A 108,718-nucleotide genomic window follows, 5' to 3' on the forward strand; every position below is an offset into this window, starting at 1 on the left:
TAATGTATTTGAATCAGGAAGTTCCATTTATGACTATAACATTAGTGCCTCCAAATATACAGGTCAGGTATTAATAGGAACAAACAACAGTGGCTCTTCCAATTATATAGATTTGGATAGCTCCAAATGGTCCAGTACTAATTGCAATTAAATATAATACAACCTACCGGCCAATCTAGTATATATTATTATAACCAACTAGCGATCTCGAAATGGGTCCCTAGTTGGTTTTTAATTTTGTCTTAAGTATTGTGTAAATACTTCCATAATTTCTGATTAGCCTTTATGAAGACATTTTATATGGCCTTACTCACTTTCAACGAATACAAAAAGGTTTTTGCCATAGTTGATTTTCAAGAATTAATGGAGTGGATTTAAATTATTACGAATTACCAGAGCACTATTGCTTAAAACAACTTCAAAACCCAAAGGGCAACATATTTTCGTTACATAGATACCTTAAAACAAAATAGCGTATAAAACTATTGGTCTGATATGAAAGTCTCTGCAAAACTTTTTCACCCAATAAAAAACGAATATTTTTTGTTTAAAACACCTTACCATCCCAATACCACAAATACACTCTTCTTCCTATTTTAGGCCATTAAATTAGAATGATATCCAAACAATAGTCCAGATCTCCGACCTATTCATTAAAAAGTAAAATTACAGTTCAACGTTTTTTTTGGTCAAGTCTATAGGTTTATTTCTTTATGTAAAACAAAAATGCCAATTTTACTGCGTAAATCGGAAATAACACTATTCTAAAAATTCCAGTAATTTAGCGTATTTAATTATGTTTTTAAACACCTTCAATAAAATGACCCAAGCTTTACATGCATTGTCTTTTACAAAGCCGTGCATACTTTGAGACATAATGGTACTATGACATACATTTACAATCTTAAAAATCGCCTAAAGAACAGTAAGTTGGTCAATGATTCTTTCTGGGCTATTTTTGGAAATGTCTTGGGAAAGGGACTGTCACTACTTACGGTTATTATAATTGCAAGGATTTTAGGCAAAGAAGTGTACGGGGAGTACGGAATTGTAAATGGCACAATAGCCTCCATTTTGATCTTCACTAATTTTGGACTTAACTACACCTCAACCAAATATATCGCCGAATATAAAACTACAAAACCGGAATTATTATCACAAATAATTAAATCTTGCCGGCAATTAACGTTATTTTTTAGTGGATTTGCCACTTTGGTTTTATTCCTAGGGGCAGAATATATAGCAACTCATTTACTTAATTTACCCAAGTTATCTTTTTTTCTGCGTTTAATCTCAATTAATATTTTAGTTGGATCCCTATGCAGGACCCAGGAAGGCATACTTGCCGGTTTGGGAAAGTTCAAGGTTTTGGCCAAGATCAATACTATTATAGGTATTGGGAACTTTTTGATGGGTGTGGTCTTAACATATGTTTATGGACTAACAGGGGCATTCATATCTTCAATCTTTTTACAAATTCTATCTTATTTTCTTCTCAGGTACAACATTGTGAAAAATGTGGTACCTGTGGATAAAGAAATAAAAACGAAAATATCGTTACGAGAAATACTTAAATTCTCTACACCTGTTGCCTTGCAAGAAGCGTTTTACTCAATTATTACTTATTCAACAGGTTTATTATTGGTTCAATTATCAACTTATGGAGAGGTTGGACTAAGTTCTGCTGCCGTTTATTGGAGTGCCATAATACTATATATCCCCGGGATTTTAAGAAATGTTATACTGTCTCATTTATCTGCCACCCTGGGCAACAATAAGGCTAGGTTAAGAATATTGAGATTGATTTTAGTATTCAATTTTTGTGTAACTCTTTTACTTTCATTAACCGTATATTTCCTATCGGACTACATAGTAGCCTTTTATGGGGATAATTTCTCCGGACTAAAATTTGTTTTAAATATTTCCGTATTCACCACTATTTTTTCAAGCATGAGTAACGTCTATGCCCAGGCCTATATGTCGGAGAATAAAAATTGGCTCATGTTGTTCTTTAGAATTATTAGGGATGGCTCTATTTTTGGAATCGCCTATTTTTTGCTAACACAAAATGGAGGAATCGATGGTGCATTATCGTTGGCAAAAAGTTCTCTTTGGGCCAATATACTGTTCTTGATTTTGATAGCTGGATTTTATGAATTGATTATTAACAAAAACAAATCATTGACATGAAAAGATTGATTTTTATAATTTCTTTTTTTGTTTATAGCGGTTATTATGCAGGCCTTGCATTTATATTCTCCTTTAATCTTAGTTCGTTATCAAGGTTCTATTCCGTTCCGCTCAGAGTAGTAATGGCCTTAATTATGTTGGCTATCATTCATCGATTTAGGAAGCGTTTAGTGCAAAATACGAATGCACATTATGCCATCCTATTCATTGTCTTTTGGATTTTTTATACAGTAAAGGTGCTATTTACGGAATCCACTACTTCAAGTCATGAGCTGGCAAGAATATGGATCGAGTATCCACTTTATGCTTTGTTGTATGTAGTAATTCCGTTTATGGCCTATTATTCCATAGACATAAAAAAATACCAAAAAGATATTATAAACGGCTTTATATCCTCTGGATTCATACTGGGACTGGTAAGCCTATACCTATATGGCAAGTTTTTGGCCCAGGGGATCGGTCGCCTTAATCTGGTTAGTTACCAGACCGGGGAAGAAGTTCTTAACCCATTGGCACTGTCCTATGCAGGTGTCTTGACCATCGTATTGTGCATTTATAGATTGTTGATCCTAAAAGAAAGGAGGAAGCTGCAAATAGTGTATTTAATCTCCACGATTATATTGTCCTTTATATTGTTCCTACTCGGATCATCCAGAGGATCTGTGATTGCTATTATGTTAACCTTACCTGTTTTTATTGCCTATAGCGGAGTGAAACAAAAATTCAAATTTATTACAGTTTCCATTTTGTCGATCCCCATAATTATATGGGCCATGGAAGCAAGTGGCAGTAGTCTATTTGAAAGGATGGGCAACACCGTTGAAGACAAAGGGGGAGGTAGGGAATCTCTTTGGGCCAATGCTTTCTCTCATTTTTTGGAAAATCCCATATTTGGGGGTAAAATTGAAATCGGCGGTATTTATCCCCATAATTTCATCCTAGAAATACTAATGTCTACTGGATTGCTTGGTATAATCTTGTTTATGACCGTTCTGATCAAAGGTTTTTTTCTTGGAAGAAAGAATGCCAGCATAGACAACACCAGTGTATTTGCCCTATTGTTATTAGTTGTGGGCTTTTCCCAATACTCGTTTTCAGGGGGGGTATATACCGCTATCAACCTATTTGTTCCCCTGGGTATTATTTTTGGCATTCAAAACAACAACACCTCCAATTAGATTTTAAAATAGCATAAATATGAACTTGGAGGCCCAGCCCTACTTGCCGATTTACCTACAAAATTCAATAAAAAATAATTTAGACCCCCGCATAAACAATATTAAAAGAAAGTTTCAGTTTATTAAATAAATGAAATTAAAAATAATTAATCACAATAATGGGTATTTTCAAAATACCATATTATATCCCCCTGAGATTAGTACGACAGACCATAAACTTCTTAAATAAAAAACATAACCCAAAACAACGGACACTGAATTTCAGATAAAAACGTATGAAAAGATATTTGAACTATTTAATTTCCATATTTTCATTGAGAAAAATAGTCTACAAGGATATTTCTATATTCTCCTACTGGGACAAAAAATCTGATTTTACTAAATACACTAGGTTGGGTTCACATGTTCGATTATTGAATTCCCAATTAGGTAAATACACTAGAATAAGTAAGGGTTGTTCTATAGTGTATACTAAAATTGGAAATTTTTGCTCCGTTGCCGGTAACGTTCAAATTGGTGCCGGCAGACATCCCTTGAATTATCTATCTACCAATCAGGTATTTTACAATTATAATAAGCTTCAGAATAAATGGGTACATAAAATAGACTTTCAAGAGAATTTACCCATTAATATTGGTAGCGATGTATGGATTGGAACTGATAGTTTTATCATGGGCGGAGTAAATATAGGTCATGGTGCAGTAATAGGAGCCAAATCGCTTGTTACCAAAGATATTCCACCCTACGCAATTGCAGTAGGAATGCCGGCAAAAGTAATCAAGTATAGATTCCCTCCCGAAGTAATAGAAAAACTTCTGAAAATAAAATGGTGGGATTTTGATGATACCATGATAGAGCAACATTTAGAACTATTTAGAGAACCAAATATAGACCTCACTACTTTAAACAAATATTTTCCGGATAATTAATTCACTTAACAGTGATCACCAATTAACAATTCAATGCAAAAAAACAAACCGAAAGTTGCCTTGATTCCAGCCATAAGCCCCCTTTACAGATTATATGTTTGGGAAAAACTGGCTGAATTAAAGTCGCTGGATGTTACATTCTTTTTAGAAACCGAAAACAACATTGATAATATAAAATATATTCCTCTGGATATTCTTAATGAAAAATTTCAATGGAAGCGTATTCAAAACACATACCACTTTAGGTTCTTATGGCAAAAAGGGGTGCTAAAACTTCCTTTTAGTGATTATGATATTTTGCTCTTTAGTGGGAACATTAGATGTTTATCCACCTGGATTTCGAGTATACTTGCCCGAATAATGGGGAAGCGGGTCTATTTCTGGACCCATGGTGTGTATGGAAAAGAAAACAGGCTATCACTTTTTGTCAAAAGGATATTCCTATCCATTCCCACTGGGAATTTCTTCTATGGGGATCTATCTTTGCAAAAAGTTCTTTCCTGGAATTTTAACAAAGATCACAACCATGTGATTTATAATTCCCTCAATTATGATTTCCATAAAAAAATGAGGGAATCCCAAAGTAACGAAAATACATATATAGATCATTTTAACAACAAAAACCCAGTTTTACTTTTTATAGGCAGGTTGACCAGGATAAAAAAATTGGAGCAACTTTTATTGGCTGCAAAAAAGTTGGAAAATGAAGGGGAATTATACAACATCATCCTAATAGGTGATGGCCCGGAACGAGAGAGGCTACAAGAGATTTCCACTGACAATAACCTCCATACCTGGTTTTATGGAGAATGTTATGACGAGAATGAACTTTATAGTTTGATATCGCAGGCCGATCTTTGCATCTCACCCGGAAATGTAGGTCTCACCCTAATGCATTGCCTAAGCTATGGCACCCCGGTCATAACCCACAACGACTTCTCTTATCAAATGCCAGAGGCAGAAGCCATCGACCCTGGATTTAATGGGGATTTCTTTGAGAGGGATTCTATCGAGGATTTATCTCAGGCCATTAAAAATTGGTTTGATAAAAATAAAGCAGTGGATAGAAACATCATAAAACAAAGATGTTATTCCGTTATAGATGAGAAATACAACCCATACTATCAATCTACATTGATAGAAAAAGTGGCACTAAACAATATTTAAAAACAATTATTCCATGTTCAAAAACAAAACACTTTTAATTACAGGAGGGACAGGCTCTTTTGGAAACGCCGTATTAAACCGCTTTCTAGAAACCAATATAAAAGAAATACGCATATTTAGTCGCGATGAAAAGAAACAGGACGATATGCGGAACCAACTCAAAAACGAAAAAATTAAGTTCTATATTGGAGATGTAAGGGACTACAACAGTATAGCCAAAGCCATGCAAGGGGTTGATTATGTATTTCATGCCGCTGCACTTAAACAAGTACCTTCCTGCGAATTTTTCCCTTTGGAAGCAACCAAAACCAATGTCTTTGGCACCCAGAACACCATAGATGCTGCAGTGGCCAACAATGTAAAACGCATTATTTGCCTTAGTACGGACAAAGCGGCCTACCCTATTAATGCCATGGGAATCAGCAAGGCCTTAATGGAAAAGGTGGCCGTTGCCGCCTCTAGAAATATAAATAATGACAATACCATTGTTTGCCTTACCAGATATGGCAATGTGATGGCTTCAAGGGGGTCAGTAATTCCTTTATTTGTGAAGCAAATAAAGGAAAAAGCTCCCTTAACGGTTACGGATCCCAATATGACCCGTTTTTTAATGTCGTTGGAAGATGCAGTGGATTTAGTGATATTTGCCTTTTTAAACGGCAACCAAGGAGATCTCTTTGTAAACAAGGCACCCGCCAGTTCCATTGGTGATCTTGCTCAAGCTATTAAAGAAATTTTTAATTCCGACAGTGAAGTAAAAGTGATTGGTACCCGCCATGGTGAAAAACTATACGAGACTCTCTGTACCCGGGAGGAAATGCAAAAGGCCGAGGACATGGGAGAGTTTTATAGAATTCCTGCAGATAATAGGGATCTTAACTACAGCCGGTACTTTTCGGAAGGAGAAACCGACATTAATGTTATTGAAGATTATCACTCCCATAACACCGAGCAATTAACCCATCAAGCACTTAAAAACACCCTATTGAATTTAGACTTTATAAAAGAAAATTTATAATGGATAAAACCTTGGAAATTGAAGGGACTACTTTTTCTGACACCCGTGGGAAAATAAAATTTTTCAACACTTTTGATATGTCCCAGATTGTTCGCTTTTATGAGATTTCCCCAGACAATACTAGTATTATTAGGGGTTGGCAGGGGCACCATAATGAAAAAAAATGGTTCTATTGCCATAGCGGTAGTTTTGTGATCAACACTGTAAATATAATGCCAAAAGAAACTACACCCAACAATAGAATACCGCAAAGATTCGTTTTAAACGAAAATTCCCCTGTAATCTTGGAAGTTCCAGAAGGAAGTGCCACTGCCTTTAAATCCCTTGAAGATGGTTCCAAGTTGATGGTGTTTTCTGATTTTACCTTGGACGAATCCATGAAAGATGACATTAGATTTCCCTTGGAAACATGGAACGCCCAGTGGTGATTTTAAAAATTAAATTATTTCTTTTGGCACCTTTTTGTTTAATTATGGCATATGCGATTATGGTATCATTAAAACTTTAATTTATGAAATCCAATAAATTTCTACTATTGCAATTAAATAATGACAATGAAACTAAAGTATTACAATAACCTGGACGGAATTAGGGCCATAGCAGCTTTAATGGTAATGATTTTTCATTTTTTCCAGGCTTTTGACCCAAATTCTTATTTCTGGCAAACTATTAAAAAAGTATCCGTTTTTGGACAAACTGGGGTGACCCTATTTTTTGTTTTATCAGGATTTTTAATAACACGAATCCTTATTAACACAAAAGAGACTGAGGGTTATTTCAAAAATTTCTATTTAAGACGGACTCTGAGAATATTTCCTCTATATTATTTGTTTTTGATATTATCATACTTCATTGTACCATATATTTTAGATGCCAAAATTCCAGATTTTAGTCAACAAATTTATTATTACCTATATCTACAGAATTTTGCCAGTACATTTAGTTGGGATGCGGTTGGTCCAAGCCACTTTTGGTCTTTAGCCGTTGAAGAGCACTTTTACTTGTTTTGGCCCTTAGTCATATATTTATTTTCAAGAAAAAATCTAATTAAGATAATCATAGGTATAATTGTGTTTGCCCTACTTCTCAGAATATATATGGTCAATAAGGACCTGGACGTCTTTAAATTTACATTTACCAGGTTCGACTCATTGGCTATTGGGGCAATTTTGGCAATTTTGGAATTAAAAAATTACTTTACGAGTGAAAACATAAAAAAGTTTGTCATACTACTTTGTGGAATATTTATTCCCACAATTACGATATGGCTGTTTATATCAGGTGATAAAAACACCTACATACAAATTTTTAAATATTTACTTATTTCATTTACCTATTTTTCATTGATTGGGTTTGTACTATGTTTAAAAAGCGACCATTTAATTAATAAGTTTTTAAGATCTCGATTTTTGGTTTATACCGGAAAAATAAGCTACGGTCTTTATGTATACCATCCATTGGCCTACGCTCTATGCGACAATTACCTGAACACTAATAGTCAAATTATCAATCTATTAATCCGCTTTACGGCAACATACATTCTTGCTGCCCTCAGCTATCATTTTTTTGAATCAGCTTTTTTAAGGTTAAAGAAATACTTTGAGTATTCCGATAAACGAAAAAATGAAAAAATAGAACGCAAGTTGCTTATGTAAATACAACGTATTTTAATAATGTTTTAATAATCTTAATGATAAATAAGATTTATTATCTTATTCGAATGATTGTTCCTAACGATAAACAAGCACATTTTTTTTAAAATTAACCTAAACTGTGTCAAATTTTAAATTTAAATGATAATGTTCAACATGACCAATTTAACACATGAATAAAAAAATAGGAATCACCGGTCAGGCCGGATTCGTAGGTAACCATTTATATAATACCCTGTCTCTGGACGAGACCATAACATTGGTTCCCTTTGAACGTACTTTCTTCGGAAACAAAAAATTATTGTGCAATTTTGTTGCTGAATGCGATGTCATAGTTCATTTGGCAGCGATGAACAGACACGTGGATCCCAATGTTATCTATGAAACCAATATCGATTTGGTTTCCCAACTAATAGATGCTTGTACAACAGAAGATGTAAAACCCCATATTATATTTTCATCCTCTTCACAGGAAGAAAAGGATAACCTTTACGGCCGATCCAAAAAAGAGGGAAAAGAGAAATTAATTAAGTGGGCCCAGGAAGTGGGCAGTAAATTTACCTCCTTGACCATTCCCAATGTTTTCGGACCATTTGGAAAGCCAAATTACAACTCGGTGGTAGCCACATTTTGCCACAAAATAGCACATAACGAAAATCCCACCATAATAAACGATAGTGAGGTGGGCCTCATCTATATCAACGAATTGGTAGAAATCTTTATACAGTCTATTAAAGACTTCAATAAAAGTGGGCTTGCAGATGAAAATGTTAAGGAATTAAAGATTGCTCCAACAAAAAACATAAAAGTTTCCGAAATCTTAAGTTTATTGCAACAATATAAAACCGACTATTTGGAAAATGGAATTTTTCCCAGTTTGGAACAGAACTTTGAGAAAGCACTTTTCAACACTTTTAGGTGTTATATTCCAACAAGCCATTATCCCGTTAAATTTAAAAAGAACACGGACAATAGAGGTAGCTTTGTAGAGATAGCAAGAACTAATACCAGCGGACAGTTTTCCTATTCCACCACTGTTCCCGGCATAACTAGGGGAAATCATTTTCATACCCGAAAAGCCGAGAGATTTGCGGTGATAAGTGGCAAAGCACTTATACAGCTTAGGAAGATTGGAACAGATGAAGTCCTTGATTATTATTTGGACGGGGATGAACCTGCTTATGTAGACATGCCCATATGGTATACCCATAATATAAAAAATATTGGAGACACAGAACTAATTACCCTATTCTGGATCAATGAGCCCTACAATCCTGAGGATGCCGATACTTACTTTGTAAACGTATAATAAACATAAAAAAAACAACCATTGAAAAAGCTTAAAGTATTAACCGTTGTGGGTACACGCCCCGAAATAATAAGACTGGCCTGTGTTTTAAATGCCCTCGATGCCAATAAAGCTATTGATCATACCTTGGTACATACTGGTCAAAATTACGATTATGAACTCAATGAAATATTTTTTGAGGACTTGGGAATACGAAAACCCGATCATTTTCTTAATGCAGCCGGTAAAAATGCCACCGAAACCGTGGGGAATATCTTAATTGCCATAGACCCTATATTGGAAAAACTGGCGCCGGATGCCTTTTTGGTCCTGGGAGATACCAATTCCTGTTTATGTGCCATTCCTGCCAAAAAACGGAAAATTCCTGTTTTTCATATGGAGGCAGGGAATCGTTGTTTCGATCAACGGGTGCCCGAGGAGACCAACCGAAAAATTGTAGACCATATTTCAGATATAAATTTGACCTATAGTGATATTGCCAGGGAATATTTATTGAGGGAAGGTTTATCGCCAGATCGGGTGATCAAGACCGGTAGTCCAATGTTCGAGGTATTGGGAAATTTCAAGGCCAAGATTGAAGCTTCCGATGTACTGGAAAAACTAAATCTTGAAAAACAGAAATTTTTTGTAGTATCCTCCCATAGGGAAGAAAATATTAGCAATCCCAAAAACTTTGAAGGGCTTATAACTTCCTTAAACCAAATTGCGGAAAAATACGATTATCCCATAATTGTTTCTACCCATCCCAGAACCAGAAACATGTTAAATGAGAAAAAAATAAAAACACACCCCAATATTCAATTTCTTAAACCTCTGGGCTTTTCAGATTACAATGCATTGCAGTACCACTCTTTTGCTGTTTTGTCCGATAGCGGCACCATATCGGAGGAGTCCTCCATCTTAAATTTCAGGGCCCTGAACATTCGGGAAGCACACGAAAGGCCCGAAGCCATGGAAGAAGCTTCCGTGATGATGGTAGGTCTGAACCCAGAACGCATTATGCAGGCTCTGGAGGCTTTGGAAGTGCAGTCGCGTAATCCGAACAGGAATTTTAGGCCAGTTGCCGATTATTCTATGCCCAATGTGAGCGAAAAGGTAGTCCGTATCATTATTTCATACGTAGATTACATAAACAGAACTGTTTGGTCTAAAATTTAAAAATGAAAAAAATTATATTTCTTGCCCTAGGGTTTCCAAATGTAGAAAATAGCACCACTATCTGGACTGACCTTATAGGTGAGTTTAGCCAGCAGGGGCATGATGTCCTGGTAGTGGCACCCGCCTTGAAAAATAAAGAAGTTGGGGTAAAGATAGAAGGAGGTATTAAGGTTTTAAGGGTTTCTACCTTAGAATTGTTTAACACAGGGAAATTCAAAAAGGGAATTGCCAATGTACTGTTGCCCTATCAATATAAAAATGCACTAAGAAAAAACAAAATCGAACTGGATTTTGATCTTATTCTTATGCCTACCCCCCCTATTACCCTAACCAATGTTGCGAAATGGTTAAAGAAAAAATCGAAAACCAAAATGTACCTTATTCTTAGGGATATTTTCCCTCAAAATGCGGTAGATCTTAAAATGATGGCTCCAAATAGCCTTACGTATACTTACTTTCGGAAAAAGGAAATAGAGATGTACCAAGTCTCGGATGCTATTGGATGTATGTCCAATGCAAACGTGTCCTACGTTAAAAAACATAACCCGCAATTGGATCAAAGTAAACTGCATTTGTTGCCTAACTGGGAAAATGCACAAAGCCCTACAGCATCTGCCGATAATGAAAATATTAAAGAACAATATGGTTTAAAGAACAAATTTGTCCTCATTTTTGGCGGTAATATAGGCAAGCCACAAAAAATGGAGAATATCATTGAACTGGCCAAAAGCTGCTTATCTATTGATGATATCGTATTTATTATCATTGGAGAGGGTACCGAAAAGAAAAAAATAGAAAACCTTGCCAGCCAATACAATCTGAACAATGTCATCCTAAAAGATAAAATTCCACGTTCTGAATATAACGAATTATTGAGAATTGCAGATGTGGGGCTTATATCCCTTAGTGAAGATTTTACTATACCCAATTTCCCTTCCAAGGTCCTCTCCTATTTCAACCTCAAAAAACCAATACTTGCCTCAATCGATCTTTCTACCGATTTTGGCGACATGTTGGAGGATACCAATTCGGGGTTCTGGGCAGAAGCCGGTAAAACAGATTTATTAAAGGAAAAATTAATGACCTTATACCGCGATAAGGACTTACGCCTTCAAATGGGCCTTAATGGTTATAATTACAAAAATAAATACTTGCTTCCAGAACATGCATATTCAACAATAATTTCACATGTCAACGAAAAGTAAATCTTTTCCCAATTTGGATTTAGCCCAAGTTACAACGTACTTATTTTCCTTTTAACGTTTAAACTTTTAATATTGAATCCAAAATTTTATTTTTATAGGCATTGCTATTTATGTAAAGTAATAAACCCGGTTAATTTTTTAATATTTAGATTGTCTTATATTAACACGCTATAAGTTATCTTTGAAAACAGACCCAATTTATTTCCGATTAACATATTTAGATATCTGTAATATATATTATTGAACATAATGCCAACTTATTTTATTAATCACTACTTAGATTAACCATGTACTCCACCTTTTTTAAACGTTTATGTGACATTCTCATATCATTGATGGGTCTACTTATACTATCTCCTATTTTTATAGTGGTCATGATTATCCTATTTTTTACCAATAATGGAAAGTCATTTTTCTATCAGGAAAGACCAGGAAAAAATGGAAACATATTCAAGATTATAAAATTCAAGACCATGAACGACAAGAAGGACGAACATGGGGAGTTTTTACCTTTTGATAAACGTGTCACCAAAACTGGTCTATTTATTAGAAAATATTCCTTGGATGAGATACCACAATTGATCAATGTCCTGAAAGGGGATATGAGCATCGTAGGCCCTAGACCACTATTGGTACAATACCTTCCATTATATAATGAAACCCAGAAAATAAGACATGATGTAAAACCTGGTATTACCAATTGGGCACAAGTTAATGGTAGAAATGCCATTGATTGGGAAAAAAAGTTTGAATTGGATGTTTGGTATGTACAACATCTCTCATTTGCCCTGGATCTTAAAATTTTAGTTTTAACAGCCAAAAAAGTGATCCTTAAAGACGGCGTTAATAGTTCAGAAAACCTAAACATGCCCCCGTTTACAGGTTCACCCCAGAATTAAACTTATTTAAACCGACATATAAACTTTATTTAGATGGAGAACATATTAATTATTGGCGCCTCTGGACATGCAAAGGTTATTGTAGATATTATTGAAAAGCAAAAGCAATACAATATCTATGGCTTTTTGGATACTTTTAAAAAGAAAGGGGATAAATTGTTTGAATATACCATACTGGGTTCGGAAAATGATCTGAATGAAATCGTAGAAAAAAACAACATTAGTGGATGCTTTATAGCTATTGGAGATAATTGTACCAGAAAAATTATGTCCAGAAAAATTTCCACCTTAAATCCCAATTTAAAATTTATCAATGCCATTCATCCCAGTTCAATTATTGGCAAGGAAGTGACATTGGGCCATGGAATTGCCATTATGCCCGGTGTAGTTGTAAATAGTGATAGTAAAATTGGGGATTTCTGTATCCTAAACACCAACTCTTCGTTGGGCCATGATGGTGTTATGAATGATTATTCCAGTATCTCATCGGGGGTAAGGACAGGTGGAAATCTAAAATTGAATGAGTGTAGTGCAATATCAATTGGAGCTACCATAATTGAAAATATTGTAATTGGAAGGGATACGATTATTGGTGCTGGCTCTCTTGTAACCAAAAATATACCTAGTGAAGTTGTTGCCTATGGTATTCCCGCCAAAATAATAAAATCCCGAAGAGCAGATGACAAATACCTCTTTGGAGAAAAAAACAAGACCGGTAGATCTTAATCCCGGCATTACTGCAAGTACTAAGGTTTTCTTTAAAAGGGTATGATAGTCCTTTGGTCTATAAGCCTAACAAAATTGGAATTACCCATAGCCTTTCCCCGGAATTACTCCCAATACATCTTATCCGTTTCGTTCAAGTACTCCACACTCCGTAATCACCCGCCAAGAAAATTTGACCTCAATAGTGATTATTTAATGATGTAAAGTCTTATGGCGCTTAGGCTATGTCGTACTTTTAAATTGTTAAACCTTTCTACCTTAATTCGCCGTAGGGAATCATCCAGCTTGTCCTTGGTCTTGGCAGGAGTCCATCTACTCTTTGTATGTCTCTAGCCGTCCGTTGCAGACATCTTTATCAATAGCTGCAGATAACATTTGTGTACACCCCACAATAAAAACCTACATCATCCATATTTGTTTACTGACCCATGATGGCCGTACATATTTACGCACCGCACATGAGTCCTTTTCTATTGAATTACCAAAGCATAAAACATGGATAATGCACAATACTATATACCGTTATAGGTGGCAGGGTTTTCCCACTTAACTTTGGCCTAATATAAAATGATAAAGTAGAAAATACGGAATTTTATTATTTTCCGAGTTTTCTACTTTATCATAAAAAGATAGCGCCTTAGCACAAATGTACCCAACAAGAAATATATCCCATTTTTTACTTGGTGGACTCCAAGTCATAGCTACCTATGGGTGATTGCTGTGATATGTCCTTTGTATAGTTATTTTTCTTTATGGCATTGTTAATGACCAATTTTCTTTTTCCAGAAAGTAACAAGGGGATATCCTTAACGTATTCTACCACAATATTGGCATTCTCTCCGAAATACGTTTTATACTTTTCTACGACCTTTGATTCATTGCTATAATCAAATTGATCGTTCACTTTTAGTTTAATGGTATAGCTAAAGTCGTCCTCTTCCACAAACTGAAATTGATCGATACCTTTAAATTGCAGAATGTGGTGAATTATATGTGATGATACAAATTCGCCTTTGGTGTTGGTGAACATATCCATTTTTCTGCCTTCAATGACCGTAAATACCAAGCGTCCACTCTTATCTTTTTGTACCCTCCCAACATCACCGGTATCATATCGAATCATGGGCATACAATAATTGAACAGATCGGTAATAACAATCCTACCGGACTCACCGGATTTAACGGGAATATCCCGATTTAAATCCAAGATCTCCACATAATAACTGGCCTCATTAATTTCAAAATCGCGACTCCCATAAAATTGCTGACCAATAATCCCATTTTCAGAATTGGAATACCTAGATAAGGGCTCTATTTTAAAATACTTTTTAATGCCTTGTCTAACGTAATCATCCATACCTTCCGCCATGGCTATCACGGAATTCGTCTTAGATTTAAGTGGTTCGCTATTAATCTTATCAAGATATTGAATAATGGACCTAAGTGCCGAGTTATAAGCTAGAATATTTTTGGAGGACCTATCTCTTTCAAAACGGGTAAACCATTTGTGCAAACTGTTATCATTAATGTCGTCCACAGATTGCATATCAATATTCTGAATCTTGGACAACCAGCCACTTTTTTTGTATTGCTTATCCCATAACCTCAAATAATATAACCTAGCTCCCAATTCGAATCCTGATCGTTTGGAAAAGAACAGTGTATCGGCAATATTTCGCTCCCGTTTGCCTTTATTTTGTAAAAGTTTAAACGGATTACCTGTTGAACCACTTGTAGACACCTCATGATTATGCTTATCCAGATATAAGGTACTGGTAAATTTTTCGTAATTTTCTCTTATAAATGCCTTGTCCACAACAGGAAAGTGCTCCAATTTTGTACAATGTCCCCCCATTAAGGACTTATAGAAGGGAACCGTTTCAACCGCATGTTCCATTAGTCTCCCCAAATGTTCACTTCGGCGTTTTAAGGCCTTTGGCGAATTGGGGTCCGACTGAATATATTCAATATCCTTGAAATGTCTCCTTACCCTACCCCCTTTTAAAAAATCCACGGTCCAGAACAGAACTTTTCTTGCAAATTCCAATACTTTCATCTAAAATTTTATTTAGTCATTGTTAAAAAATTTTGGGGGAAATTTATATCTGTAATCATCTGTAATCATCTGTATCTATTGATTCATTATAATTTTTTAATTCTCTTTTATGGAACCTACATAGAGAATCCCGTCATGGATACTATCCAGGGTATAAGTAAAATTTTCAACCTTGCTATCCGGTATCTTTAAATATCGTGCATAATTCTTATCACCAATGGAACAGTAAATCAATGGATCATCTGTAAGTTGATCATAATTCAAAGCCTTATAAGCCGTAGTATCATTGGGTCTTAAATCTTCAAACTTCATTGAAAACAACACAACATTGGTGAAACTTTCATTCGTCTTATTTACCACTCTAATCTGTGTCCCCTGCAACTTTGGCATATCATTTTTTCCAGCGCAAAACACTAAAAAAACAAACGCCCCAATTACATATAAAATTTTCATGAATACTTTGTTATATCAGTGAACCACAACACTTACCAAACAGGTATTAACCTCTTGACAATAATGTAAATTTACATTTTTTAATATCAGCCTTATTCCTTTATCTACCAATAGCCAAAATAATCTTTGAAATACAACCAAGGTATATATTATCCAAGAATATTAAAAATGAGAGATTTACTCCTGGTGGTCAATACTTAATTCAGAAGTAAAGCGTTAGTGTTTTAATAAAGGTAATTCATACATTAGCTACTGCAAACCATAGTGTCAACCACAATTAAAACAGAAAACCTATTGTACGCCGAACTAGCAGGTTCCTCAATAAAATATCCCAACATGAAAAGTAAATTTGTCTTGATTCTATTATTTCTCAGTTCTATAATTTACGGACAAATAGAAATAAAAGGAACCATTCTGGAATATGACGGGACTGGAAAGGAAAAAGTGCTTCCGGACGTTAATATAATATGGTTAAATAGTAGTGTTGGGACAACTTCCAATGAGTTGGGCGAATTTAGTATTCCTTTTAACAAGGATTATAAAAAATTGGTGATAAGTTATGTGGGCTATAAATCAGACACCATAACGGTCAACAGGCCCAACCTTGGAAAAATCCGTCTGCAACCCGATATTGAACTTGAGGAAGTAGTAGTTCGCAAAAAACTTAATCCCATACAAAAATCCTTGTTCAATGTACAAAACGTGGTAACTGTGGATAGCCGGGAAATGCTAAAAGCCGCTTGCTGTAACCTATCTGAAAGTTTCGAAACCAATCCTGCCGTTGATGTAAATATTTCTGATGCGGTTACAGGTGCCAAACAAATTCAAATGCTTGGTCTAAACAGTCCATATCTCTTGTTTACCCAAGAAAACATGCCCTCCATTAGAGGAGCCTCACAAATCTACGGACTATCGTTTATTCCCGGCTCATGGATAGAAAGTATCCAAATTACCAAAGGTGCCGGAAGTGTACTCAATGGCTTTGAAAGTATTTCAGGACAGATAAACAGCGAATTGGTAAAACCTTTGATGGATCAGAAAGTCTTTCTGAATATGTACGGAAACAACTATGAGCGCTATGAACTAAACACGAGATATAACAAGGTGTTTTCTGATAAACTGGCCACCGGAATCTATTTACATGCCAATCTAAGGGATGGTATTATTGATAGGAACGAAGACAATTTTTTAGATACTCCTTTGGCAAAACAGATCAATTTTATGAACCGTTGGCAGTTCCTGGATTCAGAAAAAGGTTGGGTCAGCTTCTTAAATACGCAATTCCTATTGGATGAAAAACAAACTGGAGAAAAGGATTTTGACCCTAAAACCGATAAATTTACAAACAATGCCTGGGGCAGTGAGGTCAAGACTACCAGGCTGGACATTTCTGCAAAATTAGGCTATGTTTTTCCCGAACTACCCTTTCAAAGTTTTGGCTATCAAACCGCTTTTAGTACCCATGACCAAGATTCCTATTACGGCTACAATACATACAACATAGAACACACCTCCTACTATTCCAATGCTATTTTTAATAGTATTATAGGCAGTACCCAACATAAGTTTAAAACTGGCCTCAGTTTTAATTATGACCATTTTAATGAAAGAATCAATAATATGGATATGGACCGGGTAGATAATTCCGTAGGTGCCTTTTTTGAATATACTTATGATAATCTGGAAAAATTAAGTTTTGTTGCCGGACTTAGAATAGACAACCATAACAGATTAGGTTCGTTTATAACCCCTCGTTTACACCTCCGATATTCCTTATGGAACAAAGCTAGCCTACGTTTGTCCCTTGGCCGGGGAAAAAGAGCGGCAAATATCTTTGCTGAAAACCAACAACTTTTCGCCTCTTCGAGGGCCTTAAACATAATAAACGGTAACGGGAAGCTATATACCTTGAATCCAGAAATTGCATGGAATTCCGGAATAGGTTTTATTCAAAAACTATATCTTTGGAATAGATCCTTGGATATTTCATTTGACTATTACCGGACAGTATTTACCGATCAGGTAATTATAGATTGGGAAAGTCCACAGGAAATTGCTTTTTACAATTTGGATGGTAAGAGTATATCCAACAGCCTACAAGTAGATTTAAATTATGAAATTATCCAGAACATGGATCTAAGGCTAACCTATAAGAATTATGATGTTAGATTGGATTACCTGTCAGGAACACTGCAAAAGCCATTACAACCTGAACATCGCTTTTTTGGGAATCTAAGTTATGAAACATTGGAAAAATATAGAAAACGACATTGGAGAATGGATTTCACCTACCATTGGCAAGGGGAACAAAGATTGCCCAATACCAATACAAACCCTTCCATGTACCAGCTTTCAGAAACTGCAAGACCGTATAGCATAATAAACGCCCAACTTACCCGAGTACTAAATGAGAGGTTCGAAATTTATCTTGGGGGGGAAAATATAACCAATACTACCCAGAAAAAACCTATTATTGGTTCTGATGACCCTTTTGGCCCCTATTTTGATAGTACAATACTATTTGCACCAGTTTTGGGCGAAATCTATTATCTGGGATTCAGATACAAATTATAAAAGAAAAAAATAACCCTTGAAAATTTAATATATCAGACCATGTTCACAAAGCTTAAATTATCTAAAACAATACTTCTAACAGCTATTCTATTAATGGGACTTCAGTTAAATGCCCAAGAGAAAGGCAAAGATAAAAACAAGAAAACCACTTTTGAAGTTAAGGGCAATTGTGGAATGTGCAAATCAAGAATTGAAAAGGCTTCAATTAAGGTCAAAGGAGTAAAATATGTAAATTGGGATATTCCCTCAAAACAACTTACTTTAATAATGGATGAAAATAAATGCACCACCCTTGATGTCAAAAAAGCCATTGCCTTGGTAGGCCATGACACAGATTCCACCAAGGCAGATAGTACTACCTATAACAGCCTACCTCCTTGCTGCAAATTCAGGGATCCCAATAGTGTGCACATGGACCATGGCACCAAGCATTAAAAAATTAAAAAATTAAAACATAAAAAAAAGCAACCCATAGGTTGCTTTTTTTTATGTTAAAACGCTCTTATTATAACTTAACAACCCTTTTAGCCAATAGAATGTCCCCATTGGCATCTACAACCTTGATCACATAGAACCCAGCAGAAAGACCGTATAACTTATTAATAATTATATTATCGGTATTTTGAAAAGTCTCCTGCCTGATCAACATCCCCATCATATTATAAACCTCTACACTACAATTGGTGTTTTTATTAAGGTTAATGGTGATTTTTTCTGTAAAAGGATTAGGATAGGCCTGAATAATAACAGGAGAATCGTCCTTATTATCTTCTTCCCAGACTATAGGAGTGTTTATATTGGCATCGTAGTCATATGGCTTCTTAAGCCTGGCTACTTCACCCTTTCTTGATTTTCCTGCCAAATTGTTATTTACTTGATCAATAGTTGCCACAAAATTAGAGCCAGATGCTGCTTCAAAACCTGGCAGCAACCTAACCTCGTTTACGGATTCTATCCTGCAAGTGGTACCATTGGGCACTATAAAATTGTTTCCTGCTTCAATAACATACTGATAATAAAAAATTTCTTCGGCCCTATAGGTGTTGCTTACAATATAGTTATTTAAAGGAGCAAGTCCATTAGATCCGTAAAACACACCTAATGACCTCGTATCCGTAATGTCATTGGGGTTTACCAAAGGTAAGGTTTGCCCTCCAAAAGAATAGGTTCCATCATATCGGAGCATAGAAGTGGTCTCAAAAGAAGAGTTTTGATGAATTTCTTCCCAATTATACCAAACCCAATCCACAAAAGTATGGTGGAAATAGAATACCGGATCCCTTGGCGACAAAGGTGTAGGCATAGCCCCACCAGTCCATACGTGCGCTCCTCTATGCACCGGCCTTCTTTCCAGTTCGTTGGAAAACTCGAAGAAATTCGTCATAGCGTAGAGATTGGTCACATCCAAAGGTGTTGGCAAAGGCCCATTGCCCCCTAGATTTCTATTCAAACTCCAGTTGGCGTTAAAACTCCCCAGTAACTCCTGATCCCACAAGGGAGAAGTCGTGGATTGATCAGTGGAAGTATTCCACCATGCCAAACTAATTTTAGGATTTATGTCCTGTACAGCTTGTTCCATTTCAAACATTTGGCGTCTATGCCATGCCAAAAATATTTCCCGGCTCGGTTCATCTGGAAGGTTAAAGTGTAAATCCCTTCTTGTTGGATCGATGGTATTATCGAAATTAAAAAAGTCACTATGAAAATCCGCCAAATCAACAAATAAATCCGGACGTGTCCCATCCCTCAACGCATAAAAGGCATTGACCAACTCTGTTTTTTCATAATCCGTCATTTCCTGATAATTCTTTCGAATACTTTGCGCAAATACTGTATTGGCGAAGCATAAAAAAATTAAAATCCTGTAAATGTGTTTCATATATTGATGTGCTAAGACCTATTTTATTTATTTTCCTTTATAACCTCTTCCAATTTCTCCAATTTTTGGGCTAATGAGTCAATCCTTCTATTTTCCTCTTCAAGTAATTTTATTTTCTTTTCTTGTTGAATGGTATACAAGGTAAGCTCTTCGATCTTCCTCAACAATTTAGCATTCATTTGTCCTATTTCAATACCATTTTCTTCAACTTCGGAAGCACTAGGCATGTTCAACAAATATCCCTGCTCCAAAATATGATCTTCCACTTCTTGAAGTGAAGGCAGATTGTAGGTTTTTTCAAAAACATAATCGGGCCAGTTAACCTGTAATTTCACATTCACTTCCTCAGCGACCACGCTGCCCGCCACCGCAAGTCGATATCCTTGGGTATTAGTTGTTCCAATACCCACATTTCTATTCGCAAACAAATCCCTGGCTGTCCAATCAACTGTTTCGAGGTTGGAATTGGCAGAAGTATAATCTATCTCCCCACCACCATCTATGGTTGTAACATTGGCCGTATTACTAGCTGCGGATACATTTCCAGCAGCATCCCTTGCAATTACCGTAAAGGCATATGAAGTATTTTGCGCAAGTCCCGTTACATTAAATATCGTTTCCCCATCGGTAGTACCCACATTATTCCCATCTTGTAAAATAGTATATTGCGCAACCCCTACATTATCCGTTGAAGCCGTCCAAGTCAAATTCGTCGAATTAGTGGTAGTACCATTGGCCTCTAAATTTGTTGGAGCCGTAGGTGATTGATTATCAGCTGCCTCCAAAGTAGTTACGTTGGCCGTATTACTGGCGGCGGACACATTTCCTGCAGCATCCCTAGCCGTTACCGTAAATGCATAGGACGTATTCTGGGTGAGCCCCTCTACGTTAAATGTATTAGCTCCACTGGTAGTACCAACAAGATTTCCTCCTTCCAAAATGGAATACTCAGTTACCCCTACATTGTCTGTCGAGGCAGTCCATGATAGGGTGGTTGTAGTGGTTGTAGTTCCTGTTGCTGCCAGATTTGTTGGTGCCGTAGGTGCCTGATTGTCTACTGCGGTCAGCGTGGTTACATTGGCGGTATTACTGGCTGCGGATACATTACCTGCAGCATCCCTTGCGGTTACCGTAAACGCATAGGACGTATTCTGGTCGAGTCCCTCTACGTTAAATGTAGTAGCTCCAGTGGTAGTACCAATAACGTTCCCTCCTTCCAATATGGAATACTCTGTAACCCCAACATTGTCCGTCGAAGCGTTCCATGACAGGTTGGTTGAAGTAGTGGTGGTACCATTAGCCGTTAAATTTGATGGAGCTGTTGGACTTTGATCATCAACTACGGCACCGGCAGGTAGTATGGATACATTATCTACTAAAATAGTATTGCCCGCGGTAAACCTGGATGCATAATTACTAGTATATATTCTAATCATTGGATTGGCAGAAGTAGCCGTAACATTAAACACATATTCGGACCATTCAGTGCCAACAATAGGTGTCGTTTCAAATCCGGAAAGTCCCGACCAAACGGCAAAGGCTCCCGTAGTATTATTATTGACGCGAGGACCAAATTTAGCCCAAATTCTAATCGTATAATCCTGTCCAACAACCGCGTCAAAATTATAATCCAAGGTTCGACCACCATTGGCCGTTGAAACTACCACAAAGGAGAAGTTTCCGGATTGGGTATCAGTCCCGTCCACTGTTAAGGTAGCCTGTCCCGACCAACCAGCAGTACTATTGGATTCATTTGCCACCGAAACAGCATTTGCTTGTGTATGTAAGTCCTGTGCTACTAAACCTACGCTAAGAAAAAACAATAGTAAAAAAAGTAATTTTTTTGATTCCATAAATTTATCTATAAACAGTTTAAAATAATATGACCTTTTGGGAGGAAATTTTTGTTAAAATTATAATAAATCAAGCCTTGTTAAAAGAATAATCTATGAACTGCACTTAAATGGGTATAAATGGCAAAAAAAAACTTCCAAACCCTTGAAATAAAGTGAAGTTTAAACGATTAAAAAAGGTTGTATTTAAAATGTCAAATTAAGAATAGATATATTATAGGTATAGATGGGGCAATGCATGTCCTTTAAAAATATTAAAATCACATGCTTTTCCTTTCAATAAAAATGTAAACCCATATTCCTACAATGGATAATACATTACTTTTGTCGATTATATACATTCTTTTGGCTAAAGTTCGCCAAATTAACAGTCCCTATTTGTAACTTTAGGCCTTTAATCAATGTTATACCTTATTTTTTTAAATATGCGCAACACTAGGTTTTTCAAATTTGTATTTATGCTGATTCTTTTTACCGGCTTTACTGGTTGCAGTCCTGAAGATGGCACAGACGGTCTTAACGGCACCAACGGTATTGATGGCGCCGACGGAAGCAATGGATACAATGGACTGATCAAAACACTTGTAGAACAGCCAGGAGCGAATTGTTCCAATGGGGGATTCAGTGTTCAATCGGGTTTGGATATCAATGACAATGGTACTTTGGACACCAATGAAGTAAGCAGTACGGAATATTTGTGTAATGGGGACAATGCTGATTTTAATTATCAGTCCTATGTTACATTACTTAGTCAATCAGGAACTGAAAATCCAAGTTCGAACGTTCTGGAAAATACTTTGGAATTAAACATTGATTGGGTCAGGGAATCCCAGGGTAAATATGTGGGCACACTTGACAAAACAATAACCATAGGAAAAACCGTTATTTTCTACACCACTCCAACAACCCATACAGGGGTAAGGGGGGAAATAATTGGGGACAACCAGGTAAGAATAGAGTTACAAAACGGCATAAATGCATTTATGGATAATTTCACCAATTTATCCTTTGAATTAAGACAATATGAATAATCCTGTTAGGATCGGTTTTTACAATAACACAATCATGAAAAAAACACACATTGCACTCATAGCAGCATTCTTTTCCATCCTTTTCGGATATAGCCAAGGAAACTACTACCCAGCTTCGGGAAATGTAGGCATTGGCACACTGTCACCAAATTATAGCCTTGAAGTGGTTGGTTCTTTTAGTGCTTCTGAAATTTTTGTAAACGGAACAGAGTTTATAAGCTCCCCATGGAGTCTTAACGGTGCAAATACATTTTACAATTCTGGCAGGGTAGGCATAGGGACAAACAATCCAGGTTATGCCTTGGATGTTGCCGGAACCGTAAACGCTACCAATTTATTGATCAATGGCACGCCACTTCCCGGTTCAACATGGTCCCTTAATGGTACAAACGCATTTTATAATGCCGGCCGGGTTGGAATCGGGACCAACACACCTAATTTTGAACTGGATGTTGCAGGCACTATAAATGCTACAAATTTATTGGTCAATGGGGCGCCACTTCCCGGTTCTCCATGGTCCCTTAATGGTACAAGCGCATTCTATAACGCCGGCCGTGTTGGAATCGGGACCAACACACCTAATTTTGCACTGGATGTTGCAGGCACTGTAAATGCTACAAATCTATTGATCAATGGGGCTGCAATTCCTAGTTCACCTTGGTCCGTTGCAGGCAATGAAACTTTCTACAATATCGGTAATGTTGGGATAGGCAACAATAATCCTAATTTTGAACTGGATGTTACAGGTACTATAAATGCCAGTGAACTGAGAGTCAATGGAGCTCTTTTGCCCAGTTCCCCATGGACAGTGAACGGATCCAATACCTATATTATAAATGACAATGTAGGAATAGGCACCTCAAGTCCCGATTACAAATTGGATGTTGATGGAACCATCAACGCTACCAATGTATTGATCAATGGAGCTGCTCTACCAAGTTCGGTATGGACCACCTCGGGTTCCGATATTTTGTACAATACAGGAGGAGTAGGTATAGGCACCGTAAGTGTCCCTAACGGGTATCAATTGGCCATTGCAGGGGATGTCATCACCGAAGGGGTTACAGTTAAATTGCAAAGCAGTGGTTGGCCAGATTTTGTTTTTACAAATAGCTACGAACTTCCCTCTTTAAAGAAAGTTGAAAGTTTCATAGAAGAAAATGGCCATTTGGAAAATATTCCAAGTGCCGTTGAAGTCGGGGACAAAGGTGTGGAATTGGGAAATATAAGCTCTAAATTACTTCAAAAAATTGAAGAACTTACCTTGTATACCATTCAACAACAAAAGGAAATAGAGGAACTAAAGTCTTTCAACACCGAACTTATCAAGGAATACAAAACACTACTGTTGCAATTGGAGCCCAGAATCAGTGAATTGGAAAAAAAACAATAAAAGAAAGATAAATACTCCACAAGTATTGGATACCTAACCGAATCTCACATTAGGAGGAGTCATGTCTATTTTATTTATTACGGGAAACAAAAAAATAGTTGGTTGCATCCATTTAATTCAAAAAGCAACCTTATACCCAATTCTCTTCTAAAAAACGAGTTTCCACTTTGAACGTGCTGGAACGGAAGAACCAATATTATGGTAAACCCGAACCCAACAAGTGTTTTATTTAAACCCTTATTTTCATGTATCGGTACTTTCCCTACTTAAAGACAAGGGTTCATTATATATCGTTAGAATCATATTTAATGGAAAAGAACCGATAAAAACTACTCCAAAAAAGGGCTAAGGGACAAGTGGTTTCAATATTTGAAGATTCAAAAAAATTATCGACTCTTAACAAATATCGACTCTATTTTTTGGTATCTTTATCTGTAATGCGATTCATTCCAATCAAAAAAAATACAAATCAATAGTACTGCTATATGGTTGTGGGATTATAATATTTAAAGGATAGTTACAGGATTCGTCACAACTTTGAAATGGCAACCTCTATTTATTACCAATATAACCTTATAAATAGAATAAGAAATAATTACATGTTACCGTATTGATTTTGCACATAAAGCAAGTTTTTTCGATTTCATTATTATGGAAATCAAAGTATTAAAAACTTAATGGGATAATTAATTGGCGTTAATAGACTTATCAAAGTTTTTATGCGTTAAATATAGACCAGCACATTTAAGTACTATGAAATTTGTGCAAAAACTCTTTTTTTCGTAAATTGAACATAATAACCCCCCTATTGTATGGCTGTAGTACTATTTGAGACTGTCATAAAAAATTTGGCTCTTCAGGTCTATCCTCTTACGACCCAAAGTAACCTTGAAAAGTATAAGTCCCTATTAAAGCAATTTCCGAAAAACCCAATGTACAACATAGAATTGTTGTTGTCTAGCAAAAACGAGCATGAAGAGTTAAAGTATTTTGTTTTGATGAAAAACAATACTCCTGTGGTGCTTATGCCTTTTTGGTTTAGAAAAGTCATTTTTGAAGGGAACGAAACTGGTTATAGTGATATAAGCTCACCATATGGCTATAGCGGGCCGTTATACGCCGATAACATTGACAGTGATATTCCTTCTATATTCTGGCAAGAAGTTGATATATGGTATAAAGAAAACAAGGTGGTCTCTGAATTTATCAGATTCAACATGCAAAAGAACTGGATACATTATACGGGGCAAATTAAACCTACCTTGAATAACGTCCGGGGCAAAATACTTCCAGCCGAAGAACAGTGGAACAACTTTAAACCCAAGGTTAGAAACAATTACAGAAAATCGGTTAAGTCCGGTCTGACCAGTATCATTTACCACGATAATATTAATGCTGAAGTCATAGAACAATTTCACGATATTTATACCCGTACTATGAAACGTACAAAGGCAAGTTCTTTGTATTTCTATGATTTGAAATATTTCAAGGATCTCATTTTCAATAACCCTTCAACCTGTGCCATAATAATAGTTTATAAGGATAAAACCCCTATTTCTGCGGAGCTACTTCTCTTATCGGACACTACCATAAATTCATTTTTGGGAGGTACGGACGACAAATACTTTGATACGCGCCCAAATGATTTCCTAAAATTGGAAGTACTTAAATGGGCAAGGGAAAAAGGGTTTACTTATTATTTTCTAGGAGGAGGAAGAGAAAACAATGATAGCCTATACCATTACAAAAAGGATTTCTTCCCTTTGGATGAAGACACTATATTTTATACCGGCAGAAAAATAATTGACAAGGAGGGGTATAACATTTTAGTATCCAACAACCCATATTGTGTAGGTTGTACTTTTGGAAATTATTTTCCTCTATACAGGTGTAATCAAATCTGCTAAATGTGACCTGGACCATCAAAAAGGGTTTCCAATACCAAATTATTACTCCACTTACATAATCTTCAACCCCATAATTAACGAGTCTGTGCTTACAAATTATTTATAGGACCCTTATATCAAAGTGATGCCCTAATATATAAAAACACACTGGCCCTAAATAGGCGTATCTGCAAATGGGTATTGCCATAGATTATATTTTATTGATTCAATATGATTTAAATTATCCTTCCCCTCCCTGGGTTCGGAAAGAATTACTATACAGTTTGAAACTATTTCATTTTGAAAAACTGCTCCCTATAAAAAATGCCCATTGCGTTAGCAATGGGCATTTTTCTTATAAATATTCTTTGAGTTTAAAATGATACTACCTCAAACTCCGATCTTCTGTTTAGTTTATGTTTAGATTCAGGACAGTAGGTATTGTTATCACATTCGTTTGTCAATTGGGTTTCTCCAAAGCCATCTCCAGTTAACCTTGCGGCATCTATACCTTTCTTAGCTATCAAATAATCCAAGGTCTGTTTCACGCGCTTTTCAGATAGCCATTGGTTATATTTCTCAGCTCCTCGGGAATCGGCATGTGCTCCTACCTTTAAGGTCATAGTTGGATTTTCTTCCATTAACACGGCCAACCTATCCAATAATTCCTTGTACGGCTTGCTCAAGTATGAAGAGTTTAGACTAAAGTAAACATTGCCCAAATCCTTAATTTTATTTTCCAATTCTGTCCTTCTTCTGTTCTCTGCATCCAATCTAGCCTGTTCTTCAGCTGCCAGTCGTGCTTTTTCCTTTTCTTGTGCCAAACGTTCGGCCATAAGCCTTGCCTCTTCCTCTGCCTTTTTAGCGGCAGCTATAGAATCGGATACCCTTTGGTTTTCTTCGATCAACGCCAACTTCTCCAGTCCTTTTTTGGACAATTCCTTTTCTATACCAAACCTATATACCACACCAGCGGAATGTTGCAACTGTTTGGTAGAACCCTCCTCAATTCCCCATTTGCCCATGGTATTAAAGTTTAGGCCCCAACGATCATTGAACCAGGTATTAAATCCAAAGCCAGCGTTGGCCGTTGCTCTACCCACGGAACCTATATCACTATAGCCTGCACCCACTTGTAGAAATGGATCGAACCAGCCCGTTTCACCAATAATCTTATTAAGGTCATAGCTTACCATACCATCAATAGCATAGTAATCCCTTTCAACAGTATTAATTGCTCCATCTACCTTCTTACCTACATCATATTTATTGTAAGAACCAATGGCCTTGATACCCAGTCCACTTTTAAAAAATCTACCAATACTGATAGAGGATGGATAAGGAAGTGCATTCCAAGTATCCTTTATACTTAAAAAATCATCGCCAAATGGTGTAGCCGAGTCGTCTACAATATTGTAGCCCACTCCTAAGACCCACGAACTGGCAACAACACTGTCCTTGGCGGTAAGTTGTAATTCTTGGGCGCTACTAAAATTATAGGAAATAGCACATAAAAAGGTAATAGCAAACACATAGGTTTTCATAACATTGTAATTTTGGGATTCTTTAAAATCTTTGTCCAAAGCTATGGCAATGTTAAATGGACACCATTTAAATTCTACAAAAAGCCTTAAAAATCGTTAAGCGGTTTCCTACAAATCATCAATTCAAAAATTCAAAACCGCAAAAATTTTTCGTCCAAGAAAACGGTATTTTAACCGACGAAATAGGCCTATCATTTCAAAGGTAGGATATAGATACCTCTAGGATTCCTAAGTAAATCTAGAATTGAGCCTGTTTAGGGTTTTTATTACCGGCCAAGATGCCCAACCCTATTTCATTTTCCTGAAACTAATTTCTTTAGGGGTCAGGGGCATTTTATAAATGCTAAAGGGTGTGGTGGCAACCTCAGATGCTTTCTTGCTGGAAGGCGTTCGTGCCATTGGTCCAACCGCAATATTATTTTGTGATTCCTCAATAACGTACAATTCTGCTCCTCCAACACCAATGATTGTTCCTGCACAGTATATCAAGAGTTGTTCCTTGTTGAAATCTACCTGCGGAACGGGTAGGCCAGGTTTTCTGGTCTTGTTAATCTGGGCAAAAAAATTCCTCAATGTCTTTACATCCCTTACAACTTGAAATCCTGGTTGTTGCACTCCACTGTAATTATCCTCCAACACCAATTGGAGTTTTATCGTATTTTTCAAGGAACTATCATCCTTATCCTTAGGCACAGCTTTTTGCCCAGAACAGGAAGTTCCCAAAAGACATAAGAACAGTAGTATTGATCGCATTAATTCTGCTGCAAACTTTCGTGCCTTGCCAAAAAGGCTTTTTCATATATTGCTTCATACAGTGGCAATACCTTCAAGATATCAAAATCCATAGCCGCTTTGGCAGCATTGGATTTAAATCTTTCCAGGGTCTCATCGTTACTTAAAATCTTCAGTGCATTCAAAGCCATCTCATCCACATTACCAACATCACTTAAATAACCCGTAACCCCCTGTTTGTTCACTTCAGGAATACCACCCGCATTACTCGAAATTACCGCTACCCTATTGATCATGGCTTCCAAAGCGGCCAATCCAAAACTCTCCGTTTGAGACGGCAGAAGGAAGAGATCCGAAAAACACAATATCCTATCTATTTCATTGCTATTCCCCAAAAAGATAACCTTATTGGTCAACCCGAGTTCCTCACATAAACGTTCAGCCCCTTCTTTTTCAGGCCCCTCCCCTACCATAATCAACTTGGCGGGTATTTGTTTTTGAATCTTATTAAAAATATGGATCACATCTGGAATACGCTTTACCTTCCTAAAATTACTTATGTGGGTTATAATTCTTTCTTCTTCAGAGGCCATCAAGGAACGCTGACAGTCCGTGAAGTGCATACTGTACTTTCTTTTATCTATAAAATTCGGGATAACCTCAATTTCCTTTTTTATATCGAACAACTCAAGAGTACTGTCCTTGAGGTTTTGGGATACAGAGGTAACCACATTGGATTGATTAATACTAAAATTAACTGCAGGTCTATAAAAAGGATGCTTTCCCACCAAGGTTATATCCGTACCGTGCAGGGTAGTAACCATAGGTACATAAATCCCTTCCTCCTCCAACATCTTCTTGGCCATATAACCGGCATAGGCGTGCGGAATAGCATAATGCACATGTAATAATTCAATGCCAAACAACTTAATAGTATCAACCAATTTACTGGAAAGGGCCAATTCATAGGGCTGATAATGAAACAAGGGATACTCGGGTACATGTACCTCATGAAAGTAGATCTTATTGCTCAGCAACTCTAGGCGCACTGGTTGGCGATACGTAATAAAATGAACTTCGTGTCCCCTATTTGCCAAGGCAATTCCCAATTCTGTTGCCACCACCCCACTACCTCCAAAAGTTGGGTAACATACTATAGCTATTTTCATTTATTTATTTTTAATTCAATTTAGAAATCACCAGTCAAACACTGATAGACCCCATGGATCCAAGTGTTGCTGGCACTCCAAAAAAGTCTTAGTCGGTTAAATAGGAATAAAATTTCAAATCGCTTTAAACAAAATAAGTACTTGATATTCCTTAACCCCAGTCAATACTTTTACAAAGTAAAGATTTAATTTATTATCGCTTCATAAATGGCCTTCTGAATCCGCGTTCTCAACCCAGATTTGACCAACAATGTATTGGAAGCCGAGGGGTAAGTTCTATTGGATAAAAAAACATATACCAAATCCTTTTCAGGATCGGCCCATGTGTAGGTTCCTGTAAACCCGCTATGTCCAAAACTTTTTCTGGAAACCAAACTACAGGCCGGTCCCCCACCACGAACTTCCGGTTTGTCAAAACCTATTCCACGCCTCACATTTTGATCACAGAAGTAGCAGGTATTAAATTTCTTCACTGTTCTGGCCTCCAAAAACTGTTGGCCCCCATAATAACCATTTTGCAGGTACATCTGCATAATTTTAGCAACATCATTGGCATTACTAAATAGTCCGGCATGACCGCCTACTCCCCCCTGCATAGCCGCCCCCATGTCATGAACATAGCCCTGTACGGTCTGGTACCTATAATAATTATCTTCTTCCGAGGGTACTATATCTCCCTTTAAAAACTTATCCAATGGATTAAATCCGGTATGTGTGGCACCGATAGGCTTGTACAAAAAATCCTCGGCCAAGCTATCCAACCGCTCTTTATAAGTATCCTCAATATACTTTTTCATTACATAATAAGCTATATCGCTATATCGATATCTATTGGACTTAAGGTGTTGTCTACCAATCCTATTATAGATGGAATCCTTATAAACATCCTTAATGTACAATTGATCTGCCACCTTTAGGGAATAACCACTGGTCGGCTGCTGCCTGTAAAATTCACTGGAAGGTTTTCTTTTGTCATCCAAAGTATCGATATAAAAGGCAATCCAAGCAGGTAATCTACCGTAATGCGACAGTGCCTTAAGGACGGTGACATTTTTTAAGTCGGAATTGGAATAGTCCGGTATAAGTTCCTCAAAGGTATTATTCAAAGCAATTTTGCCCTCCTCCTCCATTTTCATTACCATGGGCAAGGTTGCCAATATCTTGGTTATGGAAGCCAAATCATAAATATGGTCCGGGGTTATTTTTTCGTTCGAATCATAGGTGGGCTTTCCAAACCCTTTGTTGTAAATAACTTTTCCTTTTCTGGCAACAACAATCTGTGCTCCAGGAAACATTAAGGAGTCGATTCCATTTTTAACCATCTCATCCACTCTTGCCAATTTGCTGGAACTTATTCCCACCCTTTCCGGAAAACTATATCCCAACCGCTTCAAAGATTCCAACTGAATGGATGTATTCACTGGAAAGTCGGCATGGGAGCTAACAGGCAAAATCCCTTTGGCCGGAAGGGCTCCAAAGATCACCTGCGCCGTTTTTTCTTGGGCCAATTTACTATTCTGGTATCCAACGACCACCGCGTCTATACTTTCAAAAATCGGCACGTCTAAAAGGGCATAGGGTTTTGCAAATACGGCCAATATAAGATTGGAAGTACGTTCCCTTGCTATTTCCCCTAACCAGGAGAGTTCGTTTTTGGTAAATTTATAGGCCTTCCAAGGGCTTTCGTTACTCTTGTGCAGACCAACGATTACCAGATTGTAATTACTTAACTTTTGCTTCAAGGTCGCTACATCCTTAGCGTTGATCTGTGTTACGGTAGCATATTTATTCAATTCCTTTAGAAAAGGATCACTTTCGGCATCCCCAAATTTCACATAAGCAATTTTCTTGTTTTCCAACTTTTTGATCGCCAATAAGGAAAAGTCATTTTTCACCACTGTGATGGCATTCTCAATAGCCTCTTCGTAAAGCAGATCATCCTCCAAGGAATTTAGATCTTCATATAGATTTTTGATATCTATGGGCCTATAATTGTGAAGGCCCACCTTGTACTTTGCCATTAGTATTTTCTTCACGGAAGTAGCCAATCTATTTTCCGTTATCCTTCCTTTATTATAGGCTTCCATAAGTTTGGACTTGGCTTTGGCAACATCCAAAGGCATTAATAGGATATCGTTCCCTGCCAAAAATGCGGACAGCTCCACCTCGCCTTCCTTGGCAAAATTGGATACTCCCTTCATGTTTAGTGCATCGGTGAATACCAATCCCTTAAAGTTAAGCTGTTCCTGTAATACATCCCCAATAATCTGTTCGGATAGTGATGATGGGTAACCTTCTTTTATTTCTAGGCTCGGCACACTTAAATGTGCAACCATTACACTACTTAGTCCCTCCTTAATCAGTTTTCTATAGGGATATAATTCTATACTGTCCAATCGCTCCCTTGTGAAATCTATTACCGGTAAGGCTTTGTGCGAATCCACTGCTGTATCCCCGTGTCCGGGAAAATGCTTCCCACTAGATAATACTCCCGCTTTTTCCATGCCCTTCATAAAGGAAATCCCTTTTTGGGCCACGTTTTCGCGGTCCTCACCAAAGGATCGATTCCCAATTATTGGATTACGAGGATTAATATTGATATCGATATCAGGGGCAAAATTAATGTGCACTCCCAATCTTTTTGCGTGTTTGCCGATCCGGTTTCCTACCCTTTCCACTAGGGAATTATCTTTTATGGCCCCCAAGGTCATATTCCATGGGAAGGCATAGGTAGAATCCAATCTCATGGCCAGACCCCATTCCGCATCCATACCTATCATGAGGGGAACTTTCGCATTCTTTTGAAATTCATTGGTCAATAGCGCCTGGCGAACGGGACCGCCCGTGGAAAAAATAACTCCCCCAATATGTTGATCCTTGATCAACTTTTTTGTTTTTTCCGTACTGGCCTTATCCTGATCCGAAGTAACCATAACCATGAACAGCTGTCCCAATTTTTCATCGAGGGACATTTGACTATAGGTGGTCTCTACCCAGTTACGTTGAACCAAAGTATCCATGGTAACCAAAGGGTTTATTTGACCTTGTACAGTGTATATTGATATTGAAAATAGTAATATTAGGTAAATTATGCGCATAAAAAAATCCATCTCTGATGGTAACTAAGAATTATTTGAATTATTACACTTATTCGAATAACAGCCTAAATCTATGGTTGAGCTGTATTTTCAACCAGGGCAGCTTACATAAAACGACCGTGCCAGCTTTCTTCAGCCGGTACTTCCCAATGATTCTGGTATTCGTGTTTATTGGTCACCAAATTATTAAATACAATGGTGTTCTTGGAAACGGCCTTTTGCTTGGCCATTTTTTTGAAATCGACCAAGGGTTTGTAAGCCACAAAATCGCCCTGTTTATATGAAACATTCATTTTATCCAACAGTTCCACCTTGTATTTTTGCTCCAGTTGCTGAATAAAGCGTACGGAAGCATCTATGGAACACCCTGTAGCAGCGTTGAGGGTTTGGTCCAATGCAAGGACAATAAACCTGTTATACCTAATTTCATAGCCAGCACGCAAATCGCTTCCATGGGCGGTCCACTCTGCAATGAAGGCATCCAGTTCCTGTCTTAGTTGCTGTAATTCTTCTTGTGAAAAACTTCTACTGGCCTGAAAGATCCAAACTCTAGATTCATCCGGTAATGTGTTAAATTCTACGAGCATTTATTAAATTTTTAATGTTCACCCAAACGATTCTCCAATTAATATTATCGTTCGGTTCTATTCTACCTGGTTCCGATCTTGGTCTGTCTAATTCTAAAGTGTGGTTATATACTTTTATTTTGTAATCTCCGTTTTATCCATTCTTGGTAATCCGGGGATATTGGGCTAATCGTTAAGACAAATTTACAAATCCTCTGCACTGGCAATCAATTCGGCAATATCCATTACCGCCACAGTGGCTTCTTTTTCCTTATTTTTCACTCCATCTGTCAACATAGTGTTGCAAAACGGGCACCCGGCGGCAATTATTTCCGGTTTAATGTCCAGGGCCTGTTCTGTGCGCTCAATATTAATATCCTTACTACCCTTTTCCGGCTCCTTGAACATTTGGGCACCACCGGCACCACAACACAATCCACGTTTTTTACAATTTTTCATTTCTACCAATTCGGCATCCAACTTGCGAATCAGATCCCGTGGAGCTTCGTATACATTATTGGCCCTCCCCAAATAGCACGGGTCGTGAAAAGTAATTCTTTTCCCCTTAAACTTACCACCTTCCATACTGATACGGCCTTCATCCAGCAACTGTTTTAGGAATTGGGTATGATGTACCACCTCGTAATTACCTCCAAGGCCCGGATATTCATTTTTTATGGTATTAAAACAATGAGGGCAGGCCGTTACTACCTTCTTTACCGCATAGGCGTTTAAAACTTCTATATTGGTCACTGCCTGCATTTGAAACAAGAATTCGTTACCGGCCCTTTTGGCAGGATCTCCCGTACAGCTTTCTTCGGTACCCAAAACAGCAAAGCTAACATTGGCCTTGTTCAAAATCTTGACAAAGGCCTTGGTTATTTTTTTTGCCCGATCATCAAAACTTCCGGCACAGCCCACCCAAAACAATACTTCCGGTTGTTGACCTGCTGCAAAAAGTTCTGCCATAGTAGGCACTCTCAATTCATTTTCCATGATAACGGTAATTTCTTTATGACTCCTTGGACCAATTAAGCCTATCCATTTGGTTGAATGGCCATGGTGCTCCATTATTTTCAATATTGCCCATCATATTATTTAAGTCCGACGGTGCGGCCGATTGCTCCATAACCAAATATTGACGCATATCCATAATAATGGACAAAGGGTCTATACTAACGGGACAGGCCTCAACACAAGCATTACAGGAGGTACAGGCCCAAAGTTCCTCATGGGTTATATAATCTCCCAACAATTGTTTTCCATCTGCAACGAACTCTCCTTTATTGGCATCAATATTCTTGCCAACTTCTTCCAACCTATCCCTAGTGTCCATCATAATTTTTCGAGGGGATAATTTCTTGCCCGTTTGATTGGCAGGACACTCACTGGTACAGCGACCACATTCCGTACAGGTATACGCATTCAATAATTGCACCCATTTCAGGTCCATTACATCCGATGCGCCAAATTTTTCAGGTACCGTTGCATTCCCATCGGGTGCAGCAAATGGGTCCGCAGTAGGATCCATCATAAGTTTAACCTCCTTGGTCACGGCCTCCAAATTATCGAACTGTCCCTTGGGTCGTAACTTTCCAAAATAGGTATTCGGGAAAGCCAGCAAAATATGTAAGTGTTTGGAATAATATAAATAATTCAAGAACATTAAAATACCTACAATATGTAACCACCAAGCCGATCTTTCTATCCCTATGACAGAGGAAACGGACATTTCCTGAAACATGGGAGCTATAAACTGGCTCACAGGAAAAGCCCCTGCTTTGGTATAATGCGCCACGTTCATTTGCTGCAATTGATAATCAGCCGCGTTCATAGTCAGAAAAAGTATCATCAGGATCAATTCTATATAAAGAATTAAATTTCCATCTTTTTTTGGCCAACCCTTCATCTCGGGGTTGAGGAATCTCCTCACCTTAATAAGGTTTCTGCGGATCCAAAAAATAACCACCGCTACAATGACCAACAAGGCCAGTATTTCGAATGATCCGATTAAAAAACTATAAAATCCTCCCAGAAAGGCAAATATCCTATGGGTTCCAAAAAGACCATCTATAATGATCTCCAATACTTCAATATTAATAATAATGAAACCTAGATAAACTATGATATGAAGAATTCCAGGTATGGGCCGTACAACCATTTTGGTCTGTCCCAGTGCGATCCTGAACATATTGTTCCATCGTTGCGATTTATTATCACTGGTGTCGGCGGCTTTGCCCAATTTAATATTACGGGCCAGCTTTTTAATATTTTTTGCAAAAAATCCAATTCCCGCAAAAAGTATAATTGCAAAAATAATATTAGGAATATAATCCATATTGTGATTCTCTATTTTTCAGCCGGATCTTCTTCAGGAATGGCGTAGTCTATTTGTTTTTTACCAAATACAGAAACATTTACATAACGTTTTGGATTTAGGCGAAAATCCTGCAATAGCAAATCCAATTCCCTAGAGGCGTCGGCTAGATTGTTATAAAGCGCTTTGTCGTTTACCAATTTTCCCAAGGAACCCTCACCTCCTTCTATTTTCTCCATCATAGCATTAATTTTCCCCATGGTGGATTCAAGTCCTTTTATCGTCTGGCCCAATCCGGCATTGGCCAATGTATCCGAAAGTTTGCTAAAGTTATCGGTAATGGTCCCCAAATTAGTGATTGACTTGTCCAGATCATCCTTGTTCTCCGATAGGATTTGGTTTAAGGAATTAGCGCTTCCCTGAAAACTTTTCACCAATAGGTTCAATCCAGCAATACTTTCCCGTAAGTCCGTTTTGGTTTTTGGATCCAAAATATCATTAAAGTTCATCAACAAAGAATCTGCATTGGTTACCGCTCCTTCTACTTTCATTTGCAAGGGTGTCAGGCGTTGCTGTACCAATTCCGTAAGGCCTGGTCTGGTACTGGATGGCAGTGTATCCCCTGATTTTGCCATGTCGGCACCGTCAAAAACGGGCTTTATCTGTATTCCCTTTCCTCCTATGATTCCCGTGTCGTACAATTCCGCACTACTGTTTTTGGAAAAAGAGAAGCTATTGTCTACCGTAAAGGTGACCAATAGATTCCCAGAGGCATCATTAAATCTTATGTCGTTTACCGTACCTACCGAGAAACCGTTGATGGTAACCTGGGTGCCGGATTGCAAACCTCCCACATGATGATATACCGCATAGAAAGTTTTGCTATTATCAAAAAGAGGTGTGGATTTTAAATAACTAAAACCAAGTATGAATAAAAGGATACCCCCCAAGACTATAATACCCGTTTTTATTTCCCTAGATATTTTCAAAAGCTTTTATTTTCAGTTCCTAACAAAATTAGAAATAATTTTTAGAAGAGTGACTATTATTCAGAAACGTATTTAAGAGCCTCCGTTTCAGAAATACGCACCCCATCCTTATAAGCTACGATATAGGATGTATTATACCCTTTGGCATCTGCGTTGCTCTTAAGAAGTGTGGCTTGGAAATGGGAATCCGTATTCCCGTACATATAGCGATATAAATTTTTGTAAGGCTCTTTGGACAAGGTATTCAACCCTTTAAAATTCTCCGAATGCAATGGAATATTTTTTGAACTTGCAAAAATTTGAACCTTAAAAATAATATTTTCAGATTTCTTGGTCTCGCTTTCAACTGCCTTGGGTTCCTCTTTCTTAATTGGTTCCTTTACTATTTCCTTGGTAGTATTATCCGCTTCATTCTTTACCACTAACACTGTCTTGGGAATATTCTTTACAGGTTTTTGCTCTAGCACCAATTGTTCAGATTTCTTTTCCCCTGAATTGGCCACAGATTTTTCGGCCGATTTCTTAACCTCCCCCTGCTTTGGTTCAGGGGCTACAGGGGTATTGTTCATAGCTATCTGATCCGAACCCGAAATCATCTCGCCCTTATAGGCTAAAATAGCATCGGCAATGGCCTTGCCCATTTCATTATGTCCTTTTGGAGAATTCAAATAGGCCCCTTCATCCTTATTCGTCAAAAAGCCGGTTTCTACCAAAACGCTGGGCATAAAGGTCTGGTGGAGAACTATAAAACCTGCTTGCTTCACTTTTCTATCCGTTCTCTTCAATTTTTTTGAAAAATTATCCTGCATCAACTTGGCAAGGTTGATACTTTGATCCAGAAACTCCTCTTGCATAATGGTGAGCCCAATGATGGATTCCGGGGAATTAATATCGTAGGCCGCATATCGACTCTCATAATTATCTTCCAGATAAATTACCGAGTTTTCCTTCTTGGCTATTTCAAAGTTTTGCTTATTGGCGTGCAACCCCAGAACAAAAGTGCCCGCCCCATGGGCATCGGAACTATGGGAATCACAATGCACGGAAACAAATAAATCCGCGTTGGCCTTATTGGCTATTTCACCTCTGCGGTACAAATCCACAAAAGTATCGTCCTTACGCGTATAGATAACCTTGATATTGGGGTTCCTTTCCAAAATTTCCCCTACTTTTAGAACAATCTTCAAGGCTATATTTTTTTCCAAATATCCGTTCCCCAAATTGCCAGGATCATGTCCTCCATGCCCTGCATCCAAAACCACGACAAATGTTCCGTCATTGTCATCGGTCTCCATATTTTTATCAAAAGAGGTCAGGAAAAATGTTAAAATTATAAATGGAATAATATAAAACCGTTTCATATTCATATAACTAGAGATAATTTGATCTTTTAATTAGGTTAAATTTATTGCAATACCCTACAAGCGGAACAAAAAATATATGTAAGTTTGAACCCAAAATGTAGCTAAACCGTTACAAAAATAGGATATATAGCTTTGCAATCAAATAAACATCATGTACTTTTCCTATTGCTCCTATTATTTGGTGCATTTACTGCATCTGCCCAAGAAGATCAAATCAAGCCCCTGCCCATTGTTGCTTTTAGAGATACTATAAAAGCTCCCCTTTTGCCCGATCCCAAATTGCAGGATACCCTTTTAACAGATACTACAAAAGTAGACTCTTTAAACGGTAAAAAGCCGCTTCTTCTGGACAAAATAAAATACAAGGCCAAGGATTACGTGAAGATGAGTCAAAAAGATCAAAAAATATATCTTTATAACGAAGCCGAACTCTATTATCAGGATACCGAATTAAAGGCCGGAATCATTATAATGGACTATATAAAAAATGAAGTCTATGCCGGGCGCATCAAGGATTCTCTAGGGAATTATACGCAATTGCCTTTTTTTAAACAGGGAACAAATGAGGTGATCCCAGACTCCATACGGTTTAATTTTGATTCCCAAAAAGCAATAATTTGGAATTCCCGAACTGAACAACAGGCCGGATTGGGTCAATTGGGCAGCGATGCCATGAAGGTCTATGCCGAGATAACCAAAAAAGAAAACGATTCCGTTTATTTCCTTAGCGAAGGCAAGCTTACAACCTCCAAGGATACTGTAAACCCAGATTATTATATCCGTGTAAAAAAAGCCAAATTTGTACCCCAAAAGAAGGTTATAGCCGGATTTAGCAACCTATATATAGCCGATGTACCAACCCCCGTGGCACTTCCTTTTGCATATTTTCCTTTAACCGTTGGCAGAACGGCAGGAGTAATGATGCCTACATTTGGTAGTGACCCTACCAGGGGATATTTTTTGCAGAACGGGGGATACTATATTCCCATAAACGATTATGTAGATATTACCTTGACCGGCGATCTATATGCCAATGGTAGTTATGGACTTAGATCCCAATCCGTATATAGCAAAAGATATAAGTATAGGGGAAATGTGAATTTTAGATATGAAAATCTAGTAACAAGTCAAAAAGGATTTAGTGATTACAGTAGATCCACCATTTACAATATACAGGTCTCACATGCCCAAGATGCAAAAAGCAACCCAAATTCCAGGTTTCAAGCCTCGGTAAACCTTGGTAGTAGTTCCTACTATAGGAATTCCTTGTTGCAGCAGAACCTACCGAACACCCAGGTAAACAATTTATCATCCTCTATATCCTACTCCAAGACGTTCCCCGAATATCCTTCCGTAAACCTAAGTTTAACGGCCACGCATAACCAAAATACCAATACCGGGGTAGTGGATGTAACCTTGCCTACCCTGCAAGCCAGTATGGAGCGTATATTCCCTTTTGCGCCACGCGAAGGCATTAAAAAGGGTATCATTCAAAATGTAAACTTTCAATACAACCTCAACGCCAGAAATAGTATTTCTACAACGGAAGAGGATTTTTTAACGAGTAGAATGTTCGAAAATTCCCGTTTCGGTGCCAGAAGTACCATTCCCCTAAGCACCAATTTCAAAGTAGCCAAACATTTTAGCGTAAGTGTAGGTGGCTCCTATGAGGATGTTTGGGCCATAGAAACCTATCAGCGGGGCTATGATCTGGACACAAAAAGGGAAGTTGTCACGGATACCATCAATGGATTTGACCGCTATGGCACCTATAATTTTAGCGCCAGTATCGGTACCACCTTGTACGGTTTGGTAAACTTTGGAGAGGATAAAAAAATTCAGGCCATACGGCACGTTATGCGTCCCTCCATTAGTTATGGCTATACGCCTTCATTCGATCAATATTATGACAGCTATATTGGTGCCGATGATGAATTGGAATTATATAGCAGGTTTGAAGGCACCTTAAACGGCGCTCCGGGCCTAAACAAGTCCAGTTCAATGAGCTTTTCCTTGGGCAACCAATTTGAAGCGAAGGTGCGCGACAAAGATTCCACGGCCACTAAACCGAAAAAAATATCGCTTCTAAGCAACCTTAACCTCTCAACCGGCTATAATTTTGAGGCCGATTCCTTAAAGCTAAGTCCCCTGAACCTCAGTGGAGGAACCAACATTCTCAACAATAAAATGGCCATTAACTTTGGTGCCAGTCTGGACCCCTATGCCATAGATAATAATGGAACCCGCATAAACACCTTTAATGTGGACAATGGCGGAAGCCTATTGAGGCTTACCACAGCAAGAGCCAACCTAAGCTATTCGCTAAGCAGTGAAACTTTTGGAAAAAAGAAAGACGAAAAGAAGGAGGACGATAAAGATGAATACGATTATGTAGCAGCAAGCGGTGGCAGGGATGACGACCTTTTTGGAAGGGCCAACGACTTTAACGAGAATAGGCCTGAAGATGAAAGGGATAAGGATTCCGGAGACGTGGAAAACCCAGTGTATGGCACAAAATTGCCTTGGGATCTAAGATTAGCATACGCCGTAAACTACAGCAATTCCAATAGACAAAACACCATTGGTAGCCATTCCTTAATGTTTTCCGGAAACATTCAACTTTCCCCGAGATGGAAAATAGGTGGTTCTTCCGGTTATGATTTCAAAAATAAAGGATTTACCCTAACCCAACTCCGGTTCGAAAGGGACCTTAAAAGTTTTAGAATGAACTTCAACTGGACACCCTTTGGTACGTACAAACGCTGGTATTTCTTTATTGGAATTAAGAGCTCCTTACTAAAAGACCTTAAATGGGAAAATAGGAGCAAAGCCAACTAATTAAATATTGGTCATGGGAGATTTGCCCAGTCAAGAAGCCCATTGATGACCAAAATTTCAAGGTGTACACTAAGGTGTTTATACCGCTTCCGGTGTTTAACCTATTGACCATTATCGGACCCTTTTTACCCTAATGCCAAGAAATGTACTTAAACTGCCATACATATTACAGCCTTCGATTCGGAACCCTATCCGAGGAGGAATTACTGGAATTGGCAAGAAAGAACCATATAGATCAATTGGCACTTACCGATATCAACAACACTTCGGCTGGATTGAACTTTGTAAGAAAGGCTCAGGAAAAAGGCATTAAACCTATCCTTGGAATCGATTTCAGAAACGGGGTAGATCAGTGTTTTATTGGTTTGGCCAAAAACAACGACGGATACCAGGAATTGAACAATTTCTTGTCCGAACATTTGCACAATGACAAAAAATTTGCTTCTAGAGCCCCTATTTTCAAGCATGCTTTTGTAATATATCCTTTCGAACAAGTATTACTGAATAAACAGGACTCTTTTTTGGAGCATGAGTTCATAGGCATATCTATTAATGATCTTAGAAGGTTACCCTTTAGTAAAATAATGGATCACAAAGACAAATTAGTGGTTCAACAAGCGGTTACTTTTCGCAATAAACGCGATTTTAACGCTCACCGACTACTACGTGCCATTGACAATAACATCCTCCTAAGCAAATTGCCCAAAAATCAGGAAGCCGATCCCGAAGAAAAAATGCTTTCCAAAAATGATCTGTTATCCGCTTTTTCCGAGTATAAATTTATTTTGGAAAACACCGAACAATTAATGCAGTCCTGCAATATCTATTTTGATTTTTCCGAAAATAGAAAACCACAAAACCTTATCTCATACCTTGGTGATACTAAAAAGGACGAGGCTCTCTTGGAAAAATTATGCCAAAAAGGTTTACCTGAAAGGTACAAACATATCAAAATAGGTCCGGAAATACTGGAGCGGCTCCAAAAGGAACTGGACTTGATAAAAAAAATGGGCTTTGTGTCCTACTTTCTCATTAATTGGGATATTGTTTCCCATGCTAAAAAACAGGGCTTCTTTTATGTGGGCCGGGGAAGTGGCGCCAACAGTATAGTGGCTTACCTACTCCATATTACCGATGTAGACCCCATTGAACTGGACCTGTATTTTGAACGCTTCATTAACCTGTACCGTGTAAACCCTCCCGATTTTGACCTGGACTTTTCATGGAAAGACCGCGAAGCCATGACCCAATATATCTTTGAGCGTTTCTCCAACGTTTCACTCTTGGGTACCTATGTTACTTTTCAGGAAAAAGGAGTTGTGCGCGAACTGGGTAAGGTATTTGGACTACCCAAGGAGGAAATAGACATACTATGCGACAGAAAATATAATGTTTCCGAATTGGATGAAGTGGCTTTATTGGTTCTTAAGTACGGGCAACTAATCCAAGGAATGCCCAATTATTTAAGTATCCATGCCGGGGGCATCCTTATCACCGAAAAACCCATTCATCATTTTTCTGCCACCCACCTCCCTCCCAAGGGCTATCCAACCACACAATTCGATATGGTGATAGCAGAGGATGTAGGCCTCTTTAAATTTGACATCCTATCCCAACGCGGTCTGGCCAAAATTGAAGAGACCTTGGAAATAGTAAGTTATAACCAACCATCCGAAATTGGCAGCATAGATATCCATGACATTGTACGGTTTAAGAACGACCCCATCATCAACAACTTGGTAAGGAGCGCCCAATGTATGGGGTGCTTTTACGTTGAATCGCCTGCTATGAGAATGTTGCTGAAGAAATTGGAGGTAGATAATTACTTGGGATTGGTAGCCGCGAGTTCCATAATACGCCCCGGAGTGGCCAAAAGTGGGATGATGCGCGAATATATATTACGCCATCGAGACCCACAACGGGCCAAAGAAAGGGCACATCCGGTAATGCTGTCCATTATGCCAGAAACCTATGGCGTAATGGTGTATCAAGAAGATGTAATTAAGGTAGCCCATTATTTTGCCGACCTCACCCTGGGCGAGGCAGATGTCCTGAGACGAGGTATGAGTGGTAAGTTTCGCTCTAGGGATGAGTTCCAAAAGGTGAAGGATAAGTTTGTGGACAATTGTAGAAAAAAGAGCTATGACGATAAGCTGATTTTTGAAATATGGGACCAGATCGCAAGTTTTGCCGGCTACGCCTTCGCCAAGGGCCATTCGGCCTCCTATGCCGTTGAAAGTTATCAAACCTTATTTCTAAAAGCGTATTATCCTCTAGAATATATGGTGGCCGTGCTGAACAATGGAGGCGGCTTTTACAGTGCCGAATTCTATATCCACGAAGCACGCATGCTGGGAGCCAATATAAATTCTCCCTGTATAAACAAAAGCTTTATGGCCAATTGTATTTATGGAAAAGATATATACCTCGGGTATATGTACCTCAGGGATTTGGAAGAAAAAGTAGTAGAGCATATTATAACTGAAAGAAACTCCAATGGCCCATTTTTGTCGTTGACCAATTTTCTGGATAGGGTCTTTATATCCATAGAACAATTGAGTATCCTTATCCGTATCGGCGCCTTTGGATTCACAGGGGTCAATAAGCACGAACTTCTTTGGCAAGCCCATCTATCACTATCCAAAAATACCAAATTGGACCACCCCAAATTGTTTAATGCCTCCCAGCAACATTTCGAAATCCCAAAACTATACGCCACGGACCTGGAAATGGCTTTTACCCAATTGGAACTTATGGGGTTTACCCTATGCAGCCCGTTCGATATTTTGGCGGAACCGCCCAGCAACACCCTTGGAAAAAGAGATCTGGAGTCTTATCTAGGTAGGAATATTGACATATACGGTTATCTGGTAACCGTAAAAAATACAAGGACCCACCAAGGAACCCGTATGAATTTTGCCACCTTGGTAGATCAACATGGGGAAGTTTTTGATACTGTACTTTTTCCACCCATAGCCGCAAAATATTTCTTCAGGGGAAGAGGTATTTATCGGTTTTATGGAAAAGTGGTCAGTGAATTTGGCTTCCTGAGCATAGAAGTCTTAAAAATGCAAAAACAGGATTATATTCCGGACCCTAGATATGCCGATATGAAAACAAGTGTCTTAAGACAAAATTCCAAAAATAAAAGGTATTGAACCTAGATCCCACCGAAAAAAGGCGGGATCTATCCCCGATCATCAACCATAGACTATATGATAAGGTTCATAATTCTCGGGAATTTCCTAATAAATTGGTATCATCCACCTGGGCATTCCCTGTAACCCATCGCATGCATATCACTAAAATTTATTTAATATTACACTTAACAACTGGTTCCGAAAAGATAATTTCCCGAGAGTATTCCTATAAAAAGTATTTTCACTAGATTGGAGCCAACAAATCAATCGAACCAAGAAAACCTTAAAATTACCATGTCTTGTTTTTGTAATCGGTCCGGCTTATGAGGAAGCGTATAGAAGCAATATTAGGACAGGATATCCCCTATCTGGATTCGGCTGGGAGCAAACTACTCTTGATTGGCTTTATCTGTTTATATTCTTTCATTTTCATAAACATTTACGCCCCTTACAATATAAATAAATGGGGCAAAAATTATTATGCAGAATTTATCCTTATTGGCTTTAGCGTGCTAATCTTCAGTCAGTTTATAATCCGTACTTCCTTGGGGCCCAAAAGATTTAAAATTTATAGCTTGTTACCATGGGGTCTTATGGAAGTGGGCTTAATGGCCCTTATATTCGATCTTGTCTATAGTCCGCCAGCGAGAACAACGCAGGAACAGATTTCGGAATATTTAATTACGTTTAAACAAATAGGTCTTGTAGTAGTGGTACCATATACCCTTTTTTTATGGTATGCCCAGATCCAGCAAAAATTATCCTCGTTTAAAGAGGAAATACAATTTAAAACCAAAAGTACCAATGCAGAAGGAAACAATGCATTGTTGATTCTGAATGGAGAGAACAATAAGGTAGTATTGGCCATTAAATATAAACAGCTATTATATATACAATCCGCAGGCAATTATTTGGAATTTTTCTATTTCACAGGGGAAAAAATCAACAAGGAACTCATTAGAATGAGTTTCAAGGAACTGGAGGAAATCATTGAGGACAACAAGCTAATCCGCATCCATAGATCCTATATGGTCAACACAGTACATATCAACACCGCAAAGAAAACCAAAAAGGGATATCTCTTAAGTATCCAACATGTGCCAGAAGAAAAAATTCCGGTTTCCCTGGGGTATAAGATCGAGTTTGAAAAAGCCCTCCAATCCAAATAAACGCTCTTTTAATCCCAAATAGGGATATTTCATCACAAAAGAACAATAAAATAACAGGGAGTTGGAACCCCATGGTTAATTTGTGCCAACATAAATTATTTGTCAAACTTGATCAGAGGGGTGGCCGCATCTGATTTTTGTCAATATTAGGATTTTTGGTTCAAACAAGGTAAATTAAATGAAACTTTAAATCATTGAAAACCAGTTTAGCTTTTGCTGTTCAAAACGTTATGAAATAACCAAAGACCAACACAGGATCAAATGAAAAAAAGTAGGGTCGTTTTAAAAATAATTATTTCAGTGGCAATTCCAGCTATCTTGGCGCTGGTGTTTTTTGCAGGCCAAAGACCCACTGCCTATTACCCAGTGCCCCTTTTAAAAAGTACCTGCCCTCCCGGGTTTAAACTGAACGCCAATAATGAGTGTATTGCAAGAAATCTCTATAGCCAATACGCCACAACCAACAAGGCGGGTGTAGGAGGCTTAAAATCGGCCTTACCAGAAATCAGGGATGGCTTTTCCCCGCAACAAATCGATTTGGGAAGGTATTTATTTTTTGACCCCATCCTGTCTGTGGACCAAACCATCTCCTGTGCCAGCTGCCACGATCCGAATAAAGGATTTAGTGATGGACTGGCGGTAAGCCGTGGCATAGATGGGCACAAACTAAAAAGGGCCGCCCCCTCCCTGTATAATGTGGGGTATCTAAAAAAACTTTTTTGGGACGGTCGTGCCTCTACTTTGGAAGAGCAAATGTTGGAACCATTGTTTTCCCAGGTTGAAATGGGAAATACACCGGAGAACTTACTCAGTACCGTGAATGAAGTTGATAATTACAAAAAACTATTTGCGGAAGCATTTCCCAATAAGCCCATGGACGAGCCAATACTGCTCAAGGAAATTACAAAGACCATTGCCGCCTTCCAATCCACATTGGTTTCCCTAAATAGTAAATATGACCAATATGCCCATGGTTATGACCAAGCCCTGAACAAAAACGAAATTGAAGGACTCAACATTTTTAGGTCTTTTGTTGCGCGCTGTGCCGAATGCCATACCCCTCCCCTATTTACAAATCAACAATTTGCCGTTATAGGCACCCCTGAACCAGAGGGACTTCCATTGGACCCAGGAGCCGAAATACCGTTCGATGACAAAAGCCTAAGAGGAGCTTTTAAGGTCCCCAGCTTACGGAATATAGCACTAACCGCTCCCTATATGCACTCTGGAAGATTCAAAACACTTCGCGAAACCGTTCAATTTTATACGGACGGGCGTGGACATGCGGTACCGGAAGATGAAAACCTACTGATTCATTGGCATATATGGGAACCTAATTTAACCGATTACGAAATGGATCGCTTAGTGGATTTTCTTAAAACCTTGACCGATGAATCCTTTAAACCAGAAATTCCGGAAGTATTGCCTTCAGGACTTAAAGTATCTACTTAATTAATAACCAATTGGAACAATGAAGAAAAAATCGCCTTTTATAAGGATCATCACCGCCGTTGTACTCATAGGGACAGGTATATTCCTTGGAAAATCGTTCTTTGGACAAAAAAATATAGGGACCGTTCCTATTCCTTCCTCCCTAAAACATAGAAATGTAAGGCTAGCCAATGACTCGGTACAAGCTGTTTACGAACAAGAATTTTCAGGTAAGATCATAGAAGTCAAAAATGGTTCGTCCATTCAAAATGCCGTAAAAGAGGCCAATCCAGGTGACCTAATACGTGTTTATCCGGGAACGTACTCGGAGAACGTTTACATTGACAAGGATAATATTAGCCTTCAAGGGGTGGTGATCAACGGAGAATGGCCAACCTTGGATGGCCAAAAGGAAATAAATGATGCCTTCCTATATTCAGGCAATGGAATTCTAATCGAGAATTTTAAAATAATCCATTACAAAGGCAATGGTATAATGGGCCAAGCCGGTAACAATTTTACAATACGCAACAACTGGATTATAGATACCGGTGTTTATGGCATTTTTCCACAGTATGGCAAAAACGGTTTGGTAGCTCATAACGTACTGAGTAAAATTGCGGATGCTGCCATATATATTGGCATGTGCGATAATGTGGACGTACTGCACAATGAAGTATTTGACAACGTTGCGGGTATAGAGATCGAGAATTCCAGGCACTGTTTGGTGGAAAACAATTATGCGCACAACAATACAGGGGGACTATTGGCATTTGTAACCCCGGGACTTCCCATAAAAACTACCTTTGACGTTATCTTTAGAAACAATTTTGTGGTAAACAACAACCACGAAAACTTTGGTGCCCCCGGGTCTACGGTTTCGGGAATTCCATCAGGTACGGGTATTTTAATCATGGCCGCCGATGATGTGATTGTTGAGAACAATATTATTACCGGCAATAACAACACAGGGATTACCATCGTGGATCTCGCTACTGGGGCGCCCAAAGCCAACGATCCCAATTCCGAAGGAAACCCGGACAGGGTCGTTATTTTGGACAATATTATGTTCGAAAACGGCAACGACCCAACGGGTGAAATAAAGGCCATAATGCTTACCCAAATGGATACCCATGGCCCTGATATTTTCGCCTATGGTGGAGGCTCCGGAAGTACCATAAGGGATAGAAACAAATATCGAACTTTTGGTTTGGAAAATTACGGCATCGCTCAAATAAGCGACACCCAAGATATCCCAACAATGAGGACTCCAGCGCCGGTGCCACCAAGATCGGTTTCCAAAGAAGAATTGGGCGAGCTCACCTATTATGGAGTCTGTGCTGGTTGTCACGCCTTTGGCACTAGACTGATAGGTCCGCCAACAGAAATCCTACAGGCCATTCACCAAGACAACCCACAGGGCATAGTGGATTATATCACTGCTCCAAAAAACCTTAGGGAAGACTATCCGGAAATGCCTCCCCAGGATTATTTATCGGAGGAAGCCAAAATGGCCGTAGCGGAGTATATTCTCTCATTAAAGCATTGAACCAAGGACACAGCTACAAAAAAATAGCTGCATCATTACATTATCAGCGAATTATGATTTCAATTTGGTTCGAAATCAATACAAATGATTGCTATGACAAAAAAAATAAATAGTCAAGTACATTTTGTACCTGATTTATAATATAATATTAATGTTATGCCATATGGGAAGGTTGTGGATGTTTTTTATATTAATTTAATGCCATGAAGATACTGGAAAAACAACGTGAATTTTTTGCAACACAAAAGACCAAAGATGTTCCATTTCGAAAAAATGCCCTAAGGCGATTGCAAAAAGAAATAATTGCCCGTGAAGATGATATTGCGGAAGCCATTTACAAAGATTTCAAAAAACCTAAATTTGAGACCCTGGCAGCAGAAACACAGTTTGTTTTGGCAGAGCTAAAATTGGTATTAAAAAATATTGACAATTGGGCAAGTCCCGAAAGGAAATCGGCCTCCTTGATGAATTGGCCGTCTTCAGATTGGATCTATAGGGAGCCCTTTGGGGCAGTCCTTATTATTGCCCCATGGAATTATCCTTTTCAATTGGTATTTGCCCCAATGATCGCTGCCCTTGCTGCAGGAAATACGGTTGTTGTAAAACCTTCCGAAGCAACACCCCATACAGCGTCGATCATATCGGAGATCATCTCTGCCGTTTTTGAATCGGAACATGTAGCCGTAGTGGAAGGTGGTGTGGAAGTATCCCAAGAACTTTTATCCCAAAAATGGGATTACATATTTTTTACGGGAAGTACCCGGGTAGGTAAAATAGTCTATGAGGCAGCGGCAAAACACCTTACCCCTGTCACCTTGGAACTAGGTGGTAAGAACCCCACAATAGTGGATGAAACGGCATCCATCAACCTGGCCGCAAAACGCATTGTTTGGGGCAAATTCTTAAATGCGGGCCAAACCTGCATTGCTCCAGATTATATACTTGTCCATAAAGAAGTGAAGGACCAGCTTGTGGCTGCCTTAATAAAAAATATCACCAAATGCTATGGAGAAAACATAGAGCAATCTCCCGATTATACCAGAGCAGTTAACAAAGGGCATTATGATGGATTAAAAGATATGCTAGTGGGCGAAAAAATACTTTTTGGCGGAGATTGTAACGATGAGGACAACTACCTATCCCCTACACTGGTAGAGGAGCCCAAATTAGACAGTAAATTGATGCATGGTGAAATTTTCGGGCCAATTCTACCAATTCTTGCCTACTCCAATGAAGATGACATAGATAGGCATATAACGAATTACGGAAAGCCCTTGGCCACCTATATCTTTTCGAACCGAAAATCATTTCAGAAAAAAATAATCAATAAATACAGTTTTGGCGGGGGTGCTATCAATGATACCGTAATTCAAATTACGAATAAAAACCTCCCTTTTGGAGGAGTTGGAGCTAGTGGAATAGGAGCTTATCACGGTAAAAGATCCTTCGACCTTTTTTCACATCATAAGGCCATTGTTAAAAAAGCAAATTGGTTGGATGCACCACTCCGATATCCCCCTTACAACCTGCCCATGTTAATTGTAAAAAAAATAAAACACCTGTTTTAGCCATGCAACCTGGCAGCCAATGATCTACCCTCCCCTATGGCCACTTAACAATCAACTGTGTTTAAGGGGGGTAAACATTGCCTTTGGCCAAATAGTATTGGCATTCTGGTATTTTTAAGATATGTCGATCTATGAATACTTAGTGAGTAAACTATAATAGCCCAGGGGACTATGTACCAATCCCAAAACCCCGTTGAAAAGGCAATGGCCGGCCCAACCCCGACTCCTCAACGAGTTTGTGCCTACAGTAAATGATTCCACAAATTATAGAAACCAAAACAAATGGACACCTCTACAATAAAGCGTACCCCTAATTTATTTTTAACAATCCGTTAACGATTATTATTTATACCTTAGAATTGGCTATTAGATAAAAGGGATTTAGGCAAATGCCTTTCCTTCTTTATTGTCACGCCTTTAAATAACACTATTTTTTCTATGCACATAGCATCTACTTAGTATTATAAATAGCAAGTGCCATCTGGCCTTGTTGAAATAAAAAGGGGCAACCGCTCTATCCCAAAGCCATCATTTCTCCAATTGCCCATTGAACGCGGTAAAAAAAACTTTATGCAAAAGAACCAATTTCCATAGTTGAATACCTAATCGTACACAGGTTAAACTGAAAATATAATGAGAACAAATAATAGATTTTCTATAAAACTATCATGCTGATCACCACACTTTTTTTTATTGCCGGCTATATGATCATAGCACTGGAGCATGTTGTTAAAATTAACAAGGCAGCTACCGCATTGTTTATTGGGGTTGCATTATGGATCATAGTTGCCTATTCGGGAGTTAATTTTTCAGAAACCTTAATACAGCTTAAGGAACATTTTGAAGAAATTTCCGAAATTCTCTTCTTTCTACTTGGAGCAATGACCATTGTTGAATTGATAGACATACATAATGGATTTGAAATTATCCTAAGGGTCATAAAAACTCGAAGCATGTTAGTCCTACTTTGGGTACTTTGCTTGCTTACTTTTTTCCTATCCGCTGTCTTGGACAACCTAACCACCACAATTGTCATGATGGCCATTTTAAGAAAATTCTTTAAAAGCAAATTGGACCTTTGGTATTTTGCCGGGTTTATCATCATTGCCGCCAATGCAGGTGGTGCCTGGTCTCCCATTGGCGACGTTACCACAATTATGCTTTGGAATGGGGGTCAAGTTTCCACAAATACCATAATAACCGAGGTATTCTTACCTAGTTTGGTCTGTTTATTGGTTCCTTTATTAATTGCCTCGTATAATTATAAGGGCAGAACTATTGAAGCCGAGGTTCCCACTCCCCCTACGACACATCAAATTAGTCCTGGGGAAAGCAATTTTATTTTGATTTTGGGTGTAGGTCTGCTTTTAATGGTACCGGTATTTAAAGCTATTACACATCTACCTCCTTTTTTAGGGATGTTATTTAGTTTATGTTTATTGTGGTTGATCACGGAAATACTGCATAAAAATAAACCTATTGAACTAAAACACCATTTATCCGTCGCTTATACGGTTCAAAAAATTGATACCCCCAGTATTCTTTTCTTTTTAGGGATTCTGTTGGCGGTTGCCGCCATACAAACCAATGGCTCTTTGGAATTTATGGGGAGTGCATTAGAAACCGCTTTTCACGATTTCCATATTACCAATACCTTATTGGGGCTTTTATCGTCCTTGATAGACAATGTACCTTTGGTGGCTGGTGCCATGGGTATGTATTCTATGGAAACCTTTCCACAAAATCATGAATTCTGGACATTTTTGGCCTATTGCGCAGGTACTGGGGGTAGTGTTCTTGTTATAGGTTCTGCCGCTGGAGTGGCAGCAATGGGAATTTTAAAAATAGATTTTTTATGGTACTTGCGCCATATAGCCTGGCTGGCCTTACTTGGCTACTTTTCAGGCATATTGGTCTTTATTTTAATCAACTAAGACTAAGTCTGAGTCCACCTCAAAACATAAAAATTGTGTAAACGTAACGGATAAAGATTCTTAAAACCCCAATCATTGCCCGAGTAACATATTGAGTCATCTGTGATGAAATTATGCCCAAGCCAATTAATGATGACTTCTTTATCTATAAGGCATGTACACAGAAACGCTTTTAATAAAAAAAAATAGAGGTCAGTATTTAAATACGTAATTTTATTGACAGTAAATATATTGAATTATGGATGTTTTTAAAGGGCAAAACCTTCTAGAGTTCTCCGATCGGTTCAAAACGGACGGTGATTGCAAGGAATATTTGGCTTCGATCAAGGCCAAAACGGACTATAAATGTACAAGGTGCAATCACAATGCCTGTCAAGTACGTAAGGATTTCGCAAGGCAGTGCAATATTTGTCGCCATATAGAATCCGCTACCGCCGATACACTTTTCCACAAGGTGAAATTCGGGGTCCGGAAGGCATTTTTCATATGTTTTGAAATGGCTACAAGCACAAAGAGCCTATCGGCAAGTTATATGGCCGTACGTTATGGAGTAACCGAAAAAACGGCAAGGTTGTTTATGCTGAAAGTCCGGGAGGCCATGGCTTCTAGCGGGAACAACCCGATGGACGGCGTCGTCCATGTCGACGAGTTCGTACTGGGCGGCAAGGATGAAGGAAAAACGGGAAGAAGCTATGACAGCAAGAAAAAGAAAGCGGTCACGGCCGTTCAGTTAACAAAGGAAGGGAAGGTAAAAAGGATGTACGCCATGAAAATAGATGATTTTTCGGCACGATCTCTTCAATATATATTCGTCAACCACATAAACCGGGAAGCAAAAGTGACCACCGATAAATGGAGGGGTTATAGGCCTATATCAAAGGCTTACGATATAACCCAGATACCGAGCAACAAGGGACTTAATTTCAAGGCCCTGCACACGATGATACATCAGGTGAAATCCTGGATCAGGACTATTTACTCCTGGGTCAGCGATGATAACCTGAACAGGTATTTCAACGAATTTTGTTTTAGGATAAACCGTTCCCAGAGCAAGGACACAATATTCAATAACCTGATTACAAAAATGGTGAAAGGCGATAAAGTTTATCACTCCCAGTTAATAAGTAACTAACTACTGACCTCTAAAAAAAAATAACCCTGCCCTAAAGAAAGCAGGGTTTTTATACCACAATGTACTTTGGAGGCTAACCTGCCAAATCCAGCATTTTACCGTTTTTTAATTCACCAAGTACTGTAACGTCTTTGCTTTTCTTATATTCTGCAAGGGCAAGAAGCATTTGCTCCTCCGTGTCCCTTCTGATTTTTATACCTCCAGTTTTCTGGTTTCTATTACGAACTTCAATGTAATATCCGTCCTTAAGTTCCGTTGGTTTTGTCGCCGGCCTTCCCATATTTAATAACTCGTTTTTACTGTTTAACTATTAATTCTATTTGTGCTAAATCTCCTTAGTCGTATAAACGTTTGAAAACTTAACACATTAATCAGGAATAATATGGCTTATTAATATATAAACCTAAAAAACAGTCACTTTTAACATAAACTTAGCAGAAAGAGGCTTTGATTCCTGCCAAGGTATCAACTAGGTTGTAATACCTCCTACTCACTTTTTTGAACTAGGAATGGAGCGTAAGTCAATACAGATATGAACAATTTGAATACTGGAAAAGAAACACCCAAAAGTCCCATCCAAAACAACCAAGGACCTTTCCAATGTAAAAGGCCGGTATAAGGAAAATCCTATAACCAGCCTTTGTACCAAATATTAAAAATTAACTGCCAACTCGATTATTTGCCGTGAGGGTGCTCTTTTAACAATTCCTCTGGCGAATAAAAGCCTTGCTTGTCCTTGATCTGCTCGCGTACCTCTTTCACTTTCTCCGGTGAAATTGGGGCGGCTTTATTGCCGAAGGTATTCCTTACATAGGTCAATACGGCTGCAGTTTCATCTGCAGTAAGTAAATTTCCAAATGGTGTCATAGGTACCTGACCCGGATAGGTCTTACCATTGACAACAATAGGCCCCATAAGACCCTTGGTAGTAAGTTTTATAAGCCTATCCTCATTACCGGTAACCCATTCGGAGCCAGCAAGGGGAGGAAAACCAGAAGCTTCCAGTCCTTGACCATCTGCTTGGTGACAGGTGGCACAATAACCATCCCTCATATATATTTCCCTTCCGGCAACCAATAATTCCAAATCCTTTCCCTTTAGATCCGTTTTAATCACTTCTTTGGGCTCTTCGCCCGCCTTGTGCCCGTTTAAATGGGCGATTGCCGATTCATATGGTTTTTCCATCCATTTATCCAAACCTTTTTTACCAGCTTCTGTGATTATGGGAATTCCAATATCCCTACCCAACCACGAGGCTGCTACCAAGGCTTCCAACCTTACCCTTGGATTGTCATCCTTGGCTGCCTGCATAAGAAGTTCGGCCTGATCGGGAATTTGATGTCCTGCATAGCGAAGAACGCCTACTGCAGCTGCCCGAGCCTTAAAATCTTTGGCATTCAACACTTGTTTTAGCAATTCCCCGTCAACCTTATCCAAGCCCCATGTAACCCAAAGGGCTTCCAAAACATGGTGTTCGTATCTAGGGTCTGTGGTATCCAAGTTTGCTACCCATGTCTTTAACCTCGACAATACCTCAGAGGCATCCCTTGCTCGTAATTCCCTTTTGGTCCTATAACGGGTACGGTATTCCGGAAGCTTAAGATTGTCCAATAATTCGTCAATGTTGGCATCGACTATCTTGGCAGGTTCTACCAAGGGCCTGGATGGATAAGTAATCCGATAGATCCTCCCATGAACGTGGTCACGTAATGGATCACGGGCATTGTGCTGCATATGGCCAATTAGCACATTGTGCCAATCTATGAAATACAAGGAGCCATCCGGGGCAAATTCCATATCTACAGGTCTAAAATTCTTATCGCTTGAAGAAATTAGATCCTCCTGATGTTTACTAACATAACCAGCGGTTTTAGAGTCATCTACCATGGAATGTTCCTTAATCCCTAAAAACCCAATTGTATTGGCAATCAACATATTGCCCTGAGCCGCGTCAGGAAAATGTCTACTCGACACAAATTCCAATCCTGAAGTGGGTCTCACTAAATGGTCTTTTTCTATAAGGTTTTCCGGTAAAGGCGAACTTACGCCGTACCTGGGCACAATGGTTCCGGGCATCATCCAAGTGGCAGAGGGTCCCGACGTATGTTCAAAAAACGGTTGCCCCCAATCATCGAAGGCAATACCCCATGGATTTGGAATGGGCAATTGCGCGGTACGCTCCAAATAATGTCTTTGTGGGCTATACCTGTAGAACCCTCCGTTGGTACCCCTAACGGTTCCATAAGCAGTTTCCACATTGGTATGAAGAAACACTCCCTCACCCATATAGATTGCCCCGGAAGGATCTGCTGTGAAAGCGCTAATGGCGTGGTGGGTATCATGGTCATCAAAACCACTTAAAATAATATCCTTTGCATCGGCCTTGTCGTCACCATCAGTATCCTTTAACAATACCAGGTTGGTACCTTGGGAAACATATACTCCTTCTGGTGCAAATTCAAATCCTATAGTAAGATGAAGTCCGTCCGCAAAAACAGTTTGCTTATCTGCCTTACCATCATTATCGGTATCCTCAAATATTAATAACTTATCATTGGGTTTACTATCACCCGGTTTGTAATGTGGATAACTGGGCATTACCCCTACCCATAACCTTCCTTTATTGTCGAAGGAAATTTGCACTGGATTGGCTAGATCGGGAAATTCCACTTCTGAAGCAAAAAGTTCCACTTTATAGCCCGGTGCCGGTTTAATCTTGTCCAGTGCATCCTGGCCGTACAGATATTCCGGTGTTCCATTTTTATTGCTAGGCTTATAATTGGTCTTTACTTCGGGCAATGTTCTGGTTTTGGCATCACTTTTGGCCAAATCCATTTTCTTACCCTCTAGGGCTTGCCAAATAGCCGTATCCCTTATGGCGGTCATCTGCCTTATCTTCTCAATTTCATAAGGGTAATTATCCGGACCAAATGGGTCATAACGCCTTCCATAGGCATGTACCCCGTTCGGGATCTTAAAATCGTTATGCCAGAACCAGTTTTTCTCATTTACAGCTTCATTTACCAATTCACGGTTTTCTTCCAACTTAATTTCTTTAGACCCGAAAACTTTATCGGCCAGCAATGTGGCAAACTTCCGATATCCGAAATCGTTCAACTGAAATCCATCCTGGGTCAAATCCGTACTTTCCGTTTGGTACCATTCCTTGGTCTGTTCATAGGCGTCCACCAGAAGGACACCCTCTTCAGCTGCAACTTCCTTCATGGCAGCCGTATAAAGTTCAAGGTTCCCATTTTCCTTTTTTCCATCCGGTAGATCCATCTTATCTGAAAGATCTTCAAAGGCAATAGGTGAAACAAGGGCCAACTGCGGAGGAGTGGAACCATTATATTTTTGATTGAGCGTGTGCTTGATAAAGGCCCGTAATTCTTCCTTGTAATTATCCACTCCCTCTGGTCCTTCAAAGGATTCGGGATACCCAAAAAATCCGATGATAATATCGGCCTTCAAGCTAGTAATCCATTCATCTGGAGAAGGAAAATGACCTATTGGGCCCGATCTGCGTCCGTTTTCATCATCCTCAAAATGTATGGCTTGTCCGGATTCGTGCTCAAATTTTTCCGCACCTGGAAAGGCCCATGGCGAATTCCGTGAAGAATGCGGCCTAAAACCGGGCGTATTACCGCCATCGCACATATTGCGGATATACAAGGAATCATTGGGAAAACGAAGTTGCATTTCAGTTTCGAAATGCCCGAAGTTCATCATACGTGATCCTAAATTACTACCCACTAGTACAATATGTGAATTAGGGGAAATTTTTAAAGTGTTGTCTTCCTCTTTACTACAACTGTAAAATCCAAGGACTAGGAAAAGCATTAAAAACAACTTTCCCCTTGCAACGTTTTTGTTAATATTCATCTTTTTTTTGGTATATAATTAATTGATATTCACGTGTATTCCCTCTTTTTCAGATTTTTCACAAGCCTCTATAATTCGCTGGCATGTAATGGCATCTTCAAGGCTTGAAAGTGGGGCTTCATTATTCCGCAGAACATTGTTGATGAAATGGGTTGCCGTATTCTTTATGGATTCAGGATAACACTGGTACGTTTGGGAATGGGCCCCATTACGATCATTGATTACCCAATCCCGATAGCTGTAACGCGTACTTCCCTTTGTGCCAATAACCTTTATAATACAAGTCCATGGATCACCCGCATGATCATCGTTGGCAAAACTAGCCGATAAATGGCTTAAGGTACCGTTTTGCATTTGTATATTGGCCATAGCCACATTTTCTTGTGGGGCTATAGTGGTATCAACGGTATGTTTTAGACAGGATATGGTTTTAGGTTGTCCTGCCAAATACAACATAGTATAGCTATGGTGTGTCAATATTTGACGGATTACCCCAGGATAGCGGGCCCTGACATCTTCGGCATGATGTATATTGTACATCATGTAGAACTGGGAAATAGCTCCCAATTTACCAGTATCGATCATGGATTTCGTCCTTTTTATCCCTGATTCATAGATATAATTATGGACTGGCATACATTTAACACCAGCTGTCTTAACCGCTTCCGTCATGAGTTGAAGTTCAGCAATACTGGAGGCTGCAGGCTTTTCTACCAAAATGTGTTTTCCCGCTTTTGCCGCCCTAATGGTATAATCGCAATGGGTCTCCATATTGGTCAATATGAAAACGGCATCGATTTTGGGGTCCTGAAACAGTTCATCTTCTGTTTTATAGGTCTTACAACCGAATTTCTTGGCTTTTTTTGCGCCTTTTTCAAAGGTTCTGTTCCAAAGTCCCACAAGTTGGGTACCTGGCAAACTATTAATGGCCTCTGCATGTAGATCTGCTATATCTCCCGCTCCAATAAATCCTATTCCTATATCCTTCATGAGGCTGCAGTAGAATATTTTAATATGCCTTTTTCGGCCATAGCTTTGAACTCAACCAATGAAATCCGTATTCCCTCTGCTATATCGGTCAATGGCAAATCTTTGAATGTACCTGCAATTTTACTGTGATCCAAATCGCAAACGAACAGGTTGGGCGGAGCACCATCGGTTACGGATAGGGATACATATTTCTCCATACCCAATGCGGTAGCTTGTTCTTTTACAATATCCAGGAAGGAGGTAATCGGTATTGTTTCCCCCTGTATGTTAAAGGCTCCAAAGCCTTCGTAGGGCTGTAATGCACAGGCGGCGAATTGAGCCCCCACATCTTCAACAAAATGATAGTTTTCCCGTCCCTGATACGGCATTTCAAAGGGGATTACCTTTCCTGCCGCCTGTCCAAGGACAATGGCCTTTAAGGCATTGGTGGGGGCAGAGGTTTTTCCTTTGTCCCGTCCCTTTCCATAAGTAGTGTTCAACCTTAAACAAACCGTGGGTATCTTGGTGTTATCGTGAAAAAGACGTGCCAAGTGTTCGCCAGATAATTTCCAGATACCATAATGGTTTGGTGGGGCCAAGGGAACATCCTCATTAATGATATCTTGGGGATACATGGAGCGCATTCCATAGACTGCGGCCGAACTTGCAAAAACAAACCGTTTAAGCTTGGTTAATTTTTCAGCAGCATCAAAAAGCGCCATTGTACCTCCGGTATTTATTTCCATGCCACCAATATGATCTCGGGAACAATCCGGACTTTGGTAGGCCCCTAAATGAATAATGTGCGTGGGATCTACTTGGAACAATACCCTTTCAATCTCTTTGTAATTGGAAACATCCAAGGTAACGAACTCCAAACGGGAATCCAACTCGGCAGGGAGCCATAATTTTAATGGGTCTGTATTGTTGGAGCGTGTTGCTATAACAATTTTTTCAACTTCCTTTGATTGTAGAAGCTTATAAATAGTGACCGATCCTATACAGCCGGTACCTCCGGTAATAAATATTTTGTGCATAATCCTTAATGCTAGATTTTTTTTAATATTAGGTTGTACGCCAGAACAAGAACACTGAAGTTATCAGTTCATTTTTACAACGGCCTTCATATTATTTGCCTTTATCGAATCTTCAAAAGCCTGATTAATGTCTTTAAAATCATAGTAATCCGTATAGTGTTCAGAAGGAAAAATACCAGTTACCATCAGTTTTTGTGCGGCCATATAGTCTGCCCTACAAGACCCCATGGACCCCCTCATATTCAAGGAGGTCCGGGTAAGGTGCGTGGCGTTGATCTGTACATCGGTTCCATAGGTAGCTATTACGCATATGTCCCCTTCGGGCCTAACAACACCTATGGCCTCGGTTAGTACAGGTGGTACACCCGAACATTCTATAAGCAGATCAACTTTTCCATTGGTGCCGAAAGGAATACCCTTATCATCGGTTATACCTTTTTGCAATTGGGTGGTCAAGGAATTTTCCGGTGAGACTTCTATGGTTATGAACCCTCTCTCTTTTGCTCTTTTCAAACGGATGTCACGATCATGCGCAATACCGGTTACTGCCACTCTAGCTCCTGCTGCCCGGGCAACTTCCGCAGACATCATCCCTATGATCCCACAACCGGTTACCACGACATCCTGCCCTGGTTTAATATCGCACTTATTGTAAAGAGCATTGGTTATGATGGACAAAGGTTCCACCAAGGCTCCCTGGGCCGGAGTTAGGCCTTTCATTAAAGGCACTACACGATCCGACTCCAAAACTACTTGTTGCCCAAACCCCCCGTTCCTGTGAAAGCCTATTATTTCCTTTTTAGGACATAGATTCCATTTGGACACACTACAGGCCGGGCATTCTTCATCCCTACATCCCAACATGGCCAGAGGAGTGAAAATATCCCCTACCTTGAGGTCCCCGTGGTCCCCGGGACCCAATTCCAAGATCTCGGCGCTAAACTCGTGCCCTATAACCCTGGGACGCTGTACCCAATCAAAATTGGCCTTGCCAATAGTAGCGCTGTTATCCGAACCACAGATGCCGGTATACAATGTTTTGGCCAATATCTCGCCTTCCTTCAAAGGCGGCATTTCCATTTCTACAACCGCTGAATTACTAAGGACCGATTGATCTGTATTTGGATATATTTTTTCATTGGTTTGTAGGCAAAATCCTTTTATAGAATTACTCATAGCAATAGTTTGTTGATTTCAATATTTTGTACACATTAAAGCCTAAAATTGATAATTCAATTTTACACCATGAACTTCCCTTCTATAGACAAGTTTAAAATTTCCAATTAACGCCGGTGTCTTTCCAACTTTTTGTTTTTGCCGATTCCAAAACGGCCTCACAAACTTTCTGTGTTTCTTGCGCCTCCCTAAACGTAGGGGAACAGGGTTTTCCTTCCTGTAGGGCTTTAAGAAAGTCGGCTATTTGGTGTACAAAGCTATGCTCATAGCCAATGGACAGTCCTGGCACCCACCATTTATCCATATACGGGTGATCACCATCCGTTACATGGATGGAACGCCACCCTCTCTCCTGTGATTCATCCCTATGATCAAAATATTCCAAGCGACTTAAGTCATGTAAGTTCCATTTTATGGAGGCATGTTCCCCATTTATTTCAAAAGTATACAAAGCCTTGTGCCCTCTAGCGTATCGTGTGGATTCAAAAAGGCCCAAAGAGCCATTATCGAAATGACAATGGAACAAACAGGCGTCATCTATGGTTACCTTTTGTTTTTCCCCGGTACCGGTATGTACTCTTTCTTTAATAAAGGTTTCGGTCATGGCGGAAACATCCTTGATCCCCCCATTTAACCACATGGCCGTATCTATACAATGTGCCAGCAAATCGCCCGTAACACCAGATCCAGCCGCCTCATTATCCAAGCGCCACAAGCCCTCTCCACCTTGTGGGAGTTCTGGACTAATGGTCCAATCCTGTAAAAAATTGGCGCGATAATGAAATATTTTACCCAATTTACCTGCATCTATAAGTTGTTTCGCAAGGGTTACCGATGGCAATCTCCTATAATTGAAATAAACGGTATTGGGCACTCCTGCCTTTTCAATCGCATCAACCATTGGCTGGGCTTCCGCAACAGTACGCGCCAAGGGTTTTTCACACAAAACCATTTTTCCGGCTTCTGCCGCTGCTATGGCAATTTCAGCATGCATATTGTTGGGGGTACAAATATCTATGGCATCAATGTCAGTACGAGCTATAAGCTTTCTCCAGTCGGTTTCAACGGACTCATAACCCCATTGATCGGCAAAGGCCTGGGTACGTTCCAAGTTACGCCCACAAATTGCCTTTAATACAGGCTGATATTCCAGTTCGGGAAAAAAATTGCCTACCCTACGATAACCATTGGAATGGGTTCTTCCCATAAATCCGTAACCTACCAATCCTATTCGTAATTCTTTCTTACTTGACATGTGTACTCTATTTTTTATTTTAATTAAAAATTCAGCTTAACAAATGTATAATCAGCCTATTATCTTAAGGCGCTTCGTACCAACCATGTTGTTGACGTACCTTGATCATGGCCCCTAAAATATCGTTCCAAGTTTTGGGTTGCATCATAACATCGTTGGGGAACATACACCCATCCCAACAGATATGTCGGATTTTTTTGGTCAGGTTGCCATTTTCGTCACGCAACCAATGGCCAGCATCCACAGCGATGTCCAATTTTCCATTGGGATCCGTAGCCTGGCAATGCCTACCTGTTTTATCATGGGATCCGGACCCGAACACCGTGCCATCATTTTGGGCCACATGAAAATCAATCGTCCATGGGCGAAGTGCAGCTGTAACGGTCTTAAGACCTTCAGTCAATGTTGCCCGATCGTTCCAATCGAAGTCCTTGGGCAGTATTCTTTCGTCCTCCTTATTATATCCCAAAAGATACAACAAGGTATGGGCCATATCGGCCTGAAATCCGATATTGGGTCTATCCACGGCTTCAAGGGTGTTCACCATGGTTTTCCAACCGTGCATCCCGCCCCAGCAAATTTCACCTTCGGCAGCTAAAGACTCCCCATAATCCGCGGCCACGTCACATGCCTCGCGAAAGGTTTGTGCAATCAATTTTGTATTGGCAACGGGATCTGCCGCCCAACTATGTGGATCAACGGACGAATCTATTCTGATTATTCCATTGGGGCGTATTCCCAAATCACGCAGTTTTTTACCTATAACACAAGCCTTTCGGACCTGGGTTACAAATTGGTTGCGTTCTTCCCTGGAGCCCATGGCAGAGCCACCACCGGTTCCAGCCCATACAGGGGCTACCAAACTTCCAATTTCAAGATTTTTGGATCTCGCCTTGTCGGCCAATTTTTTAATACCATCATCATTGGAATCGATATCCAAATGAGGATCCGCAGCAAAAAGGTCAAAACCGTCAAATTTAACTCCATCTACCTCTGCATTGGCAGTAAGCTCTATCATGGTATCAATGGATATTGGTGGCTCTGAATCAGGTCCTTTCCCTACCACACCGGGCCACGAAGCGTTGTGGAGTTTTGGGTAATTGTTTTCTGGCATAACAACAGTTTTTATTCGTAATATTATTTTCTTGGCATTATTACCGATTCCCACCCCTTCAGGTCGGATGGCTTTACATTTTTCTGATAACCCTCAAAGTTAAATGTAGTTGGCTCATAGCCCCCTACAAAATCTATCGGATTATCCGCTTTAATATCTTCTTCCATTTCCAATCCCCAGAAACAGGCGTTTATGATCATTCTTCTAAACCCCGTACTCAGGATATCTTCTGAGGCTCCATGGGTAGTTGTAAACGCCCTCCCGGGCCTACCCCCTTCCAACTGGTACGTTCTAACCCAGGCAACTGGAAGTTCGTCCTTACTAGTATCCGGTGTTGCATCTGGCGTCATGCCGTTCAACACCCTTCCCCTGGCCAATATCTTTAAGTCCTTCCCTTGCGGGTAGGCGTTATAGCCTCCACACTGTGCCCAGGTATTTTGTACTCCCCGCATAATGGGATGCTCCTTGTTACTTTCTTCTATAATAAGTTTGGAAGCCTGTTGATGGTTTTTGCCATAGTGTCCTACCCAAGTTTCCCCTAAAACCACTTCACCAAATCCACCGTGCCATGCCTCTTTTTCCCCATCATATTTATAATCATAATGTCTCCAATTGGGATTATCGGCATTTTTAAAGGCGTGGGTAGAAGTCCGCAATCCTATTACAGCCCCTCCCCTATTTAGGTAATCATCAATATATTGCATCTGCCCATCTTCAAAATTTGCAAACCTCATAAACATTACCATTAGATCCGCTTCTTTAAGAACATCGAGTCCTTTGAGGTCCGACCCCCCTGGTAATATATTGCCCCTATCGTCCAAAGCCCATACCACCGTACAGTTAAAACCATATCTTTTGGCCAATATCCGTGCCAAGGCCGGTAAGGTCTCTTCCCCCCTATATTCATGATCCGTAGCAATAAAAACAATATGTTTGCCCTTGCCCGGACCATTTTCTCCCTTGTATGTAATACGATACTCAGCCGCACTCCTCTTAGCATCAATCGCCTCCCCCATCATCAAGCTACTACTATTGCCCAAATCCGGTATAATGGCTTGCGCCACTAAATGTACGGAATGTTCAGCATCCAAAATGGTAGTGGTTTTACTTCCCCTATCTTCACATGAAACCAACATGCAGACCACAACCATAGACAATATACCGTTCCATGCAATCTTCCAATAAACAGAATACCCGTAAATTAATGATTCCAACATAATATTACAAATCTTAAATACTTGATGCAGGAACTATTCCTAGGCCACTCCTTCTTGGGTTAGTGGCAATCCCCAATTAAAAAGTTCCACGGATAACCAGCGGGCACGTTGGCCATATTGTTTATCAATATCTAAATTTATTATCAATTTTTATACACTATTCTTAAAATATAACACGATAAAATCTGACAATAAAAACTTAACTCTACAAATCTAAAATACTATCGGCATGAATATTCCCTATATCTTACTAAAAGATGACACTTTTTTGTCTTAAATTAGCCCAAATAAAATACAATCCGGAAATTTATGAGTACCCCTAATATCGAAAAAACACTAACAACGAAAGAAACTTTTATTTTCAAGGATATTGTTGGCCCCTACTTTAATCCAAATTGGCATTTTCACCCTGACTACCAATTATCGTTAATTGCAGAAGGCAAAGGAACACGATTTGTTGGGGACCACGTACAATCATTTGAAAAAGGTGATCTGGTAATTACAGGCCCTAACCTTCCACATTTATGGCGAAGCGATGACGCTTATTTTGAAAAGGACAGCAAACTCTCCACTAGAGGTTTGGTAATTTACTTTGACCACGATCTATTTAGTGAATCCTTATTAAGCAAGGAAGAATTTTATAATGTAAACAAGTTTGTGGAAAACTCGGTAAGGGGTATGGAATTTTATGGGGAAACCCGCAATAAAATAAACAAACTTCTACTTAAAATAAACAACGAACACGGATTTCGAAGAATTATAAAATTATTGGAAATCATAGATATCCTAGCCAATAGCGAAGAGTACCACCTATTGTCCAGTCCGGGGTACACCAATGTTTTCAAGGGCGATGATGCAGACAAAATGCGGATTGTCTACGACTATGTCATGTCCAATTTTAAGACCAAAATTTCGCTGGAGGAAATAGCGGAAATGCTCAATATGACCACAACCTCCTTCTGCCGATATTTTAAACCTCGGGCAAACAAAACTTTTACCCGCTTCGTAAATGAAATCAGAATAGGTCATTCAAGAAAACTATTACTGGAGGATAATCTAAATATTTCACAGATAAGTTACGAGTGCGGTTTTAATGCCTTATCAAACTTTAACAGGCAATTCAAGGCAATTGTACAAATGAGCCCCCACGAGTATCGAAAATTGTTCCTGAACATCAAGACCAGTATATCCTAGTGGTTAGATCTCCTTTTGGAGCGATTACCACAATGGTGGTTTTAACGTAAAACATGATCTTTATAAATTATAAGCATATTTTATCCCAGCTAAATTAAATTGGAATTCTTGTATTGACCAGCCAAAATTATCCATCATTATATATTATAGATATAAAACAGTGCAACACACCTCCTATTTACAGAGAATAAACCAAAATAACCCAATGACAAAAAAGTGTCATCTTTTAGTAGGATATAGGGACTTTTAAAAATCTTTAAAGTTTAAATTTATCAGCTTTTAAATTTTTAGGGTTGCTAGGGTCTTGCATACATCATGAACCAAGGGTTTAATGGTCAGGTTATAAAAGCATAAAATAGGTAGTAGATTATTCATTATTTAATAAAACAATTAAAAATAAATTATGATTATTGTAAAAAAGAGATTAAACTTATACGCTGAAATCAAAAAGTAAAGTATACACCAACTAATTAAAAATCTATTAAATTCAATGGAAAATTCAAATGATCAACAAAAAACCAATGCGAACAGACTGTTTTACGGTAGCTGTTTCGCATTAATTACGACCGCATTTTCTTTTAGTATTAGAGCAGGGATTCTTCCACAGTTGGGAGAAGAATTAAGTTTGAGTGCCGAACAACTAGGATTTATCAATTCCATGTGGTTTTTTGGTTTTCCGATATCGATGGTTATCGGAGGATTAATCTATCATAAGGTAGGTGGAAAGGCCATTATGCAATTTGCCTTCCTTGCCCATGCCCTAGGGATTATTTTAACCATTTATTCTGGCAGTTATGTTGGTTTACTCATTTCAACACTATTGATAGGCCTTGGCAATGGTTGTACCGAAGCTGCCTGTAACCCCATGATTGCGGACGCCTATTCAGGAACCAGGATGAGTAGAATGATGAACCGTTTCCACATGTGGTTTCCGGGAGGTATTGTATTAGGTAGCCTTATATCCAAATTTATGACCGATGCAGGCTTAAGCTGGGAAACACAAATTTGGGTGATAATGATTCCGACCTTGATATATGCCTATCTGTACTTTGGACAAGCTTGGCCAAAAGCTAAAATTGAAGCGGCTGCCACACTTAGTGGTAATTTCAAAGCCATGCTTTCCCCTCTATTTATTTTTATGATTGTTTGTATGTCTTTGACGGCAATCTCGGAATTTGGCCCACAGCAATGGGTAGGACTTATCTTGGCCAAGAGTGGCGCCGAGCCCATGATTATATTGGCCCTGGTTACAGGACTAATGGCTGTTGCCCGTTATTTTGGAGGAGAAGTGGTTCACAAATTTGATCAAACAGGAGTCCTTTTGGGTTCTGCTGTACTGGCCACCATTGGAATTTATCTTTTTAGTACCCAAACCGGAACCATGGCTTATGTTGCTGCCATCTTCTTTGCATTGGGTATCGCCTATTTCTGGCCAAATATGATTGGTTTTATTGCTGACAAAATACCAAAAAGTGGAGCCTTGGGATTGTCCATTATTGGTGCCGTAGGTATGTTTTCCTCATCTATATTCCAACCTATAATTGGTGGATGGATCGATTCTGATAAGGCCGAAGCTGCTGCTGCAGGATTGACAGGTGATGAATTGGAACTTGTTTCCGGACAGGCCACCTTGGGAACCATGGTCGCCTTCCCTGCTATCCTGATCGTCCTCTTTACCATACTTTGGTTTTGGGTACGCTCATCAAAAAAACAAGGACAGGAGGCCGTAGCCTAGCCACCACTAAACAAAAATCAAGAAAACAATAACCAATTTCTAGGGTATGGTAAAGGAGGTCTTCCCTAAGGCAAGCCATACCCAAAGGAATCTGGATAGGGTATTTATTTTTTATAATTAATTGACCATACGTATGAAAATTGGAATGAATATGTTGCTGTGGACAAATCATGTTACAGAGGAACATTACCCCATAGTTGACAGATTAAAAACCACAGGATATGATGGTATTGAGCTGTTTTTGGGCGACGGAGATCTAAAGCATTATACAAAATTGGGCAAGTATTTTTCTAGCATCAATATGGGCGTCACTGCAGTAGGTGCCTTGTCTGCAGAGCAAAATATTGCAAGTCCCGACAAGAAGACCAGGCAGGCAGGTTTGGAGCGATTAAAGTGGACCATTGATATGGCCGAAGCGGCCAATGTAGAAGTAATATGTGGGCCATTTCATTCCACCTTTGCCTTTTTTACTCGCCACCCCCCCACATTACAAGAAAAACAATGGAGCAATGAGATGTTGTATAAGGCGGCGGAATATGCCCAAAAAGCCAATATTGTACTAACTCCAGAAGCCGTAAACAGATTTGAATGTTACCTGTATAACACTATGGCCGATCTTGGCTCTATGGTCAGGGAAGTGAACCACCCCAATTTGGGCGCGATGTTCGATACACACCATGCCCATATAGAAGAAAAAAATCAGGCCGAAGCCATTAGGACTATAGCCCCCCATTTAAAACATGTTCATATTAGCGAGAACGACAGGGGAACTCCCGGTAGTGGGCAAGTACATTGGGACGACGTCTTTTCGGCATTAAAGGAGGTGAAATATGACGGTTGGCTTACCATAGAGGCTTTTAGTACCATTATCCCAGAGTTTGCAAACGCCATTAATGTTTGGCGGGATTATTCTCCTTCCGAAGAAATCTACACCAAAGGTCTAAATTTGATAAAAGAAGGGATGGGGATTAAATAATTAATCCAGTACTTTACATCCTATATGAATGAATTAATTAAAAAAAATTTAATGAAAAATCTATTACCTATCCTTATTTGCATTTTAATGTTTGCCTGTAAAGAGCAAAAAGAGGCAAAAACGAATGAAACCGCAACCGAGGCTACAACCGATACCCCACAACAATGGCTTAATTTTGAAGGTAGTGATAAGAATGCAAAGCACATAGTCCTTATTTCGGGCGATGAAGAATACCGTTCCGAGGAATCCTTGCCGCAATTGGCAAAAATCCTTTCCCGGCACCATGGTTTTAACTGTACGGTGTTGTTCGCGCAAGACCCGGCCCACCCAGGGATTATAGATGCCAATTATGCAAAAAACATACCTGGATTGGAAGCCCTTGACAGTGCCGACCTAATGATTATTTCTACAAGGTTCAGAGCCTTGCCCGATGATCAAATGAAACATATTGATGATTATCTTATGGCAGGTAAACCAGTCATTGGACTAAGAACGGCAACACATGCCTTTAATTTTAAAGAGGAAGATGTCTCCAGTTACAAACATTACGGAAACTCCTATAAAGGAGATATAGAGGAGTGGCACGGTGGATTTGGCAAACTTGTTCTAGGTGAAAAATGGGTGAGCCACCACGGACACCACAAACAACAAAGCACCAAAGGTTTTGTAGCCGATGCAGGGAAAACTACTGGAATTACAAATAGTATCGCTGATGGGGATGTTTGGGCCTCTGCCGATGTTTATGAAGTAAGCTTACCGATGTCCGGGGATTCCCAGCCAATAATTTATGGAAAGGTAATGAACAGAAAAGGCGAATTCGACGAAAATGATATATTCTATGGAATGCGACCAACAGATGACGAAGCTGCCAAAACCAACCATTCCGGTAAGGATGTTAGTGCGCCCCTAATGCCTGTGGCATGGACGAAAACCTATCAAGTACCAGGAGGAAAAAAAGGAAAAGCCTTTACATCTACCGCCTTTTCCGCAGTAGATTTCACAATTGAAGGAACACGGAGATTAGTCGTAAATGCCGTATATTGGACACTGGATCTACCAGTACCTACCAAAACCAAGGTAGAATTGGTAGGTTCCTATAATCCTACCACCTATGAATTCAGGACAGATGAATACTGGGATGAAAAACAATTAAAAGTATCCGACTTTAAATAATACCAATTAACCAACCAATCTTTACCAAGCCAATAGAACATATTCTATTGGCTTTTTTTTATAATGCATCAACAATGTCACAAATATTTCCATTTCATATTGGAATATTTATCAATTGAAGCTTTCCGTTTATAACCTAGCTATAATATTACACCGGTTTAAATAACTCTGGTGTTTTATTATTTAGGGAACTCCGATCGGCAAAAAATATTAAAGACTCTTAATGAGAACGTTGAAGTCTACAATAGACTTATGATGTTATGATCGCGATCCTTTACAAAGAAAACGATTCAAAAATATCCCCTAGTTGTATACAACTAGGGGATATATATTGAGCCTTTTATGGCCAATCTTGATAAAACATTCTGCAGAACCTGCTAAGCCCCACTTTTGGATAATTTAGCAAGGGAAAATGCGCCGATCGCCATAACCACGTCCCTAACCGCCACATCCAAATATTGACCTCCAAATATAAGTGTCAAAGCTATAAGGACCAACCAGGCCGAAACGACCATAGCCCCTATAAAAGGTTTCACCAAAACCAAAATTCCGGCACCTATTTCAATTACCCCAACAATTCCCATAAAAGTATTTGCATCGAAAGGCAATAAACTTACCATTCCAGACGAGGAATATATTGTCCAATCCACCAGAATGTTGGTAAACTTATCCAAACCGGCAATTATAGGAACCAATCCAAACGTAAACTTCAGCATGCTACTAACAAATTGTGCATTTGCATTCATAATTCTATTATTTTAATATTATGCCCTTTAGATGTAAGAACACGGCTGGGGTTACAAAAATGTTGGTAAATCTCCCCCATGTCAATTGTTTTAATGCCCCCTAAGTTTTTGAATCTTTGCCATTACCTGATCCACTAGGCGATCGCATTTGGAATTACCAAACTCAAAGGCATTTTTGGCATCGGCAAACTTCATAATCGTATCTTTCATCATGTTCCTGGCCCGGTGAAGCCTCACTTTCACATTGCTATTGCTTAATCCCAGGCTATCCGAGATTTCAGAAATCCCCAACTCTTGAACTTCTTTCAGCATATATACGATCTTATATTTCTCTGGTAGAAGGTCTATTGCCTTTTCAACAATTTGTACCGATTCCGCATACATAGTTTTTCTTTCAGGATTCATAATAGATATATCAGCAATTTGATCGATACCTTTTTCGTTACCGATATCCAACATGTGATACTTCTTGGACTTTCTTTTTCTCTGCAGCGCCTCATTTATTCCTATCCGTATTAACCAAGTGGAAAACAAAGACTCATTTTTAAACTGAAATAATTTTTGGAACGCCTTAATATAAGTATCCTGCATTACATCATCTATATCCGAGGGCCTGTCCAAATAACTCCTTATTGTTCTATACAGCAGTTCATTATAGCGCCTTAAAAGAATTTCAAATAACTCAGTATTTCCTTCCAGTACCTTCTGAACCACCATGTAATCTGCCATAGTTAGCTGTGAAGACATATCCATCATTTTTATGGGTTTACAGTTGTCCATTATCATTGTTTTAGTATTGGATGCCAAGTGGTAAAAAAGGTTACAAAATTTTGTAACCCAATCTCATATTTCACATCAAATCATACGGTAATTATCCTTAAACACAAGTTTCAAAAAAAAACATAACACACAGATAATCATGTTATTACAATATACAAAATAGTGCTTTTATAAAATATTTTAATCCCTTAAATAAATTCAATTGTGAACTATACAGTTAAAATTCTAGAAAAATCCTGGTTACACATAATGTAATATTGTTGGTTTTTGAAAAGCCTGAAGGATTTACCCACAAAATCGGACAAGCCATTGAACTCACCCTGAACACTCCACAATACAGAAGTCAGTATGCCCCTTTTACCCTTGTAAGCTTACCAGAGGAAGATCAATTAAAGCTTATCATTAAAATATACCCCAAGCATCATGGCCTAACGGAAGCTCTGTCCAAAATAAACCCAAAAGATTCCATGATTATCACCAGCTCCTGGGATTCCTATGAATACCAAGGAAAGGGCTGCTTTATTGCCGCCGGTTCGGGCATAACTCCATTCATTCCAATGTTCCGGGATTTAAATAAAAACAGACAATTGAAAAATCACGGGTTGATATATGCCAATCGTAGTGTTGGGGATATAATTCTTCATGAGGAACTAACCGACCAATTCAAGAGCCATTTACACATTATCCTAAGTGAAGAGAAAACAACTGATTTCGATTACGGCATCATTGATTACAACTACCTACAGTCGAAAGTTGAGGGGTTCGGTCAACATTTCTATGTCTGTGGACCTAATGCCTTTATGGAAAGTGTGAAAAAAGAACTCCTTAGATCCGGCGCTAAAAAGAAAAACATACAAACAGGCTATTAAACATGGAAACAAACGGAAGAGTAAATTTGTCGGCAGAAATTCAAGACCAAGTACCAATAAATATTTCAGACGATAAATTGGATAAAATTGCTACCATAGCCTTTCATTTTAGAAAGATCATGGAAACCTTGGAGCTCAATCTAGAAGACCCTGGTTTGCGGGATACCCCTGAAAGGGTGGCCAAATTGTATATTAATGAAGCCTTTAAAGGCCTGGACGAAACCAATTTTCCCAAAATATCATTTTTCGGGAACCACTACAAATACGATGAAATGATCCTGATCAAGGACATAACGCTTTACTCCTATTGTGAGCATCATTTTGTACCTTTTTTTGGTAAAGCAAGCATTGCCTACTACCCAACGAATCGCGTAATTGGACTTTCCAAAATTAATAGAATCGTTCAATTTATTGCCAGTAAACCGCACGTACAAGAAAAATTAACTATGGAATTGGGAACCGTGCTAATGAATTTACTGCATACCGATGACATTGCCATTTCAATAGAAGCAAAGCATTTATGTGTGGCATCGAGAGGTGTAAGCGATACCAATAGCCTTACCAATACCAACTTTTTTTCGGGAAAATTCCGTAAAGGCAAGGTTCAAAATCAATATCTTAAATCCATTACCCATTGAACTTTTCTTTTTTTTGTAACCCTGAAGTGCTTTCTACATCCAAATGTAAAACAATTAAATAACGACAAATGAAAGCACTTTATTCATTCAAATTACTAAGCCTACTGATAACCCTCAATATCCTTATCAGTTGTACCAAGACAGAAACCATAACCGAAACTATTACGGAAATAGTAAACGACACTATTATAGAAACCAGAACGGACACCTTGGCCCTTCATCTTGACCCTGCATTGGTAGCTGAGGGGAAACAAATCTTTAGATATGACACCTTTGGGGATGAAGCCTTTTGGAGCGGAATTTTGCATTTGGACAAGGCCATACTTGGAGAAGCCAATGGCGGTTACGGGGATGGGGTTAGTCCTGCTACCGCTTTGGGAGTAGGATTAAAAGTAGACTCCGAGGCCTTACCTGCAGAATTGGTAGCGGCAATTCAGGCAGACCAAGTAGATCTTAATGATCCGGCAACCACCATTGCACTGCTTCAATTGAACGCTGTTGTGGGGGTTAAAGGAACCTTTGATGATAACGGTACTATGACGGCAGTGGGAATCAATTGTGCATTGTGCCATTCAACGGTAGACAACTCATTTACCGATGGTATAGGAAAACGTCTGGACGGTTATCCCAATAGGGACCTTAACGTAGGAGGTATTGTAAATTTAACCGACAACAAGAAATTCTTGGCGGATTTACTTCATGTAGATGAACCCACCGTAGAAACTGTACTTAATGGATGGGGACCTGGAAAATTCAATGCAGGACTTTTTGTAGACGGTAAAGCACTACGTCCGGACGGAAGTATTGCTGCCAACCTACTACCAGCCGCATATGGACTGCAAGGTGTAAACCTAGCAACCTATACTGGATGGGGAGACATGGTTTATTGGAATGCCTTTGTAGCCAACTTGGAAATGCACGGTCAAGGTAGCTTTACCGACTCTAGACTGGATAATGCTCCCCAATTCCCAATAGCTGCAGAAAACAATTTTGGAAACATTGTGAACGACCAAGATTTGATAACTTCCAAGCTTCCAGGTTTACAGGCCTATCAGCTCTCGCTAACAGCACCAACACCTCCGGAGGGGAGCTACGATGCCACGGCCGCAGCAAGAGGCAAAGAATTGTTCGATGGCAAAGCAAATTGTGCCAGCTGCCACATAGCCCCCATATTTACCGATGCCGGATATAACCTTCATAGCGCAGAGGAAATTGGTATAGACGACTTTGAGGCAAAAAGATCGCCCACTGGATTGTATAGAACAACTCCGCTTAGAGGACTCTTTGCCAGAATGCAGGGTGGATTTTATCACGACGGTAGATTTGCGACCCTCAACGACGTCATTAACCATTATGATACCCACTTTCAATTGGATTTAACCGCTCAAGATAAAACCGATTTAGAGGAATATTTAAAATCAATATAGTTTTAGTTGCTCTTTTTACTTATTGGCTAGTGTTGAAAATGCCCATGACATTCGGATTAATCCTATATGTTGATGGGCATTTTTTTTATAAGTAGATATGAACCGCTTATATAAATTTTCCTAGGGTTTAGAACTTATTACCTGTTTGGATGTATCTTTTTTTAACACCTATGGCAATTAGCTGTTTGCTAATGTCCTTCTCGAACAATCTGGGCCCACAAATATAGAATTGCTGATGTAGATCCTTGATATTTTTTTTTAAGATATCCATATTGATCCTGCCATAAATGGAATTTGGAGATTTTGACCTACTAAGGATATGGATGCAATTCCTTCCCAAAACCTTCTTCAATTTCCCATAAAACAAGATATCTTCCTTAGTCCGATTGCCATATAGTAAAACATGTTCTTTTAGCAGATCCTCACCTTTGGCTTCAAGTTCTTTTAAAATAGGTAAAAAAGGGGTTATTCCTGTGCCTGCTGCAATGAAAACTCCGCGACCTTTGTAATTATAGGAATCCCATGGTTCCGTAATTTGCAAGGTTTCCCCAATCTTTAATGTAGACATACCATAGGTAAGGCTGTCCACCTCTTGGTTAATCTTTACGATCAGTTCCAAGTGAGGATCACTACTAAGGCTGGTTATAGTAAAGGGGGCAATCGCAAGTTCATATCCAGGCTTTGCTATACTTAGTTCTATGGCCTGTCCAGGCCTATGGACATATCCATATGGCTTTTGAACGCAAAAACGGATTACGTTATGGTTGAGATATTTTTTTTCTAAAATTTTCACGCTATAAGGAAATGTAAAGCCCATCTTCTAAAAATAAGTAGTTACCTTATTTTGATGAAAAGAAGTCTTTCTGGTTACATTTCCACTTGTGAATCCGTAGGTTAAGGATTTTCGTTATTGGCATCTACCTTTTGGTAATAGTCAATAAGTACCAACTTCCCATCCCCTCTCCTTAAATATCTTTTAAGTATTTTTTGCACGTCGTTGTTATCGGCCATGGGAGTAATATACTTATCATATTCCTTGAGGCCCTTCATCTTTATTTTCTTGGGCAAAAATCCAAACCCCTTGTATACCCCTTTTTCCACCATAATAACCGATTTCTCATTCATGTTTCTTCCCTCTGCTTTAATCAAATAGGTATTTTTATCTTCAGTTAATGGCATCAAGGCTTTTTCCACCCGCTTATTGTAAGATTCCGCCGGTTCCATATCCAGACAAATACCATGACACTTTTTAATGTGAAAATGAAAACAGGCACCTGAAATCTGCTGTAAATTACAATGTAGGGAACACAGTTCATAAGTTTCGCACAATTCCTCCAAAAATGACCTACACTCCCCTTGGTTGTAAAAACAGACCAATGGCGATTTTAGTTTGCCCAATCGATCATAAAATAGATTTGTAATCCCGTTTTTGTCCATTTTTGCCCCTATCCCATACCTATAACCGATCCGCTTTTGCGCCCGATTGAATTTAGGGAGGTGTTTTTTTATTTCATCCGACTCCAATAACAGGGCTACCAATTCGCTGCCCGTATGGGTATAGTCTATGTGCACTGTTTCAAAACAAAGCCGCATTTCTTTATGCGCCTTACTATAGACATGGCTCAATACCCGTTGTTTAATATCCTTGGCCTTGCCCACATAAATAATCTTTCCCTCCGCATTCTTAAAATAATACACCCCGGTAATATTGGGAAGGGCGGCCACTACGGATTTGGGCCAAAGAGGCGGTATTCCCGAATCTCCGGATTTTTGACCCAACATGAAATTAAATACACCATTGGTGTCCAAATCCCAAAGCTTTTCCAATAATCCAACCGTGGCTTTTGCTTTATCCAATGCGCTTTGTACATGACCTACATTAATTCCTAAATGATTGCACATAGCCCCTAAACTATAGCTTTGTTGTCCAGGAATTAGTTTACGGGACAATTTAAGCGTCGATATTTTTTTGCGTTTGTATATAGCTCCTAGTGATGCCAACTCATTTTTTATACCGTTGAAATTGAAATTTACATGGTGGGAAATAAAAATACAGTCCTTGGTAAGTTCTACAATTTCTTTGGCCAATTCATAGAATTTGGGGGCGGTCCGCACCTTATCATTATTGATACCATTGCGACGCGACACCCTATATTTAATGGAAACTTCGGGATTTACCAAAGAAGAAAATTCCTTTATTATCTTTTCGCCATCGTGAATAAGGATGCAGATTTCGGTAATCTTATTATCCTCTCCCCGCAATCCGGTAGTTTCTGTTTCAATTATGGCGTACACTAACTATAACAATTTTGGAGTATAAAATTAAAAAAGAATAACCCAATAGGATGGCTTTTCTTGTATTTAACGTTTTCGATTTAATTAATTGGTTCTTGGTCCTCGTTAGGTTGCCGAGTGGACAGATGATTAAAAAAGGTGCTAACCCCCTATTCGAATTTCTGAATACAGAATATATCGACAACAAAAAAATAGCCCGCTATGAGTGTGTATCTATTAAATTGTGAAAAGCCGATTCGATGGATCCATTTAAAAAAACAAACAAATTTACGGGTCCAAAGTAAGGTTCCAGTTCTAGATAGGGAATACCCTTGGTATTAATTGGAAACAAACTTCAGTCCAATAATGGAACATATTAAGGTTGTAATAAAGAAAATCCTCCAAAAGGTGGCCGGCTCTTTAAATACCAGAATACCCACCAATACGGTCCCTACCGCCCCAATTCCCGTCCATACGGCATAGGCGGTACCTATTGGCAATTCGCGTGTTGCCCTCACCAACAGCAGCATACTAATAGCCAAACAAAGCAAAAAACCAATGTACCAATAAGTCGCTTCTGCGCCGGTAGACTCTTTGGCCTTTCCAAGACAGGCTGCAAAAGCCACTTCAAAAAGGCCTGCAATGATTAAAAAAATCCAATTCATAAATATCCTTTAGTTCTCTGATCTAAAATTATCTATTAGTCAATATTTATTATTGGTTCCTTCATTAAATACCCTAAGGACACCAAAAATTGATCTGCTTCGGCAACAGTACTTTTGTAGGCTTTCTGATTGGCATAATTAAAAAATCCATGTCCTTCCCCTTCGTACAATTTAAGATCGCACCTACTTTCCACTTTTTCCATGACCATTTTAAAATACTCAGCTGTCACCACTGGAATCAAGTGGTCCTTGGTTCCCTGGAAGATGATGGTTGGGGGAGCCCCCTTTTTAATATTGTGGAGAGGCGAAAAATCTTTATATGCATCCCCTATCCTTTCGTACCCATACCCCCCTGGACCATTATCCACTACGGGGTTAAAAAGCACCAAGGCATTGGGAATGGAATTAATGGAGGTGTCATCGGCAGAATCATTGTACCCTTCAATAAAAGCCGTTGCGGCCGCTAAGTGTCCGCCTGCAGACCCACCGGAAGCAATAATCCTGGTGCTGTCTATATGGAATATTTTGGCATTTTTTCTTATAAATCTAACAGCCGATTTGGCATCCTTCAAGGATTCGAAGGGAGTTGTTCCATTTATTTTTGAGGTACGATAGTCCGCTAAAAAACAAACCATGCCCCTTCTGGCAAAATATTTGGCCTGATTCAAGAATTGGGATCTTTTCCCCCCTACCCAACCCCCTCCAAAAAAGAAGACCATGGCCGGATAATTTTTGGAAGAATCCATATTGGGTGGATAATGTACTTCCAAAAACAAATGGGTCGTATCCACTTTTTTATAAAGAATTTCTTCTTGGGAATTACACATTTGGGTACTGAATAGGGTACCAATTATTAAGGCAATAAATAATTTTAAACGCATTTACGATTTTTTAGGAAAGCTGCCTTGCAACAGCCACATTCAATAATTGAATTTATGGTCCTAAGATAGGAAAACCTCAAAACATCTTCACGGTATATTTTACCTCAGCTTAAAATCCTTAAAAAAAATCCAGTAACACCCCTGAGCGCAGAAAAAGGTATCTTTAAAAATAAATTTAAAATTTTCAGCAATATTGATAGAATTAGGTGCCATAATCTATCCCTTGCACCGGTAATGATTTTGAACCACCTAATTCAAAAAGACCTTTGAAGCTACCCAAGTAAATTCCCATTCTGTGGGAAGTTTGAAAAACAACCTACTTCCCCCCATCCAAGACTATAGGAATGGTCGTAATGATCATTTCATCAATGAGATCTTCTTTAAGTGTTCTGGATTGTTATCCCTCCATCTAAATAGGGCCTATGGTATCCCCTTTTATGTCTTTTCACCAAGGTTTCCGCTAAATTCCCTTTGTCCAATTAGGCTTTGCCCCTATACTCCTCGACTAATACTTCCAAGATGCCGATCACTATAAAATTGGGCTTGGCGTAAGGCCAACCCCCTCCAAAACCACAGACTGTTTCATACGTTTTACAGCCATCACCAAGGCATCCCCTTGGGATAAAAAAGGTATTAACCCTCAGGGCAAGCCTGTCTGCCGACAAAGGCAGGCCTGTCTGCCGACAAAGGCAGGCCCTGAACCCAATAATAGGAATCGACCCTAGGGTCGAGGTATTGAACCTAGATCCCGCCGAAAAAGGCGGGATTAGTTCAACTTGCAATTTTCAGTGCGTCTTACTGACTTCTCAAAATTGAGTTTCACTAATAAATTCATATAAGCCCACATCCGATTGGTCGGGATTGGGAATAGCAGCAATACAAAGGACCATTCCCTTCAGCGATATAACCGTCCAAGCTAGTGGCTATAAAGACCAAATTTCTTTTTTCCATAAGGTAAATTTAAAACTAAAGGAGATATTTTTCATTTAGAAATTGGCTCTTAGCAAAAAGTAACGGCCACATCTATTAATTAAGGCCTCATTAACTCCCATTTCCAAATAAAGCCATCTTCACAGCTTTCAACTTCTTCTATTTTAGTAAAACCACATTTTGTTAAAACTGCTGTGGATGCATTTGATTGACCCAAGGTATGTGCCAAAATTGATTTGACCCGATTATCCGTAAACGCCTTCAAAATTAATCCACTTGCCATTTCAGTAGCCAGCCCCCTGTTATTATATTTCGGAGCAATTTCATAACCCAATTCAACACTACCTTCCTTAGTTGGACTTCCCTTAAATCCACCACTTCCAATCAGCATATTATCCAATTTATGAATTGGAAAATAGGTCCACCACCCCAATTCCCCTGGCCTGTCTAAAATTTGGTCCAGAGCATACTGCAAAGCATCTACCCCAAATGCAGTCCACTGCTCCGCTAGGGACACTCCTAAAAAGTTAGAAAGTTGTTTATTTCCCTTAATTGCCATTTTAAGCATTTGGGCATTACACGGAACCAACCTCAAATTAACTGTTTCTATGACCATATTAGCTAGCATACTTTATTAAATTTCTATATTGTTTCCCAGCAGGTACCGCACTTATCCTTTATGGATGATTTTCATGGTCTGTTCCATAATTTCGTCCTTACCAGATAAAATCCCCTTTATTGTAGGTTGCACTTGGTAATGAGGAACAATTCCTCTATCTGTAAATTGATTATCTTTTACTGCTGTGTAATAGGACATTAAAGGAATCCCCAATTTCATCTTGGAGTTCGGGAGCGTAACTATGGCAAAGGCTCCACTATTATTCCCATAATATCCACCTCCTGTTTCCTCCCCAATGAAACTGACCCTATCCAGATCGTTTGCCACGGCGCAGAACTCAGAAGTTACTGAAAAACTGGCTCCGTCTATTAGTACATATACCTGACCCATAAAAGGATACTCTTGTGGTATTTGTAGCTGCAGGTTTACATTGTGCTCCCAACGGAACTCCCCGTCTGCAGTTTGGGTTATCATTGTCCTTAACTGCTCATATCCATCCGGTAGTTGTGCGTGGTCTACAAATGAAAACCTTTCATTGGTTGCCACTACCAATTTGTCATAATACCTAAATTGGGCATTTACCAAATAGGACAACAATAGTGCTCCATAGGCATCCTTCCCTCCTTCGTTGCCTCTCAAATCCAAGATCAAATTTTGAATATTTTTGGTGTTGATGTCCGTAAATGATTGCTTTAGAAAGTTTTCAAAATTATATTTCCTTTCATCTGGCCAGAAGGTACGTATGGTCAAAACGGCCGTCTTCGCATTCTTAAATTCCAATTGATAGGGTAAGTTGTTATATTGGGCAGTATCCCTTTCCATTACCTTTTGAACCGGAACCGTAGGCAACTTCATTTTGACCTTCCTACCTCGCCGCATATAGGTGATATCAAAATGGCTGTGGGATTTGCCCTCCTCCAAATAGAAATTGGAAAATAAGGCATTAAAATACCTGTTAAGCTCCTGATACTTGAAGGTTTGATTGCGCCCGTCAGAAAACAGATTGTTCATTAAGCCATCAATTATCTCCTCCATAGCTATTCCATTAATGGCTGTAATTTCGGTACCTGGCTCCAATGTAATGTTAGAATCATAGCTATAGTGAACATAGGCCCTGTTATTCTCTAGAAAAAGTTTTAAAGGAAATAGGGCTGCCGTATTGTAATAATACATAAATCCCTCGTCCTCCGAAGGTATTAACTTGGTGTGGCCACATCCAATTTTTGCCAATATAGGGTTCAATAATTTATAAAACTCCTGTTGGCTAAGTGGTTGATCAAGTTCCTTAAAAATTGTCTCAAAGCCTGAATCCATTGATGATTTGGGTTCATACCGGTAAATACCGGGATGGGCCTCCTCCAAGGCCGTCCTGAAAAGTTCAAAGTCTTCCTTTAATTGTGGGGGATCCATGGCGCTTTGGGCATCCACCACTGGGGCACCTATAATTTGGGTCATAAAGAGCACCAAATGCCATAATAATTTTGGTTCCATAGCTTTAAAATAATTAACCAATCCCTTACCTCTATATTTGGTAAAAGCATTATCTAAAAACAAAGATCACAGGATCCGGCATACCCAACAATCACATAAGAATGTGATATTTTATGAGAAACCCTATGTATTACCCAGATTTTCACGAGCGCACTAAAAGTGACCCATTTACTATATGTACCAATGGGGTATTTTTCACATGTTTATGCTATTTCAAGGACGACCAACCAAAACTATATTTGTACTGTTGTTTACCTTTTAAATTTCAGGTAGGGAACTCAATTAAATCCTTGAATAAAATGGTCCTTGAATCAATAAAATAAAAATGGAGTTATTCATCAATCAATAAAAGGTATTAAACCTCAGGGCAAGCCTGTCTGCCGACAAAGGCAAGCCTGTCTGCCGACAAAGGCAGACCCTGAACCCAATAATAGGAATCGACCCTAGGGTAGAGGTATTGAACCTAGATCCCGCCGTAAAAGGCGGGATTAGTTCAACTTGCAATTTTAAGTGTGTCTTACCGACTTCTCAAAATTGAGTTTCACTAATAAAATCAATTAAACAAAAACAATCATGCTTACATTATTTCAAATTCTTATCAACTTTTTAATTGAGCTCGGGGTTACCTTTCTATTGTAAAAGTAACTTGGATTCCAAGTCGCGGAAAATGACCGGCCTATCAAGGTGTAATATCCGTTTTTTTTATACTTGGGATATCCAATCTTTACGTAATTTTATAATAAACCACCTGGCTGCATGGGCATAAGGATCCTTTATTGTTTACTATGTTTCCAAGCCTTTCTATTTGGACAAAATTCCTATGTCTTTAATAGATTTTCTACCGTGGATGGTCTGAACACCAATAAAGTTAAGTGTGTTTGGCAGGACTCCATCGGATTTCTATGGATAGGCACGGAGGTGGGCATACAGCGCTTTGATGGGAGAAAATTCATTTCATATGCCGGTCCCGAAAATTACCAGTTACCACCAAGCTTGGGTGTGGATCAAATTTTAGATGCTGGCAATAGCAATCTTTGGTTATTGCAGGGTGGCCAGATAGGAAAATTCAACACAGTGGATTTTCATTATACTCCGGTACCCGTTAGAAGTTATGGGAGCATTCCCCCAAGGTCGGAATTTAAACTGTTTATAGATAGTAAGAAGCAGGTATTTCTATGTGTATCAAAATATGGTCTTTTATGGTACGACGCCAAATCCAACGCCTTTGTAGAGTCCAATTTACCTATAAAGATTCCTAGAGGTTGGGGCGTCGTTTCCCTTTTTGAAGATAGGCATACTGGAGAATATTGGATCTGTAGTGAACGGGGGCTAGCCGTATACAAGAGTTCTAGAGACGAGGTCTTTCACCGACTCAACAATCCGGAGGACATACCAATACTGAACAACAAGGCCATTACCAATTCCGTAGATTTCATCAAGGACCAAAAAGGCACTTGGTGGCTAACCTATTGGGATTTTAATTCCCATCGGGAACACCCTGTTCTCCTGCATTTCGATCCCAAAACAAATCAATATCCCACAGATACCTTAAGAAACCATACGACCACAAAAAAATATACCGTTCTAAAGCAAATTTTAGAGACCCGTAATGGGCAGATTTGGATCGGGGGTGAGAATTCCCTATTGAGCTATGATAGTGACTTGAAAGGTTTTTATCAACATTTCAAAGCCAACCCCCTGGAGTTCGATATTAGATGTAATCAGGCCAGGCATCTCTTTGAAGACAGGGAGGGCAACATTTGGTTTAGTACGGAAAATGGGCTGTATGTTATAAATCCCAATCAAAAGGATGTATATAGCCTTGTGGTGATAGATGGTCTTGGACTGGACTCTCCAGTAAATGCCATATTGGAAACCAAGACCAAGGAGAATTGGATTGGTACATGGGGCAAGGGTATCCTTTTTTATGACGAGAATTTCAATAAACTGGGAGGAAACCCCTATACGGGTCTGGGAACGGAATCCATCACTCTATATTCTTCCATTTGGGACCTTCAACAGCACAGTGAATCGGGACACATTTGGTCTGCCTGTCAGGGGGGTAGACTGGCCGTTTTTGATGCAAATACCAAAAAGGCGTTACATTGGTTACATCCCCCCATATTTAAACAATCTACAGTACGGCAGGTAAAGGAGGATCATAACGGAAATCTTTGGTTTGGAACGCAAAGTGGGCTATTGGTAAAATGGAAAAAGAACGACCCCATTACCGATACCAGTTTTGAAGAACTCCACAATTTCAACACCATTATTTATAGACTATATATAGATCTGCAGGGGCGGTTATGGGTTGGGACCCATAAGCAAGGTGTTTATGTAATTGATGTGGAAACCAACGAAATCTTATTTCATTTTAATACAGTATTCAACGATAATTATGGGATAATGGACAATACCGTTTCCGATATCCAACAATATAACGACAGTATTTTTTTGGTGGGTGCCGAAGCATTGAACATACTTAACATCAACACCTCCGAGGTAAAGAAAATTACATCTTACGACGGACTCTATGGATCCAGGGTATTACAGTTAATGTTGGATAGGGAAGGAATAGCCTGGATGATAACCAGTAATGGCCTTAGCAGCTATAATTATGAAAAAAACATCATAAGTTCCTATAACAACCTTCATGGCGTTATCTATGCGGAAAAGACCAATAGTGCCAAATGGATGATGCAAAACGGGGAGATATGGTTTGGAGGGGAAGATGTTGTTTTTGGCTTTTCACCCGAAAAACTAAATTATAAACAAAAACCGCCCAAGGTAAACATTACCGATTTTAAACTCTTTAATACTTATATGCCTTTGGATTCGATCATGGCCCAAAAAGAAATCGTATTCAATCATTATCAAAACTCGTTTACTTTCTATTTTTCCGCCTTAAGCTTTTCCCAACAAAGAAAATTACAGTACTATTATCGCATTCCAGGGGTGAACAAAGACTGGGTAAAGGCCGAAATGGATATGGCCGCCACCTATACCACCATGCCTTCAGGAAAATATACCTTTCAGGTAAAATGCATGAACCTCCAAGGTCTGGAACCGGATGAAATTACCAGCATCGACTTTAGGATACGCCCTCCCTTTTATCGTACCTGGTGGTTTATGGCCCTGCTCCTATGCACTGGGGTAGGAATGGCCTATTTTATATACAGACTTAAGGTAAACCGCATCTTGGCCGTTGAAAATTTAAGGAATAAAGTAGCCAGGGACCTGCATGATGATATGGGCTCTACCTTGAGTACCATAAACATTCTTAGTTCCATGGCCAAGAGTAAAATGAACAGCGATACAGTAACCAGTAGCAACTACCTCTCCAAGATTACGGACAACAGTCAAAGAATGATGGAGGCCATGGATGATATTGTCTGGAGCATAAAACCGGACAACGACAACATGCACAGGGTTATTGCAAGAATGAGGGAATATGCCACAGGCATCCTGGAGGCCAAGAACATAGAATTTGATTTTGAGGTAGAGGATAAAATAAACGATTTAAAACTGGATATGGAAGCCCGGCGGGACCTATTTCTTATTTTTAAGGAAGCTATCAATAACATCGCCAAATACTCCCATGCCAAACGAGCAGAGGTTCAACTAACCTATAGGGATAAGTGGCTCAGAATGCAGATCATGGACAACGGTATTGGGTTTGAGACAGAAAAAGCCGACAGCGGAAATGGTCTGGACAATATGGTTAAAAGGGCATCCAAAATGAAAGGAGAATTAAAAATTGACAGTAATCCGGATCTAGGTACGGAAATTTGTTTGAACGTTCCTGTACCTTAGAGGACATTTAACATCTTTATGTGATTTTCCCCTATGGATTTCCTGTCTAATTTTACAAAAAGCACAATTATGATTAGGATAGTAATATATGAGGATAACCCCCAATTTCGGGAAGGGCTTACCATGTTGATCAATGGCAGTGATGGATTTTCCGTTTTGGCATCGTACAGGAATTGCAATAATGTAGCCGCGGAAATGGAAAAATGGTCGCCCGATGTTATTTTGATGGATATCAATATGCCTGGTACCGATGGTCTGGAAGGATTAAGGAAAATAAGGGAGGTTAACACCGAGGTCAAAGTATTGATGCTTACCGTCTTTGACGACAATAAGAATGTTTTCGAGGCACTTAGGAACGGGGCCAATGGATACTTGCTCAAAAAAACCCCACCGGCAAAATTATTGGAATATATACAAGATGCCACCTTGGGTGGAGCTCCCATGACTTCCTCTATCGCTACACAAGTGTTAAAAATGTTCCAAGTAATACCCCAGACCAAGAATCAGGACTATTGCTTAAGTGAAAGGGAAACAGAAGTCTTGCAACTTCTGGTGGATGGCTACAGCTATAAAATGATTGCTTCGGAACTTTATATAGCAATTGACACTGTTAGATCACATATCAAAAAAATATACGAAAAGCTACACGTAAACAGCAAAAGCGAAGCCGTTGCCAAGGCCTTTAAGGATAAATTGCTATAACATATTTGCTTCCAAACCATTTAAAAATCCTCGGATTTCACATACTTATGCGATTGTAAGAACCGGGGTAGCGCACTTCCTTTGTCCTGAAAAAATTTGAAACTAAAACTCAATATCAGGCAATGAAAACAAAACTTTTTACTCTTTCAATCCTCTTCTTAATGTTCATTGGATGTTCCGATGATGATCATTCTGAAATTCCTAAGAACACTTTGGAGGCAGATGCCTCTATTGAAAATCAAGGGGACATCTTTACTGGTCAGGCTGTAATCCTCAACGGTTCCAAGTCCCTGGACAAAGCCGGAAAACCCTTTCAATACCTATGGAGCCTTAAAGCCAAACCGAGTGGAAGTTTAACCGAATTGACGGAAGAAACCACGGCCCAGCCAAAATTTACTCCTGATAAGGCCGGGAACTATTCTGTGGAGCTAAAAATTTTCAATGACGGATTTTATGATACGGATGCATTGGTGGTCTTGGTAAAGAAGCAGAACACCCCACCTGTACAAGAAACCATACTCATTTCAGAAAATATTACGGAACGTCGCCATTTGGCAAACGTTTTTGACGACCCCAATAAATTTGATTATTTGGTAACTGGCGATATCCATGTAACGGCATTGCTCACCATTGATCCGAACGTGGTCATTGCCTTTGAGGAAAACACGGCAATGTATATAGACAATCCAGGGGCCATTATCACAACCGCAGCCGCCAGTTCATTTATCACCTTTACTGGTAAGAACAAGGTTCCAGGGTATTGGAAGGGCTTAATTATCAATTCCAATAACCCGTTGAATAAATTGGACAGAACAACCATTGAATACGGGGGCGGAGCTATTGCCCAAGGAATGGAAGTTGCTACTAGCTTGGGTATCGACAATGAGGGGCCCGGACACCTTAATTTGGTATCCTCCATTATCCAACACAGTGCTTCCTATGCCATGGCCGTAGAAGTTGGGGCCAAATGGAACACCGAATCCTTTAATGTGTACAGGGACAACAACAAAATTATTAGAGTACCTGCCTCACAACTGGGAGTGGTATCGGCCCTGTCCCAAATACACAACAATGAAGTAAATATTATCGAGGTCATTGGTGACCGAATCTATAATACCGAAGAAACTGTTTGGAGCAATTTGTACGATAGTACGGTTGACCTTAAATATATCGTAGAAGGAAAAATAGAGGTTGTTTCCGGCCTTAGGATCTTGGAAGGTCTGGAACTGTACATGGATAGGGATTCGGAGATAAATATCACCAAAAGGGGCTATATGGTGGCCCTTGGAAGCAATCAACACCCAATTAAATTCCGTGGTAAGGAAGCCACGGACGGAGGATATTGGAAAGGTATTTCCATAATGTCCGACGACATGAGAAATGAATTGGACAATGTGGAAATATACCATGCAGGAAGTGAGGTAATGGACGGGTTTCAGAACAGGACAGCTATTGGAATGGCAGGGGCCAATGAGGCTAAGCTAAAAGTGTTCAGCTCCAAAATTGTGGCAAGCGGTGGCAATGGTATTTATGTTGAAAACGGAGCCGAACTTGTACACATAGACTTTGTTAAGTTTCATGATAATCAAGGTCCCGCCATGTCCATGTCCGCGAATCAGGTAAAGAAATTAAGGGATGGAGCGGGAATGGAGTTTATGGGCAACGGTCATAATGGCGTTGAAATTATTGGGTCTACCCTGTTCAATCCAGATGGTAGCGAGACTGTTTGGCCAGCCTTGCACTTTGGTGCCAGCTATTTGGTGAGCGGTAATTTAGGAGTTCAATCCGGTTTAAAAATACTTCCTGGTGCCATTTTCAAATTTGCCGAAGATAAGATGTTTGGAGTGTTTCCCAATGGCTATTTAATTGCCCAGGGTATCGCAAATAAAAAGATTGTCTTTACCGGGGCCAATGCAAGCAAAGGATTTTGGAACGGGATCCGAATCCAATCGGACAGTGCCAAAAACCTAATGGACCATACGGAGGTACTCTATGCCGGAAAAACCGAAATGCCCGGGGTTTCCAAAATAGCGAGTATTGGCCTAGACGGGGATTATATGGCCAATTTAACCCTTAAAAATTCCACGATTGCACATGGCCATGGCTACGGAATTGCCTTTGAAAACCGCAACACCTCCATAAACCCTGATTTTAATATGGTAAACCTTTTTGAAGACCTAAGTCTTGGAGACATTTCCCTGCCCTAGTAAATTACAGTGGGCATATCATTATAACTTTTAACCTTGGGTTGTAAAATGGAATACTCGTCAAAGATGTGATTAATGGCCCTATGGGCAAAGGGGAACCTATTAACTTCCACATGATTATGCGATTGTGGACTGTTGATCTTCAACCGACCTTTGTCATCATTATTGATTATAAAAAATATAGTTATGAAAGCTTTTGATAATTACCGAAGAATTCCCTCAGAATCCAAGAAACACGCTTTTTTCTCACAAATTAAATATGGAAAAAGAAGTCAATGGTCGGCCTTAAGACGCTTTACGGCAAACCATTGATAAAAAACACGATAGTTTAAAAAATCTCTAAAAAATAAATAATGAAAAATCCAAGTATTGAATTTTACAGAAGATGTATATACGTCATCTATACTATTTTCCTCATCTATCTACTATTAACGGCTCACAAATAACTAAACAAATAAGGGAATGGCAACGTCATTTAAAATAAATTTTCTCATTGCATTTACCATATTATCAATTTCCTGCGAAAAGGATACTATAACCGTTTCAGAGGATGTAACTTCCAAGGACCATGAATTCTCTGGCTACACTTCCTTAGAGGTTAACGATAACTTTAATATCTATATAAGCTTCTCGGATACTGAAGAGAAATTGCGGGTCGAGGCCAACGATAACCTTCACGAATATATCTTGTTAAACAAGGAAAGCAATAAGTTAACGGTGAAGCTGGACAAGGTTCGAAGAATCAAAGGAAAGGAAACCTTAAATGTGTTTATTACCACCAAAAGTATCAACAATTTTACCATTAAGGGAAATACCACATTGGAACTTGAAGAGCCCTTGGAAACAGATAACATAAAAATGTACCTAAGTGGAAATAGTTTCTTTTCCGGGACCTTGACAGCAGAAAAGCTTGACCTTGTATCCAAAGGAAACTGTATGATAGAACTCTTGGGCAGTGTAAAAAATATGGACATGGATCTAGGTGGTAACTGTGAACTATCAGATTACGACCTAAGTGTTGACAGCTTAAAAATTAATCTTTCCGGTAATAGCAATGCCTATCTAACGGCAAACAACTCTATTTGGATCGATGCCAGCGGAAACAGTGTGTTATCCTATAAGGGCAATGCCACCATTGCACATAAAAAACTTTCCTCTGATTCCAAAATTGTAAAAATGGATAATTGAAGTGTACTTTTATTGGATGTTAATTAATCAGGAAGAATGACCCCTTGCGCCTTTCGGTAAAGAATAATGGAGAAGACCAACAGGTAGCAGGCATTCCTTGGCTACAATAGAACACTCCCTGTACCGTTGTATAATAAGAGGCCTATGCATTTACAATTTCAGTAAAGTGTATAGGCTTCTTCTATGTTGTATTTCTTTAAAAGAAAAAGTAACTACCCCACATCCTATTCCAACCAGTACATTTAATAGATAATCAATTACGAGGTATTGTAAATATAAAATCGCTTCCTTTACCTTCCTCGCTTTCAACCCATATCTTACCCCCTAGCTTTTCAATAAATTCCTTGCACAATACCAATCCAAAACCCGAGCCTTTTTCGTTGAGGGTCCCCGGCAAGGAGGTATTGGTAGCTATACCGAACAAATTCTTAAGGGTTTTTTCATCCATCCCAACACCTGAATCGGAAACTACAATCTTAACGTAATCTTCCTGCTCTATTGCAGAAACCCTTATTTTGCCGCCTGGCCTACTATATTTAATGGCATTGGAAATAAGGTTTCTAATGACAGTCTTCAATATTTTTTTATCGGAATTCACTTCAATTTCATCTGCTGCGTTTACCTCTATGTAAAGGTCTTTCGTCTGGGCCAAGGATGTTGAGAGTTCCAATATTTCATGGATAACAGCAGATACACTTGTTTTTTCTGATTTAAAACTGATTTGACCGGATTGGGATTTTGCCCAATCCAATAAATTTTCAAGTAGAACCAAGGTATTTTTGGCAGTAGTATGTATCAGTCCCAAAGGCACTAGAGCGTTCGAATCTTGCGATTTTGATAACTGTGACTTCAAGATACCGCACAACACCAGGATATTATTAAACGGACTTCTTAAATCGTGGGCAATGATAGAAAACAATTTGTCTTTTGTAGCATTTAGTTCCCTCAATTGAATTTCACTCTCCTTCAAATCTTCCTCTGCCTTTATCCGTTCGGTAATATCGCGTATTACCCCAACCAAAAACTTCTCTCCGTCTTCATCTACAAATCTCGACTTCCTCGTTGAAATAATTTTCTTGTGGCCCTTACTTATGGTTAGCGACTCCTCATTTATATTATCTACACCATCCGTAAGTACCTGCTTATCTATTCGCAAAAAACTCTCCCTCTCATTCGGAGGAACACTTTCGGCTAGTGTCTTTCCTATTATTTTGGTTCTTGGAAGGTTGAACAGATTGCAAAAAGCATCGTTGACCAAGACTAACCTACTCCCCTTGTCCTTTACAAATACGGCATCCCCCATATTGTTGAGAATGGTATTGGCATATTTCTCATTTTCATCCTTTCCCTCTTCACTTTGAAAGGCCAAAAGCGATTTAAGGATTTCATTTTGTTTTTGAAGTTCGGCAATCTGATTTTCCAGTTCGCGACGTGACTTATCCTTTACTCTTTTGATTCGCTTAAAACGGTTATATAAATTATACCAAATCAAATTTTATAATTTTAGGCCATGACTGTAAAACTACGATTTTCATAAATTATAATGATATCAAATTATCATAGTTTTCCACTTTAACGGTTAAAATAAGTTCAACTTATAGTTATGGATGGAGTTATATAAAGATAATATTCCCTATTTCCATTAGTAGTTCAACCATAACAAGACAACTACAGGAGACTTGGACGTATTGCAATTGGGTTTATAGCTGTTCATAGCTACCCCCTTCCCAATATGATGATCCTCCTTGGTCCAATTGGCTTCCGGCAAACAGACGCAAACGAACAGGCATCATGCCGAGAGGCAATGTAATTGCAGCCAGTAACCATGATTCCAGACTCAGGTATCCAGATTCCAATCTCCCTTTTTCTACCTCTCACCACCCAATGCTCAATACACCCCATCTCCTATTAAAATTTATTCCAAAGAAACCCGTTCCCATCCAGCTTCCGGTAGTTCGTAACGATCCAATTTCATGATCTTTCTTATCCCATCATAATACTTGTACACCAGGTACACACAATCATCGGAACTTTCTATATAAAAGAGACCAAGGCGTTTTGGAAAAGGAAGTTTCATCAACTCACATTCCTTGTTCAATTGGTGTGCACCTATCTCCATTAAAAGGCGCTTAATGGCATATCGATCATGATTTCTGTATACAATATTTTTCATTTATTGGAAATAATCCTATTTTATGGATATTTTCCAAAATTACAAATTTTAGATTTTGAAGTCGGACCAAAAAAGTTAAATTCTTAATTTAGGATAAAATTATTCAAATGTGTTTCGGTACTAGGGTAACCACCTCTGCCAAGGAGGTGGAGAAATTTTACAATGTTTCCAAATTAATGGGTAAAACCCCAATTGAGGGGGAGCTTTCCTATCACCATGCCAATGGATGGGCGCATCCGCTATTATGGATCCTTCCACAAGAAAGTAGAAATCACATTACGCCATCCATGTGGGGTATTATGCCACAGAACACTATGGGGGCCGATTATAAAAAATATTATAAGGAGGGCGCCAGGTTTGGAGCCGGACTCAACGCCCAATCCGAAAAGATTTTTGATCATTTTATCTATAGATTCAGTGCCATGACCAAACGATGCATAATACCCGTAAACGGATTTTACGAACCTCACACGGCTCCCAAAAAGTTTAAGGTTCCTTTTTATTTTGAATTAAAAAATGAAGCCCTTATGAGCCTGGCCGGACTTTATACCACCACCAAAGATGGCTACAACACCTTTACTATCCTGACGAAGGCGGCCACTCCCCTCTTCAAGAAAATTCACAATACCAAAAATAGGAGGCCTATTATCTTAAGGGATGAGGATGTGGATGCATGGTTGAACAACGACCTCAATGAAGAAGAAATACGTAATGTAATGGAAGATGATATGGAAGATGCGGCCATAAAGGCCCACCCCATAAGCAAGGACCTATACAATCCTAAAGTTGATTCCAACAGAGCCAATATTATTGAGGAAGTACGATATGAGGAATTGGAAATTGAATATTAACCCTTCATTACCAGACCATAAGCCTTTGCTGGATTATCCGAAAGCAAAAGTGTTATCTCATCCTCTGTAAAGCCATGGCCCCTTAGTGCTGGTAGGAGTTTGGTGAAAATATTAGTATAGGAGGCAATGTTTTGTTGTTCCTTTTGGGGATCGTACCACCCGGCGTCGTGTAATATGAGTATACGATCCAAAATGCCATGATCCCTGGCATAAACCAACTTTTCCAAATGTCTTTCCACATCCCAACCCAATCCGTCCAGGCTTATCCAATAACCCAAAGCCGCAGCCTTTAAATAAGTTTTATTATTATCCTCTGCCTGGGCATGTACCCATATAAAAGACGCTGGGGAAACTCCCATTTTAGTAAGGATCCCCAATTGTGGCCAAAGCCCTATGGCCTTTCCTGTATTGGAGGCAATGGTCAATCCGGTTTTTAAACTAGTTATCGCAGCTGCTATGACCAATTTTTGATGCAGGGTATCCAAAGGGTGGGTAGTATCTACCCCAATCTTGATAAAACCTGGTTTGATACCGGTACCGTCAATACCGTCTTCAAATGCGGCAATCCACTTTTTCGCTAGATTTTCAGCGTATATATTTTCAACATATTTTGGAAGGAATTTATTATTGCGTACACCATATAGCCCCGTATTGCTAATAATCTTCAATCCTGTTTTAACTGCCAGTTTTTCCAGGAGGAGAACATCCCTACCTAAATAGGCAGGAATGGCATTCACAAAATATTGAACCTTATAGTCTTTTAGTTCTTCCAGATAAGTTGTTATCTCAGCAATTACGGCATCCCGATCCCAGGTATGGGACTGAATACTATCGGCCCCAAATAAAAGGTATTAAACCTCAGCGCAGGCCTGCCTTTGTCGGCAGACAGGCCTGTCTGCCGACAAAGGCAGGCCATGAACCCTATAATAGGAATCGACCCTAGGGTCGAGGTATTGAACCTAGATCCCGCCAAAAATGGCGGGATTAGTTCAACTTGCAATTTTAAGTGCGTCTTACCGACTTCTCAAAATTGAGTTTCACTAATAAACACGATTAAAAAAAATAGCAAACGGCATCTTAGCAGTACACCCATTTTTGCATTACCTATTTTATGGCATCCAAAACCCCATTTACATAGCCTACACATTCTGCAAGGCCTGCAAAAACATCCTCGGAATCCTTTTCAAATTCCATGGCCATAACACCCGTATAGTTGATCGCTTTCAAGGCGTTCAATACGGCTGGAATATCAAGAACCCCTCTGCCAAACTCAACCGATTTCCCATCGGCCTCCGACTTGTCAACATCCTTGAGGTGGATATCATATAAGCGGTCTGCGTACATTTCAATGTTTTTCACGGGATCCAGTCCCAATCTTTGTACGTGGCCCACATCTATACACAGACCAATACGTGGGTCGAGCATTTTAATTTTATCGTAAACCACCTCAGGTGTTGGGTACACCTTATCACCCGGGCCATGGTTATGAATGGCCAACTTAATATTGGTCTCCTTAACTTTCATTTCAACCAAAGGCAATAAGTCGTGGTTGGGCACTCCTATGATTACCTTCATTTTGGCCGCTTTGGCATACCTAAAGGCATTTTCAACTTCCTGGGCCGTTTTCATGTAAATGACTCCTCCGCCATAAAGGCCTATTCCTGCCTTCTCAAATTTCGCAGTTATATTTTTAATATCTTCCTCACTACTCTCCAAGGGCATATGCATACTTTTTAGGGCAATCTGCTTAAGATTTAAACGATTGGCCATTGCCAGGGTTTCATCCAAACTAAATTTTCTTGTGGAATAGGATGCCAATCCCAGCGTAAGGCCCCTTGCTTCCGTACCTATATTAGTTATTCCCAAAATATCCCGGAATGGACTAGCGGTCAATACTGAACCAGTGGCCAATAGGCCACCAAGACCTAATGCCTTTAAAAATGAATTTCTTGAATATTGCATGGAATAAGGATTTTAATACTATTATTAATATCGGTACTGTAAGATATAAAATCTTTTGCGTTCTTACCGTTGGCATACTTAAAGTAAGAACATTGTAGCCGTTCCATTCAATTTTACGGAAGACCATTGGCCAATGAAGTATTTACCTCCTAAGGGTTAGGTTGGCAATCCTCCTTATAAATCTCATAAATAACATTCCCCCCATCATCTGGATCCTTCCTTTTTTCATTCCAAATAAATTGATTTTTGATCAACAATTTTTTGGAACTTTCATTTTTATAATTGGTAAAAGCCTCAATTTTATCCAAATGCAATTTATTGAACCCAAAGTCCAACACTTTCATCACAGCCTCATTCATGAGGCCTAAACCTTGAAATTCGGGACTTAGGTCGTATCCCATTTCCGCTGTTTTATAATCTTGGGATAAATTCCACAGACAGATATTTCCAATCATTGCCGGACTGTTCTTCAGGGAAATGCACCATTGGTACAATCGTCCATTGTTTATATCGGTGTTGGTCTTGGCTATAAAGGCAAGTGCCTTTTCCTTAGTTTCTGCGCTCTGTCTATTAACAAACTTATTTACTACCTTATCCGATCGCAAGTAACTGATCATCTCCCAGTCCGTCTCCTCCAACCTCCTTAAGAGAAGTCGGTTCGTTTCCAGTTCCTGAAATTTATCTGCTTTGATCATCTCATAAAGATACAATCTTCTGTTTAGGTTTTGAAGGGTTTACTTCCATAGAATATCTCCGTTTAGGCAACACATATAGCAAAAGCCCTATTTTGTTATATGATTTCAAAATAGGGCATTGGTATTCGTTATTTAAACCACTGACCTATGTTATAAGACAAAAGCCAGTTTTGGTAATTCAATTTGTTGACTCAATAATTTAAGGTAGCACCGAATCCCAATCCCATATCACTATCATAATGGGTGGAAATTCCTAGATTGCGTGTTACGATATACTTAAAACCTGTCATATATTCCTTATCCGTATTTACCATAAAGGCCCATCGTAACCTAGGACTAACCGGAATATCCTCCCTCATCAGTTGAAAACGTATATTCCCGTCCGTAAATACTTCTCCTTGTAAGGTTACCAACAGAGGTAAGGTATATTCAACTCCAAGACTCGCTACGGCCCTGGTATCCTTAGTATTTCCTTGACCAAAAATGTTTTTCTCAACCATTCCCTTTGTTTTCCGGTAGCGCCAATCGAACCCAACAAATGGCATAAACCATTGGTTCTTTCCTATATATCTACCAATATGGGTTTCACTTTCATAGCCATGGTCATCATGATAGCCTAAACGCCATTCCGTTCCAAAACTCCAACGGGCATTTTGCAACATGGCCCTACCATCATTACCGTTGGATGCGAAGTCGTTTTCTACCATAAAATGGAGTTTGTTACTTTCCTCTTGCAACTTTTTGTAGGCCCATTCCTTATTGGGTAGATACGGATTGGAGGTTTGCTTTTCATAGGAAAAAACGCGATTCATTCCTGCCATCATATGATAAAGTATATGGCAGTGAAAAAACCAATCCCCTTCTGCATTTGCCTGAAATTCTATGGTGTCTGTTTCCATAGGCATAATATCCAAGACATTTTTTAAGGGTGCATATTCCTCCTGCCCGTTCAGCACCCTAAAATCATGCCCGTGCAGGTGCATGGGGTGCCTCATCATGGATCCATTGTACAGGGTTATCCTTACATTTTCACCTTTTTTTATCAGGATTTTATCAGTTTCTGAAAGCACTTTATTGTCCATGCTCCAAACATAACGGTTCATATTTCCAGTAAGCTCAAAACGCAATTCCCTTACGGGGGCATCTTTGGGCAAGGTGGTAGGATGTGGTGCTTTCAACATACCATAATTTAGGGTAACCAATTCTACATCGGGTTTCATGGAAAGATTTGCATGGTCCATTTTCCTATTGCCACTACCCGTGACCTCCGGATACATCACCGTGTTCATATCCATTTTCTGAAGGGACATATCCATACCCATATCATCCATGGAACCGTCCATATTCATCATCCCGTTCATCATTTTCATTCCCTCAAAATACTTGAGTTTTGACATTCTACTTTTCAATTGTACAGTACCATTCCCCAAATATATTGAAGCCGAATTCGTACGGTCCTCAGGGGTGGCCAAGAATTCATAGGCCGTATCTTCCTGAGGAATACTAACTACAACATCATAGGTTTCTGAAACACCAATAATTAATCTGTCCACCTCTACCGGTTCCACATCATTTCCATCATTTGCTACAACAGTCATTTTGCCCCCTGCATACGAGAGCCAAAAGTAGGACGAGGCCCCACCATTCGCTATACGTAACCGTACTTTGTCCCCAGCTTTAAATTGGGAAAGTTGGCTTTCATTCTTCCCATTGATAAGAAATTTATCATAATACACATCACTAACGTCCATGGCCAGCATGCGCTTCCATTCATTTTCCAGTTTAGTTTTAAAATGTCCCTTCTTTATTGCCTCTGAATAGCTCTGAACGGTACCTTTTTTAATTCCACCCCAATCATTGGCATTGTGCAACATTCTATGCACATTTTCAGGTTTAATATCGGTCCATTCGCTCAAAATTAGAGGAACTGCAGGTAGGTCGTCTATACCTTTTCTAAACCTAGGATCCGTTTCCTTTTTCTTTATAATCATAGCTCCGTACATTCCTATTTGCTCCTGCATTCCACTATGACTATGGTACCAATGTGTTCCATTTTGAATAATTGGAAAACGATAGGTGTGGGTGGTGTTCGGTGCAATCGGCATTTGCGTCAAAAAAGGTACCCCATCTTCCTTATTGGGCAGATATATTCCGTGCCAATGTAAAGAGGTCCCTTTCCGAAGTTTGTTATGTACCACAATTTCGGCAATATCCCCTTCGGTAAAGGTGAGGGTTGGCATAGGAATCTGCCCATTAACGGCGATAGCTCTTTTGTCCTTGCCTGAAAAATTAACAATGGTGTCCGTTATGGTTAAGTCGTATCTGACTACATTTTGGCCATGCCCAAAAAAGTTGGACAGTATTAGTATCAATACAGCCAAACAATACTTGCTATAGGTCATGTCCATGCTATTTTATAGTTTCCACGATTTTCCCACAACTCAACATTTGAGAGCCATAATATGGGTTTTTGATGACTTCCTCCAAACTAAGCCAACTGCCACCTTTTCCACCATCCGCCATAGGGCAAAATTGATAATACACCGGTGTTTCTGATTTTGAAACCTTAATTACCTCAAACATGTTTTTTGATAAGGACTTAAAATAAACCCGTTGTTTATCCGCGTTCTTAGTTGCCATAATATTTCCTATATCTTGCTTAAGATCTTGCAGTACCTTCATCCAAGCCATATGCACCTCCATTGGAAGTTTATCCATTTCCACTCCTGAAACAGAATTCAAAAGTATTTCAGCTTTGTTGGAAGCCAAGGAGCCATCTGTGTTTACCAAGGCATCCTTAACAGAAAAATAGTGTTCTAAAACAGCTGCAAGCGTATTTTTGTTTTGATTCTCCTGGGCTATGGCTCCATGTTGCATATGGTCTCCTGTCATTATCATCTTATGCATCTGCCTATTATGGGCATCTTTTTTGGCGCGTTCATATTGGCAACATTCCGGCAAGTTGGCATAGGTATCGTCAGGAGCAAAAAAGATATCATTATCATATCCTGCCAATGCAATCCTTTTTACTATTTCCTCTTTGGAAGTGGCAAGACTGTCAAAGGAGATAATTGCCATTTTCGTGTCCTTGTTCCAATCTACATTGGCTTCATTGCTTAGATTACCAGCTTTCTCTATAGCTTTCCCACACATGGCGCAGTTTCCATAGATTTTTACAGATGCTGATTTAAAATTTTTTGTCTGGGCGTTGCTTGCTATAAAAGATAGCAATACGGAAATTACCATCAATATGTTTATTGAATTTTTCATCGTACTAATATTTTGTGAAAAGGAATTCATGAATCCCTTTTCGATTTATAAAAACTAATTATACTAGATATAATATGGGTCCTGACCAGAAATACTAAGACAGACCTATGGCTATTACTAAAAAGTTAACCTATTTTGGGGCGTTGCCAAATGGGGAGATAAACTAATTTTGGAATTTGTTGGATATAAGCCAAATTATTTTCCAATTCAGTATTGAAATTTGAGAATTTCACTTCGAATCCGTTAAAAAAAACAGGCGTATTTACCACAACAGGACAGTGGCACAAATTATGGTTACAGGTTCCTCTACAACCCTCATCCTCTTTATCCGTTTCGGAGTCGCAGCACGACTTATCTTCTGTATGGGTATCCACGCTGTAAGCATCCAAATTTTCAGATTTGGGTTTCTCCACAGTAGTACTACAAGCCCGTACATTGCTAGTTGCAAGAAACAGCAAAAAAACAAGTATTGATAATATGTGGGTTCTGTTGTTCATATTTTACTATGGCAAAGTTACTCAATTATCTTTTTATTAGCTCTAATTTAAGCCGATATCCCATAGTACAATACTACCCAGGTTAAATTGATCTGGGTACTAACCTAAATTACTCGCTAGTAGCAATTTACACCTAAGTTAATTGGACTCCGTATATTTTTTAAAATTATCAAGGATGGCCTGCCAACCTCCTCTTTGCTTTTCAATGGAATTTTCGGTTTCGGCATCAAAGTTAACCTTCACAGTTGTCCTGTGATTTAGTTCGTAGAAAGTGACCTTTGCCTGCCTCCCATCCAGCATGGTATAGGCAAACTGTTTGTTGGGCATCACCTCATCATAAACAGCCTCGAAATCGAAACCAAAACTGCCGTCCTTGGCTTCCATCCTCGACGAATATTTTCCGCCTACCCGCATATCATTGGAGGCATAGGGACAGTGCCAATCGTCCGAAGCAAAATTCCATTTTACAATGTGTTCTGGTTTGGTGTAATACCCCCAAACCTTATCCACTCCATCGGAAATGGTCACTTGGACCATTATTTTTGTCTTTTCCATTGCTGTTTTATTTTTTTCGATATAATCATTACACAAATGCAGGGTTTTTCATTACGTCAACTCCAACCATTCTTGTAGGAGTTAAGAATTCCGGGGGAATTGATAACTGGCAGGTACAGCCAAACCATTATCCTCGATTAAAGTTAATTATTTACCCTTTGATTTTTGTAAAAACTTGAAGGGTAATCTTAAAAATCCGTGGTTTTTTTATTTAATTGGTATACACTGAAATGGTCAATAAAATCATCGTAGTGAGTACCAATACAAGTACAAGGGGAATTACAAACCTCATCCATTTATTAAACCCTATTTGTACAATGGCCAGGGCGGCCAGGATCAAACCTGTTGGGTTGATCAAATAAAACAGGCCCATACCGTATTGATACGTGTCCACAATTATTTCCCTCCCTATATTTACAGTATCCGCCAAAGGCGAAAAAATAGGCATGGTCAGTACCGCCATACCTGAGGAAGATGGCATAAAAAACGATAATCCTCCATAAACAAAGAGCATTACATTGGCGAATACACCTTTATGCATACCTTCGGTAAAGTTACTGGCATAAAACAAAATCGTATCACTGATCAATCCGTCTTCCATCAAGATGGTTACCCCCCTTGCAATCCCCACAATAAAAGCCACACTAAGCAAATCGGCAGCTCCCTTGGCAAAGGCGTCCACAAATTCGCTTTCCTTAATTCTCGCAATAAACCCAATGACAATGGCCCCGACCAAAAATGTTGCCGTCATTTCCACGAACCACCAATCCAAAAGGGATACTCCAATGATCATAACAATGAACGATAAGGAGAACACAAGGGTGATGAGGCGTAATCTGTTGGTGAATTTCACATTGGTATCCATTGTCCCCATACCGAAAAGCTTTTCCATACGCTCCTTTTGATCATAAATAAGGGATTTGGAAGGATCGTCCTTTACACGCTTGGCATACCTAAGGATATAAAGAATGGTGATGGTGGTACATAGCAGCAGCATAATGATACGATTATTGAGTCCCGTGGTCCAATTTATTCCTGCGGCATCAGAAGCTATAATGGTAGCAAACGGATTTACGGTAGAACACATAGAACCAATTCCTGAACCCAGAAACACACAACCAAGACCAACCATAGCATCATATTTGGCCGCCAGGAATACGGGGATTAAAATGGGATAGAACGCCATGGTTTCCTCTGCCAGTCCAAAAGTGGTCCCCCCCAGGGCAATCAGCGCGGTTACAGCAATGATTAAAATATATTCCCTCCCCTTAAGTACTTTGGCCATCCAGGCAATTCCAGCATTGAAAGCACCTGTTAGGTTCATAATGCCGATGAGCCCACCTATTATAAGGATTAAAAAAATAATGTCGGCCGCGGCTATGATCCCCTTAATGGGTGATTGCACCAAGGCGGCGAAACCTTGGGGCTGAGCTTTCATTTCTTTATAGGTATTGGGAATCCCAATAGGTTTATAGATATCGCCATTGGTGAATTTTTCTATTGGAATTTTAATGCCCAACTCTTGCAAAGTCGCCTGTGTTGCAGGTAAAACAACACTTTCTTCCATGCTTATTTTAGTAAAACTATTGTCTTTGGCATCATATGCCAGACTATCGTACTTGCCGGCAGGAACAAGCCATGTTAATAGGGCCACCATTACAGCGATAAGGATAAGAATGGTCTGGGCTGTTGGAAACTTTAATTTATTCATATTTGGTCATGGTCTAAATATTGGTATCAATATAAGTCACCTAATTTTAATTTATATTTTGAGCATTGAATATTGTTCATGGATTTACTTTCTGCAAGAGGTAAAAATTTCTTCGGAGCACACCTTTAACAGCTGTTTTTCGATTCATTTTTCCTCCTTTGGATTATCCAAAAATAGACCACATGACACCTACTTAGATTTACATCCGTTGCACGGAAGCTAGAGGTTACAAAGGCCGTTTCATGTACTTCCATACTATTGCCATCCATTATGGTGCAATAAAAGGTATTAAACCTCAGGGCAGGGCCCGAACCCAATAATAGGAATCGACCCTAGGGTCCAGGTATTGAACCTAGATCCCGCCGAAAAAGGCGGGATTAGTTCAACTTGCAATTTTAAGTGCGTCTTACTGACTTCTCAAAATTGAGTTTCACTAATAAATCTTAGAACGACAATTACAATTGACATTGAATTATAAATCTGTAACATTTAAAGTTATTAAATCTTTTATTTTCATCTAAAAATTATTTTCTATCTGAGCTTAATTTGATCTATCCATTGTAAAATTCTACCAAGGGAGTTAAAGCCCTGCCTGTATTGGGCCATAAGTTTTCCCTAACACCTATAAGTTTTATTGATGAATATTTAAAATCCATCAGAAAAAATTATTGTAAATTTAAGGATGAACTAATCCAAAACCTATAAAACTATATAAAATGGAAAATAAATCACATTCAAGCCCATCCTCAAACGGAAAAGTATGGGATGTAAACGAGTCAAGCGCACAATGCCCTTTTTTAAATGGCGAATTGCATCAAGTAGCGGGTGGAGGTACCAGCAACCGCGAATGGTGGCCAAATCAATTAAAGTTAAATATACTGCGTCAAAATTCTTCATTGGTGGATCCTATGGAGCCCGATTTCAATTATGCCGAAGAGTTTAAAAAGCTGGATCTGGCAGCAGTAAAGAACGACCTCTACAAATTAATGACGACAAGTCAGGATTGGTGGCCTGCAGATTACGGCCATTATGGCCCTTTCTTTATCCGTATGGCCTGGCATAGTGCCGGAACCTATCGTATACAAGATGGTCGTGGTGGTGCCGGTTCCGGGTCACAACGCTTTGCCCCCTTAAATAGTTGGCCGGACAATGCCAACCTGGACAAGGCGCGTTTATTGCTATGGCCTGTAAAAAAGAAATATGGCAAGAAGTTATCGTGGGCCGATCTATTGATATTGGCCGGAAATTGTGCTCACGAGTCCATGGGATTAAAAATGTTTGGTTTCGCTGGAGGCCGTGAGGATATATGGGAATCCGAACAAGATGTATATTGGGGTTCGGAAACGGAATGGCTGGGAAACAAGGAACGTTATTCCGAAAACGGGGAATTGGAAACTCCTCTTGGAGCTGCCCACATGGGATTGATTTATGTAAACCCGGAAGGTCATAATGGCAATCCGGATCCTGTTGAGTCCGCACATTATATACGGGATACATTTGGTCGTATGGCAATGAACGATTATGAAACAGTAGCACTTATAGCGGGGGGACACACTTTTGGCAAAACCCATGGTGCCGCAGATCCTACCAAATATGTGGAAGCAGAGCCTGCAGCGGCAGGTATTGAAGCGCAAGGCCTAGGATGGAAGAACAACTACGGGACCGGCAAGGGTGCCGATACCATTACCAGTGGTATAGAAGGCGCCTGGACCAATACTCCCACAAAATGGAGCAATACCTTCTTTGAAAATCTTTTTGGCTACGAATGGGAACTGACCAAGAGTCCTGCTGGAGCACACCAATGGAAACCTAAAAACAATGCTGGTGCCGGTACGGTGCCTGATGCCCACAATCCAGAGGTAAAGCATGCTCCCTTTATGTTGACCACGGACCTTTCGCTGCGGATGGATCCGGCCTATGAGAAAATATCAAGGCATTTTTTGGAAAATCCTGAAGAGTTTGCCGATGCCTATTCACGTGCCTGGTTCAAATTGGTTCACCGCGATATGGGGCCAGTATCACGTTATCTTGGTCCAGAAGTACCCAAAGAACAATTGATTTGGCAAGATCCTGTACCCGCCGTAGATCATGAATTGATCAATGATAGGGATATGGCCGATCTGAAATCCAAAATTTTGGCAACTGGCCTTTCCATTGCCCAATTGGCCTCTACCGCCTGGGCCTCCGCCTCTACTTTTAGGGGATCCGACAAGCGAGGGGGTGCCAATGGAGCACGTGTGCGATTGGCGCCACAAAGAAATTGGAGGGTAAACAACCCCGAGCAATTGGCCCAAGTTCTGAATACGTTGGAGGCCATACAAAAAGAATTCAATGCCGCACAATCCGGAAATAAAAGGGTTTCCTTGGCAGACCTTATTGTTTTGGCAGGAAACGCCGCTATAGAGAATGCTGCAAAGAATGCCGGAAAGATCGTGAAGGTTCCTTTTTCCCCTGGTCGTACCGACGCAAGTCAGGAGCAAACCGATCTGGAATCTTTTGAACCCCTTGAACCACGTGCCGATGGTTTTAGAAACTATGTAAAGGACACTTACGAGGTAACAGCGGAGGAATTACTTGTGGACAAATCCCAATTATTGACCTTGACCGCTCCCGAAATGACTGTACTCCTTGGCGGGATGCGGGTTCTTAACACCAATTTTGACGGGTCCCAGCACGGGGTCTTCACCAAACGCCCTGGTGCTTTGACCAACGATTTCTTTGTAAATTTATTGGATATGGATACCACTTGGAAGGCCATTTCAGATGACCAAAACATCTTTGAGGGATATAGCCGCAAAACAGGCCAACGTCAATGGACCGGGACCCGTGCCGATCTTATTTTTGGATCCAATTCCGAATTACGAGCCATTGCCGAAGTTTATGCCTGCGAAGATTCAGGGGACAAGTTTGTGAAGGATTTTGTAGCCGCTTGGACCAAGGTGATGAATCTTGATAGATTTGACCTTGTAAACTAAGACATAAGATTAAGGAAATCATTTCCTGAGCAAAACCACAGGAAGATTTATACAAACAGTGAAATTGATTAAAAAATCCCATCCTAAAATTCAGGATGGGATTTTTATTTTAAAACCTTAAGTACAAATCACAGGTAAGCTAAGAAACAACTCTTCCCATAAAGGGATCGCTCTTGGACGCTTTCCCAGTTTCTACCCTCCCTGCGTATCTCCTTACAAAACCAGAATATTCTGCAAGCTGCACCGAAAAATCATACCATCCATAACTTTTGGAACTATTGACCACCATGGTCCCTACCGTACCCTTTTTGATCTGAATTTTTTGTTCAGGATTACCATAGGCATGGTCTATCACTATAATATCGATATCCTTTTTCTTGGAAGTATTGGTAATTTGAATCTCTATATTGCCCGATAACTTTTTTATCAATCCCCTCTTTTTTTGATAACCACAACTTAATTGCAATTCCGGATCGGAGACAGCCCCCATAAATTCCCTAAAAAAACCATTGGGACCATATACCCTTAAATGGTATTCTCCGCCCTCAAAATGGTCCAGAGGCCATTCATAATCCAGATTATCACCCTTCCCTACTGCAAAGGGCCATGTTTGTACAGGCAAAAATTGCAAATCACCACTAGGAGATTCCTGTTTATAGTTTCCTGGGGCATATACATTAAAAGGTGCTCCCTTGGCCGAATCACCAAAAAATGCGTCGGCAGCCTTAAACTGAATACGAAACGAGTTTTTATCCGCATGCAAGTGTCCATCTACGTATAACTCGTAGGGCAATGCACAGGAATCCCTAATTCCAGGTTCCTGTTGTGGCATAAACGAATTCTTATAAAGATCCCTTTTGGCATTGGCTATATCATCACCGGTCAGAGGCTTAAAGTCATTGGGTAATCCCTTAAAGCTGGCATTGTAGACCTCCTGCATAAAATGGTTGCGTTCTATAGCTTTGGGAATGGTGTAATGCTCCCCGTTATAAGGCCTAAAGGCAGAGGTTAAATTGCTACTAATGGCCCTGCGCCAACTACTAATATTGGTTTCCTTTACAACTTTGCCCGTTTTTTTCTGTATCAGCTCTTCCAAGAACATTAAGGTAGAAGTTATGTCGCACACCTCAGAGTTGACCCATCCGCCTTTACTCCATGGTGAGGCTACTACCATTGGAACCCTATACCCCAGTCCCATTGGACTTTCCCTAGGATCCTCCGGATCCATATCTTTTTTTGCCATCTCCTGTTCCAAAGTGGCATACTCCTCCGAGGTATCCAACCCTTTGGTGAAATTCTTGGTATGCTTGGGATTGGGGGCTACAAAAGGAGGTATATGATCAAAATACCCATCGTTCTCGTCATAGGTTAGCACAAAAATCGTTTTCTTCCATACCTCAGGATTTTTGGTGAGGATGTCCAGTACTTCGGAGACATACCATGCCCCGTACCAGGGAGCACTCGGATGGTCCGAAAATTTCTGAGGCGCCGCCAACCAGGAAACGGTTGGTAATTTCCCTTGGTCCACATCTTGTCTAAATTGGTGCAGGATATCTCCCTTGGGTACCTTTAAGGTGCGCTGCACACTATTATCATTATAGCTAAGTTCCTCTATCTTATGATAATCAGGATCTCCAATATTGGTGGTAAAGGCCTTCTGGTGAAGGTTTTTTTGAAAATCCGAAAGTTTTTCAAAATCATTGGAATTCCAGGTTTTAAGAACCTCTTTGATTTGTTCCAGTTGCTGTCTTTTTTTTTGCAATTCTTTTAAATGCTCGGCCTTCCTTTCCTCTTTTTGCTTGTCCAACCCCTTTTCCAAAACCTCTATTTCCGACGGCAACTCCTTGAGCCTCCCTTTTATATATTTTTGAAAACCGGAGCTATATCTAACATTATATTGAGAGAACCACTCTAGGTTGTTATCGGTAAAATTGGCCAACAGGGATGCATCTTCCACATCGGTCGGCAAACTGATCTCGTTCTGATAAACCCTCCAAGAAATGCCATTTTCTTCCAGTCTTTCCGGATAGGTTTTCCAACTGGCCTCACTATTATAGCTTACCTCAGAATTTCGGACGCAAGGTCTATTGCCTTCTGTATCGAAAGATTTACCAGTCCAAAAATAACTTCTATTGGTGGTGGTTCCTGTGAGCGCCGAGCAAAAATGCTGATCAAATACGGTAAAGGCATCGGCCAAGGCATAATAGAAAGGTAGGTCTTCACGGTTATAATGGCCTAAGGTAAGTGGCATATTTCCGTATTCCTTATCCGCCTTCTTGGCTACGAGCCATTGGTCGTATTTTCCATTATTACGGGCATCTACCTGACTTTCCCAATTATGGGGTAAATCTCCCATCCAAGTGGCCTGGGTCTCCTTCAGGTTCAAGCGGAATGGCACATAGGTTTCCCCGTCCTTATTACTTTGTAGCCATACAGGTATTTTGTTCGGCAATGAAATGGCCCTTGGATCATTAAAGCCCCTAACTCCTTGCAAAGTTCCAAAGCAGTGATCAAACGAACGGTTTTCCTGCATTAGAAAGACCACATGCTCGGCGTCTTTAAAGGTAGTTCCATTTTCGGGGTCAATTTCCAAGGCACGTTGAATGGAGGGTGGCAGACTTGCCGTTAAGCCCACTCCTCCGGCCAACATACTTGCCTTCTTTAAAAAATCCCTTCTGGTATCCATAATATATTTATTGGTTTAAGTTTTGTGCGTATAAAAAAAGCATTTAAATATAGCCTTTTTACTTTTTTATTAAATGTTTTCCAGGTGTAAATTCCCGTTGCCCGTAATGGAGTACATCTCACTATGTTAAAAAATAATCCAAGGTATCTTTCACAAAAACAAACAATAAATATGGATTCTAAAATGAATTGCCATATCGGCGAAATAATCCATCATTTTTCAATGATGACGGTCTCCGCTGTGGCGCCGAGATCCAATAGTAGTTCGGTGATATTTTGTACAAATTTTTTAGGACCACATAAATAAAAGTTCTGGCCAAAATCGACTATATTTTCAATAAGGAATTTTCTATCTATCCTATTTCCCCTAAATCCCACCACATTTTCGCGGGTAAATATTTTTATAAAACTACCATCCAGCATCTTTTGCAATTCTTCTTCCATAATAACATCTTCCGACGTTTTATTGGAATAAATCAATTTATTGCCATGTAGGTTCTTATGGGTATATAAATGTCTAAATATGGATATAAAGGGGGTAATGCCAGCTCCCCCGGCAATAAATACACCAGGCCCCTTATATTGTATTGCCCCAAAGGCTTCATGAAGAATAAGTTCCGCCCCGGCGTGGGTGCGTCCCAACATTTTGGTCACCCCTTCATGATCATTATAGATCTTGATCATGAATTCCAGGAACCCATGCTCCCTTATGGAGGTAAAGGTAAAGGGCCTCGATTGGTCTTTCCACTCGGGCAGATTAATGGCGACCTCGGTTGCCTGTCCCGGAATAAAATCATAACCCGCAGGTCTTTCCACCACAAAACGTTTTACATCATGGGTAATATAATGTGCCTCCAAAATCTTAACAATATGTTGCTTCATTGATTATAAACAGTGCTAATTTAATTACAGGGATCAAGTTAATAAAAAGTATTAAACCTCAGAGCAATCCTGCCGACAAAGGCAAGCCCTGAACCCAATAATAGAAATCGACCCTAGCGTCGAGGTCTTGAACCGAGATCCCGCCGAAAAAGGCGGGATTAGTTCAACTTGCAATTTTAAGTGCGTCTTACGGACTTCTCAAAATTGAGTTTCACTAATAAAATATATGTTCTTCGGCCCAATCCAATGTAGACAGACCCAATAAACAAAAATTCCCTATTACCCCAAAATACTTTCTATCTCCTTTAGTTCTGTTTCACTAAATTTAATATTTTTGAGAGCTTCCAAATTATCCAGCAGTTGTTCTGTTCTACTCACACCAACGAGAACGGTAGAAATCCTTGGATCTTTCAGTAACCAGGCAATGGCCATTTGGGCTAGGCTTTGGCCACGCTTCCCTGCCAGTTTATTGAGTCGACCTACCTTGTTCAAAACTTCCGGTGTAATCTGGTCTTCCTTCAAATAACGGCCATCCTTGCTTGCCCTACTATCTTTTGGAATACCCTCTAGATATTTCTTGGTCAACACGCCCTGTGACAATGGAGAGAATGCAATGGAGCCTATCCCCTCTTCTTTTAACACATCAAGCAATCCATCTTCCACCCAACGATCGAACATATTATATCTAGGTTGGTGGATCAATAATGGCGTGCCCAAGTCCTTCATGATTTTCGCCGCCTTGGACGTAAGTTCCGCAGGATACTGGGAAATACCCGCATAAAGCGCCTTCCCTCTTTGTACCAAATGATGCAAGGCTCCCATGGTCTCTTCCAAAGGTGTGTCCGGATCCGGTCTATGGTGGTAAAAAATATCAACATAATCCAGTCCCATTCTTTGAAGACTTTGATCGGCCGAGGCAATCAAATATTTGCGTGACCCAAAATTACCATAGGGTCCCGGCCACATATCCCAACCCGCTTTACTGGAAATAATAAGTTCGTCCCGATAGGGTTGAAAATCCTTTTTAAAAATGCGTCCAAAATTTTCTTCAGCAGCGCCGTACGGGGGACCATAGTTATTGGCTAGATCAAAATGGGTTATCCCATTATCGAAGGCACAGCGCAAAAGATTGCGGCCCATCTCCAAATTGTCGGTATGGCCAAAATTATGCCAAAGCCCCAACGAAATTAAGGGCAAAAGAATACCACTGTTTCCACAGCGACGGTATTGCATGGTATCGTAACGTTTATCATTGGCCTTATATAGGCCAGGATCGAAAGAGTCGTTTATTTTCATTTTGCTATAATTATCTTATGAATTTGAATAGAGCCCTAAGTTAGCAAATCTTTTAAGTTTGGGAAGACCTTGTAGAGTAATGGTAAATAATACTATGCCTTTCTTTTGGTTATTTCTTGGCAACAAAAATTCCATCCATACCGGCCTAAGGCCCGGTGTGGTCCATTTATTACGGTATGGACAAGGGCATAACAATATTCCCTGTTTGCCAAACCTATTTTTAACTTTACTTCAAATGGAAGACCTCATCTAAATCTGACGAGAGTGGACTGTTGTCTTCATTGGTCTCCATGAGGTCTGCCATATGTGCCCACCAATCCTGACATATTTGGGTATTGGCTATGGCATTCCACTTTTCTTCCGATTCCAATTCTGCATAACCAAACAATATATGGCTTTCACTATCAAAAAAAATGCTGTAATTGTGAACCCCATGTATATTTAGCACCTCTTCCAACTCCTTCCATATTGGATTGTGTCTTTGCATATATGCTTTAATACTGTTAGGATAGAGTTTCATTTTAAATGCCTTTCTCATCATGATTATTTTCTTATGGGGTTAGTGCAATCAAATTATAACCAATGGGGACCTTTACAAATTTAAACCATGAGGTAGACAAATGTATCCTGCACAGTACTGCTATTGTAAATGACAAGTACCTCAAAACTATAAAAGCAAACTGTAACCCTATTAGCGGGAGACATTCGTGAACGATGTTTTTAACCCTTGTTTTCCATTATAACAGACTTAATAGTATTGCCGAAGGCCGTTCCCTTATAACCCAAGCAGGATTAACCATAAGAATAATTATGGTACCAAATAAAGTTTACTCCAATTAGGATGGGTCATGATTAGTTCATTCAGGCTTATTCTTCCCCTTAAACAAATAAAGAGGTCGTCTAAAAACTAATTAGGCGACCTTTTATTTTTCGGTTTTTCTGATATTATTTTGAACTTGCCTTGTTGATCAGGTAATTTTAGAGGTTAGCTTAATGGGGCAAAGCGATTCCTACATTGCCAAGCTCACTTTTTTAAGGTTATGTGCCATTGCAATGAGCCCTATTTCCGTTTCCACCTTATCAAGACCTCTTAGCATGAACCTTTTAAAGTT

Annotated in this window: 82 protein-coding genes; 38 read left to right on the plus strand and 44 right to left on the minus strand. The window is 39.5% G+C overall.

Annotated features, from left to right (window positions below; translation table 11 throughout):
• Positions 1–885: 885 nt before the first annotated feature.
• The 12 genes from C7972_RS09805 to C7972_RS09860 all read left to right on the plus strand — a co-directional run bounded on the left by C7972_RS09805 (position 886) and on the right by C7972_RS09860 (position 13,431).
• Positions 886–2,190 carry an oligosaccharide flippase family protein gene (locus C7972_RS09805; protein WP_110355984.1) on the plus strand — a complete coding sequence of 435 codons (1,305 nt, stop codon included), beginning with the start codon at positions 886–888 and terminating at the stop codon, positions 2,188–2,190.
• Positions 2,187–3,368 carry an O-antigen ligase gene (locus C7972_RS09810; protein WP_110355985.1) on the plus strand — a complete coding sequence of 394 codons (1,182 nt, stop codon included), beginning with the start codon at positions 2,187–2,189 and terminating at the stop codon, positions 3,366–3,368. Before C7972_RS09805 ends, C7972_RS09810 begins: the two co-directional genes overlap by 4 nt.
• Positions 3,369–3,643: 275 nt before the next feature.
• A complete protein-coding gene (locus C7972_RS09815) occupies positions 3,644–4,297 on the plus strand; it encodes a CatB-related O-acetyltransferase (protein ID WP_110355986.1) in 654 nt (217 codons plus the stop codon).
• Positions 4,298–4,330: 33 nt separating this feature from the next.
• Positions 4,331–5,464 carry a glycosyltransferase gene (locus C7972_RS09820; RefSeq protein ID WP_110355987.1) on the plus strand — a complete coding sequence of 378 codons (1,134 nt, stop codon included), beginning with the start codon at positions 4,331–4,333 and terminating at the stop codon, positions 5,462–5,464.
• Between the two features lie 13 nt (positions 5,465–5,477).
• Positions 5,478–6,482, plus strand: coding sequence for a polysaccharide biosynthesis protein (locus C7972_RS09825; protein ID WP_110355988.1), 1,005 nt, complete (start codon positions 5,478–5,480; stop codon positions 6,480–6,482).
• Complete coding sequence (locus tag C7972_RS09830; RefSeq protein WP_110355989.1) at positions 6,482–6,910, plus strand: WxcM-like domain-containing protein; 429 nt, start codon at positions 6,482–6,484, stop codon at positions 6,908–6,910. The genes C7972_RS09825 and C7972_RS09830 overlap by 1 nt, the downstream gene beginning before the upstream one ends.
• A 126-nt stretch (positions 6,911–7,036) precedes the next feature.
• Positions 7,037–8,137 carry an acyltransferase gene (locus tag C7972_RS24410; protein WP_181422850.1) on the plus strand — a complete coding sequence of 367 codons (1,101 nt, stop codon included), beginning with the start codon at positions 7,037–7,039 and terminating at the stop codon, positions 8,135–8,137.
• Positions 8,138–8,306: 169 nt separating this feature from the next.
• On the plus strand, positions 8,307–9,443 hold the full coding sequence (locus C7972_RS09840) for an NAD-dependent epimerase/dehydratase family protein (protein ID WP_110355991.1): 1,137 nt from the start codon (positions 8,307–8,309) through the stop codon (positions 9,441–9,443).
• Positions 9,444–9,464: 21 nt separating this feature from the next.
• Positions 9,465–10,601 carry a non-hydrolyzing UDP-N-acetylglucosamine 2-epimerase gene (gene wecB, locus C7972_RS09845; protein WP_110355992.1) on the plus strand — a complete coding sequence of 379 codons (1,137 nt, stop codon included), beginning with the start codon at positions 9,465–9,467 and terminating at the stop codon, positions 10,599–10,601.
• Between the two features lie 2 nt (positions 10,602–10,603).
• A complete protein-coding gene (locus C7972_RS09850) occupies positions 10,604–11,806 on the plus strand; it encodes a glycosyltransferase family 4 protein (RefSeq protein ID WP_110355993.1) in 1,203 nt (400 codons plus the stop codon).
• Between the two features lie 287 nt (positions 11,807–12,093).
• The gene (locus C7972_RS09855; protein ID WP_110355994.1) at positions 12,094–12,705 is read left to right on the plus strand and encodes a sugar transferase; all 612 of its coding nucleotides are present in this window, start codon (positions 12,094–12,096) and stop codon (positions 12,703–12,705) included.
• A gap of 33 nt (positions 12,706–12,738) precedes the next feature.
• Positions 12,739–13,431, plus strand: a complete 693-nt coding sequence (locus tag C7972_RS09860) for an acetyltransferase (protein WP_110355995.1) — start codon at positions 12,739–12,741, stop codon at positions 13,429–13,431.
• Positions 13,432–14,107: 676 nt separating this feature from the next.
• Here C7972_RS09860 and C7972_RS09865 read toward each other — a convergent pair.
• Positions 14,108–15,487, minus strand: coding sequence for a CoF synthetase (locus C7972_RS09865; RefSeq protein WP_110355996.1), 1,380 nt, complete (start codon positions 15,485–15,487; stop codon positions 14,108–14,110).
• A 96-nt stretch (positions 15,488–15,583) separates the two neighbouring features.
• Entirely contained in the window at positions 15,584–15,940 is a 357-nt protein-coding gene (locus C7972_RS09870; protein ID WP_110355997.1) for a hypothetical protein, read from the minus strand.
• Positions 15,941–16,276: 336 nt separating this feature from the next.
• On the opposite strand from C7972_RS09870, the gene C7972_RS09875 reads away from it, so the two are divergent.
• Positions 16,277–18,514 (plus strand): carboxypeptidase-like regulatory domain-containing protein, encoded by a 2,238-nt coding sequence (locus C7972_RS09875; protein ID WP_110356079.1) that lies wholly within the window; start codon positions 16,277–16,279, stop codon positions 18,512–18,514.
• 39 nt (positions 18,515–18,553) lie between these two features.
• On the plus strand, positions 18,554–18,949 hold the full coding sequence (locus tag C7972_RS09880; protein WP_258364813.1) for a heavy-metal-associated domain-containing protein: 396 nt from the start codon (positions 18,554–18,556) through the stop codon (positions 18,947–18,949).
• Positions 18,950–19,019: 70 nt separating this feature from the next.
• Here C7972_RS09880 and C7972_RS09885 read toward each other — a convergent pair whose 3' ends face one another.
• Together C7972_RS09885 and C7972_RS09890 are read right to left on the minus strand one after the other, a co-directional pair.
• Positions 19,020–20,393 carry a tyrosinase family protein gene (locus C7972_RS09885; RefSeq protein WP_110355999.1) on the minus strand — a complete coding sequence of 458 codons (1,374 nt, stop codon included), beginning with the start codon at positions 20,391–20,393 and terminating at the stop codon, positions 19,020–19,022.
• A gap of 23 nt (positions 20,394–20,416) precedes the next feature.
• The gene (locus tag C7972_RS09890) at positions 20,417–22,246 is read right to left on the minus strand and encodes a fibronectin type III domain-containing protein (protein ID WP_110356000.1); all 1,830 of its coding nucleotides are present in this window, start codon (positions 22,244–22,246) and stop codon (positions 20,417–20,419) included.
• A 458-nt stretch (positions 22,247–22,704) separates the two neighbouring features.
• Here C7972_RS09890 and C7972_RS09895 point away from each other — a divergent pair, with 458 nt between their 5' ends.
• The 3 genes from C7972_RS09895 to C7972_RS09905 all read left to right on the plus strand — a co-directional run bounded on the left by C7972_RS09895 (position 22,705) and on the right by C7972_RS09905 (position 26,577).
• Complete coding sequence (locus C7972_RS09895; RefSeq protein WP_146216298.1) at positions 22,705–23,277, plus strand: hypothetical protein; 573 nt, start codon at positions 22,705–22,707, stop codon at positions 23,275–23,277.
• 34 nt (positions 23,278–23,311) lie between these two features.
• The gene (locus tag C7972_RS09900; protein WP_146216299.1) at positions 23,312–24,670 is read left to right on the plus strand and encodes a hypothetical protein; all 1,359 of its coding nucleotides are present in this window, start codon (positions 23,312–23,314) and stop codon (positions 24,668–24,670) included.
• An 812-nt stretch (positions 24,671–25,482) separates the two neighbouring features.
• Positions 25,483–26,577 carry a GNAT family N-acetyltransferase gene (locus C7972_RS09905; RefSeq protein ID WP_110356003.1) on the plus strand — a complete coding sequence of 365 codons (1,095 nt, stop codon included), beginning with the start codon at positions 25,483–25,485 and terminating at the stop codon, positions 26,575–26,577.
• 353 nt (positions 26,578–26,930) lie between these two features.
• Here the strand turns inward: C7972_RS09905 and C7972_RS09915 are convergent, their stop codons facing one another.
• The 9 genes from C7972_RS09915 to C7972_RS09955 all read right to left on the minus strand — a co-directional run bounded on the left by C7972_RS09915 (position 26,931) and on the right by C7972_RS09955 (position 38,338).
• Positions 26,931–28,100: an OmpA family protein gene (locus C7972_RS09915; RefSeq protein WP_110356080.1), complete on the minus strand. Its 1,170-nt coding sequence runs from the start codon at positions 28,098–28,100 to the stop codon at positions 26,931–26,933.
• A 288-nt stretch (positions 28,101–28,388) separates the two neighbouring features.
• Positions 28,389–28,853, minus strand: coding sequence for a hypothetical protein (locus C7972_RS09920; protein WP_110356005.1), 465 nt, complete (start codon positions 28,851–28,853; stop codon positions 28,389–28,391).
• On the minus strand, positions 28,853–30,001 hold the full coding sequence (bshA, locus tag C7972_RS09925; RefSeq protein ID WP_110356006.1) for an N-acetyl-alpha-D-glucosaminyl L-malate synthase BshA: 1,149 nt from the start codon (positions 29,999–30,001) through the stop codon (positions 28,853–28,855). Before bshA ends, C7972_RS09920 begins: the two co-directional genes overlap by 1 nt.
• A gap of 185 nt (positions 30,002–30,186) precedes the next feature.
• Positions 30,187–33,099: a glycoside hydrolase family 3 N-terminal domain-containing protein gene (locus C7972_RS09930; protein ID WP_110356081.1), complete on the minus strand. Its 2,913-nt coding sequence runs from the start codon at positions 33,097–33,099 to the stop codon at positions 30,187–30,189.
• Between the two features lie 104 nt (positions 33,100–33,203).
• A complete protein-coding gene (locus tag C7972_RS09935) occupies positions 33,204–33,686 on the minus strand; it encodes an ABC transporter ATPase (protein ID WP_110356007.1) in 483 nt (160 codons plus the stop codon).
• 183 nt (positions 33,687–33,869) lie between these two features.
• Positions 33,870–34,661, minus strand: a complete 792-nt coding sequence (locus C7972_RS09940) for a (Fe-S)-binding protein (RefSeq protein ID WP_110356008.1) — start codon at positions 34,659–34,661, stop codon at positions 33,870–33,872.
• Positions 34,662–34,677: 16 nt separating this feature from the next.
• Positions 34,678–36,003: a (Fe-S)-binding protein gene (locus C7972_RS09945; protein WP_110356009.1), complete on the minus strand. Its 1,326-nt coding sequence runs from the start codon at positions 36,001–36,003 to the stop codon at positions 34,678–34,680.
• A gap of 11 nt (positions 36,004–36,014) precedes the next feature.
• Positions 36,015–36,971 carry an MlaD family protein gene (locus C7972_RS09950; RefSeq protein WP_110356010.1) on the minus strand — a complete coding sequence of 319 codons (957 nt, stop codon included), beginning with the start codon at positions 36,969–36,971 and terminating at the stop codon, positions 36,015–36,017.
• Positions 36,972–37,027: 56 nt separating this feature from the next.
• Complete coding sequence (locus C7972_RS09955) at positions 37,028–38,338, minus strand: N-acetylmuramoyl-L-alanine amidase (RefSeq protein ID WP_181422851.1); 1,311 nt, start codon at positions 38,336–38,338, stop codon at positions 37,028–37,030.
• Positions 38,339–38,467: 129 nt separating this feature from the next.
• Here C7972_RS09955 and C7972_RS09960 point away from each other — a divergent pair, with 129 nt between their 5' ends.
• From C7972_RS09960 to C7972_RS09995, 8 genes are all read left to right on the plus strand, one after another.
• Positions 38,468–41,173, plus strand: coding sequence for a putative LPS assembly protein LptD (locus tag C7972_RS09960; protein ID WP_110356011.1), 2,706 nt, complete (start codon positions 38,468–38,470; stop codon positions 41,171–41,173).
• A 143-nt stretch (positions 41,174–41,316) separates the two neighbouring features.
• A complete protein-coding gene (locus C7972_RS09965; RefSeq protein ID WP_110356012.1) occupies positions 41,317–44,331 on the plus strand; it encodes a DNA polymerase III subunit alpha in 3,015 nt (1,004 codons plus the stop codon).
• A 305-nt stretch (positions 44,332–44,636) separates the two neighbouring features.
• The gene (locus C7972_RS09970) at positions 44,637–45,482 is read left to right on the plus strand and encodes a LytTR family DNA-binding domain-containing protein (protein WP_110356013.1); all 846 of its coding nucleotides are present in this window, start codon (positions 44,637–44,639) and stop codon (positions 45,480–45,482) included.
• 261 nt (positions 45,483–45,743) lie between these two features.
• Entirely contained in the window at positions 45,744–46,934 is a 1,191-nt protein-coding gene (locus C7972_RS09975) for a cytochrome-c peroxidase (RefSeq protein ID WP_110356014.1), read from the plus strand.
• A gap of 19 nt (positions 46,935–46,953) precedes the next feature.
• Positions 46,954–48,462, plus strand: a complete 1,509-nt coding sequence (locus C7972_RS09980; RefSeq protein WP_110356015.1) for a parallel beta-helix domain-containing protein — start codon at positions 46,954–46,956, stop codon at positions 48,460–48,462.
• Between the two features lie 203 nt (positions 48,463–48,665).
• Positions 48,666–50,030, plus strand: a complete 1,365-nt coding sequence (locus tag C7972_RS09985; RefSeq protein ID WP_110356016.1) for an aldehyde dehydrogenase — start codon at positions 48,666–48,668, stop codon at positions 50,028–50,030.
• A gap of 668 nt (positions 50,031–50,698) precedes the next feature.
• Entirely contained in the window at positions 50,699–51,964 is a 1,266-nt protein-coding gene (gene nhaD, locus C7972_RS09990) for a sodium:proton antiporter NhaD (RefSeq protein WP_110356017.1), read from the plus strand.
• Positions 51,965–52,202: 238 nt separating this feature from the next.
• Complete coding sequence (locus C7972_RS09995) at positions 52,203–53,096, plus strand: IS1595 family transposase (protein WP_110356018.1); 894 nt, start codon at positions 52,203–52,205, stop codon at positions 53,094–53,096.
• A gap of 73 nt (positions 53,097–53,169) precedes the next feature.
• Here the strand turns inward: C7972_RS09995 and C7972_RS10000 are convergent, their stop codons facing one another.
• The 8 genes from C7972_RS10000 to C7972_RS10035 form a co-directional block, all read right to left on the minus strand.
• On the minus strand, positions 53,170–53,376 hold the full coding sequence (locus C7972_RS10000) for a hypothetical protein (RefSeq protein WP_110356019.1): 207 nt from the start codon (positions 53,374–53,376) through the stop codon (positions 53,170–53,172).
• A gap of 395 nt (positions 53,377–53,771) precedes the next feature.
• Entirely contained in the window at positions 53,772–56,978 is a 3,207-nt protein-coding gene (locus C7972_RS10005; protein ID WP_110356020.1) for a PVC-type heme-binding CxxCH protein, read from the minus strand.
• Between the two features lie 18 nt (positions 56,979–56,996).
• Positions 56,997–57,968, minus strand: a complete 972-nt coding sequence (locus C7972_RS10010; RefSeq protein WP_110356021.1) for a Gfo/Idh/MocA family protein — start codon at positions 57,966–57,968, stop codon at positions 56,997–56,999.
• Complete coding sequence (locus C7972_RS10015; RefSeq protein WP_110356022.1) at positions 57,965–58,984, minus strand: NAD(P)-dependent oxidoreductase; 1,020 nt, start codon at positions 58,982–58,984, stop codon at positions 57,965–57,967. Before C7972_RS10015 ends, C7972_RS10010 begins: the two co-directional genes overlap by 4 nt.
• A 63-nt stretch (positions 58,985–59,047) precedes the next feature.
• Complete coding sequence (locus C7972_RS10020; protein ID WP_110356023.1) at positions 59,048–60,160, minus strand: zinc-binding dehydrogenase; 1,113 nt, start codon at positions 60,158–60,160, stop codon at positions 59,048–59,050.
• Positions 60,161–60,254: 94 nt separating this feature from the next.
• Complete coding sequence (locus C7972_RS10025) at positions 60,255–61,415, minus strand: Gfo/Idh/MocA family protein (protein ID WP_110356024.1); 1,161 nt, start codon at positions 61,413–61,415, stop codon at positions 60,255–60,257.
• 64 nt (positions 61,416–61,479) lie between these two features.
• Positions 61,480–62,529, minus strand: a complete 1,050-nt coding sequence (locus C7972_RS10030) for a sugar phosphate isomerase/epimerase (RefSeq protein WP_110356025.1) — start codon at positions 62,527–62,529, stop codon at positions 61,480–61,482.
• Positions 62,530–62,552: 23 nt separating this feature from the next.
• The gene (locus C7972_RS10035; RefSeq protein WP_220020888.1) at positions 62,553–63,746 is read right to left on the minus strand and encodes a ThuA domain-containing protein; all 1,194 of its coding nucleotides are present in this window, start codon (positions 63,744–63,746) and stop codon (positions 62,553–62,555) included.
• Positions 63,747–64,055: 309 nt separating this feature from the next.
• Here C7972_RS10035 and C7972_RS10040 point away from each other — a divergent pair, with 309 nt between their 5' ends.
• The 4 genes from C7972_RS10040 to C7972_RS10055 all read left to right on the plus strand — a co-directional run bounded on the left by C7972_RS10040 (position 64,056) and on the right by C7972_RS10055 (position 68,824).
• Positions 64,056–64,940 (plus strand): AraC family transcriptional regulator, encoded by an 885-nt coding sequence (locus C7972_RS10040; RefSeq protein WP_110356026.1) that lies wholly within the window; start codon positions 64,056–64,058, stop codon positions 64,938–64,940.
• A 490-nt stretch (positions 64,941–65,430) separates the two neighbouring features.
• Positions 65,431–66,675, plus strand: a complete 1,245-nt coding sequence (locus C7972_RS10045; RefSeq protein WP_110356027.1) for a sugar MFS transporter — start codon at positions 65,431–65,433, stop codon at positions 66,673–66,675.
• Positions 66,676–66,808: 133 nt separating this feature from the next.
• On the plus strand, positions 66,809–67,651 hold the full coding sequence (locus tag C7972_RS10050) for a sugar phosphate isomerase/epimerase (RefSeq protein ID WP_110356028.1): 843 nt from the start codon (positions 66,809–66,811) through the stop codon (positions 67,649–67,651).
• A 51-nt stretch (positions 67,652–67,702) separates the two neighbouring features.
• Positions 67,703–68,824, plus strand: a complete 1,122-nt coding sequence (locus C7972_RS10055) for a hypothetical protein (protein WP_110356084.1) — start codon at positions 67,703–67,705, stop codon at positions 68,822–68,824.
• Positions 68,825–69,201: 377 nt separating this feature from the next.
• Here C7972_RS10055 and C7972_RS10060 read toward each other — a convergent pair whose 3' ends face one another.
• The gene (locus tag C7972_RS10060; protein ID WP_110356029.1) at positions 69,202–69,570 is read right to left on the minus strand and encodes a hypothetical protein; all 369 of its coding nucleotides are present in this window, start codon (positions 69,568–69,570) and stop codon (positions 69,202–69,204) included.
• Positions 69,571–69,660: 90 nt separating this feature from the next.
• Complete coding sequence (locus tag C7972_RS10065) at positions 69,661–70,350, minus strand: RNA polymerase sigma factor (RefSeq protein ID WP_258364814.1); 690 nt, start codon at positions 70,348–70,350, stop codon at positions 69,661–69,663.
• Between the two features lie 236 nt (positions 70,351–70,586).
• On the opposite strand from C7972_RS10065, the gene C7972_RS10070 reads away from it, so the two are divergent.
• From C7972_RS10070 to C7972_RS10080, 3 genes are all read left to right on the plus strand, one after another.
• Positions 70,587–71,219, plus strand: coding sequence for a hypothetical protein (locus tag C7972_RS10070; RefSeq protein WP_258364819.1), 633 nt, complete (start codon positions 70,587–70,589; stop codon positions 71,217–71,219).
• Positions 71,220–71,221: 2 nt separating this feature from the next.
• Positions 71,222–71,857, plus strand: coding sequence for a GTP cyclohydrolase I FolE (folE, locus tag C7972_RS10075; RefSeq protein ID WP_110356031.1), 636 nt, complete (start codon positions 71,222–71,224; stop codon positions 71,855–71,857).
• A gap of 68 nt (positions 71,858–71,925) precedes the next feature.
• Positions 71,926–73,284: a hypothetical protein gene (locus C7972_RS10080; RefSeq protein ID WP_110356032.1), complete on the plus strand. Its 1,359-nt coding sequence runs from the start codon at positions 71,926–71,928 to the stop codon at positions 73,282–73,284.
• Positions 73,285–73,411: 127 nt separating this feature from the next.
• On the opposite strand, the gene C7972_RS10085 is transcribed toward C7972_RS10080, so the two are convergent.
• From C7972_RS10085 to C7972_RS10120, 6 genes are all read right to left on the minus strand, one after another.
• Positions 73,412–74,077, minus strand: coding sequence for a flavodoxin reductase (locus C7972_RS10085; protein WP_181422852.1), 666 nt, complete (start codon positions 74,075–74,077; stop codon positions 73,412–73,414).
• Positions 74,078–74,178: 101 nt separating this feature from the next.
• Positions 74,179–75,579 carry an exonuclease domain-containing protein gene (locus C7972_RS10090; RefSeq protein WP_110356034.1) on the minus strand — a complete coding sequence of 467 codons (1,401 nt, stop codon included), beginning with the start codon at positions 75,577–75,579 and terminating at the stop codon, positions 74,179–74,181.
• Positions 75,580–75,896: 317 nt separating this feature from the next.
• Positions 75,897–76,223, minus strand: coding sequence for a multidrug efflux SMR transporter (locus tag C7972_RS10095; protein ID WP_110356035.1), 327 nt, complete (start codon positions 76,221–76,223; stop codon positions 75,897–75,899).
• A 35-nt stretch (positions 76,224–76,258) separates the two neighbouring features.
• Positions 76,259–77,104, minus strand: coding sequence for an alpha/beta hydrolase (locus tag C7972_RS10100; protein WP_110356036.1), 846 nt, complete (start codon positions 77,102–77,104; stop codon positions 76,259–76,261).
• Between the two features lie 1,030 nt (positions 77,105–78,134).
• Positions 78,135–78,593: a GNAT family N-acetyltransferase gene (locus tag C7972_RS10115; RefSeq protein WP_181422853.1), complete on the minus strand. Its 459-nt coding sequence runs from the start codon at positions 78,591–78,593 to the stop codon at positions 78,135–78,137.
• Positions 78,594–78,704: 111 nt separating this feature from the next.
• Entirely contained in the window at positions 78,705–80,144 is a 1,440-nt protein-coding gene (locus tag C7972_RS10120; RefSeq protein WP_146216301.1) for a S41 family peptidase, read from the minus strand.
• A 756-nt stretch (positions 80,145–80,900) separates the two neighbouring features.
• Here C7972_RS10120 and C7972_RS10125 point away from each other — a divergent pair.
• From C7972_RS10125 to C7972_RS10140, 4 genes are all read left to right on the plus strand, one after another.
• Positions 80,901–83,957: a two-component regulator propeller domain-containing protein gene (locus tag C7972_RS10125; protein WP_110356040.1), complete on the plus strand. Its 3,057-nt coding sequence runs from the start codon at positions 80,901–80,903 to the stop codon at positions 83,955–83,957.
• 69 nt (positions 83,958–84,026) lie between these two features.
• Complete coding sequence (locus C7972_RS10130; protein WP_110356086.1) at positions 84,027–84,659, plus strand: response regulator transcription factor; 633 nt, start codon at positions 84,027–84,029, stop codon at positions 84,657–84,659.
• Positions 84,660–84,781: 122 nt separating this feature from the next.
• Positions 84,782–86,866, plus strand: coding sequence for a hypothetical protein (locus C7972_RS10135; RefSeq protein WP_146216302.1), 2,085 nt, complete (start codon positions 84,782–84,784; stop codon positions 86,864–86,866).
• A gap of 462 nt (positions 86,867–87,328) precedes the next feature.
• Positions 87,329–88,054 (plus strand): head GIN domain-containing protein, encoded by a 726-nt coding sequence (locus tag C7972_RS10140; protein ID WP_110356042.1) that lies wholly within the window; start codon positions 87,329–87,331, stop codon positions 88,052–88,054.
• A 253-nt stretch (positions 88,055–88,307) separates the two neighbouring features.
• Here the strand turns inward: C7972_RS10140 and C7972_RS10145 are convergent, their stop codons facing one another.
• Complete coding sequence (locus C7972_RS10145; protein WP_258364815.1) at positions 88,308–89,546, minus strand: PAS domain-containing sensor histidine kinase; 1,239 nt, start codon at positions 89,544–89,546, stop codon at positions 88,308–88,310.
• 423 nt (positions 89,547–89,969) lie between these two features.
• The gene (locus C7972_RS10150) at positions 89,970–90,227 is read right to left on the minus strand and encodes a hypothetical protein (protein WP_110356043.1); all 258 of its coding nucleotides are present in this window, start codon (positions 90,225–90,227) and stop codon (positions 89,970–89,972) included.
• A gap of 107 nt (positions 90,228–90,334) precedes the next feature.
• Here C7972_RS10150 and C7972_RS10155 point away from each other — a divergent pair, with 107 nt between their 5' ends.
• Positions 90,335–91,078: an SOS response-associated peptidase gene (locus C7972_RS10155; RefSeq protein WP_110356044.1), complete on the plus strand. Its 744-nt coding sequence runs from the start codon at positions 90,335–90,337 to the stop codon at positions 91,076–91,078.
• Here C7972_RS10155 and C7972_RS10160 read toward each other — a convergent pair.
• The 8 genes from C7972_RS10160 to C7972_RS10195 form a co-directional block, all read right to left on the minus strand.
• Positions 91,075–91,905 carry a phosphotriesterase gene (locus C7972_RS10160; protein WP_110356045.1) on the minus strand — a complete coding sequence of 277 codons (831 nt, stop codon included), beginning with the start codon at positions 91,903–91,905 and terminating at the stop codon, positions 91,075–91,077. The two genes, C7972_RS10155 and C7972_RS10160, sit on opposite strands and share 4 nt — an antisense overlap.
• Positions 91,906–92,182: 277 nt before the next feature.
• A complete protein-coding gene (locus tag C7972_RS10165; protein WP_110356046.1) occupies positions 92,183–93,040 on the minus strand; it encodes a sugar phosphate isomerase/epimerase in 858 nt (285 codons plus the stop codon).
• Positions 93,041–93,189: 149 nt separating this feature from the next.
• A complete protein-coding gene (locus C7972_RS10170) occupies positions 93,190–93,735 on the minus strand; it encodes a GNAT family N-acetyltransferase (RefSeq protein WP_110356047.1) in 546 nt (181 codons plus the stop codon).
• Between the two features lie 191 nt (positions 93,736–93,926).
• Entirely contained in the window at positions 93,927–96,137 is a 2,211-nt protein-coding gene (locus C7972_RS10175; protein WP_258364816.1) for a multicopper oxidase family protein, read from the minus strand.
• Positions 96,138–96,144: 7 nt separating this feature from the next.
• Positions 96,145–97,005: a DUF3347 domain-containing protein gene (locus C7972_RS10180; RefSeq protein ID WP_181422854.1), complete on the minus strand. Its 861-nt coding sequence runs from the start codon at positions 97,003–97,005 to the stop codon at positions 96,145–96,147.
• A 125-nt stretch (positions 97,006–97,130) separates the two neighbouring features.
• Entirely contained in the window at positions 97,131–97,502 is a 372-nt protein-coding gene (locus C7972_RS10185; RefSeq protein WP_110356049.1) for a hypothetical protein, read from the minus strand.
• A 138-nt stretch (positions 97,503–97,640) separates the two neighbouring features.
• On the minus strand, positions 97,641–98,057 hold the full coding sequence (locus C7972_RS10190; RefSeq protein WP_110356050.1) for an SRPBCC family protein: 417 nt from the start codon (positions 98,055–98,057) through the stop codon (positions 97,641–97,643).
• 211 nt (positions 98,058–98,268) lie between these two features.
• A complete protein-coding gene (locus C7972_RS10195) occupies positions 98,269–99,768 on the minus strand; it encodes a YfcC family protein (protein WP_110356051.1) in 1,500 nt (499 codons plus the stop codon).
• 716 nt (positions 99,769–100,484) lie between these two features.
• Between C7972_RS10195 and katG the strand changes: the two genes are divergently transcribed.
• Entirely contained in the window at positions 100,485–102,743 is a 2,259-nt protein-coding gene (katG, locus tag C7972_RS10205) for a catalase/peroxidase HPI (protein WP_110356053.1), read from the plus strand.
• Positions 102,744–102,882: 139 nt separating this feature from the next.
• Here the strand turns inward: katG and C7972_RS10210 are convergent, their stop codons facing one another.
• The 5 genes from C7972_RS10210 to C7972_RS10230 form a co-directional block, all read right to left on the minus strand.
• Positions 102,883–105,429 (minus strand): phosphocholine-specific phospholipase C, encoded by a 2,547-nt coding sequence (locus C7972_RS10210; protein ID WP_110356054.1) that lies wholly within the window; start codon positions 105,427–105,429, stop codon positions 102,883–102,885.
• A 212-nt stretch (positions 105,430–105,641) separates the two neighbouring features.
• The gene (locus tag C7972_RS10215) at positions 105,642–106,310 is read right to left on the minus strand and encodes an FAD-binding oxidoreductase (RefSeq protein ID WP_110356055.1); all 669 of its coding nucleotides are present in this window, start codon (positions 106,308–106,310) and stop codon (positions 105,642–105,644) included.
• A 279-nt stretch (positions 106,311–106,589) separates the two neighbouring features.
• Complete coding sequence (gene mgrA / locus C7972_RS10220; RefSeq protein ID WP_110356056.1) at positions 106,590–107,606, minus strand: L-glyceraldehyde 3-phosphate reductase; 1,017 nt, start codon at positions 107,604–107,606, stop codon at positions 106,590–106,592.
• Between the two features lie 226 nt (positions 107,607–107,832).
• Positions 107,833–108,147 carry an L-rhamnose mutarotase gene (gene rhaM, locus C7972_RS10225; protein WP_110356057.1) on the minus strand — a complete coding sequence of 105 codons (315 nt, stop codon included), beginning with the start codon at positions 108,145–108,147 and terminating at the stop codon, positions 107,833–107,835.
• A gap of 469 nt (positions 108,148–108,616) precedes the next feature.
• A complete protein-coding gene (locus C7972_RS10230; RefSeq protein WP_258364821.1) occupies positions 108,617–108,703 on the minus strand; it encodes a hypothetical protein in 87 nt (28 codons plus the stop codon).
• Positions 108,704–108,718 lie beyond the last annotated feature (15 nt).

The sequence above is a fragment of the Arenibacter sp. ARW7G5Y1 genome (genome assembly GCF_003201775.1).
Classification (GTDB): domain Bacteria; phylum Bacteroidota; class Bacteroidia; order Flavobacteriales; family Flavobacteriaceae; genus Arenibacter.

Excerpts from the sequence above, each read along its gene's own strand:
- C7972_RS09805 (WP_110355984.1), top strand. The coding sequence starts at position 886 with ATGACATACATTTACAATCTTAAAAATCGCCTAAAGAACAGTAAGTTG.
- C7972_RS09810 (WP_110355985.1), top strand. The coding sequence starts at position 2,187 with ATGAAAAGATTGATTTTTATAATTTCTTTTTTTGTTTATAGCGGTTAT.
- C7972_RS09815 (WP_110355986.1), top strand. The coding sequence starts at position 3,644 with ATGAAAAGATATTTGAACTATTTAATTTCCATATTTTCATTGAGAAAA.
- C7972_RS09820 (WP_110355987.1), top strand. The coding sequence starts at position 4,331 with ATGCAAAAAAACAAACCGAAAGTTGCCTTGATTCCAGCCATAAGCCCC.
- C7972_RS09825 (WP_110355988.1), top strand. The coding sequence starts at position 5,478 with ATGTTCAAAAACAAAACACTTTTAATTACAGGAGGGACAGGCTCTTTT.
- C7972_RS09830 (WP_110355989.1), top strand. The coding sequence starts at position 6,482 with ATGGATAAAACCTTGGAAATTGAAGGGACTACTTTTTCTGACACCCGT.
- C7972_RS24410 (WP_181422850.1), top strand. The coding sequence starts at position 7,037 with ATGAAACTAAAGTATTACAATAACCTGGACGGAATTAGGGCCATAGCA.
- C7972_RS09840 (WP_110355991.1), top strand. The coding sequence starts at position 8,307 with ATGAATAAAAAAATAGGAATCACCGGTCAGGCCGGATTCGTAGGTAAC.
- C7972_RS09850 (WP_110355993.1), top strand. The coding sequence starts at position 10,604 with ATGAAAAAAATTATATTTCTTGCCCTAGGGTTTCCAAATGTAGAAAAT.
- C7972_RS09855 (WP_110355994.1), top strand. The coding sequence starts at position 12,094 with ATGTACTCCACCTTTTTTAAACGTTTATGTGACATTCTCATATCATTG.
- C7972_RS09860 (WP_110355995.1), top strand. The coding sequence starts at position 12,739 with ATGGAGAACATATTAATTATTGGCGCCTCTGGACATGCAAAGGTTATT.
- C7972_RS09865 (WP_110355996.1), bottom strand. The coding sequence starts at position 15,487 with ATGAAAGTATTGGAATTTGCAAGAAAAGTTCTGTTCTGGACCGTGGAT.
- C7972_RS09870 (WP_110355997.1), bottom strand. The coding sequence starts at position 15,940 with ATGAAAATTTTATATGTAATTGGGGCGTTTGTTTTTTTAGTGTTTTGC.
- C7972_RS09875 (WP_110356079.1), top strand. The coding sequence starts at position 16,277 with ATGAAAAGTAAATTTGTCTTGATTCTATTATTTCTCAGTTCTATAATT.
- C7972_RS09880 (WP_258364813.1), top strand. The coding sequence starts at position 18,554 with ATGTTCACAAAGCTTAAATTATCTAAAACAATACTTCTAACAGCTATT.
- C7972_RS09885 (WP_110355999.1), bottom strand. The coding sequence starts at position 20,393 with ATGAAACACATTTACAGGATTTTAATTTTTTTATGCTTCGCCAATACA.
- C7972_RS09890 (WP_110356000.1), bottom strand. The coding sequence starts at position 22,246 with ATGGAATCAAAAAAATTACTTTTTTTACTATTGTTTTTTCTTAGCGTA.
- C7972_RS09895 (WP_146216298.1), top strand. The coding sequence starts at position 22,705 with ATGCTGATTCTTTTTACCGGCTTTACTGGTTGCAGTCCTGAAGATGGC.
- C7972_RS09900 (WP_146216299.1), top strand. The coding sequence starts at position 23,312 with ATGAAAAAAACACACATTGCACTCATAGCAGCATTCTTTTCCATCCTT.
- C7972_RS09905 (WP_110356003.1), top strand. The coding sequence starts at position 25,483 with ATGGCTGTAGTACTATTTGAGACTGTCATAAAAAATTTGGCTCTTCAG.
- C7972_RS09915 (WP_110356080.1), bottom strand. The coding sequence starts at position 28,100 with ATGAAAACCTATGTGTTTGCTATTACCTTTTTATGTGCTATTTCCTAT.
- C7972_RS09920 (WP_110356005.1), bottom strand. The coding sequence starts at position 28,853 with ATGCGATCAATACTACTGTTCTTATGTCTTTTGGGAACTTCCTGTTCT.
- bshA (WP_110356006.1), bottom strand. The coding sequence starts at position 30,001 with ATGAAAATAGCTATAGTATGTTACCCAACTTTTGGAGGTAGTGGGGTG.
- C7972_RS09930 (WP_110356081.1), bottom strand. The coding sequence starts at position 33,099 with ATGCGCATAATTTACCTAATATTACTATTTTCAATATCAATATACACT.
- C7972_RS09935 (WP_110356007.1), bottom strand. The coding sequence starts at position 33,686 with ATGCTCGTAGAATTTAACACATTACCGGATGAATCTAGAGTTTGGATC.
- C7972_RS09940 (WP_110356008.1), bottom strand. The coding sequence starts at position 34,661 with ATGGAAAATGAATTGAGAGTGCCTACTATGGCAGAACTTTTTGCAGCA.
- C7972_RS09945 (WP_110356009.1), bottom strand. The coding sequence starts at position 36,003 with ATGGATTATATTCCTAATATTATTTTTGCAATTATACTTTTTGCGGGA.
- C7972_RS09955 (WP_181422851.1), bottom strand. The coding sequence starts at position 38,338 with ATGAATATGAAACGGTTTTATATTATTCCATTTATAATTTTAACATTT.
- C7972_RS09965 (WP_110356012.1), top strand. The coding sequence starts at position 41,317 with ATGTACTTAAACTGCCATACATATTACAGCCTTCGATTCGGAACCCTA.
- C7972_RS09970 (WP_110356013.1), top strand. The coding sequence starts at position 44,637 with ATGAGGAAGCGTATAGAAGCAATATTAGGACAGGATATCCCCTATCTG.
- C7972_RS09975 (WP_110356014.1), top strand. The coding sequence starts at position 45,744 with ATGAAAAAAAGTAGGGTCGTTTTAAAAATAATTATTTCAGTGGCAATT.
- C7972_RS09980 (WP_110356015.1), top strand. The coding sequence starts at position 46,954 with ATGAAGAAAAAATCGCCTTTTATAAGGATCATCACCGCCGTTGTACTC.
- C7972_RS09985 (WP_110356016.1), top strand. The coding sequence starts at position 48,666 with ATGAAGATACTGGAAAAACAACGTGAATTTTTTGCAACACAAAAGACC.
- nhaD (WP_110356017.1), top strand. The coding sequence starts at position 50,699 with ATGCTGATCACCACACTTTTTTTTATTGCCGGCTATATGATCATAGCA.
- C7972_RS09995 (WP_110356018.1), top strand. The coding sequence starts at position 52,203 with ATGGATGTTTTTAAAGGGCAAAACCTTCTAGAGTTCTCCGATCGGTTC.
- C7972_RS10000 (WP_110356019.1), bottom strand. The coding sequence starts at position 53,376 with ATGGGAAGGCCGGCGACAAAACCAACGGAACTTAAGGACGGATATTAC.
- C7972_RS10005 (WP_110356020.1), bottom strand. The coding sequence starts at position 56,978 with ATGAATATTAACAAAAACGTTGCAAGGGGAAAGTTGTTTTTAATGCTT.
- C7972_RS10010 (WP_110356021.1), bottom strand. The coding sequence starts at position 57,968 with ATGAAGGATATAGGAATAGGATTTATTGGAGCGGGAGATATAGCAGAT.
- C7972_RS10015 (WP_110356022.1), bottom strand. The coding sequence starts at position 58,984 with ATGCACAAAATATTTATTACCGGAGGTACCGGCTGTATAGGATCGGTC.
- C7972_RS10020 (WP_110356023.1), bottom strand. The coding sequence starts at position 60,160 with ATGAGTAATTCTATAAAAGGATTTTGCCTACAAACCAATGAAAAAATA.
- C7972_RS10025 (WP_110356024.1), bottom strand. The coding sequence starts at position 61,415 with ATGTCAAGTAAGAAAGAATTACGAATAGGATTGGTAGGTTACGGATTT.
- C7972_RS10030 (WP_110356025.1), bottom strand. The coding sequence starts at position 62,529 with ATGCCAGAAAACAATTACCCAAAACTCCACAACGCTTCGTGGCCCGGT.
- C7972_RS10035 (WP_220020888.1), bottom strand. The coding sequence starts at position 63,746 with ATGTTGGAATCATTAATTTACGGGTATTCTGTTTATTGGAAGATTGCA.
- C7972_RS10040 (WP_110356026.1), top strand. The coding sequence starts at position 64,056 with ATGAGTACCCCTAATATCGAAAAAACACTAACAACGAAAGAAACTTTT.
- C7972_RS10045 (WP_110356027.1), top strand. The coding sequence starts at position 65,431 with ATGGAAAATTCAAATGATCAACAAAAAACCAATGCGAACAGACTGTTT.
- C7972_RS10050 (WP_110356028.1), top strand. The coding sequence starts at position 66,809 with ATGAAAATTGGAATGAATATGTTGCTGTGGACAAATCATGTTACAGAG.
- C7972_RS10055 (WP_110356084.1), top strand. The coding sequence starts at position 67,703 with ATGAAAAATCTATTACCTATCCTTATTTGCATTTTAATGTTTGCCTGT.
- C7972_RS10060 (WP_110356029.1), bottom strand. The coding sequence starts at position 69,570 with ATGAATGCAAATGCACAATTTGTTAGTAGCATGCTGAAGTTTACGTTT.
- C7972_RS10065 (WP_258364814.1), bottom strand. The coding sequence starts at position 70,350 with ATGGACAACTGTAAACCCATAAAAATGATGGATATGTCTTCACAGCTA.
- folE (WP_110356031.1), top strand. The coding sequence starts at position 71,222 with ATGGAAACAAACGGAAGAGTAAATTTGTCGGCAGAAATTCAAGACCAA.
- C7972_RS10080 (WP_110356032.1), top strand. The coding sequence starts at position 71,926 with ATGAAAGCACTTTATTCATTCAAATTACTAAGCCTACTGATAACCCTC.
- C7972_RS10095 (WP_110356035.1), bottom strand. The coding sequence starts at position 76,223 with ATGAATTGGATTTTTTTAATCATTGCAGGCCTTTTTGAAGTGGCTTTT.
- C7972_RS10100 (WP_110356036.1), bottom strand. The coding sequence starts at position 77,104 with ATGCGTTTAAAATTATTTATTGCCTTAATAATTGGTACCCTATTCAGT.
- C7972_RS10115 (WP_181422853.1), bottom strand. The coding sequence starts at position 78,593 with ATGGCAATTAAGGGAAATAAACAACTTTCTAACTTTTTAGGAGTGTCC.
- C7972_RS10120 (WP_146216301.1), bottom strand. The coding sequence starts at position 80,144 with ATGGAACCAAAATTATTATGGCATTTGGTGCTCTTTATGACCCAAATT.
- C7972_RS10125 (WP_110356040.1), top strand. The coding sequence starts at position 80,901 with ATGGGCATAAGGATCCTTTATTGTTTACTATGTTTCCAAGCCTTTCTA.
- C7972_RS10130 (WP_110356086.1), top strand. The coding sequence starts at position 84,027 with ATGATTAGGATAGTAATATATGAGGATAACCCCCAATTTCGGGAAGGG.
- C7972_RS10135 (WP_146216302.1), top strand. The coding sequence starts at position 84,782 with ATGAAAACAAAACTTTTTACTCTTTCAATCCTCTTCTTAATGTTCATT.
- C7972_RS10140 (WP_110356042.1), top strand. The coding sequence starts at position 87,329 with ATGGCAACGTCATTTAAAATAAATTTTCTCATTGCATTTACCATATTA.
- C7972_RS10150 (WP_110356043.1), bottom strand. The coding sequence starts at position 90,227 with ATGAAAAATATTGTATACAGAAATCATGATCGATATGCCATTAAGCGC.
- C7972_RS10155 (WP_110356044.1), top strand. The coding sequence starts at position 90,335 with ATGTGTTTCGGTACTAGGGTAACCACCTCTGCCAAGGAGGTGGAGAAA.
- C7972_RS10165 (WP_110356046.1), bottom strand. The coding sequence starts at position 93,040 with ATGCAATATTCAAGAAATTCATTTTTAAAGGCATTAGGTCTTGGTGGC.
- C7972_RS10170 (WP_110356047.1), bottom strand. The coding sequence starts at position 93,735 with ATGATCAAAGCAGATAAATTTCAGGAACTGGAAACGAACCGACTTCTC.
- C7972_RS10175 (WP_258364816.1), bottom strand. The coding sequence starts at position 96,137 with ATGACCTATAGCAAGTATTGTTTGGCTGTATTGATACTAATACTGTCC.
- C7972_RS10180 (WP_181422854.1), bottom strand. The coding sequence starts at position 97,005 with ATGAAAAATTCAATAAACATATTGATGGTAATTTCCGTATTGCTATCT.
- C7972_RS10185 (WP_110356049.1), bottom strand. The coding sequence starts at position 97,502 with ATGAACAACAGAACCCACATATTATCAATACTTGTTTTTTTGCTGTTT.
- C7972_RS10190 (WP_110356050.1), bottom strand. The coding sequence starts at position 98,057 with ATGGAAAAGACAAAAATAATGGTCCAAGTGACCATTTCCGATGGAGTG.
- C7972_RS10195 (WP_110356051.1), bottom strand. The coding sequence starts at position 99,768 with ATGAATAAATTAAAGTTTCCAACAGCCCAGACCATTCTTATCCTTATC.
- katG (WP_110356053.1), top strand. The coding sequence starts at position 100,485 with ATGGAAAATAAATCACATTCAAGCCCATCCTCAAACGGAAAAGTATGG.
- C7972_RS10210 (WP_110356054.1), bottom strand. The coding sequence starts at position 105,429 with ATGGATACCAGAAGGGATTTTTTAAAGAAGGCAAGTATGTTGGCCGGA.
- C7972_RS10215 (WP_110356055.1), bottom strand. The coding sequence starts at position 106,310 with ATGAAGCAACATATTGTTAAGATTTTGGAGGCACATTATATTACCCAT.
- mgrA (WP_110356056.1), bottom strand. The coding sequence starts at position 107,606 with ATGAAAATAAACGACTCTTTCGATCCTGGCCTATATAAGGCCAATGAT.
- rhaM (WP_110356057.1), bottom strand. The coding sequence starts at position 108,147 with ATGATGAGAAAGGCATTTAAAATGAAACTCTATCCTAACAGTATTAAA.
- C7972_RS10230 (WP_258364821.1), bottom strand. The coding sequence starts at position 108,703 with ATGCTAAGAGGTCTTGATAAGGTGGAAACGGAAATAGGGCTCATTGCA.